This is a genomic window from Cedecea davisae (genome assembly GCF_044095835.1).
Classification (GTDB): Bacteria; Pseudomonadota; Gammaproteobacteria; order Enterobacterales; family Enterobacteriaceae; genus Cedecea; species Cedecea davisae.
The window spans coordinates 3,315,540-3,428,067 of sequence record NZ_CP172054.1; the positions used below are offsets into that span (position 1 = coordinate 3,315,540).

Here is a 112,528-nt window from a genome sequence, read left to right on the forward strand (position 1 = left end):
AATTTTTCCAGCCTCTGCGTGATATGGGGACTTTCTATCACGCAAAAGCGCAGGCCGTTGGCGCGGCAGACACGCTGACCACTTTCCTCAACTCGCCGCTACAGCATCCCGAGCAGGGCACCGGTCAGCTCTCCGGCAGCGGTCCGTTTGCCATTGAAGCTCGCGAGCTGACCATTCTTTCCGCTGAAGGCAAAGTGCTGGCAGGCCCGCTGAACTTTTCTTTACCTGCCGGGCAGCGCGTGGTGCTGGTTGGGCAGAGCGGCGCGGGCAAAAGCTCGCTGCTTAACGTGATTTCCGGCTTCCTGCCTTATCAGGGCCAGTTGCTGATAAACGGCGTAGAACTGGCTCAGCTTTCTCCAGACTGGTGGCGTGAGCAGCTAAGCTGGGTCGGGCAGAACCCTCAGCTACCGGCAGCCACTCTGCGCGACAACGTATTATTAGGCTCGCCCGGTGCAGACGAATCCCGCCTGAAAGCCGCGCTGGATAAAGCCTCGGTTAGCGAATTCCTGCCGTTATTGCCTCAGGGGTTAGATACCCCTCTGGGTGATCAGTCAACGCGCTTATCCGTGGGCCAGGCCCAGCGTGTGGCGGTTGCCCGGGCGCTGATTGCTCCGTGCGGCGTATTGCTGCTTGACGAGCCGGGGGCAAGCCTCGACGCACATAGCGAGCAGCGGGTGATGGAAGCACTTACCGAAGCCTCACGCCAGCAAACCACGCTGATGGTCACCCATCAGCTGGATTATATCGGCGACTGGGATCAAATTTGGGTAATGCGTGACGGGCAAATCGTCCAGCAAGGAACCTATGCCGGGCTATCCGCTCAGGATGGGCCGTTCGCCGGGTTACTGGCAAACCGTCAGGAGGAAATCTAATGCGCGCCCTGCTGCCTTATCTGGCGCTTTATCGCCGCCATAAATGGTTACTTTCTTTAGGTGTTGTTCTCGCGATTATTACCCTGCTCGCGAGTATCGGCCTGTTGACGCTTTCAGGCTGGTTCCTCTCTGCCTCTGCGGTGGTTGGCGTGGCCGGGCTTTACAGCTTCAACTATATGCTGCCCGCAGCGGGCGTCCGCGGCGCGGCCATTACCCGCACCGCTGGTCGCTATTTTGAGCGACTGGTCAGCCACGACGCCACGTTCCGCGTGCTCCAGCACCTGCGTGTTTCAACTTTCAGCAAGCTGCTGCCGCTCTCCCCTGCCGGACTGGCTCGCTTCCGCCAGGGCGAGTTGCTGAACCGCATGGTGGCGGACGTCGATACCCTCGACCATCTTTACCTCCGGGTTATTTCTCCTTTGATCGGCGCTTTTGTCGTGATTCTGGTGGTGACCTTTGGTCTGAGCTTCCTGGATGTCACTCTGGCCTTAACGCTCGGCGCCATTCTGCTCGCGACCCTGTTTCTGCTTCCGCCGCTGTTCTACCGCGCAGGAAAGCCTGCCGGTGAGGCCCTGACCGCACAGCGCGGCAATTACCGCCAACAGCTGACTGCCTGGCTGCAAGGTCACGCCGAGCTCACTATTTTTGGTGCCGCCGCCCGCGCCCGCGAACAGCTGGACGCCACGGAAAACGGCTGGCAGGAAGCGCAGCGCCGCCAGGCAGGCCTCACCGCGCTGTCTCAGGCGGTAATGTTGCTGATTAGCGGCGTGGCGGTGATCGCCATGCTGTGGATGGCCTCTGCGGGCGTGGGTGAAAGCCAGTCGCCGGGAGCGCTTATCGCCCTGTTTGTGTTTTGTGCCCTGGCGGCATTTGAAGCCATGGCACCGGTTACCGGCGCTTTTCAACATCTTGGGCAGGTTATCGCTTCGGCGCTGCGCGTAACTCAAATTACCAGCCAGGCTCCGGAAGTCGTATTCCCGGCAGCTCAGCAGCAGGTACAAACCCGGGTAGCGCTGGAAATCAGCGGCCTTAGCTTCACTTATCCAGGCCAGGTACAAACGGCGCTGAAAGACGTTTCCTTATCCGTACGGGCGGGGCAGCGCCTGGCTATTCTGGGCCGCACCGGCTGCGGGAAATCGACCCTTCTACAGCTGCTTACCCGCGCGTGGGATGCGCAGCAGGGTGAGATCCGGCTTAACGGTATCGCTATCAAAGAATTCGACGAAGCCAGCCTGCGGGCGGCTACCAGCGTCGTTCCACAGCGAGTCCATCTGTTCAGCGCTACGCTGCGTGATAATCTGCTGTTGGCGTCCCCGGACGCGAGCGATGAACAGCTGAGCGCGGCACTCCAACAGGTAGGTTTGGGCAAATTACTGGAAGATGGCGGGCTGAATAGCTGGCTGGGTGAAGGCGGCCGGCAGCTGTCCGGCGGCGAGCTACGCCGCATGGCGATTGCGCGTGCAATTCTGCATAATGCACCGCTGATGTTGCTGGATGAGCCAACCGAAGGTCTTGATGCCGAAACCGAACGGCAAATCCTTGATTTACTGGCTGAAGTGACAAAAAACAAAACCGTTCTTATGGTGACCCACCGGTTACGCGGTTTGAACGCTTTTGACAGCATAATTGTGATGGACAACGGGCAAATTATTGAGCAAGGTAGTCACGCCGAATTGATGGCGTCCGGCGGGCGTTATTATCAATTCCGCCAGCGCCTGTAAGCGTTATACATAGACTATTATCAATTTATTATTCGCCTGGAGTTGTTCGTCATGCGCCTGGTGCAACTGTCTCGTGACTCGATTGCCTTTCCCTCGCCGGAAGGGGCGTTACGTGAACCCAATGGCTTATTGGCGCTGGGGGGCGATCTCGGCCCCGCACGCCTTTTAATGGCCTATCAGCGCGGCATTTTCCCGTGGTTCTCTCCCGGCGATCCTATTCTATGGTGGTCACCGGATCCTCGCGCCGTACTGTACCCGGAGCAGTTTCATCTCAGCCGCAGCATGAAACGCTTTCATCGCACCTCGCCTTATTCCGTCACGCTCAACCACGCTTTTGAGCGCGTACTTTACGGCTGTGCGAGCGACAGAAGCGAAGGAACCTGGATCACCGCCGAAATTGTAGAAGCCTATCTGCGCCTGCACGAACTTGGGCATGCCCACTCTATTGAGGTCTGGGAAAGCGGCGAGCTGGTTGGCGGCATGTACGGCGTCGCTCAGGGCGCGCTGTTTTGCGGTGAATCGATGTTCAGCCGTCGGGTTAATGCGTCTAAAACCGCCCTGCTGGTCTTCTGCCAGCATTTCCTGCGCCACGGCGGAAAACTTATTGATTGCCAGGTACTTAACGAGCACACTGCTTCGCTTGGCGTGCAGGAGATACCGCGCCGGGACTATCTTCAGGCGCTGGCTGAATTACGCCCTCAACATTTGAGCAGCCACTGCTGGGTTCCCCAAAAACTCGGTGAATAATGTTTACGGCACATTTTATGTGAGGGTGTTATAATTAGCGCCGCAAAGTGGCTTTTGCCTGCTACCCCGCCTCGTTTGGGATTTATTGTTCAAGGGAATGCCCCACCGTTTATCTCTTCGCGCACTACATCGCAGACGTCGCCGTGCGACAAGCAGGGAGCGGGCGGGTAATAAGCAAAATGCACTTTCACTGGTGATTTCACCAACAATTCTTTACATGATAAGCGAACTTCGGCATTATCTTGCCGGTTCAAACTACGGTAGTGATACCCCAGAGGATTAGATGGCCAAAGAAGACAATATTGAAATGCAGGGTACCGTACTGGATACGTTACCTAACACCATGTTCCGCGTTGAGCTGGAAAACGGGCACGTGGTAACCGCTCATATCTCCGGTAAAATGCGTAAAAACTATATCCGCATTCTGACGGGCGACAAAGTCACCGTTGAGTTGACCCCGTACGACCTGAGCAAAGGCCGCATTGTCTTCCGTAGCCGTTGATAGTTTTTATTCCGCGGCCTGAAAGCAGGCGGCGTTGAGTGTGAATATGTGAATAATAGAAAGGCCGGGCATTGCCCGGCCTTTTTTATGCCCGTAAAACGGCGCTTAGTGCGCCGCCTCCGGCTTGTGCTTCTGGGCACTGGCGAAATTAAAGGTCAGCTGCTGCTGCTCTTTATCCAGCGCAACGGTCACCTGCCCACCGTCAACAAGGCTGCCAAACAGCAGTTCGTTGGCGAGCGGTTTTTTCAGGCTGTCCTGAATGACGCGAGCCATTGGGCGAGCGCCCATCGCACGGTCATAACCCTTATCTGCCAGCCAGTCGCGCGCTTCCTGGCTAACTTCCAGCGACACGCCTTTCTGATCCAATTGCACCTGAAGCTCGACGATAAACTTATCAACAACCTGGTGAATAACCTCCGTGGAGAGGTGGTTGAACCAAATAATATTGTCGAGACGGTTGCGGAATTCCGGCGTAAAGATCTTCTTGATCTCTTCCATCGCATCGGTGCTGTTGTCCTGACGGATAAGCCCGATGGATTTACGCTCGGTTTCACGCACCCCGGCGTTAGTAGTCATAACCAGAATCACGTTACGGAAGTCCGCTTTGCGGCCGTTGTTATCGGTCAGCGTGCCGTTGTCCATGACCTGCAACAGCAGGTTAAAGACGTCCGGGTGCGCTTTTTCAATCTCATCGAGCAGCAGCACCGCGTGCGGATGTTTAATCACCGCGTCGGTCAGCAGCCCGCCCTGATCGAAGCCCACATAGCCCGGAGGCGCACCAATCAGGCGGCTTACGGTGTGGCGTTCCATATACTCGGACATATCAAACCGCAGCAGCTCGATGCCGAGGGACTTCGCAAGCTGAACCGTGACCTCGGTTTTCCCGACCCCGGTTGGCCCGGCAAACAGGAAGGAACCGACAGGCTTATGATCCTGCCCCAAACCGGCGCGGCTCATTTTGATGGCTTCGGTCAGCGCTTCAATCGCCTTATCCTGGCCGAACACCAGCATTTTCAGGCGGTCGCCAAGGCTTTTCAGCGTATCACGATCGCTCGCCGAGACGCTTTTCTCCGGGATGCGGGCAATGCGCGCTACCACGGTTTCGATATCCGCAACGTTGACGGTTTTCTTGCGTTTGCTCACCGGCATCAGGCGGCTACGCGCCCCGGCTTCGTCAATAACATCTATCGCTTTGTCCGGCAGATGCCTGTCGTTAATGTATTTCACCGCCAGCTCAACCGCCGCGCGAATGGCCTTCGCGGTATAGCGCACATCGTGGTGAGCTTCGTATTTGGTCTTCAGGCCGTTGATTATCTGCACGGTCTCTTCGACGCTTGGCTCAGTAATATCAATCTTCTGGAAACGGCGCGCCAGGGCGCGGTCTTTTTCGAAGATATTGCTGAATTCCTGATAAGTCGTTGAGCCGATAACACGAATTTTACCGCCGGAGAGCAGCGGCTTAATCAGGTTCGCAGCATCAACCTGCCCGCCGGACGCGGCACCTGCGCCGATGATGGTATGAATTTCATCGATAAACAGAATGCTGTTTTTATCCTGCTCTAGCTGTTTCAGCAGCGCCTTGAAGCGTTTTTCAAAATCACCGCGGTATTTGGTTCCGGCCAGCAGTGAGCCAATGTCCAGAGAGTAAATGGTGCAGTCGGCCATCACTTCCGGCACGTCGCCCTGCACAATACGCCACGCCAGCCCTTCGGCGATGGCGGTCTTGCCCACGCCGGACTCACCCACCAGCAGCGGGTTGTTTTTACGGCGACGGCACAGAACCTGGATGGCACGCTCCAGCTCTTTATCACGGCCAATCAGCGGATCAATTCCGCCAACGCGCGCAAGCTGGTTAAGATTGGTGGTGAAGTTTTCCATACGTTCCTCCCCGCCTGCTTGCTCTTCGTTGACCGGATTTTCAGAACCCGATGACTGATTTGGTTCGTCTTTACGCGTGCCGTGAGAGATGAAATTAACCACGTCGAGGCGGCTGACTTCATGTTTGCGCAGCAGATAGGCCGCCTGGGATTCCTGTTCGCTAAAGATAGCGACCAGCACGTTGGCGCCGGTGACCTCACTGCGCCCGGAGGACTGTACGTGGAACACCGCTCTTTGCAGCACGCGCTGGAAGCTGAGCGTCGGCTGAGTGTCGCGCTCTTCAACACTTGCCGGCAGGACCGGTGTAGTTTGTTCGATGAAGGCTTCGAGTTCCTGTCGCAGCGCCACCATATCCACAGAACACGCTTCCAGCGCTTCGCGGGCAGATGGGTTACTGAGCAACGCCAGTAACAGATGCTCGACGGTCATAAACTCATGTCGGTGCTCGCGCGCTCTGGCGAAAGCCATGTTTAAACTGAGTTCCAGTTCTTGATTGAGCATAGGCACCTCCCCCAAATTATTGGCCTGGTCAGGCTTTTTCTAGCGTACACAGCAACGGGTACTCGTTCTCCCTTGCATACTGGTTCACCAACGCTACTTTGGTTTCCGCTACCTCTGCGGTAAAGATGCCACAGATAGCTTTGCCCTGATAGTGAACCGTGAGCATCAATTGCGTGGCACGTTCAACATCATAAGAAAAGAACTTTTGCAGTACGTCAATAACAAATTCCATTGGCGTGTAGTCATCGTTCATCAGTATAACTTTATACATGGATGGCGGTTTTAGCGTTTCGCGCAGTTTATCCGCTGCCATTTGGTCAAAGTCCAACCAGTCGTTCGTCTTACCCATTGCGATTTATCATCGTTTGTTAAAGCCTAACGCACCGTCAGGCCAGGCCTTAGATTGAGTGTAATACGTTTTTAGCAAACGCATTCCCTGGTATTGGTTGCTGCCATTTCCCGCCGCTCGCGAGCCACGTCACATTAATGAAAATAGCGTTAACTGCTTCAAATTTTTGACTCATTGTTGCCGTCCCTACCCCGCCCGACGCTTGACGCAGTGTTTAAAATATCTACATTGTAGCGGGGTGAGTTGGCGAGGTTTTGAACAGCCCGCCCTTACCCACCGGTTGATTCCATCTCACTATTAGAGTTACGAAGGATGTCGAAGCATGGAGACGGGTACTGTTAAATGGTTCAATAACGCCAAAGGGTTCGGTTTCATCTGCCCCGAAGGCGGCGGCGAAGATATCTTCGCTCACTACTCCACCATTCAGATGGACGGATACAGAACGCTTAAAGCCGGGCAAGTTGTCAGGTTTGATGTACATCAGGGACCTAAAGGCAATCATGCCAGCCTGATCCTTCCTCAGGAAGCCGAAGCGGAAGCGGTCGCGTAACCCCTTGAGTAATTGTGTACATCCCGCAGATAAAATGCCAGCCCGTAAGGCTGGCATTTTTATTTTGCCGCCGCGGACTATTCGCGAGCTAAAGCATCGATAGGGTTCAGCCGCGCCGCATTTCTCGCGGGCAACCAGCCAAACAACACTCCCGTGGCGGTGGAACAACCAAAAGCCGTCAGCAGCGCAACCGGCGAGAAACCTATCTGCCAGCCCGGGAGCACCATCTGAAGCGTAAAGGCTATCAGCAGCGACAGGGAGATCCCCAGCGCACCGCCCACCAGGCAAACCAGCACCGCCTCAATTAAAAACTGTTGCAGTACATCGCTCGCCCTGGCCCCGACGGCCATACGGATACCAATCTCTTTGGTTCGCTCGGTAACGGACACCAGCATGATATTCATCACGCCTATTCCCCCCACCAGCAGCGAAATAACCGCGACCAGCGTCAGGAACATCTGAAGAGTACGTGTGGTCTTTTCCGCCGTTTTCAACAGCCCGTCCATGTTGTAGGTGAAAAAATCCTTCTTGCCGTGACGCAGCAACAGCAGCCGATTTAGCTGCTGCTCAGCTTCATGGCTGGAATATCCTTCTTTCACCCGCACGGTAACGGAGTTCAGCCAGCTTTGCCCCATCACTCGCCCGGCCATGGTGTTGTAAGGCAGCCACACGCGTAATACTTTGCTGCTGCCGAACATCGACTGCTTCTCTTCGGCCACGCCAATTACCGTCGCCGGCATATTACCAACCAGCACCACTTCGCCGACCACGTTGCTTTTATTCGGGAACAGCTGCCGCTTGCTATTAGCGTCCAGCACCACTACCTGCGCCCGTCCGGCCATCTGCTCGTCGTTAAAGCTTGCGCCCTGGCTCATCACCATGCCGTAGACATTAAAATAGTCACCGCTCACGCCGTTCACGCTGGCGGCGGCATCCACGTTGCCATAGCGCAGGCGCAGATTGCTAGAGATGGACGGCGTGGCGGAACTCACCCACGGCTGCTGGCGAATAGCCTCCAGATCGTCATACTTGAGCGCCTGCTGGAACTGCGGATCGTCATCGCCGAAATCCTTACCGGGGTAGACGTCAATGGTGTTGGTGCCGATAGAGCGTATGTCCTCCAGCACCATCTGCTTGGCCGCATCGCCGACCACGACGATGGAAACCACCGAGGCGATGCCGATGATAATGCCGAGCATCGTCAGTAGAGTCCGCATTTTATTGGCGGCCATCGCCAGCCACGCCATGCTTAGCGCTTCGCGGAAGCTGCTGATGGCCTGCTGAACCGAAGAGCCGTTACGCAGCGCCGGATTCTCAACCTTGAGCGCTGCGGGCTGGTCAATGGGTGGAGGATTGCTAATAATTTCGCCGTCGCGAATTTCAATAATCCGCTGGGCCTGGGCGGCAACAGAAGGGTCGTGGGTAACGATAATCACCGTATGCCCCCGCTCGCGTAGCTGCTTCAGCGTCGCCATTACCTCTTCACCGGAATGTGTGTCCAGCGCGCCGGTTGGCTCATCCGCCAGAATGACCTGCCCACCGTTCATCAGCGCACGAGCGATACTGACACGCTGCTGCTGCCCGCCCGAAAGCTGAGAAGGCAAATACTCAACACGCTCCTTCAGGCCAAGCCGCTCCAGCAGGTCATGAGCACGTTGCTGACGCTGAACGCGCGTTGTTCCGGCGTATACCGCAGGCACCTCAACGTTTTGGGAAGCATTAAGGTGAGAGAGCAAATGGTAACGCTGAAAAATGAAGCCGAAATGTTCGCGGCGCAGGGTCGCCAGCGCATCGCTGTCCAGCCCGGCGACGTCCACACCGGCAACTTTATAGCTGCCGCTGCTGGGCTTATCCAGGCAGCCAAGAATATTCATCAGCGTTGACTTACCGGAGCCGGAAGCGCCGACAATCGCCACCATCTCCCCGGCCTCAATCGTCAGGCTGACGCCCTTCAGCACTTCGATCTGTTCTTCGCCCGAGGGGTAGCTGCGGCGAATATCTTTTAGCTCAAGCAGCGCGGTCATTTGTTGCTCCCGGTGCCGGAGCGACCAATCACCACCTCTTCGCCTTCTTCAAGCCCGTTAACCACCTGCACCTGGGTGTCGTTACGCATGCCGATGGTCACTTCGCGCTCTTTGGTTTCGCCGTTACGCAGCACCGTGATGTTGTAGCGATTGTCGCCAATCGGCTCACCCAGCGCCGCCAGAGGAATAGTCAGCACGTCCTTCACGCCGCCAAGCTGTATATGAACCTGGGCAGTCATATCCAGACGCAGAATGCCTTTCGGGTTCGGCACCTCAAAGCGTGCGTTGTAGAAAATAGCCTCATTGACCTTATCCGGCGTCGGCAGAATATCCTTCAGTACGCCTTCATAGCGCACCATTGGATCGCCAAGCACGGTAAACCAGGCTTTCAGCCCCGGCTTCAGGTGGATAACGTCCGCTTCTGAAACCTGGGCCTTCACCAGCATGGTCCCGAGGTCGGCCAGCGTCAGAATATTCGGCGCCTGCTGCGCGGCAATAACGGTCTGCCCCTGGAGCGTGGTTATCTGCGTGACCTCTCCGGCCATCGGAGCCACGATGCGGGTAAAGTCGAGATTGGTTTTTGCGGTGCTTAATGAAGCCTGATTGCGCTTGATTTGTGCATCAATAGTGCCAATTTGCGCCTGTTTAACCGCCAGATCGGTCGCGGCTTTATCCAGGTCCTGGCGCGACACGGCCAGGCTCTTAGCCAGCGCCTGCTGACGCGAAAGCGTGACGGCGGCAAGCTTGCTTTCGGCTTCCGCTTGCAAACGCTGAGCGCGCAACTCCATTAGCGTCGCCTCAACTTCTTTTATCTGGTTTTCCGCCTGCTCAGGATCGATAACCCCGAGAAGCTGATCTTTTTTCACTTTATCGCCAATGCTGACCGACAGCGTTTTCAACTGCCCGCTCACCTGCGCGCCCACATCTACTTTGCGCACCGCATCCAGTTTCCCGGTAGCCAGTACGCTTTGCTGTAGCGAGCCTTTACGCACGATCATGGTCTGGTACTGGGGAGTCGGTGCGTGCAAAAACTGCCAAAGCCAGAGGAAAAATATCACCAGCAGCAGCGCATAAATCCAGTAACGCTTTTTGAAATTTCCCTTAATTTTCATATGAATCCTGAAATAGCTAACGCTTGGTTAAACGATTCTTAAACAAACTGCACAATGTGAAGAAGTGTAACAGTGATTGAATATCGGTTGACATCCGACGTGGTGAAATAACGCCATCTTAGTTGAATTCAGGTTTTTATTATGTCCCAGATTGCTGCCGCTCATGTCACCGAAACCCTGCCACAGACTGGCTGGAAACTCTTCCTTTCGTTAGCAACGGGAGAGTGGCAGCCGGGTGCATCCTGGGGCAAAAAGGCTTATCGCCGCAAGTTTATTTTACGCTCGCTGGTGATGCCGCTGCATACCATCAGCCTGATGAATACCCTCGCCCGCCAGCCGCATCTGGCCAGCATGCTGAAAGCCCAGCAGGGTCTACCTTGCCGCCTGCATCGCCCTTACATTGCGCTGCCCCTTAACCGCAAGGATACGCGCGATACTATCGGTTACCACTACCAGAAAATTAACGAGAAGATGCCGAAAAAATTGCTTAACGGCCACTTCTCGACAGAAGGATATCGCCTGGCAACTCTGGTAGGTAAAAACAACGAGCTGATGTTTGTCGATCTCAGTTCCCATGACCTGGAAGGCAAGGAAGGCGAGTCTTTCCTCAACTTCTGTAATGAAGACGGGGTTCCGCTGGCGCGAATGACCTTCACCCTTAACCAGTTCGAAGGCAAAAACACGCTGTTCATCGGCTGCCTGCAGGGGGCAAAGCCCTGGGTTCCGCACGAAGCCATTCAGGCCGCTACCAAGGCCTGCCACGGCCTGTTCCCAAAACGCATGCTGCTCGAAGTTGCCTGCGAGCTGGCCAAACTTCTCGATGCAGAGCGCCTCCTGGCGGTGAGTAACAGCACCCATATCTATCGCTCATGGCGCTATGAGAAAAAGAAAAAAGACAGCTTACACGCCGACTATGACAGTTTCTGGCTGTCTATGAGCGGCGAACTCCGCCCTGACGGCCTGTTTGCCCTGCCGTCTAAAGTTGAACGTAAGCCGCTGGAAGACATTGCGAGTAAAAAACGTGCGGAATACCGCCGCCGCTACGAGCTGCTGGACGGCATGATGAGCAGCATCAACTCTCACTTCTAAACCAGCTCCGCAGGCCGGGATGTTAATCCGCCCGGCCGCGAGCCAGCCATAGTACCCGGGAAAACATTTTTCTCAGCAGGGGCGGCACAGCATCCACGCCTCTGCGCCCGGCCTCCATAGCAACCTCAATGGCCAGATCCGGTTTCGACGAACGATGAATCGCTTTGGTTATCACCCGGCGCAGGTTCATTGGCACGTTTTCGGGCAATTGCGCTACGCGATGAAAAACATCGGAAAAGCCCTGACGGTACATAAAGTGCTCCATATCCAGCGCCGGTAGCGCGGTAAGATGATCCCGCTCCTGGTCACGGTCGTTGTCCAGTATCCCTCGCACCGTCGCGGCATATTTTTTACCCGCTTCGTCGCCGTCCACCAGCACATGCCACTCGATTCCCATGCGGCGGGCAAATTTGATCAGCGGCTTCAGCCCCGACTGGGCAAATTCAATCACCTTCACCCCTTCGGCATCAAAATGGTGCCCGCACTGACGTGCCAGCTCGTTCATCACCCAGACTTCCGTTTCTCCTTCAACCAGCAGCCAGCAGCGGGCAAACAGCGAAGAAGCCCGGTTAAAGCGGATATGAAACGCAATGCGTCGGCCGTCTTCGGCGCTCATGCCTCCCGGTCCAAGCCGCCACGCAGCGACTTTAGAGGACTCGCGCACCAGGCGGCAAACCTGCTCTACCGGCGTAAGAGAAAGCAATTCGCCTGAATTGGTGGTGGTGATTTTTTGCAGCGGCAGCAAATTCAGCAGATGCCAGGCCACCGACAGCATAATCGGGTGCAGGCGCGTTTCAGGATCTTCCACCAGCAGCAGCGGCCTGGCATCACGATCCAGCGCCACGCTCCCCTTCGCCTGCAATAGAGTAGAAAACATCCCCAACAGAATCATCCGGTGCGAGCGGCTGCCGGGCTTGTCGATCATACGGTTAATCACGTCGAGATAGCGCCAGCTCCTTTGCTCGTCGTGGGAGCGTCGCCGAATGAGCCGCTGATGGGCAACGGCGCCCTGCTCGGAGAAATAATGCTCCAGCAACTGCACCATCGCGGAAAGCCCCTGGCGCAGCTGGGAATCAGTAAGGTTTTGCGGGCGCGATACCAGCTCGCGGGCGAGGAAATCCAGCTGTCGCGCCGTCAGCTCCGTTTCCGGCATTTCGGGCATGCTGCCGTTACGCAAACGCCGCATAAAGCGGGCATCCCGCAGCCGCAATACCGGGTTAAGCCGGGTGATATGCAGCGCCAGGTCGTCGATTTGTTCCAGCTCCAGCGGCTGACCGTTTGCATTGAGGAAGCTACGCAGCGTCAGCACGGTATTCTCTTCATCCAGCTCGCCCTCAAGGCGATAATGGATACGGTGGAACCCGTCGTTGCCGGCAACCCAAACGGGAGCAAGATTGCGATAGCGTCGCCCTAAATGGTGGCCGGAAGCCGCCTCGCGGAAAGTAAGGATGATATGCAGATGGCTCTCACGGCCGTGCATATCGCCGGGCGGAAAATAAAAGTCTTCACGTACAAAGTGATACAGCTCGCGATGTGGGGAAAGTAGCAGCGTCAGAGCATCCAGCAGGCTCGACTTACCCCAGGCATTCTCGCCAATCAGCACGTTGTTTTGCTCAAGCATTAACGACAGCCGGTTAATACCGCGAAAGCCAACAATCTCTACCCGCTCGAGAAACATATTCCCTCCTGTGCCAGCAGCTTAAATTCCATCGTTCTTTCCGAGTATAGCGGCAAGCGCGATGCCAATGTAACCGCACAATGTCAAAGCGTTACAAGGCTAACCGGTCGGGGCAGGCAGCAGGCAGTTTCTTTCCTGCCGGGAATTTATTTTCCTTATCAGGATTATTCTTACTTCATTCAAAGATAATCTATACTCCTGACACCCACCCTCATAAAAGGAATAACACCTCATTGCCCTAAATCAAATTAATTGAATTTATTGTGCTGGTGGCGAATTGACGAAATACCTAATATTAGCGCGCATTTAATATTACTTTCGTCATTCACTTAATGACGGTGAATTAGCGGTAACTGCACTAACGCAGATTATTCGTGGATTTTTAGCAGAGGTGGTTATGTTCAGAAAATTAGCGGCCGAGTTCTTCGGAACGTTTTGGCTGGTATTTGGTGGCTGCGGTAGCGCAGTATTAGCGGCAGCATTCCCGGAATTAGGGATTGGTTTTGCCGGCGTTGCGCTGGCCTTCGGTTTAACCGTTCTCACTATGGCATTTGCGGTTGGCCATATATCCGGCGGCCATTTTAACCCGGCAGTTACCCTCGGCCTGTGGGCCGGCGGCCGCTTCCCGGCCAAAGACGTTATTGGCTACATCATTGCTCAGGTAATCGGCGGTATTGTTGCTGCGGGTGTGCTTTATTTAATCGCCAGCGGTAAAGCTGGTTTCGATGTAGCTGCCAGCGGTTTTGCTTCCAACGGCTACGGCGAGCATTCACCTGGCGGTTTCTCCATGCTGTCGGCAATTGTTATTGAAATCGTATTAACCTGCGGCTTCTTAATTGTCATCCACGGTGCGACCGACAAATTTGCCGCTCCGGGCTTTGCGCCAATTGCTATTGGCCTGGCGCTGACTTTAATCCACCTGATTAGCATTCCGGTAACTAATACCTCCGTTAACCCGGCTCGTAGCACCGCTGTGGCTATTTTCCAGGGCGGATGGGCGCTGGATCAGCTGTGGCTATTCTGGGTCATGCCAATTATCGGTGGGATCCTCGGCGGGGTTATTTACCGCACCCTGCTGGAAAAACGTAGCTAACGTTTTATTCAGGCTCGCTCAGGCGAGCCTGATATTTTCCTAGCTGCTTCGCCAACCCCCTCTTTTTCTTCACCTTTACTCGCTTCATTTCTTTCGGTAGTGTGACATTCGCCGTTACATTTTACCTGCAAGGATTGTCGCCCTCATGTTTTCGGGATTATTAATTATCCTGGTGCCGCTGATCGTCGGTTACCTCATTCCGCTCAAACAAACCAGCCTGTTAAGGCTTATCAACCGCCTGCTCAGCTGGATTGTTTATGTGATCCTGTTTTTTATGGGCATCAGCCTCGCTTTTCTCGATAACCTGGCGAGCAACCTGTTGACTATTCTGCACTATTCGGCAATCAGCGTGGTGGTCATTCTGCTGTGTAACGCCGCCGGGCTGCTGCTGCTTGAGCGCTCGCTGCCGTGGCACCACCAGCATAAGCAGGAAAAATTACCTTCTCGCCTCGCAATGGCGCTGGAGTCCTTGCAGCTGTGCGGCGTGGTAGCGCTGGGTTTTCTGCTGGGTCTGACCGGGTTCGAACTGCTTAAATACGCAACCGAGGCCAGCGAATACACGCTCATCTTCCTCCTGCTGTTGGTGGGTATCCAGCTCAGAAACAGCGGCATGACCTTTAAGCAAATCGTTCTCAACCGGCGCGGGATGATTGTTGCTATTGTGGTGGTGCTCAGCTCGCTGGTTGGCGGCGCGATTAACGCCCTGATCCTCGGCCTGCCGATCAAAACCGGGCTGGCGATGGCCTCCGGCTTCGGCTGGTATTCGCTTTCGGGCATCCTGATGACCGAGTCTTACGGGCCGGTTATCGGCAGCGCCACCTTCTTTAACGATCTGGTGCGAGAGTTGCTGGCAATAATGCTGATCCCGGGTCTGGTACGCCGCAGCCGCTCGACGGCGCTTGGCCTGTGCGGAGCCACTTCTATGGACTTTACGCTGCCGGTTTTACAGCGCAGCGGCGGCGTCGAAATTGTTCCTGCCGCCATCGTTCACGGCTTTATTCTTAGCCTGCTCACTCCGCTACTTATTGCCTTCTTCGCCTCGTGATACCTCATTGGCGGTAGTCCGCTACCGCCAAAATTGAGCTACATCAAGCTCCTTTTAAGTTGCGCCAAAAAGTCCTTTTCAGCTTATAAAGCTCGCTCTAACCTTAAACATGTATTCTAAATATAACTTTAAGGTGTGATTATGTTTTGTGTGCAATGCGAACAAACTATCCGTACCCCGGCGGGCGACGGCTGCGCTTACGCTCAGGGCGTCTGCGGCAAAACGGCTCAGACTTCAGATCTGCAGGATCTGCTGATCGCCACTTTGCAGGGGCTTTCCGCCTGGGCGGTTGCCGCTCGTGAACGCGGAATTATCGATCATGATATTGATAACTTCGCCCCTCGCGCCTTCTTCTCCACGCTGACCAACGTTAACTTCGACTCCGCTCGCATCGTCGGCTACGCGCGCGACGCCATCGCCATGCGCGAAAGCCTCAAAAGCCGCACCTTAGCCGTTGACCCGGCGGCAACCGTTGCTAACCCAATGGCCGACCTTCAGTTGGTCAGCAGCGATCTCGGCGACCTGCAACGCCAGGCGGCTGAATTCACCCCAAACCGCGACAAAGCCGCCATCGGGGAAGATATTCTGGGCCTGCGTCTGCTGTGCCTGTACGGCATGAAAGGTGCCGCCGCCTACATGGAGCACGCGCACGTCCTCGGCCAGTACGACAACGAAATCTATGCCGAATATCACAAAATTATGGCCTGGCTCGGTACCTGGCCTGCGGATATGGGTGCTCTGCTGGAGTGCTCGATGGAAATCGGCCAGATGAACTTCAAAGTGATGAGCATCCTGGATCGCGGCGAAACCGATAAATACGGCCACCCAACGCCGACTCAGGTCAACGTGCGCCCGGTGGCAGGCAAGTGTATTCTGATTTCCGGCCACGACCTCAAAGACCTCTACAACCTGCTGGAGCAAACGGAAGGCACCGGCGTCAACGTCTATACCCACGGTGAAATGCTGCCCGCGCACGGCTACCCGGAACTGCGTAAATTTAAACATCTGGTCGGCAACTACGGCAGCGGCTGGCAGAATCAGCAAAGCGAATTCGCCCGCTTCCCTGGCCCAATCGTGATGACCTCCAACTGCATCATCGACCCAACCGTCGGCGCTTATGACGACCGTATCTGGACCCGCAGCATCGTCGGCTGGCCGGGCGTCAGCCACCTCGAAGGAGATAACTTCGGCCCGGTGATTACCCAGGCTCAGCAGATGGCTGGCTTCCCGTATAGCGAAATCGAACATCTGATAACCGTCGGCTTTGGCCGTCAGACCCTGCTGGGCGCGGCCGACACGCTCATCGACCTGGTGAGCCGCGAAAAACTGCGCCACATTTTCCTGGTGGGCGGCTGCGACGGCGCGCGCGGGGAACGTAACTATTTCACCGACTTCGCCACCAGCGTGCCGCAGGACTGCCTGATCCTCACCCTCGCCTGCGGCAAGTACCGCTTTAACAAGCTGGACTTCGGCAACATTGAAGGCCTGCCGCGCCTGGTCGATGCTGGCCAGTGCAACGACGCCTACTCGGCAATCATTCTGGCGGTGACTCTCGCAGAGAAACTGGGCTGCGGCGTCAACGACCTGCCGCTCAGCCTGGTACTTTCCTGGTTCGAGCAAAAAGCGATCGTTATTCTGCTGACCCTGCTGTCTCTCGGGGTGACCAATATTGTGACCGGTCCAACCGCGCCGGGCTTCCTCACGCCAAACCTGCTGGCGGTGCTTAACGAGAAATTTGGCCTGCGCGCCATCACCACCGTTGAGCAAGATATCCAACAGTTAATGAGCGCCTGAGGAACTGCTATGACCATGCCAACGCCGCTTTGTCCTTACCGCATGCAGGTACACCATATTCACCAGGAGACGCCGGACGTCTGGACGTTGTCGCTGATTAATCACGACTTTTATCCTTACAAAGCCGGACAGTACGCCCTGGTAAGCGTTCGCAACGGCAGCGAAACGTTGAGGGCTTACACGCTCTCTTCCACGCCGGGCCTGAGTGAATTCATCACCCTGACGGTGCGCCGCATCGACGGCGGCGCGGGTTCACAGTGGCTGACCGGAGAAGTAAAAGCAGGTGACTATCTGTGGCTTTCCGAAGCGCAGGGGGAATTTAGCTGCGAAAATATCGCCGCCGATAGCTATCTCCTGATGGCGGCGGGCTGCGGCGTGACCCCGATTATGGCAATGCGACGCTGGCTGGCGAAACATCGTCCGCAGGCGGATGTACAGGTGATTTACAATGTACGCTCGCCTCAGGACGTAATTTTTGCCGACGAATGGCGTAACTATCCGGTCACGCTGGTAGCCGAGACCAACGCCGCTCACGGATTTATCTCCGGGAGATTGAGCCGCGAGCTTCTGGCTGCCGTGCCGGATATTGCCGCACGCACCGTCATGACCTGCGGCCCGGCGCCTTATATGGAGCTGGTTGAACGCGAGGTGAAGCAGCTTGGCGTTACGGCGTTTTACCAGGAGAAATTCTTCACGCCGGCCTCCGCTCCGGCGCAAAGCGGCCTGAAATTTACGACACTCCAGCCAATGCGTGAATTTTACGCGCCGGTGGGCAGCACGCTGCTGACTGCGCTGGAAAGCAACAGCGTACCGGTGAATGCCGCCTGCCGCGCTGGCGTCTGCGGCTGCTGTAAAACGAAGGTTATTTCCGGCGACTATAGCGTCACCAGCACCATGACCTTAACCGAAGAAGAGATTGCCGACGGCTACGTGCTGGCCTGCTCCTGCCAGCCGCAGGGCGATTTGGTTCTGGCCTAAAATAACTGAGGCGCTCAAAGGAGCGCCTCTTTTTCCCCTACCGCCAGGCTGACTTCCCGGCCAGCGAGTAGCGCCCCGCCCCGCAGAAGGCAATCGCCAGCGCCCCGAGGAAGAAGTACATCAGGCTTTCAATGCCCCAGGCTCCGGTTTTATCCAGCATAAAGGTTTCACCCACGCCCACCAGCAGCCAGGCAACAATCATCGTACAGGCCAGACCGAGCGCAGACAGCCGCGTCAGGATCCCCAGGATGATAAACAGCGGCGCAAGAACTTCTCCCAGCAGCACGCCATAAGCAACAAATTCCGGCACGCCGTGCGAGGCCAACATGCCTTTAATCCCGCCCACGCCGCCAAATAGCTTGTGCAGGCCGTGGAAAAGCATCAGCCCACCTACCGCCAGGCGCAGCAATAATTTTCCCAGATCGTCTTTATTTAGCGCGCCATTCACTGCATTTAACAATTTAGTAACCATATGAATTGCCACCCTTTTAAAATGATAACGAGAATAATTTACACTTAATATTCGGTAACAAATAGCCCCAGTTTCTGGCAGGGTTTTACCGGCCCTTACCGGGATTTGAACTAAGCTTGTAAGCGCTATCACCCTGGACAAGGAAAACCGATGAAACTAACCGTAGCGGCCTGGCTGGCCAAAACTCTTGAGAGCGCGGGCGTCAAACGTATTTGGGGCGTCACCGGGGACTCGCTTAACGGGCTCAGCGACAGCCTTAACCGTATGGGCACGATAAAATGGATGCCAACGCGGCATGAAGAAGTCGCCGCCTTTGCCGCCGGGGCCGAAGCGCACCTTACCGGCGAACTGGCGGTCTGCGCTGGCTCCTGCGGGCCGGGCAACCTGCACCTGATTAACGGGCTTTATGACTGCCACCGCAACCGCGTGCCGGTGCTGGCTATTGCGGCACATATTCCCTCCAGCGAAATCGGCAGCGGCTATTTCCAGGAAACCCACCCCGAAGAGCTGTTCCGCGAATGCAGCCACTACTGCGAGCTGGTCTCCTCCCCGGAGCAAATTCCGCAGGTGCTGGCGATTGCCATGCGTAAAGCCGTGCTCAACCGCGGCGTCTCCGTGGTCGTGCTGCCGGGGGATGTGGCGCTCAAGCTCGCCCCGGAAACCGCTACCACAAACTGGTATCCGGCTCCGCAGCCGGTTGTCGTCCCGCATCACGATGAGTTGAAAAAACTGGCTCAGCTGCTGCGCTACAACAGCAATATCGCCCTGATGTGCGGTAGCGGCTGCGCCGGGGCGCACGAAGAGCTGTTACAGCTGGCCGCCACGCTAAAAGCTCCCATTGTTCACGCCCTGCGCGGCAAGGAGCACGTTGAGTACGACAACCCTTACGATGTCGGCATGACCGGGCTAATCGGTTTCTCTTCCGGCTTCCACACCATGATGAACGCCGACACGCTAGTCCTGCTCGGCACCCAGTTCCCTTACCGGGCGTTCTACCCAACGGATGCCAAAATCATCCAGATCGATATCAATCCCGGCAGCATCGGGGCGCACAGTAAGGTGGATATGGCGCTGGTGGGCGATATCAAAGCCACGCTTGGCGCTCTATTGCCGCTGCTGGAAGAAAAAACCGACCGCGGCTTCCTCGACAAAGCGCTGGAGGATTACCGCAAGGCTCGCGAAGGGCTGGACGAGCTGGCTAAACCGAGCGAAGGCAAGCAGATTCACCCTCAATATCTGGCACAGCAAATCAGCCATTATGCGGCGGACGACGCCATTTTCACCTGCGACGTAGGCACGCCTACCGTCTGGGCGGCACGCTACCTGAAGATGAACGGCAAGCGCCGCCTGCTCGGCTCGTTCAACCACGGTTCAATGGCTAACGCTATGCCGCAGGCGCTGGGCGCTAAAGCCACCGCGCCGGACCGCCAGGTAGTGGCGATGTGCGGCGACGGCGGCTTCAGCATGCTGATGGGCGACTTCCTGTCCGTGGCGCAAATGAAGCTCCCGATCAAAATCGTGGTGTTTAACAATAGCGTGCTCGGCTTTGTCGCGATGGAGATGAAAGCCGGAGGCTACCTTACCGACGGCACCGAACTACAGGACACCAACTTTGCCCGCATCGCCGAAGCCTGCGGCATTACCGGCATTCGCGTTGAAAAACCGGAAGATCTGAATTCGGCGCTGGAACAGGCTTTCAGTACCGACGGCCCGGTACTGGTTGACGTTGTGGTGGCGAAAGAAGAGCTGGCCATTCCCCCGCAAATCAAACTTGAGCAGGCCAAAGGGTTCAGCCTGTACATGCTGCGCGCCATCATCAGCGGGAGGGGCGACGAAGTTATCGAACTGGCGAAAACCAACTGGTTCCGGTAAAACAGAAGGTTGCCATCAGCGCCCGGCAAAGAAGCTCCGGGCGCTTCCTCCCGAATAAGGACCCGCCATGATCGATTTACGCAGCGATACCGTTACCCGTCCTTCCCGCGAAATGCTGGAGCAAATGATTGCCGCCCCGACCGGGGATGATGTTTACGGCGATGACCCAACCGTTAACGAACTTCAGGCATACGCGGCCAAAATCAGCGGTAAAGAAGCGGCGTTGTTCTTACCGACCGGTACCCAGGCAAATCTGGTGGCGTTACTGAGTCACTGCGAACGCGGCGAAGAGTACATCGTTGGCCAGGCCGCGCATAACTACCTTTACGAAGCGGGCGGCGCGGCGGTTCTCGGCAGCATTCAGCCTCAGCCTATCGAAGCAGATCGCGACGGCACTCTGCCGCTTGATAAAGTCGCGGCGAAGATCAAACCGGACGATATTCACTTCGCCCGTACCAAATTGCTGAGCCTCGAAAACACCCATAACGGCAAAGTTCTGCCGCGTGAATATCTCCAGCAGGCCTGGGAGTTCACCCGCAAGCACAATCTGGCGCTGCACGTTGACGGCGCACGTATCTTTAACGCCGTCGTTTCTTACGGCTGCCAGTTGGAAGAGATTACCCGCTACTGCGACAGCTTCACTATCTGCCTGTCAAAAGGCCTCGGCACGCCGGTAGGCTCCCTGCTGGTCGGCAGCAAAGAGTACATCAAGCGTGCCGTGCGCTGGCGCAAGATGACCGGCGGCGGTATGCGTCAGGCTGGCATTCTGGCGGCTGCCGGGCTGTATGCTCTGAAAAACAATGTTGAACGTCTGAAGGAAGATCACGATAACGCCCACTGGCTGGCGGGTGAACTGCGCGAAATCGGCGTAGACGTCATGCGCCAGGACACCAATATGGTGTTTGTTCGCATGACGGCAGAAGAAGCCGAAGATCTTGGCCCTTATATGCGCGAGCGCGGCGTCATCATTAGCGCTGGCCCTGCCACTCGCCTGGTGACGCATCTGGACGTTAGCCGCAGCCAGCTGGCCGAAGTTGTCGTCCACTGGCGCGCATTCCTCCAGAATTAACCGGGAGTCAGGGACGATGGCTGAACCTCAAAGGATTTTGGTACTTGGCGCCAGCGGCTATATTGGCCAGCATCTGGTGCCTATGCTGGCAGCGGGCGGGCATCACGTTACCGCCGCTGCCCGCCGCATTGACTGGCTGAAGAAACAGCCGTGGCCCGGCGTAGAATGCCGCCACATTGATTTACGCTGGCCGCACCGGCTGGGCGCGCTGCTGGAAGGCGTGGATACGCTTTATTACCTGATCCACAGCATGGGAGACGGCGGCGATTTTGTAGAGTTCGAACGCCAGGCGGCGCTCAACCTGCGGGATGCGCTAACCGAACATCCGGTTAAACAAATTATTTTCCTCAGCTCGCTTCAGGCGAAGAGTGGAGATACGCATTCAAAACACCTGCTGGCACGGCAAATTACCGCTGATATTCTGCGTGATTCCGGCGTGCCGGTAACCGAGCTGCGGGCGGGGATAATCGTCGGCGCGGGTTCCGCCGCATTTGAAGTGATGCGCGACATGGTTTACAACCTGCCGGTGCTCACGCCGCCGCGCTGGGTGCGTTCCAGAACCTCGCCCATCGCGCTTGATAACCTGCTTTATTACCTGGTGGCGCTGCTGGACCACCCGGCAACCGAACATCGCTTATTCGAGGCGGCAGGCCCGGAAGTGCTCAGCTACCAGCGGCAGTTCGAGCGCTTTATGGCCGTCAGCGGCCGCCGTCGCCCGCTTATCCCGATTCCTCTGCCCACCAGCTGGATTTCGGTCTGGTTTCTGAACGTCATCACCTCCGTGCCGCCGGGTATTGCCAGGGCGCTGATTCAGGGCCTTGAGCACGACCTGCTGGCGGACGACCGCAGCCTGCGCGAGCTTATCCCCCAGCAGCTTATCGACTTTGACGATGCCGTGCGCCTGACGCTGGCTAACGAGCACAAGCTCGCCAACTCTCAGGACTGGGGCTACGACGCCCAGGCTTTTGCCCGCTGGCGGCCCGACTATGGTTTCTTCGCTAAACAGGCTGGCTGCACGCTGACCACCCACGCCAGCGCCCGTGAGTTATGGCAGGTTATTAATCAGTTAGGCGGCAAAGAGGGGTACTTCTTTGGCAATGCGCTGTGGAAAACCCGCGCGCTTATGGATCTCGCCGTCGGCCATAAGCTGGCAAAAGGCCGCCCGGACAAACCGTTGCTTGAGGTGGGCGACAGCGTGGATAGCTGGAAAGTGATTATTGCCGAGCCTGAAAAAGAGCTTACGCTATTATTTGGTATGAAAGCACCGGGGCTGGGCCGACTTTCCTTTACGCTGCAGGATGACGGCAACCAGCGCAAGCTAGACGTCAGGGCCTGGTGGCATCCGCACGGCTGCGCCGGTTTGCTCTACTGGCTGGTGATGATCCCCGCCCATTTGTTTATCTTTAAGGGCATGGCGCGGCGAATTGTTCATTTAGCGGAACAAAACTCGATCAAAAGGTAAGGTTAGCTCCGAATCTTTCAGTCTTCCCATTGCATGCGCCGCCGTTTCACGGAAAAATGCGCAGCGTTAATCTTAAATATAACGAGTTGGTCGACATGAAGGTACTGGTCACGGGCGCAACCAGCGGTTTAGGCCGAAACGCGGTCGAATACTTACGCGCCAGAGGCGTCAGCGTGCGGGCAACCGGGCGTAACGAAGCCATGGGCAAACTGCTGCAAAAAATGGGCGCCGAGTTTGTTCATGCCGATCTGACGGAGCTGGTCTCCTCGCAGGCAAAAGTGATGCTTGCGGATGTCGACACGCTCTGGCACTGCTCAAGCTTTACCTCACCGTGGGGCACGCAGCAGGCCTTTGACCTCGCCAACGTGCGCGCAACCCGCCGCCTGGGCGAATGGGCCGTGGCCTGGGGCGTACGCGACTTTATTCATATCTCGTCGCCGTCGCTCTACTTTGACTACCACCATCACCGCAACATCAAAGAAGATTTTCGCCCGGTACGCTTTGCTAACGAATTTGCCCGCAGCAAGGCCGCCAGCGAAGAGGTCATTCAGCTGCTGGCGCAGGCTAACCCCAACACGCGCTTTACCATTCTGCGCCCGCAGAGCCTGTTCGGCCCGCACGATAAAGTGTTCTTCCCGCGTCTGGTGCAGATGATGCGCCATTACGGTAGCGTGCTGCTGCCGCGCGGCGGCGATGCGCTGGTAGATATGACTTACCTGGAAAACGCGGTACATGCGATGTGGCTGGCCACCCAGAAGGGCGACCTGCCTTCCGGGCGCGCATATAACATCACAAATATGGAAGCTCGCCCGCTGCGCACCATCGTCCAGAAGCTGATAGACGAGCTGGGCATCAAATGCCGCATTCGCTCGGTGCCTTACCCGATGCTGGATATTATCGCCCGCAGCCTTGAGCACTTCGGCAATAAGTCAGCCAAAGAGCCGGCGCTCACCCACTACGGCGTCTCCAAGCTGAACTTCGATTTAACCCTGGACACCACCCGCGCGGAAACGGAGCTGGGCTACCAGCCCATCATCACGTTGGATGAGGGGATCCGGCGCACCGCGCTGTGGCTAAAAGACCACGGCACGCTGCACCGCGGTTAAGCCTGCCCGTATTTCTCGAGCAGCGCCTCGGCAATCGCCTGGCTTTGTGCATCCGCCTCGCCGCTATAGTTGGCCGGGCGGAAGTGCATCTGGAAGGCAACAATCACCCGCTTTTGCTCCTCCTCGCTCATTCCCGGCGTCACCTGGTAACCATAACGAGATAGCAAATCCAGCAGGTTCGCTTTCTCCACCGGCTGATACGGGCTACGCCCGTTGAGATAAAAAGCTACACGAGCCGCATCCGGCCAGGCACCAATACCTTTTGCGGCCAGCTGCTGCCAAGGAAATAGCGGGCCGGGGTCAACCTTACGCTGGGGAGCAATATCCCCGTGGGCCACCACGTTTTGCGGCGCAATGTTATAGCGGGTAATTATCTGCTGAGCCAGAGACTCCAGCACGGCAATTTGCGGTGGGTTAAAAGGATAAAATCGCTGAACCGCCCCTTCCCGGGTGTAGCCCTGATTCTCAAGTTCGATGCCAACCGACGTATCGTTGATGCGCGTGGCACCGCGCCAGAAGCTTATTCCCGCGTGCCAGGCCAGCTGCTCCTCGGGAACCAGTTGCCAGATAACGGGCTTGCCGCCGGCCAGAGGTGGGTTAGCAGGAATGAGATAATGGGAGCTAACGTTGCGGTCGGTGAGCGTGGAGAGCGACCCCGGGAAATCGTCCGCCGTGTAGTGAATCACCAGTATTTTCACCCGCGGGTAAGCCGCCTGCGCCTGATGGCGGGTATCAACTTTATAGCTGCCGTGATCGACAATTCCTTGTTGGCCTGCACAACCTGCCAGCAGCAGCGCCAGGCCGAGCGCTAAAATCCTTGCTTTCATTTTTGCGTTTTCACCGCCGTTCCGCTGACGCAGACCATCAGCATGCTGCCGTCCTTGCCCACGGTTTCATAATCAATATCAATGCCAACAACTGCGTTAGCGCCCAGGCTTTCGGCCTGCTGCTGGATTTCACGAAACGCGATATCACGAGCCTTGCGCAGCTCTTTCTCGTACGCGCCGGAGCGGCCGCCCACGATGTCGCGCACCCCGGCAAAAAAATCGCGGAAAATGTTGGCCCCGAGAATCGCTTCCCCGGTCACCACGCCGCAGTATTCGGTAATGGTTTGGCCTTCCAGGCCCGGCGTCGTTGTAAACTGCATCACGTTCTCCTCTTCTTTGCCATCAATGTGTTAGACCGGCAATCGCCACGCGATTTTGAGCCAATACGCTATGCTAAGGTAGTCCTCCTGAGAAAATAAGGAAATAAAAATGCGCAGCTCAGCTTTGCTTCTTCTCCCCTGTGCCCTGGTGCTCTCGGCATGTACCACCGTCACCCCGGCCTTTAAAGACATCGGCACCCGCAGCGGCCCCTGCATAAACGGCGGGCCTGATGAGGTCGCTCAGCAGTTCTACGACTACCGTATCGCGCATAAAGGCGAAGGCCTGAGTTCGGTCGCCGCGCTGCGCCCTTACCTCAGCGACTCGCTGTTCCAGCAGTTACAAAAAGCCAGCACCTCGTCCACGGCGCAAAGCGCCTTCGCCCGCAGCGACATCTTCTCCAGCCAGTCTGAGGGACCGGACAAGGCCAGCGTCGCCTCGGCTTCAACGATCCCCAATACCGACGCCCGCAATATTCCGCTGCGCGTAGAGCTGACCCGCGGTAGCCAGACCTGGAAAGATGAAGTTCTGATGACTCGCGAAGGGCAGTGCTGGACGGTGGATGATGTGCGCTATCTCGGCGCGACAAGCCACGCGCCGACCGGCAGCCTGCGCCAGGCAATCGAAGGCCAATAACGGCAATTTTCGCTTACGGATGGCGGGTGGAAAAAACATAACCCCTGTAAATAATCTGGCATTATTTCAGAATGCCGACGTTTATACTTAGCTACCACCCGCCCCGCGATTTTGTGCTATTTTTAAACCATAAAAGCAGTTCTTTTTAAGTTTTAACGCACAAAGATTGCATAACTATTCTGTTAAAGGTAATCTTTGCGGCCTCAATCGCTATTCAACTGCATCGCATGAGTATTCAACTAAACGGCATTAATTGCTTCTACGGTGCCCACCAGGCGCTGTTCGACATCACACTAAATTGCCCGCAGGGCGAGACGCTGGTGTTGCTTGGCCCAAGCGGTGCAGGCAAAAGCTCTCTGCTGCGCGTACTCAACCTGCTGGAGATGCCGCGCTCCGGCAAGCTCAGCATTGCGGGCAATGAATTCGACTTCTCCAGAACGCCTGGCGATAAAGCCATTCGCGAACTGCGTCAGAATGTCGGCATGGTCTTCCAGCAGTACAATCTCTGGCCGCACCTCACCGTGCTGCAAAACCTGATTGAAGCTCCCTGCCGCGTTCTGGGCTTAAGCAAAGACAAGGCGCGTGAGCGTGCCGATAAGCTGCTTGAGCGCCTGCGCCTGAAGCCGTATATGGATCGCTACCCGCTGCACCTGTCCGGCGGGCAGCAGCAGCGCGTCGCCATCGCCCGTGCGCTGATGATGGAACCGCAGATCCTGCTGTTCGATGAGCCAACGGCCGCGCTGGACCCGGAAATTACCGCCCAGATTGTCAGCATTATTCGCGAGCTGGCGGAAACCAACATTACTCAGGTCATTGTGACCCACGAAGTGGAAGTGGCGCGTAAAACCGCCAGCCGCGTGGTGTATATGGAAAATGGCCATATCATCGAACAAGGTGATGCGAGTTGCTTTGCCAACCCGCAAACCGATGCGTTTAAATTCTATCTCTCACACTGATGTTGAACGGGAAAACGACAATGAAAAAAGTTCTTCTGGCCACGCTTTTAGCCACCCTGAGTCTTTCAGCTACTGCCGCACAGACTATTCGTTTTGCTACCGAAGCCTCTTACCCTCCGTTTGAGTCTATCGATGCCAACAACAAAATCGTCGGCTTTGACGTCGACCTGGCTAACGCTCTGTGCAAACAGATCGACGCCACCTGTACCTTCACCAACCAGGCGTTTGACAGCCTGATCCCAAGCCTGAAGTTCCGCCGCGTTGATGCGGTCATGGCCGGGATGGATATCACCCCTGAGCGTGAAAAACAGGTTCTGTTCACTAAGCCTTACTATGATAACTCGGCGCTGTTCGTTGGCCAGAAAGGCAAATTCGCCGACATTAGCGCGCTGAAAGGCAAAAAAGTGGGCATCCAGAACGGCACCACTCACCAGAAATACATCACCGATAAACACCCGGAAATCACCACCGTGCCTTACGACAGCTACCAGAACGCGAAGCTGGATCTGCAAAATGGTCGTATTGATGCGGTATTCGGCGACACCGCTGTAGTGACCGAGTGGCTGAAAGCCAGCCCTGAGCTGACCGCCGTCGGCGACAAAGTGACCGACAAAGACTACTTCGGCACCGGCCTGGGCATCGCTCTGCGCCAGGGCAACACTGACCTGCAAAGCAAATTCAACGCCGCGCTGGATAAAGTGAAACAAGATGGCACCTACAAAGCCATCTACGACAAATGGTTCCAGAAGTAATCGACTCGATGAACGAATTGTTTCCATTAGCAAGCGCCGCCGGGATGACCGTCGGCCTTGCCGTTTGCGCCCTGATAGTCGGCCTGGTTCTGGCGATGCTGTTTGCCGTTTGGGAATCCGCCAAATGGCGCCCGGTCGCATGGGCAGGCTCGGCGCTGGTGATGCTGTTCCGCGGCCTGCCGGAAATTCTGGTGGTGCTGTTTATCTATTTCGGCTCTTCCCAGCTGCTGCTCACCCTTTCGGACGGCTTTACCGTTAACCTTGGCTTTGCCTCGTTCCCGGTACAAATGCAGATTGAGAACTTCGACGTCAGCCCGTTCCTGTGCGGCGTAATTGCCCTCTCCCTGCTTTATTCGGCCTACGCTTCACAAACGCTGCGCGGCGCGCTAAAAGCCGTGCCGGTGGGGCAATGGGAGTCCGGCCAGGCGCTTGGGCTGTCAAAAACCGCTATCTTCTTCCGCCTGGTGATGCCGCAGATGTGGCGCCACGCGCTGCCGGGGCTGGGTAACCAGTGGCTGGTGTTGTTAAAAGATACCGCGCTGGTTTCGCTTATCAGCGTTAACGACCTGATGCTGCAAACCAAAAGCATCGCCACCCGTACCCAGGAGCCGTTTACCTGGTACGTGATTGCCGCCGCTATCTACCTCGTTATCACCCTGCTGAGCCAGTACATCCTGAAAAGGATAGACCTGCGTGCGACGCGCTTTGAACGGAGACCAGGCTGATGCTCGAGTATTTACCGGAGCTGATGAAGGGTCTGCACACCAGCCTGACGCTGACCGCCGCCTCCATTGCGGTTGCCCTGCTGCTGTCGCTGCTGTTCACCATCGTTCTGACGCTGAAAACGCCGGGGCTGGTACACATCGTGCGGGTCTACATCACGCTATTTACCGGCACCCCGCTGCTGGTGCAGATCTTCCTGATTTACTACGGCCCGGGTCAGTTCCCGTCGCTCCAGCACTATCCGGTGCTGTGGCACCTGCTTTCCGAACCCTGGCTGTGCGCTTTAATTGCCCTGTCGCTTAACAGCGCCGCTTATACAACGCAGCTGTTTTACGGTGCCATTCGAGCCATTCCGGAAGGTCAGTGGCAGTCGTGCAGCGCATTGGGGATGAGCAAGAAGGACCAGCTGGCAATTTTGCTGCCTTACGCCTTTAAGCGCGCGCTCTCGTCTTATTCCAACGAAGTGGTGCTGGTATTCAAAAGTACCTCTCTGGCTTACACCATCACGCTGATGGAAGTGATGGGCTACGGCCAGCTGCTGTACGGGCGCACCTACGACGTGGCGGTATTTGGCGCTGCCGGTCTGGTATACCTGATTGTTAACGGACTTCTGACGCTGCTGATGCGCTTCGTTGAGCGCAGGGCGCTGGCGTTTGAACGCCGCAGCTAAGCAAAAAGGGAACCCCAACGGGTTCCCTTTTTAATCTCAACTCCGCTTAGAAAAACAGCGCATTAATCAGCAGCAGCGTAACAACTCCGGTCGCCCAGAGAACCGTCGAAGTAATGCTCCATACCTTAATTTGCTCCTGAACCTCCGTCACTCCAAGCGAGCGGTTAACGACCCAGAAGTAGGCGTCGTTAAAGTAGGAGAACATAAACGAGCCAACCGTACAGCCCAGCCCGGCGATAATCGGGTCAACGCCTAAGGTTCCAATCATGGGCGCAGTAATACTCGCGGCGGTAATCATCGCTACCGTGCCGGAACCCTGAATTAAACGCACCAGCGTAGAGATCGCCAGCGGTAGAAGCACGCCCGGCACGCCAATCTGGATGATGTATTCGGCAATCATATTCCCCGCGCCAGAATCACGCAGCACCATGCCAAGCGCTCCCCCGCCGCCAATCACCAGGAAAATGATCCCCGCCGAGCGAATCGCATTTTCCATATTCAGGGTCACTTCTTTGCGATCGTAGCGGCTACCGAGGCCAATAATCGCAATCAACAGACCGGCCCCCACCGCCGTGACCGGATGACCAACGGCGACAAACATCTGCGCTACAGAGTGCTGCCAGGAGTCGCCGCCGTTCGCGAGATAGCCAAATTCTTTCAGGAAGGTCGCCAGCAGGATCAGGACGATCGGCACTAACAGCGGGGCAAAAGAGATAGCTTTCCCCGGCAGATCCTCCTCCTGCTGGGTAGTTTCGGCTCCTGCCTGCGGGCGCTCACGGGTAAAGCCGCTGCCGTCTTCGGTTGGCATCAGGAAAATGGTTTTTCCCAGATGCCGGGTATATAAGAAGCCAGCGATAGCCACCGGAACGGCCACCACCATGCTCCACAGCATAAAGCTGCCGATAGGCATATTGAATTGCGATACCACGCCAAATGGCCCCACCGCGGGCGGGATCATGCTATGGCTAATCACCAGCCCGGCGGCTAACGTCGCTCCCAGTCCCACCACCGATTTCCCGGTTGAGCGCGAGATGGCCTTCACCAGCGGCACCAGGACGATAAATGCGGAATCACAAAATACCGCCATGGAAACAATCAGGCCGATCATCACCAGCGCCAGCTCTTCACGCCCCTTGCCCAACAGGTTGATGAAGGAAAGCGCCATGCGCTTTGATGCACCGCTCATCTGAAGCAACGAGCCCATCATCACGCCAAAGCCGATAACTATCCCGATGTTGCCCAGCGTCCCGCCGAAGCCTTTGGTGATGGAGGCAATCATCAATTCACTTTTCATGCCACCCAATGAGCCGGTGATAACCGCCGCAATAATAAGCGCCGGAAAAGCCGGAATGCGCGTTTTGAGGATCATGAAAAGCAGTGCGGCGATGGCTACCAGCAGGCCGCCGATGACGCGGAAGCTGTTTAACTCCGCCTCGCCGGTGCCGCCAAGATTAAAAATCACTAAGCCGATACAAAGTACCAACAGCCCCTTCAGCCTGGGGCTTATTCCCGCCGACGCGGTTGTTACTGGATTATCAGACATACTCACCTCGCTTAAGGCGGCGAGCCGTTACGCCCGCCGCTCGCTATTATTTTTTGTACCCGGGGGCATAAAGTGCGGCCAGCCTGACGGCCTCAATCAGGCTAACGGGATCGGCAATTCCCTTACCGGCAATATCGTTTGCTGTACCGTGGTCAACCGAAGTCCGCAGAATTGGCATACCGCCGGTGATTGAAATAGTGCGGTGAAAATCCACCATTTTGGTGGCGATGTGCCCCTGGTCGTGATACGGCGAAAGCACCGCGTCCCATGCGCCCTGCAAAGCAAAATGGAACACGCTGTCGGCAGGTTTTGGCCCCTCAATCATCACGCCCTTCGTGCGCGCCAGCTCAATGCCCGGCAGAAGGATTTCATCATCTTCGTGGCCAAACAGGCCGTGCTCCCCGCCGTGAGGGTTTATTGCGGCCACTACCAGCCTTGGCTCAGGCACGCCAAGCTGCTGCAATGCCCGCGTGCAGCGCACGGCGTAATCACACACTTTTTCAGGCGTCAGGCTCTGGATGGCTTTAACCAAAGAAAGGTGGCGGCTCAGGAAGAAAACCCGCAGCGTGCGAACCTGGAAAAGCGTCAACGGGTCGTGAGCGCCGGTAAGGTGGGCAAAAATCTCTGTATGGCCGATAAAATTGACCTCTCCCGCCTTAAGCGACTCTTTGTTTATTGGCGTGGTGGCTACCGCATCGGCTTCCCCACTCAGCGCCATACTGGCCGCTTTTTCAATGCACTCATATGCCGCCCTGCCGCATTGCCCCTGAATTTCACCCGGCTTGAGTAATGCCAGATCCAATTCGCCAACTTCGATAACATTCATTATCCCCGGCTCGTCGAGATAGTCGTTAACACCGGCAATGGCATTAATTGATATCGGTACGCCAGAAAATTTTGCGGCCTCTTCCAGTACCGCTTTATTGCCGATAACGAGCATTCTTGAATATTTCCTCGCCTCCTCTGAGGCCAGCGTTTTAACGGTAATTTCTGGGCCGATGCCAGCAGCATCCCCCATTGGAATAACAACCAACGGTTTCATGATTAACTCCTTTTATATTTAAACAGCTTCTGTGACTTCCGTTTTCCCTGAAACTTTTGTCACTAAATAATCGACGCAGTGAATCAGCGTATCATCATTACCTACAAAGCCGCCTTTAGTAATAAGGGGAAGGCCATCGGACAGGCCGCCGACTAATTTCCCGTAGACGGTAAGAGGCTCAACTTCATCTTTTAATACTACGCCGCGCCCTTTTAAGCGCTTGGTAATGCTGACCATGACATCACCGCCGCTGCCGTACAGGCCGCTAATCGGTGATTTTTCTTTGATTAAAACCTGGGCCACCACTTCGGCCATCCCACGATTAATCATGCAGCTGACTTCGTGATTATCGACTTCATATTTTCTGGCAAGCCTATCCAGCGAGCAAATATGCTCAGGCGCCTCAACCGAGTCGATTCCTACTACGTCAAAGTTGCGCGTTTTATCAATAAGACTTTCAACCAACGGAGCAGCACTTTCCGGCAATAGCGAAATATCTATTAAACGCTCGGGTGATAGCGTTTCAATATAGACCTCACGCTCATAGCGCAGCTTTTTTATTTGCCGCTGGGTTAAGTCTGAAACGCTGCCGATGGCTAATAAAATTTTATTGGTTCTTCTTTGGCCTGCAGAAAATCGTATCCATGCCAGCTGGGCGGTAAAGACGCCAGGATCCACACAGAAACAGGGCAGTTTTGCTTTCTGCACCGCCAGGGCGATTTGCAGAATATCGTCTCCGGTTGTCGCGTCAATAACCACAATTCGCACGTTGTTGCGATACAGCTCCCTGAGTTTTTTACTGAGATTATTTTCCCCGCTTAGCACATCACGCAAACAGATATAGCCGACGTTTTTATTGGTTTGCTGGCGGAACAGCTCCACCACCGAAGATTCCACCATTGGATTCTTTGGGTCGTTACGCATGGCGGTATTTTGCAGCGGTATGCCATCCACCAGCAGAGAACCGCCTACGCAAATACGCCCGCTGGACGGGTAAACGGGGACCACCACGGCCATCAGATGCGGGAAGCTATCGATAACCGCGTCCACCTCTGCTCCCATATTGCCGCGCAGGGTTGAATCAATACGCTTGCTGATTAAGGTATGCTCGGGATTGATACCGGCAATCCGCTCCGCAACCCGCCTGTAGGCTTCCGCGGCGGCAACCGAGCGCGAGTCGGTGGAAAACGAAATGACGTCAAAGTGCGCTTCTTTTTCGTCGTGAGTGTCCAGGCAGGTCATGGTTGTGAACCCCCTGGCGCTCAGCAGCGCGGCGGTGGCATTCGCGCCGGTTAAATCGTCCGCTATTATTGCAACTTTCACAGTGCTTCCCTCTCTGTATCGAATGAATATCACGTCATAAGCGGCTCGCTATTGACGATGACCTGATTAAAACAAGCCAGATCGGCTATTTTGTAATGGCAGAACACATTTCTTTTGCTCTCATCAACCAGCAACACCGATTTTGCCGCGCGATTTACCGCCATCCATTTACAGTCAGCTTTACTTTGCGTGGTCGTCATTGCCCCATAATTATCGTCAAAGCCATCAGCACCGATAAAAGCCAGATCGGTATAGTGGTCACTTAAATAGCGCAGAGTTTCGCTGCAATAAGATGAGCGACTTTCTCTTACAAGTTCACCGGGGCAAATAATCAGCTTCACATCCGGCTTATCATTCAGGATATAGGCAGTAGAAATATCGTTAGTGATTACCGTTAGTGGAATATCAATCAACCAGGCCAGCTGTTTTACCGTAGTGCCGCCATCCAGAAATACTATTTCTCCTGGCTGCAATAGCTGATAAGCCTGAAGCGCAATCGACTTTTTCCACTCGATATTATCCTGTGCCTTACTTTTATATTCAGGGCTATCGTTAATGAAACCTCTAATGACTTGCCCACCAAATATAACCTTTACCCGCCCCACTTTTTGCAACGACTCAACATCACGGCGAATCGTCATATGTGAAACCGTAAAGTATTCAGCTAACTGATTTATGGTAATAGATTGATTAGCGTTAAGCATTTCAATAATACGACGCACCCTCTGCGCCTTAGAATAACGTGTCATGACTTTTTCTCTTTGAGTGCTAGCTTCACTCTATTTTTAAGCTAACGGCTTTTTAAATACGTGGTTGTGAATAAAATCACAAATTCACAGTTCATTCACTAAACCAGAAAATAAAATGGTATGGTGCCCGGGCATTGCATAATCAGGATGGCTATTTTAAGGAAATAAAGATGGATAATGAAATAAAAACCCAGCACCTAATTAATAGAGGCCGTAACGTATTAACAGAAGAGGCAGAGGTAATAATTAGTGCAACCACTAATATTAATGAGCAATTCGCTGAAGCTATAAAAATAATTTTAAATATATCAGGTAAAGTTATCGCCTGCGCAATCGGCAAGCCGGGCTATATTGCACGAAAGATTTCATCCACCTTCTCCAGTACCGGCACGGCTTCATTCTACCTGCATCCGGCAGAGGCGCTACACGGTGACCTGGGCCGGGTCAGCCGTGAAGATGTGATGCTTATCCTGTCTAATAGCGGTGAAACCGCTGAAATTATTCATATGCTGCCGACGCTTAAACATATTGGCCTGCCGATTATTTCAATTTGCGGCGGCCCAGGGTCCACGCTGGCAAAAAACAGCGACGTGGTTATCTCTTCTCAGGTGGCAAGGGAATGCTGCCCGCTTAATCTTGCTCCCACCAGCAGCACCACGCTGGCCCTTGTGCTCGGAGATGCCCTTGCCGTAACCCTGCTACAGGAACGGGGCTTCAGTCGTCAGGATTTTGCCCTCTTTCATCCGGGCGGTTCACTGGGTTCACGATTACGTCAGGCTATCTGAAGGAGGCTCCCGTAATGCCACAACACATAAAAATACATTTTTATTGAATATAAATTCATTTTGTGACAGGGTTATTTAACGCCAAAAAAGGCGATTAATAACAATACTGACAGACGGGAGCAACACCTATGAAGAAGTTACTGTTAGCCGCAATGCTTGCCACAGCCGCATTCAACGCGGCCGCGGCGGAAAAAATCAGCTTCGGCTCTTCGGCAACCTACCCTCCTTTTGAATCTCTGGATGCCGCGAATCAAATCGTCGGATTTGATATCGATCTGGCAAAAGCCTTATGCAAACAAATGCAGGCTGACTGTACCTTTACCAACCACGCATTTGACAGCCTGATCCCCTCGCTGAAGTTCCGCAAATATGATGCGGTCATTTCGGGGATGGATATCACGCCCGAGCGCGCCAAACAGGTCGCTTTTACCAACCCTTACTACGCCAACTCTGCGGTGGTGATTGCGAAAAAGGGCCAGTACAAGTCGCTGGACGATCTGAAGGGAAAACGCATCGGGATGGAAAACGGCACCACGCACCAGAAATATCTCCAGGATAAGCACCCGGAAGTCAAAACCGTCTCTTATGACAGCTATCAGAACGCGATTATCGACCTGAAAAATGGCCGTATTGACGGCGTGTTTGGCGACACGGCGGTGGTCAACGAGTGGCTGAAAACCAACCCGCAGCTCGGTACCGTTGGCGAGCACGTGACCGACCCGCAATATTTTGGCACCGGCTTAGGTATTGCCGTGCGCCCGGATAATCAGGCGCTGCTGAAAAAGCTAAATGATGCCCTGGCGGCGATTAAAGCCGATGGGACTTATCAGAAAATCAGTAATGAGTGGTTCCCGCAGTAAGCGACCTTCTTCCTGATAAAAAACTTCCGGCTATTATTCCTTCTCCCCGAGGGGGAGAAGGTCAGGCCGGGGGGCAGTATTCAAGCAGGGTCAGTACTTCGTAGTGCGAAGTATGCGGAAACATATCAAACAGCTGAGTACGCGCTACGCGGTAGTCCGGCAGCGTCTTAATATCCTTCGCCATTGTCTGAGCGTTGCAGCTCGAATAAACGATAAACTTCGGCGCCATTGCCTTCAGGTAATCACACAGCTCGCGGCCAATTCCACGGCGCGGCGGATTCACCAGCACAAGGTCGGGAATATCCTGCTGCGCCACGGCGAACCGCGTGGAGTCCAGAGCCTGAAAATGAATATTTTTAAGACCAAGCTTTTCCGCCGACTGGCGGGCGCTGGCTATCGCTTCCGGGGCAATCTCGATGCCCGTTAGCTTCATTTCCGGCGTCGCGCAGTGCAGCCCAAAGCCCCCGACTCCGCAGAACAAATCCCACATATGGTTAACCGGCAAAGCCCGTACCCAGTCGCGCGCCGTGGCATACAGCCGGGAAGCAACCTGCGGATTCGTCTGGAAGAAGCTTTGCGGGCGAATAAACAGCGGCACGCCGTTAAACGACTCCTCCAGCGCTCGCTGGCCGGTCAGAGGAATTTCCTGCTCGCCTTCCATAATCGCCATATGCACCGGCTGAATATTAGCCGAAATGACTTTTAGCTGGGGAAGCTGCTGCCGAAGCCACGGCAACGCTGCCGTTAGCTGTTCCAGCTTACTGTCGGAGCGCAGCACAAAACGCAGCATCATGCCGCCGTCGAGCTGGCTTTCTGTCAGCAGCAGGTATTTAAGCTCGCCGCGTTTACGCGCCACGTTATACGGCGTCAGCCCGGCACGGGCGATAAACGGCTTAAGGACGGTGAAAACCGCCCCGAACGATGTGGGATAAAGCGGGCAGTCGGTTAAATCTTCCGGCGTGCCGTCGCGGTGCAGCATGCCGAGCAGCGGTTTTTCCACGCTGCCGCTGACCACCATTTTGGCTTTATTACGGAATGCCTGCTCAGGGCCGCTTACCGGATCAAGCCACTCGCCCACCGCAATGCCGTCCAGCAATTGCCGAAGATCGGCCATTTTGGCGGAAAGCTGGTCTTCAACCGGCTGTTCAATCCACTGGCAGGAACGACAGCGACCGGCGTCGTAGAGCGAGCATTGCATAGCGTAGTAACCCTGAGAAAAAACGAGGGCGCAGATTGTAGCACTCCGCGCTTATTGAAGTCTGAAAAAAAGCCGACTGCGGGCGGGGACAAATAGCAGCAGCAGAACCAGGATATCCGGCAGCTTTTGGGTTATCAGCGAGCGGAAGATTTCACGCTTCGAGCCTCCGGCAATGCTGAACAGCTCCGGGTAACCCCAGCCGAGAGAGGCGGACCATAAATAACCAATCGAAATAACTTGGGTCAACAGAAAGACCCAACGGCCCCAATTGCGCCCTTTGATAATCACAAAGGCGCAGCGTAACTCCACGAAAAGCAGCACCAGGCTTGAAAAAAAGACCAGGGTCAGGCTCCAGGTTTGCACGCTGCGGTGAACAAAATCTAAGACCCCGCGCACCCCAAGCATATTAAACAGCAGCAGTAAATCGAGGCATCGGGTGGTGATGATACCTATGGCCGCCACCATCACTAAAGTGGGGACGTTTAGTTTTGCATGAGATGACCGCTGCTTCCTGATAATTTCCACAACCTCGCGTTCCTTACGTCACGGTGCCGCGACAGGCGCGGCACCGGAGGCACATCATTGCAGATTTTAGGCGTTTTAACTACGTCTTGCACTCTGGATATCGCGCAGCCGCTGCTTTTCTGCTCGCGCCATAAACCACCACGCAATCAAGCCGATAAAGCCAACCACGCCGAGAATAATCGACGCCAGGGCGTTGATTTCCGGGTTAACCCCCATGCGCACGCTGGAGAATACCAGCATCGGCAACGTGGTGGCCCCCGGCCCGGAAACGAAGCTGGCAATCACCAGGTCATCCAGCGAAAGGGTAAACGCCAGCAGCCAGCCGGAAACAATCGCCGGGGCTATCATCGGAACCGTAATCACAAAGAAGACTTTCAGCGGCGTTGCGCCGAGATCCATTGCGGCTTCTTCAATCGAACGGTCTAACTCACGCAGCCGCGAGCTGATAACCACCGAAACATAAGCGGTACAGAAAGTGACATGGGCCAGCCAGATGGTGAGCATTCCCCGGTCGCCCGGCCAGCCGATAGCGTGCGCGAGCGCCACAAACAGCAGCAGCAGCGAAAGTCCGGTAATCACGTCCGGCATAACCAGCGGTGCGGTGAGCATAAAAGCAAAGCCGCTGGAGCCGCGAAAACGGCCAAAGCGCACCATGACCACGGCAGCGATGGTGCCCAAAACAACCGCCATCGTTGCGGCAGCAGCGGCAATCGTCAGGCTCAATCCCACGGCGCTCATCATCGCCGAGTCGCGGAACAGCTCGCCGTACCAGCGCGTTGACCAGCCTGCCCAAACCGTCACCAGCTTCGAGCTGTTAAACGAGTAGATAACCAACATCAGCATCGGGGCATACAGGAAAGTAAAGCCGAGCACTAAAATCACGATACGCCACGGGGAGCGCACTACCGGCAAGTTATTCATGCGTGACCCTCCGCCGCTTTATTCTGGTATTTGTGGAACCACATAATCGGCACAATCAGCAACAGCAGCATGATAATCGCCACCGCAGAGGCCACCGGCCAGTCGCGGTTATTGAAGAACTCCTGCCACAGCACGCGCCCTATCATGATGCTGTCCGGTCCGCCGAGCAGCTCGGGGATAACAAACTCCCCCACCGCCGGAATAAACACCAGCATCGAACCGGCAATAATCCCGCCTTTGGTCAAAGGCACAATCACGCTGAAGAAGGTTCTCAGCGGGCGAGCGCCCAGGTCCAGAGAGGCTTCCACCAGCGAATAGTCAATACGCGTCAGCGCGGTATAAATAGGCAGCACCATAAACGGCAGGTAGGCATAAACAATACCGATATAAACCGCGAGATTGGTATGCAGGATCGTTAATGGCTGATCGATAACGCCGAGCCAGATCAGGACGTTATTTAATATGCCGTTATTTTTCAGGATCCCCATCCACGCATACACGCGGATCAGGAACGAGGTCCACGACGGCAGGATAACCAGAAGCAGCAGGATATTACGCGTGGAAGGCTTGCTGTGGGCAATCGCCCAGGCAAGTGGATAGCCCAGCAGCAGGCAGCACAACGTGGAAATAGCCGCAATCTGCAACGATTGCAGATAAGCCTCAAAATAGAGTGGATCGTCCGTCAACTGGAAGTAGTTTGCCAGGTTCAGGGTGATGGACAGCTGTCCGTCGGCCCAGCTAACCAGGTCGCTGTACGGCGGAATAGCGCGGGCAATCTCGGCCAGACTTATCTTGAAAACGATAAGGAACGGCAGCATAAACAACAGGATCAGCCACACATAAGGCAGGGCAATAACCAGCTTGCGCCCGTGGGCCATTTGCATACGGGCGAGCCAGCGCCGGAAACCGCCCGGCTGCGCCGCCACCGGCTCTGCCGGACCTTCAGAAAGAGTTGTCATCTCGCCCCCTTAAACCGTCAGAACCACGCAGCTGTCCGCATCCCAGCACAGACGAACTTCGTCACCCCAGGTCGGGGCACCTTTACGGTAGCGGTGCTCGTTTTGCAGCTGAGCGCTTATCATCTGCCCGCTCTTCAGGCGAACGTGGTAAATCGACAGATCGCCAAGGTAGGCGATATGCACCACTTCGCCGACGGCAAAGTTATAACCGTCCGCGGGCGGCTCTTCGCACAGCATCACTTTTTCAGGGCGCAGCGCTACGAACACCGGCACGCCGTCAACCACCGAAGCGTCCGGGTCAACCTTCAGCGGGTGGATTAATCCCGGGCTGTCAATCACCAGCCCGTCTTCCTGTCGATCTTTGAGCAGCCCTTCAAAAACGTTAACCGAGCCGATAAATTCGGCGCTGTAGCGGGTAGTTGGGTGCTCGTAGATCTCTTCCGGCTCGCCGATTTGTACGAACTTGCCGCGATTCATAATCGCGATACGCCCGGCCATGGTCATCGCCTCTTCCTGGTCGTGAGTCACCATAACGCAGGTCACGCCCACGCGCTCCAGGATATCCACGACTTCAAGCTGCATCCGGTCACGCAGTTTTTTATCCAGCGCGCCCATCGGCTCATCCAGCAAAAGCAATTTTGGCCGCTTGGCCAGGCTGCGGGCCAGGGCCACGCGCTGACGCTGGCCGCCGGAAAGCTGGTGCGGCTTGCGCTTTGCGAACTCCTGCATATGCACCAGCGTAAGCATTTCGGCTACGCGACTGGTAATTTCGGCCTTCGGCAGCTTGTCCTGCTTGAGGCCAAAAGCAATGTTTTGCTCTACGGTCATGTGCGGAAACAGCGCGTAAGACTGGAACATCATATTGATCGGCCGCTGGTACGGCGGGACATGCGCCAGGTCCACGCCATCAAGCATGATTTGCCCGGTGCTCGGCTGCTCAAACCCAGCCAGCATGCGCAGCAGCGTGGACTTGCCGCAGCCGGAAGCGCCGAGCAGAGCAAATATTTCGCCTTTGTAGATAGTCAGGCTGACGTCATCCACGGCATGTTGGCCATCAAATGATTTAGTCAGGTTGCGGATTTCCAGCAGCGGGGTTAGCGCTTTACGTGTTTTGGACTGCGGGCGAGGGATTGCATCGTTCAATTCTGTTGCTCTCCGGCAAAAGCAAAAAGAAGGTACGGCCCGGTTGCCGTACTTTTAGCCCGTTCAGAAACAAGGGCTTCTGTTCAGGCTGGGGCAGCTGCACAACTCTGGTGCAGCCGCCCGCTGCATTGCGGTTCAGGGCTTACTTGCCTGTTTTAACCTTAGTCCACGCGCGGGTGATCACGCGGTCAATTTTTGCTGGCATAACGGTTTGTGTGAACAACTTGGCACGAATATCCGCAGGCGGATAAATGCCCGGATTATCGCGCACTTCGGCACTCAGCAACGGTACCGACTCTTTGTTAGCATTTGCGTAGTAAATATGATTACTGATATTGGCCACCACGTCCGGCTTCATCAGGTAGTTCAGGAATTGGTAAGCTTCGTCTTTGTTCTTCGCATCCGTCGGCATAGCAAACATGTCGAAGTAGACCATCGCCCCTTCCTTAGGAATGGAATAAGCAATATTCACGCCATTTTTAGCTTCTTTAGCGCGGTTTGCCGCCTGCAGGATATCGCCGGACCAGCCGATAGCGACGCAGATATCACCGTTAGCCAGATCGTTAATGTACTGAGAAGAGTGGAAATAGCGGATATTTGGACGCAGCTTCATCAGCAGGTCGTTAGCCGCCCCGGTGTAATCCGCCGGGTTGGTGCTGTTCGGATCTTTGCCCAGGTAGTGCAGCACTGTGGCATAGATTTCGCTCGGCGCATCCAGGAATGAGACGCCGCAGCCTTTCAGTTTTTCGAGGTTTTCCGGCTTGAGGATCAGATCCCAGCTGTTAACCGGGGCATCTTTACCCAACGCCGCCTTCACCTTCTCGACGTTGTAGCCGATGCCGGTGGTGACCATCATATAAGGGATGCCGTATTTGTTATCGTGGTCGTTCTGGGCCACCAACTTGAGCATTTCCGGGTCAAGCTTTGTGTAGTTCGGCAACTTGCTCTTGTCCAGAGGCTGGAAGATACCGGCCTGCGCCTGACGCTCCAGGAACTGCGAAGACGGCACCACCAGGTCATAACCGGTGCTGCCCGCCATCAATTTGCCTTCCAGCACTTCATTGGAATCAAACACGTCATAGACCACTTTGATGCCGGTCTCTTTCGTGAAGTTTGCCAGGGTATCCGGCGCAATATAGTCAGACCAGTTATAGACGTGCAGCGTCTTCTGCTCGGCGGCGATTGCCGTAACCGAAGCGGCCATCAGCGCGCCGGCAACCATTCCCGACAACCATTTTTTACGTTGGTCGAACATAATTTCATTCCTTCTGAATAAAGGCCAAACCAGGCTCGAATGAGCCGAATTTACGCAATGTGACTTATCAGCGGTAGCCGCATGCCGTTTAAGACATGCAAGATTCATGCATCTCTATTCATTGCTCAAAGAAAAAAGGCGGGCAGCCTTCGCGCAGATGTCGCTCGATTTTAGAGCCACGCAAGAATAACTGTAGCCAGGGTTCGAGACTATAGCCCGGATGAAAAAACGCCTTTTATCAACTTTTTATGCATCTTTCGTCTATACAGTCGGCGAAAAGTCGCGATATGGCAGGGATTTATTTCGGCTGAAAGCCAGTAATGCAGAATAAAAATATGCGGAACGCAGCGGCTATGGCAGCCACTGCGTTAAAAGGGAGAAGGATCAGTGTACAGAGTGAGTCTGAATAATTGTGCTGTCTTGCTCTTCTTCTTCAGAGATAAACAGCAGTTGGTTAGCGCAGGCCTCGAGAATAACCATCGACACCTGCTCTTCGCTCTGCTGAACGAAAGCGGCAAACTGCTCGCGCGTAATGCCAACAGAAGCGGATAAAGACTGGCAAACCACCAGCTTTGGCAGATTATCGTCCTGAATGTCGAGGAACGCTTTTACCGTCAGAGAACTGGCGTTGATCGACGACAAGTCGGAAGCCAACGGCAGCAGAGCAGACGGCTTAACTTCAGCCAGCGCGGAAAACAGTATGATGTTGTCTACAAGATCGAGTTTCGCGTCATATACGCCATCAAAGTTCTGCATATGGGGCAAATGCAATGCCTGGCAGGTATCGCACTCGAAGAAGCTCACGCCAATTTCATCCAGCCAGCGGCGTAAAGTGTCCAGAGTCGGGACGACGAGTGAATCCATAAACGCAAAAACCTCATTACCGGTTCAAAAATTAACGCGTCATCTTACGCAAAAATGACACGTCATACTATGAATAAGCGCCGATTCGACGATTACCCACCAGTTTTAAGACAGTAGCCAGGCTGTGCCTGCTGCTCGACCCAGCCAATCATCAGACTGGCGATATCAACGCCGCTCGTGTTTTCAATACCTTCCAGACCGGGTGAAGCGTTAACCTCCATCACCAGAGGACCACGCTCGGCGCGTAAAATATCCACCCCGGCGATGTCCAGCCCGAGCGTGCTGGCGGCCTTGAGCGCAATCTCACGCTCGCGTTCGGTAATCGTCACCTGCCGGGCCGAGCCGCCGCGGTGCAGATTGGAACGGAAATCTCCAGGCTTGGCCTGACGCTCAATCGCCGCAACAACCCGGTCACCGACCACGAGGCAGCGAATATCGCGCCCTTTCGCCTCTTTGATGTATTCCTGCACCAGGATATGGGCATTGAGGCCGCGAAAAGCGTCGATCACGCTTTCTGCCGCCTGCCGCGTTTCTGCCAGCACCACACCAATTCCCTGGGTGCCTTCTACCAGTTTCACCACCAGCGGCGCACCGCCAACCATATCGATAAGGTCGCTGGTGTCATCGGGCGAGTGGGCAAAACCTGTCACCGGGAGATCGATTCCCTGCTTAGCCAGCAGCTGCAATGAGCGCAGCTTGTCGCGCGCTCTGGTTATCGCCACCGACTCATTTAGCGGGTAGCTGCCGAGCATTTCGAACTGCCGCAGAACCGCCGTGCCGTAAAAAGTAATCGCCGAGCCAATACGCGGAATAACCGCATCATAATGCGGCAATTGCCGCCCTTTATAATGCACCGAAGGCGCAGCCGGATTAATGTTCATATAACAAGAAAGGGGATCGATTATCTCCACCAGATGACCACGGCGCATGGCCGCCTCACGCAGGCGCTTGCACGAATAGAGCGTTCCATCCCGGGATAAAATAGCGATTTTCAACCTGCACCTCTGAGCAACCAGACCAAAATTAACCGCCCGGATATCATATCACTCCCCTCGCTTTTCAACGATGGGGCAAACGGCCCGGAGACTTCTTAAGGGCATCAATTAACTGCTGAGTTGTCGAAGTGAGATGCACCGGATCGAACACCGCGTAGAGATCGGCGGGGATCGGTTTAGTCGGCGGGCGGAACACTACGCCTGGCCAGCTCATTTGCGCGTAGCTGTCCGCCATAATCGTCAACCCAAAGCCGATACTCACCAGCGCCAGCACCGTTTGCGGCTCTACCGCCTCCCTGACGACTCGCGGCGTAAACCCTGCTTCGCGACATACTCGCTGCAAAAACGTCCAGTCTGAGTGTACCGCCGTCATGGTGACAAATGGTTCCCGCCTGAGCTGGGCAATGTCCACCGTTTGCTGGCACGCCAGCGGGTGCTGTTCCGGCATGGCGACCATAAAGGTTGCATCGTGCAGTTTTTCACTCTTCAGGCCACCCGGCGGTGAGGTTTCCATGCGCCAGATCCCGGCGTCTATTTCGTGGCGTTCCAGCAGCGCCAGCTGATCGCCGGGGGATTTCTCGCGAAAGGTAATATCAATAGCCGGGTAATCGGCAATAAAGCGCTGTAGCCCCAGCCGCAGGCCGCCCCAAATAGCCGTTCCGACAATGCCGAGATGAATGCGCCCGCCCTCGCCGCGCCCAATCTGCTCCACCCGAGCCAGTGCCAGGTTTGCATTGCTCAGCAGTTGCCGGGTTTCTTCCAGCAGGACTTCTCCGGCATGAGTTAAGGCAACGTGCCTGGAATGGCGGATAAACAGTACCGTGCCAAGCTGCGCTTCCAGCTCTTTAATGTGGAAGCTCAGCGGGGGCTGAGACATATTCAGCCGAGCGGCCGCCCTGCCAAAATGCAGTTCCTCGGCCACGGCCTGAAAATAACGCAGTAATTTAAGATCGGTTCGGTAGATGCGCTGAGAAGTATTCATGAGGCTCCCTGAGTAGCAAGCCCCATAAATTACCATCCCGGGCCGGTGCTGTAAGCCCGGGAGCCTTAATGTGCGAGCGATGCCGAAGAATCGACTTCACGCCGGTGGCGATACTGGAAGCTGAAGTGAAAGACCACGGCAAGCACCAGCGCATAAGCGGCAAATACCAGCCAGATTGTGGTCCAGTCTTTCACGCCGTCCACGGTGAAATAATCAACAACATAGCCGCTGATAATCGCACCGAGGTAAGCACCAATCCCGTTTACCATGGTCATAAACAGCCCCTGCGCGCTGGCGCGGATGCGTGAGTCAACTTCCTGCTCAACAAATACCGAGCCGGAGATATTGAAGAAGTCGAAGGCGCAGCCGTAAACCACCATCGAGAGCAACAGCAGCACAAAACCGAAGGCCGATGGGTCTCCCCAGGCAAACAGCGCAAAGCGCAGCACCCAGGCCACCATGCTCATCAGCATCACCTGCTTAATGCCAAAGCGGCGCAGGAAGAATGGGATCGTCAGGATAAAGGCCACTTCCGACATCTGCGAGACCGACAGCAAAATAGACGGATACTGCACCACAAAACTGCTGGCAAACTCGGGCTGCCGGGCGAAGTCATGCAGGAAAGGGTTGCCGAAGGTGTTAGTAATTTGCAGCACCGCCCCGAGCAGCATGGCAAACAGGAAGAACACCGCCATACGCGGCTTCTTAAACAGCACAAACGCGTCCAGCCCCAGGCGGCTTACCCAGCTGCGGGCGGCCTGGTTTTTGACCACTGGAATAGTCGGCAAAGTCAGGGCATACAGCGCCAGCAATACCGAAGCGACCGCCGCGATATAAAGCTGCATATTGCTCAGCTCGATTTGCATCAGGCTGACCGTCCACATCGCGGCAATAAAGCCTACCGTGCCAAAGACTCTTACGGGAGGGAAATGGCTTACCGTATCCAGCCCCGCTTTTTCCAGGCAGGCATAAGAGACGGTGTTAGATAGCGCAATGGTAGGCATAAAGGCCAGCGCGTTGCCCAGCATTGCCCAGAACATCAGCCCCGGCTGGTTAATGCTGGCCGCCCAGACCAGCATGCCCGCACACACCAAATGGCACACAGAGTAGACCCGGTTCGCCGGTAGCCATTTGTCGGCAATGATCCCGACCAGCCCCGGCATCAGCAAAGCGGCAAGGCCTTTGGTGCTGTAAACCATTCCTACGTCTGCCCCCTTAAAACCGAGGGTATTGATCATGTAAGAGCCGAACGTAACCAGCCACGCTCCCCAGATGAAATACTGCAAAAACAACATGATTTTCAAGCGCAGTTTAATCGCCATGCGTTTTCCCCGGATTGGTCGGTCAGGCTCAGGCGAGTTTGCCGAGGAAGCCGCAAATCAGATTGATAAAGTTCTGGCGCGACAACGCGGCAGCTTTCAGCGTCTGCTCATGGGAAAGTTGGATCTTGCCCAGACCTTCCGCAAGGTTAGTGATAGCCGAGACGGCAACAACCTTCAGGCCACAGTGGCGGGCGCTAATCACTTCCGGAACCACCGACATGCCAACAACATGGCCACAGATAATTTGCATCATGCGGATTTCGGCTGCGGTTTCAAAGTTCGGGCCGGGATAGGAAACAAATACCCCTTCGTGTAGCGGGAACCCTTGCTCCTGCGCGACCTGCTGCAATACGCCACGATAGTCGGCGTCATAGGCATTTGCCAGCGAGAAGAAACGCTCGCCAAACCGCTCATCATTAGGCCCGACGGTTGGCGTGCCCGGCATGGTGTTAATGTGGTCGTTAAGCGCAACCAGGCTGCCGGGCTCAACTTCAGGGCGCAGGGAGCCTGCGGCATTGGTAGAGAACAGAATTTCGCATCCCAGCAGTTTGAAGGTGCGAATTGCGCTGGTCATGACCGACATTCCACGGCCTTCATAAAAGTGTCCGCGCCCCTTCATGCAGGCTACCGGGACGCCCGCCAACGTGCCGATAACCAGCTCACCGGCATGACCGTGAACGGTGCTAACCGGGAAGCCAGGCAGCTCGTCGTAGGAAAAGACCACCGGGTGCTCGATTTTTTCCGCCAGCTCGCCAAGCCCGGATCCCAGAATAAAAGCGACGCGCGGCACCAGGCCGTTAATGCGGGAACGGATAATATCGGCGGCGTAAAACGGAGAGTTGTCAAAAGCAGTAGTCGGCATCAGATGCTCCTTGTCAGATTGTCGAAATAACTGCAGCAGTTATAGCGACTCAGCGTCTTAAGGAACCAATACCGTTTGCGGCAATGATTAATACGGAAAATGTATTGATTGAAGAAATGGCGGCCAGGCCGCCATTTTACTTAGCGTGTAGCCCACCCCTGCTTGTGCAGATAGTCGAGCATAAACAGACGGTTTTCTTTGATGATGGTGCGGCTGATGTGGGCGCTCCATGTATCCCGGCGCGTGTTGCTGTCGCGGCTCAGATAATATTGCGCAAGCTGTTCGTCGTATTCGTTCAATAGCTCACGATCCAGCGGCTGGTAGCGGTTTTCGTGCACCAGCATCGCGGCGGGCATGCGCGGCTTCACGTCTGGCTGTGCATCCGGCCAGCCGAGGCAAAGCCCAAACAGCGGCAGCACATATTTCGGCACGCCAAGTAGCTCACCAACCGCCTCGATGTTATTACGAATGCCGCCGATATAAACACCGCCCAGCCCCAGCGATTCCGCGGCGGTAAGAGCATTTTGCGCCAAAATTGCGGTATCGACCGCGCCAAGCAGCAGCTGCTCCGCCAGCCCAAGCTGGGCGTCCGGGCAAATTTGCAAATTACGATTAAAATCGGCGCAGAACACCCAAAACTCCGCGGCCTCTGCGACGTGCTTTTGCCCACCGGTCAGCGGCACCAGCTGCTCGCGCAGCGCCTTATCGGTAATACGAATAATAGAGCTGCACTGTAAGAAACTGGAGGTCGAGGCCGCCTGAGCACCGGCAATAATGGCCTCGCGCTGCTCATCGGTTATCGGCTCGGCGGTAAAATGGCGAATTGAACGGTGCGAACGAAGCAGATCGATGGTCGGCGTCATCTTTTTTCCTTTGGTTTTTTTAAATCAGGTTGAGTCGAAAAGGCTCGAAATTGATGCCAGATAGCTTACGGTCATCAAACTAACAGGCACAGCCTTCTTTCAAAATGTGACGGATATCGGCATTATAAGTTCATTCGCCGTTTCGTATCGGCCATAAAAAAACTGAGGAGAGAGCATGTTTGCAGTGATTTTTGGACGCCCTGGCTGCCCATATTGTGTTCGCGCTAAAGAACTGGCTGAGAAACTGACCGCCGAGCGTGATGATTTTAACTTCCGCTATGTGGATATCCACGCCGAAGGCATCACCAAGGCTGACCTGGAAAAAACCGTGGGTAAACCGGTTGAAACCGTACCGCAGATTTTCCTCGATCAAAAGCATATTGGCGGCTGCACCGACTTTGAAGCTTATGCGAAAGAGCATCTGAACCTGTTCCAGACCGCGCAATAAGTTAAAGCTTGCCCAAAAAACCGACTGTTAAAGGTCGGTTTTTTTATTGGCGCGGGCGTTGCTGCGGTATAGCACAAACAGCAGATAACACAGCGAGCCCAACGAAGACCAGAACACCGCGCTAAGCAGCCAGGCTATCTCCTGCCAGAAAGAGCGGGGAGTGGACAAAAAAAGTTGAGCAATTAACAGGCAGACAGGCGAAGCGAGCATGGCGCCCACCAGGGGTTTCACCACTTTGTCGCTTTTAGAAAAGAAACTGGCTACCGCGCCGGGGAAGAGAAAGAAAAGCAGCCCCAGCTCATAATGCCCGCTGACTATAAACCGCCCCATTACATGTAAATGTAGCGAAAGAAAAACCAAAATAAATAGCACAAAGCAGCAGGTTATCCCCAGCCACCGTTGCCCTCGCTTGTGCATCTCACCTCCTGACATCTGCTTCTGGTAGAAAATAATCTGCGGGTTTCCACGCAGAGCCTTTACCCAGTTTGATAAAACTTTGGCCATCCATGCCGATAAAGCATTGCCACAATTAGCACAATATTCTTACTAGCCGCTGATACTCATAAAGATTAAACTAGCGGCGGAAATTCGGTCGTCTCGTGAGATATTTTAATGCCTGATAATTGCCGGTCGTTATCAACTGACCCGTCAAAACATTAGCTCATAACTCTATCTCTTTCAACAGCTTACTGGTAAACAAGAAGTTAGCCTTCGTGAATATAAACGTCGCAGATTTGTTAAACGGGAATTACATCCTTTTGTTATTTGTGGTACTCACGCTTGGACTCTGCCTGGGTAAATTACGCCTCGGTTCGGTGCAACTGGGTAATTCCATTGGTGTTTTAGTGGTTTCTTTATTACTCGGGCAGCAACACTTCGCGATCAATACCGATGCGTTAAATCTTGGCTTTATGCTGTTCATTTTCTGCGTCGGCGTAGAAGCCGGGCCGAACTTTTTTTCTATTTTCTTCCGCGACGGCAAAAATTACCTGATGCTGGCCCTGGTGATGGTTGGCAGCGCGATGGTGATAGCCCTTGGCCTCGGCAAACTGTTTGGCTGGGACATCGGCCTTACCGCCGGTATGCTAGCGGGCGCTATGACGTCTACGCCGGTGCTGGTTGGCGCGGGGGATACGCTGCGGCATTCGAGCATGGCCAGCGCGCAGCTGGCTACTTCGCTGGATAATTTAAGCCTCGGTTACGCCCTTACCTATCTGATTGGCCTGGTCAGCCTGATTGTTGGCGCGCGCTATATGCCGAAGCTACAACATCAGGATCTGCAAACCAGCGCCCAGCACATCGCCCGCGAGCGCGGCCTGGACACCGACGCTAACCGCAAGGTCTATCTCCCGGTGATCCGCGCCTACCGCGTTGGCCCGGAGCTGGTTGCGTGGGCGGACGGCAAAAACCTGCGCGAGCTGGGCATTTACCGCCAGACCGGCTGTTACATCGAGCGTATTCGCCGCAACGGTATTCTGGCGAACCCGGACGGCGACGCGGTATTGCAGATGGGCGACGAAATTTCACTTGTGGGCTACCCGGACGCGCACTCGCGCCTCGACCCGAGCTTCCGTAACGGTAAAGAGGTGTTCGACCGCGACCTGCTGGATATGCGTATAGTCACCGAAGAGATTGTGGTCAAAAACCATAACGCCGTTGGCCGCCGCCTCGGGCAGTTGAAGCTGACCGACCACGGCTGCTTCCTCAACCGCGTGATCCGCAGCCAGATTGAGATGCCAATTGACGACAATATCGTGCTCAACAAAGGCGACGTATTGCAGGTCAGCGGCGACGCAAGGCGCGTAAAAACGGTTGCGGAGCGCATCGGCTTTATCTCCATTCACAGCCAGATTACCGACCTGCTGGCGTTCTGCGCCTTCTTTATCATCGGCCTGATGGTCGGGATGATTACCTTCCAGTTTAGCTCGTTTAGCTTCGGCATCGGCAACGCCGCCGGGCTGTTGTTCTCCGGCATCATGCTCGGCTTCCTGCGTGCCAACCACCCGACCTTCGGCTACATCCCTCAGGGCGCGCTGAATATGGTGAAAGAATTTGGCCTGATGGTGTTTATGGCCGGGGTAGGCCTGAGCGCGGGCAGCGGCATCAGCAACGGCCTCGGCGCGGTTGGCGGGCAGATGCTTATCTCCGGCCTTATCGTCAGCCTGGTGCCGGTGGTTATCTGCTTCCTGTTCGGGGCTTACGTCCTGCGCATGAACCGCGCGCTGCTGTTCGGGGCGATGATGGGGGCACGAACCTGTGCGCCAGCGATGGAAATCATCAGCGACACGGCCCGCAGCAACATCCCTGCTTTGGGCTACGCGGGCACCTACGCTATCGCTAACGTGTTGTTAACTCTGGCCGGTACGTTGATAGTCGTGATATGGCCCGGATTGTGATCTTGGGCACAGACAAAGAAATATACTTTTTTTTTATACCTGAGCGAACTTTCTGACGGGGCGTCAGTCTGAATTAGTGCCACTGCTTTTCTTTGATGTCCCCAATTTGTGGAGCCCATCAACCCCGCCGTTTTCGGTTCAAGGTTGATGGGTTTTTATTTGCCTGAAATTCACCTTACCTTCATAAAATCAGTTACTTAAATCATCACTTTCTCATGCATGGCGACAAAGTGGCGGTAGCGCTTTTGCTATAGCGGGATCGGGCCATAAAAACCACCAGCGTCGGGTCAGTATCAGTAAGCTAATTGTTCCTGCATTGCTTTCGAATGAGACGGTGCTCCGCTGATTTTTTGCGAACGGCATGGCTACGCAGCCGTATGAGTTCACCAAGGGCAGCATTTTTCACCTGATCGAGCCGGACCTGAACCAGGAGGCTTACGGCCTGCCGGAGTACCTGTCCGCCATCCCATCCGCTCTGCTGAACGAGTCCGCCACGCTGTTCCGCTGGAAGTATTACATCAACGACAGCCATGTGGGATTCAGATCATCCCGCAGCCAGAAGTGACGGCAAAGGATGAGTTTCTGAATATCACGAATGTGAGCCGGGACGACATGATGGCGGCTCGCCGCATTCCGCCGCAGATGATGGGGATTATGCCGAGCAATGTTGGGGATTTGGGGATGTGGAGAAGGTGATTAATGTGTTTATGCGAAATGAGCTAATACCCCCACAGATGCGGATTGCAGCGATTAATTATTGGTTAGGTAAGTGCATTATAAATTTCGCTGAATATAAACTGTAATTAAAGCCAAGTCAGTTAATAGTGACTTGGCTTTAAATCTATTGCTGGTTTCGAGTTTTAGCATTCTTCATGGTATGCTCATAGACAATTGAACTTTCCTGCGGTAACGGAACTTGATTATTTCTCACTTGATAATCAATGCTATCCATGGTTAAAAGAAGCCCGCTCGTAGCCATAATATCTTGAGCCACCTCTTTCACTTTCAACTTAATGACAATGCAATCAGCTTCTTGATGGTCTGTTGCTATTTCGTACAACCTACGCAGATAATTCTGACGCAGCTCATCAACTCTTTTAGTTAGTTCATCAGATACAGCTCTAATTTCATTACCTTTAGCTGCAAGCTCAGCATCTTTTTTTTCTAACGCCTTAGTATGTTTGGCTTCTAGCTCACTTATTTCATTGATTAATCCTCCCGTCTCAGTGTCTAGTTGTTGTTCTGATTTTTCAGCTGTGAGTGCGGAAGCTCGCTCACCAATCACAAGACTTACTATAATTGTAGCAACATACACAAATTTTTGATTTGATGCTGTTGTGTAGCTTGCTAAGCCTAAAGATATTGCTGGAAGAATTACACCAGAAAACACCCATCTAAAATATTTTTTTGAAATAAATTCATCTATTATTTTCTGAAGATTTTTTGATAGTGTCACTGCAATTACAACAGCAATAAAAACCAAAAAAATAATTACATCAGCATTCCATTCATTATGGATGGAATAATTTGAGGTATCTGCCGAGACAACTTTCAAATCAGATTGCGCCTTCAAGTTTAACGTTGAATTTTCATCTAAACTAGGCTTTGTTGGCATAACTTCCTCACTAGTCCTTAGTTACTGCCAGAAAATTCATTGGCGCACTTCTTAGTAAGACAAGGGATAAATTAAGATCATTAAAATTAACATCACCGTTAGCAGATAATATATCTGCACAGAAATCAACATAACCTACTTTTTTAACATAAACCAGAGCCTTGATGCCCACTGCATATGCATTAAATTGATTTGCCCTGCCTAATAAATTCATTTCCTCAATAGATTTTGTTGCGGTAAAGTCAAATGCATTTATAATTCTAATCAATTTAAAATATTCTGTAGAAAGCACTTCCACTTTAAAAACAGTCTTTGATTGCTCAAAAGAAAAACTAAGATCGCCATCATCTCCACTAGTTTCAGGGTCAATTTTAAAATTGGATGCTCCATCTAAGGACTTAAAACATTCATAGATTTTGTGGCAGACATTAACCTGCTCTTTACTACTCTGATTTTGATTTAGCTCATTTTCCACAATTTACTCTCATGCATACTGGGGTATTAGTGTCATAGTATCCATAAGTTTATATAAAAAATTTAAAAAAGTGAACATGATCAGGTTCGTAACTATTCGATTATAGTTTCCCCCTGGTTTTTTAGTACCTAATAGAGTGCTACACATTTTGTATTTACTGTCTTACTTAAATTTTGAAGCTACCAACAGCGTGCGCTCGTATCCCCGCCACGCCTGCCCGCTTTGTGTAGTGGTTTTCATGGAGGTGCATGACGGGCCGGAAAGTGCGCCAGTTCTGGCGGCCCCGACCCGTTGCTATTCTTTTGGATCATGCGAATGCTACTGTAAGTATCCCAACAAAACGAATAATTCAATTTTCGAGATCTTCCAATCGATCTTTTCCTTAAGTGTTAAAACCCTTTTCCCGCCAGAACACCACAAAACTCAATGCACAAAAAAAGCCCAACGGGTGAGGTTGGGCTTTTTAGTCCGGCTGGTGAGGCCGGAGAGAAGGTCGGATTATCTTGATCGGCACAATGCGACTCTCATCAACTAACGCTGGGAGTCTAGTCCTTATTTGAACACAAAACAACCATCAGTACATATCTGGAGGCTGTCGCGGCGGCGCAGGGCGTCAACCCTCTTCCCCAACTATCCTTGCCACCATCACCCGCATATCGTCGCGGCTGAGCGGCTCGCGGTCGGTGACGTAGTGAAGGGTCATCCCTTCCAGGAATGCATCTAACGCTCTGGCGGTCAGCGGGTCGAAGAACGGCTCCAGCGCCTGCTGGCTGCGGATCATCCACTCCTGCATGATGTCTTTTAGCTGCGGATTGCAGCTGGCGTAGGCGTAGAGCTGGTACATCACCTGCATGTTGTAAGGCGTGGCTACACAGCCGCCGCAGATCATATCGACGATGGCTTCGCAGGCGTCGGCGCGGGTTCTGGCCTGCTGCATACGCTCCCGGTAGCTGTCCGACATCTGGTGAGCAAACAGGGTAAAAGCTTCGCAAAGCAGCGACTCGATCCCGGAAAAGTAATAGGTCATCGAGCCTAAAGATACGCCCGCTTGCTCGGCAATTTTGCGGTGCGTAATATCGCTGATGCCGTGTTTGACTACCATATCCAGCGTCGCCCGCAGAATGCGCGAGCGGCGTTCAGGATCGTTACGGCGCGGGGCTTTGCTCATTATTACCTGCCTGAAATTCGGAGTATTAAAAGAGTCTATTAGGTATGTGTACAAATGTACACATACTTGCTAATCTGCCGCTCATGTTCCCTTTTTTATGGGTTGTTGTTCATGTCAGTCACGCAGAGAAAAGCCCTCAGGCTCCGCACCTGGGCGCTGTTTACCTTCTTTTTCCTCCCGGGCCTGGTGATGGCATCCTGGGCAACGCGCACGCCCGCAATCCGCGATACGCTCAGCGTTTCAACGGCCGGGATGGGCATTGTGCTGTTTGGCCTGTCGGTAGGCTCGATGGGCGGAATTCTCTGCTCCGGCTGGCTGGTTAAGCGCTTTGGCACCCGCACCATTATTCGCAGCGGCATGGCGCTGATGGTCATCGGTATGCTGGTGATGAGCCTCGCGCTCTACTTCGCTTCGCCGCTCCTGTTTGCCTTTGGCCTGGCTCTGCTCGGCAGCGGCCTGGGGTCAGCCGAAGTGGCAATGAATGTCGAGGGCGCGATTATCGAAGGCCTGATGAAGAAAACCGTGCTGCCGATGATGCACGGCTTCTTTAGCCTCGGTACGCTGGTTGGGGCCGGGATTGGCCTGAGCCTCACCGCCTGGAACGTTATCTCCTGGGGCCATTTGCTGATGATTGCTCTGCTGGTGATAGTGCCCATTCTGGTAGCGCTTACCGCCGTGCCCCACGGCGTGGGGAAAGACAACCCGGAAAAAAGCGAGGCGCACGAACCTCATCGCCCGTTTTATAAAGACGTTCAGCTGCTGCTGATTGGCTTCGTGGTGCTGGCGATGGCCTTTGCCGAAGGCTCGGCCAATGACTGGTTGCCGCTGCTAATGGTCGACGGCCACGGTTTTAGCCCCACCTCCGGGTCGCTTATCTACGTTGGCTTTACCCTAGGCATGACCGTCGGGCGCTTTACCGGCGGCTGGTTTATTGACCGTTACAGCCGCGTTATCGTGGTGCGAGCGTGCGCGATTATGGGCGTACTCGGCATCGGCATGATTATATTTGTAGACAGCGCTTTCCTGGCCGGCGTGTCCGTCATTCTCTGGGGGCTGGGAACATCGCTGGGCTTCCCGCTGACCATTTCCGCCGCCGGAGACACCGGCCCGGACCCGGCCAGCCGCGTGAGCGTTGTCGCCGCATCCGGCTACGTTGCATTTTTAGTGGGGCCGCCGCTGTTGGGCTTCCTCGGCGAACATTATGGGCTACGCCACGCCATGCTGGTTGTGCTGACGCTGATGGCGATTGCGGCCCTGGTTGCCCGCGCCGTGGCTAAACCGCAGCAGCCCGCTCAACAAGTTTTTGAAACGGAATAACGGAGAGTTCAATGAGCATCAAGTTGATTGCAGTGGACATGGACGGCACTTTTCTCGACGACGGTAAAAACTACAACCGTGAACGCTTTGCCGCTCAATATCAGCAGATGAAGGAACAAGGGATCCGCTTTGTGGTCGCCAGCGGCAACCAGTATTTCCAGCTGATCTCGTTCTTCCCGGATATCGCGCATGAAATCTCTTTCGTTGCGGATAACGGCGGCTGGGTAGTCAGCGAAGGCGAGGACTTGTTTAACGGCGAGCTGACAAAACAGGAGTTCAATACCCTTGTCGATCACCTGCTGACGCTGCCTCACGTCGAGATAATTGCCTGCGGCAAACGCAACGGCTATACCCTGAACGGCTACGACGATGACTTTAAGCAGATGGCGGCTAAGTATTACCACCGCCTTGAGCACGTCGACAGCTTCTCAAACCTCGACGATGTGTTCTTTAAATTCGCCCTCAACCTGCCGGACAATTTGCTGGACGAAACGATGGATGCGCTGAGCGCTGAGTTTGACGGCATCGTGGTGCCGGTCACCAGCGGCCACGGCTCTATAGATCTGATAATTCCAGGCATCCACAAAGCCAACGGCCTGCGTATCCTGCAGGACAAATGGGGCATTAAAGACAGCGAAGTCGTCACCTTCGGGGACGGCGGCAACGACATCGAGATGCTGACTCAGGCCGGTTTTGGCTTTGCGATGGCTAACGCGCCGGACAAAATCAAACGCATCGCACGCTTCCAGGCGGGCAACTGCAACCAGCAGGGCGTGCTGGACGTGATTGATAAGGTTCTGAAAAAAGAAGCACCGTTTAACTGATGAGCGCTATCCCGCAGGATAGATAAAAGACGATGATAAATATAAGAAAAGCTACGCCAGAAGATTTTGATGCCCTGGCAGAAATCTGGGAAGCCGCCGTGCGGGCTACCCATGATTTTTTAACCGATGACGACATCAGCAACCTGAGGCCGCAGGTGCGCGAGCTGTATATGCCGCAAATTCCAATGCAGCTGGGAGAGAACGACGCCGGGCAGCCGCTGGGCTTTATTGGCTGCCATGAAAACCGCATTGAAATGCTGTTTGTTGCCCCGCAAAGCCGTGGGACGGGCATAGGCAAACTGCTGCTGCAATACGCCATTGAGCATTTGCAGGTTGATGAGGTGGACGTTAACGAGCAAAACCCGCAGGGCGTTGGTTTTTACCGGCATATGGGTTTTGTACAGACGGGGCGTTCAGACCTGGATGGCGAAGGGAATCCTTTCCCTTTGCTGCATTTAAAGCTGGCACGGTAATCTTCTCCTCTCCTCAACGGAGAGGAGGATCCTTCTTTACTGATTCTTAAGCTGCTCCCGGCGATATTCACCCTGGCGTTCCAGCATCCAGCCCGGATATTCGCGCGGCAGCTCGCTGACCTCATTCAACCGCTGTAGCTCTTCCTCGCTAAAGCGAATCCCGGTGGCGGCAATATTGTCATCAAGCTGCTCAACACGCTTCGCGCCGATAATAACGGTGGTAACAGCCTGCTGGTGCAGCAGCCACGCCAGCGCAATCTGGGCCACGGAAACCCCTTTAGACTCTGCTATCTCTCGCATCACGTCTACGCAGTCAAACGCTCTGTCTTTATTGACCGGAGGGAAGTCGAACGCCAGGCGGCGGCTGCCGCTTTCGGCTTTACCGTCGCGGTCATATTTACCGCTCAGCAGGCCACCCGCCAGCGGGCTCCAGACCATCAGCCCGACGCCTTCGCTCTGCATCATCGGCACCAGTTCACGCTCCAGGTCGCGCCCGGCAATCGTGTAGTAGGCCTGTAAAGAAGCAAAACGCGCCAGCCCCAGGCGTTCTGAGATGCCCAGCGCCTTCATTATCTGCCATGCCGCCCAGTTAGAGACGCCGATATAGCGAACGAGCCCCTGCTGTACCAGCGAGTCCAGAGCACGAAGGGTCTCTTCAATTGGCGTTGCCGGGTCAAAACCGTGCAGTTGATAAAGATCGATATAATCGAGCTGCAACCGCCGCAGGCTCTCTTTTACGCTGTTGAGAATATGAAAACGCGATGAGCCTCGGGAGTTAGGCCCGGCAGTGCCGGTTTCGCCGAAGACCTTTGTTGCCACGACGACGTTTTCACGCGGTGCCTTCAGGTTTTTCAGCGCCTGTCCGGTGATTATCTCCGAGCGACCGCCGGAATAGACGTTGGCGGTGTCGATAAAGTTAATCCCGGCATCCAGCGCGCTGCCAACAAGCTTGTCGGCCTCGCCCTGCTCCAGCTGGCCGATTTTTCCCCAGATGCCGTCTTCTCCGCCGAAGGTCATGGTGCCCAGGCAAAGTTCTGAAACAAACAGGCCGGTGTTACCTAATGTTTTATAACGCATAGCGGTACCTCGTGTTCAGGGTTTCAGGAAGGAAAAGCGCGGACTGACAGTTATACGCGCAGCGCCACTTTGTGGAATGGGGAATTTCTGCTCATTCCTTGCCTGTTTCTGCCTGAATCAGTTCATACCAATATCCGTAATAAACCGTATCCCACCAGCGCCGCCCACAGCAGCATCGGCAGGGAGTAGAGATGGAAGCGCCACCAGATCCGGCGATCGTTCGCCATGCGCAGCGCGATAAGGTTCGCCAGCGAGCCGGGCAGCAGGCCAAAGCCGCCGATATTCACGGCAAAAGCCAGCAACAGCGAGGCAGGAACATAGTTGAGCAACAAGATGGTTGCCGGGACGTTGCTGATAAACTGCGACAGCACGATGCCAAGCGTATATAAACCGGGTGAAGAAAGCTGAGCTACGTCGTGAAGCGAATGCTGCAACGCCGGAAGCTGAGTAACGAGGTGAACGTCGATAAACATCACCACAAAAACCGCGAGCAGGCTCCAGTCAATGCTCAGCAGCACACGACGCGCCAGCACCAGGAAACCAACAGCGACCAGCCCCAGCCCCCAGAGTTCCAGCTGCATCTCCAGCGCGACGATAAAAACGATATAAAAGCCGAGGCAGGAGTAAACCAGCTTTGGCTGCCAGCCACCGTCGCCTGCATCATTATGGTAATGCAGCGGTTTGGCTTTAAAACAGAACCACGCCAGCAGCAGCAGGCTTAACATCATCGCCAGCGCCAGGGGAGCCATCTGCCAGCTGAATGCGGCGAACGAAAGCCCGGAGCGCCCCCACAGCAAAATATTTTGTGGGTTGCCGATTGGCGTCAGCAGCGAACCGGCGTTCACCGCAAGCGCCTCAAAAATAATCAGCCGACTTGCCGGAATCGAACAGAGTTTTTTCAGCGTGATAGTCAGCGGCACGATGATAAACAGCGCCACATCATTGGTCAGAAAGGTAGAGAGCAGTGCAGCAGCGCTGACCATAAACAGCGCCAGCTGCCGCTCGTTGGCAAAGCGCGCCACCATCCGGCGCCCAAGCACATCAAAGTAGCCGCTTAGCTCGACGCCTTTGGTCAGCATCATCAGGCCGGTTAGGGTAATAATGGTGTGCCAGTCGATGGCGGCAGGCCAAAGAGCAGGACGGAACGGCACCGCCAGGCTAAGGGCGATGCCGATCAACAGTAATAAATGCAGGAAACGATCGCGCAGGAAAGGCCGCGCAAGGCGAATGAGCATTATCAGCCGAGACCCCGCTCTGCGCTGAACTTACGAAATGCCTCAAGCGTCTCTTCGCTAACGTGGTGCTCTACCCCTTCTGCGTCAATACGTGCGGTTTCCGGGCTGATGCCCAGAGCGAGAAAGAAATTCTCGACGATTTGGTGGCGCTCGCGGCTCTGCTGAGCCAGCTTTTCACCTTCCGGCGTTAAAAATACCCCACGCCACGGAATTTGCTCGATCAGGCCAACCGAGGCCAGGCGTTTAAGCATCTTGGCTACCGTCGGCTGGGAAACCCCAAGACGTGCGGCCATGTCCACCTGGCGAACCTCGCCCACCTCGTGAATCAAATCAGAAATCAGCTCAACATAATCATCAATTAATTCCCTGCGGTGCGCCTCACGCACCTGCCTGAAGCCTTCGACATGCTCTTCAATATTCGGTAATGGCGTCACTTTTTCGCTGTTCTTTTGCCCTACCCGACGGCTCATAGTGCTTCCTCTTCCAGTGGCGCGGCGTCGTCATCTGACGACGGAAGGCTTTATTGTAAACCAGCATTGGCTATCCACAAAAATTTAACGAAATAGCCATGGCTATAAAATATAGCCTGTGCTATACCTGTATGTAATGCAGTCAGGTTTGTTTATGGATAAACGACCGTTTGGCTAACAGGAGGACGCTATGAACGAATTCAAGAGGTGCATCAACGTGTTTACTCACTCCCCTTTCCAGGTACGCTTAATGCTGTTGAACATGATTTGTGATTGGGTTTCAGGCAAACCCCAGCAGGGCGAAGAAAAGCAGTAATTTCAGGCAGTCGCCCTGCCTGTTTCTGCCCTTATTTTTTTTCGCTAATGGTCATCTTTTTGTAACAATCATTATCCAAAATCCCTCTTAGCGGCCCGTCAGGCCCGGCTTTAACCCCATCATTTGTCGGATTTGCAATCCGTCTCGCAAAACAGCTGCCCGTTATCAGTTGATATTCTTATCTTACGGCTCTATCTTCTTGCAGCCCTGCACATGAAGCGGCTCGCAGATGCGGTGCTATTCCCCTTCGTTTCCGTCTGTCAGGCAGGCTCTACCCTTATCGCCAGGGTCACCGCATGGCGTTTTGCAAGACCATAATAAAGATGAATGTAACAGTTAAAGATACCCTGACTGCTCGCGGAATCGCTCTGAATCCGTGGACTGGCTTTTATTTTCTACAATCCCTGTTGATTAATTTTGCACTCGGCTACGAATTCAGCCTGCTTTATGCCGTGGCTTTTAGCTGCGTCCTGCTATTGCTTTGGCGGGCTGCTCCTCGCGTACAAAAAGCCCTGCTGGCAGTTTGCAGCCTGGTTGCGGCAATGTATTTCCCGTTTGGCCAGGCCTACGGCGCGCCAAATTTCAATACCCTGCTGGCATTGCACTCAACCAATTTCGAAGAGTCCACGGAGATAATGACCATCTTCCCGTGGTACAGCTACGTGGTGTCGCTGTTTATTCTGGCGCTGGGCGTGCTGGCCGTGCGCCGCAAGCGTGAAGAAAAACGCGCGTGGCGTCATTTCGATAGCGTATGTCTGGCGATCAGTCTCGTGAGCTTTTTTGTCGCCCCGGTAACAAACCTAGCCTACGGCGGCGTCTTTAAATTTAAAGATACCGGCTACCCGGTGGTGCGTTTTGTTAAAGACGTGGTGGTAAATAATAAGGAAGTGCTCGACGAGCAATCCCGGATGAAGGAGCTTTCGCAGCAGAAGGACTCCTGGAATGTCCTGGCGGTACAGCCCAAATATCACACTTATGTAGTAGTGATTGGTGAAAGCGCCCGCCGTGACGCCCTGGGCGCATTTGGCGGCCACTGGGATAACACCCCTTTCGCCAGCCAGGTTAAAGGTAATATTTTTATGGATTACGTCTCCGCCAGCGGCTCCACGCAAAAATCGCTGGGGCTGACGCTGAATCGCGTGGTGGATGACAAGCCTCAATATCAGGATAACTTTGTGACGCTGGCTAACCGCGCAGGTTTCCAGACCTGGTGGTTCTCAAACCAGGGGCAGATAGGCGAGTACGACACGGCCATCGCCAGCATTGCGAAGCGTGCCGACGAAGTGCAATTCCTGAAAAGCGGTGACTTTGAAGCGGACAAAAACACCCGTGATGAAGCGCTGTTAAAGATGACCGCGCAGGTATTCGCCACTCAGCGTAACACCCCGCAGCTGATAGTCCTGCACCTGATGGGCTCGCATCCTCAGGCCTGCGACCGTACTCAGGGCAAATACAAAGACTTTGTGCAGTCAAAAGAAACCTCCTGCTACATCTACAGCATGACGCAGACCGACGACCTGCTAAAGCAGCTCTACCTGCAATTGCAAAACACCGGCAACACCTTCTCTATGGTTTATTTCTCTGACCACGGCCTGGCGTTTAAAGAGCGCGGTACCGACGTGCAATATCTGGCCCATGACGACAAGTTCCAGCAAAACTTCCAGGTGCCCTTTATGGTGGTGTCCAGCGATGACACCAGCCACAGGCTTATTAAAGCGCGCCGCAGCGCCAATGATTTCCTGAACTTCTTCTCAGCGTGGACCGGGATTAAGGCAAAAGAATTGACGCCGAAGTACAAGTTTATTTCCGAGCAAAAAGCCGGGCCGACGTACATCACCAACTTCAGGCTGAAGAAAGTGGACTATACTCACCTGCAGACGGATGTTTTTGAGACCAGAACGCGGTAAGCGGGTCAGCGAATGACAGATAAAAAAAATCCGCCACAGGGGCGGATTTTTTATTTCTATCCCTGAGGGGGATATTAGAAACGGTAGCCTACGCCAGCGATCCAGGTGCCAACGTCAACGCTACGAATACGGCTCTGCTCGTAGGAGAAGTCCAGAGCAACGTTTTCGATAGGGTTGAACTGCAGGCCTGCGCCGTAAGAGAAGCCGTAGTCGCTAACGGAATCGTGAGCAGCTGGGTATTCGGTCGCCTGGAATTTACCGTAGCCAACACCTACAACACCGTAGATGCTTGCCCAGTCGTTGATGCGGTAAGCAGGACCAGCGGTGATACCGTAGTACTGGCCTTTAGTGTAGATACCGTCAGAAGAGGTATCGCTTTTCTGGGTGTAGGTGAAGGAGCCGATGTAGCCCAGCGGGGTATCATTTTCGTAACGGTATTTCAGGTTGAAACCGCCAGCTTTGTTCGCAACGCCCTGCATATCGCTCTGCGCATAACCACCGGTTACGGTGCTAGTTGCAGATGCGGTACCTACGGAAACGGCCAGAACACAGGCCAGTGCTGAAAGACATGCAATTTTTTTCATAATATCCACCTCAAATGTGCTTCAAGTAAGTCCTAAGTTTTAAATATAACAAAACCATGACAGAAACTCTTCGCCAATTGTGTTGTCTAACGAACCTTTTCATGTAACATAACATTTCCACTACATGTTAACTCGCTAAAATATCAGGGGAATTATGCACTCCAGCGGCAAATATTAACCCCTTTAACAACATCGTCATTCAGATAATTCTGAATTTATTTCTGACGTAAATTGACAAAAACTGCGAAGATCCTACTCCAGGCGATGAGAAATTTTCTTAATGAATTATCAACCAGCCATAAGTTAATCCATTAGACTGGGCGAACTTTTACTTTATTGACTAAATGCAGACAAAAACTGACAGGATGCAGGATGCCACAAACTCCCCGTAACATGCCGCGCTGGTTACCCATCGTGGTGCTGCTTATTGCCATGACTTCAATTCAAAGCGGCGCTTCGCTGGCTAAGTCGCTGTTCCCGGCTATCGGGCCTCAGGGGGTTACCGCCCTGCGCCTGCTGCTCGGTACGCTCATTCTGGTGGTCATATTTAAGCCGTGGCGCCTGCGCTTTAAGCCTGAGCAGCGCTTACCCCTGCTCTTTTACGGCCTGGCCCTGGGCAGCATGAATTATCTGTTTTATGTTTCCCTGCGCACCGTGCCGCTGGGTATCGCCGTGGCGCTGGAATTTACCGGGCCGCTGGCCGTTGCCCTCTTTGGTTCGAGGCGAGCGGTAGACTTTATCTGGGTCGTGCTGGCGGTGGCGGGCCTGTGGTTCCTGCTGCCTCTCGGCCAGGACATCTCGCAGGTTGACCTCACCGGGGCCGCCTTTGCGCTGGGCGCGGGGGCCTGCTGGGCGGTTTACATTATTACCGGGCAAAAAGCCGGGGCAGAGCACGGCCCGGCAACGGTAGCTTTTGGTTCGCTGATTGCGGCGGTTATCTTCGTGCCGCTCGGCGTCTGGGAGGCGAGCGGCTCGCTGCTGCAATGGTCGCTGCTGCCGATAGGGCTGGCGATTGCCGTGCTGTCCACCGCGCTGCCCTACTCTCTGGAGATGATTGCCCTGACGCGGCTGCCCACACGTACCTTTGGGACGTTAATGAGCCTTGAGCCGGGCCTTGCGGCACTGTCCGGGATGCTGTTCCTCGGCGAGCACCTCACGCTTATCCAGTGGCTGGCCCTGCTTTGTATCATCGCCGCGTCCGCCGGTTCCACGCTGACCATGAAGCGTGAAACTCAGATTAAAGAAGTTGATATCAATTAACCCACGCCCCTTCATTTAATGCGGTGATAATTCATCGCATTAAATGCTAAGACAGCCGTCAGCACTATATTTATTGCAATATGTAATACTCAATAAGAATTATTTTCTTTCCGCTGTCATATTTATTCATGTTTTCTGACATAAGTTTTAATGTACAGATAACCATCTGTTTCACAATGCATTTATCTTTTCCACCTTCTCTTTGCTATTGGTTTGATAGGTATTCTCTCAACCCGCAAAATTTAAAAGCGGTGCTATACTTATTCCCGGTAATTCATTGGGACACCAACATCAAGAGGATGAAAGATTATGAGTACCGCTAAACTGGTAAAAACTAAATCTACAAACCTGCTATATACCCGCAATGATGTGAAAGACAGCGAGAAAAAAGCCACCATTGAGCTGCTGAATCGCCAGGTCGTCCAGTTCATCGACTTGTCGCTGATTACCAAACAGGCTCACTGGAACATGCGCGGTGCTAACTTTATTGCGGTCCATGAAATGCTGGACGGCTTCCGTACTGCATTGACCGAGCATCTCGACACCATGGCAGAACGCGCGGTACAGCTGGGCGGCGTAGCACTGGGGACCACTCAGGTTATTAACAGCAAAACGCCTCTGAAAAGCTATCCGCTGGACATTCACACCGTCCAGGAGCACCTGAAAGAGCTGGCCGACCGCTATGCCATCGTCGCCAACGACGTCCGTAAAGCCGTGGGCGAAGCTAAAGACGAAGATACCGCAGATATTCTGACCGCCGCCTCACGCGATCTGGACAAATTCCTGTGGTTTATCGAGTCTAACATCGAGTAAGACATATAAATTTCCTATGAATCCTTCCCCGCCCGGGGAAGGATGTTGCACCAAAACAGCGCAGACCGTTGCTCAATTCATAGCCTTAAGTTAATCAAATGTAATAATCACCTCACACAATCGTTAATGAGTGATTGTTTTGTCCACTGATTTCGCGGTAAAACTAACCCCCACCCTGTTCGCCGAATTTTCGCACCAAAATGGAGCACCATAACGGTGCGTTATGACCGGCTTGCAACGCTCAATATGCAATGTTAAAAAATCACATCCTTGCAAAACAGTAAGTTGCAAATCTGGCACGATTCTTTCATGAGTCGCCGCTTACGCAGGGGATCGCCCCGTGGATTAACAAAGGAAATGCTATGAAGTCGATTTTGAAAGTTTCACTGGCTGCACTCACCCTCGCTTTTGCAGTATCTTCCCATGCCGCTGACAAAAAACTGGTCGTTGCGACCGATACCGCATTCGTTCCTTTTGAATTCAAGCAAGGCGACAAATATGTCGGCTTCGATGTGGATCTGTGGCAGGCCATCGCTAAAGAGCTGAAGCTGGACTACACCCTGAAGCCAATGGACTTCAGCGGCATCATCCCTGCGCTGCAAACCAAAAACGTTGACGTCGCGCTGGCCGGTATCACCATCACCCCTGAGCGTGAGAAAGCAATCGATTTCTCCGACGGCTACTACAAAAGCGGCCTGCTGGTCATGGTTAAAGCTAACAACAACGACATTAAAAGCGTGAAAGACCTGGACGGTAAAATCGTCGCGGTGAAAGGCGGTACAGGTTCCGTTGATTACGCGAAAGCGAACATCAAAACTAAAGATCTGCGTCAGTTCCCGAACATCGATAACGCCTACATGGAACTGGGCACTAACCGCGCCGACGCGGTACTGCACGACACACCAAACATTCTTTACTTCATCAAAACCGCCGGTAACGGTCAGTTCAAAGCGGTAGGCGAGTCTCTGGAAGCGCAGCAATACGGTATCGCTCTGCCGAAAGGCAGCGACGAACTGCGTACCAAAATCAACGGCGCGCTGAAAACCCTGAAAGAGAACGGCCAGTACAACGAAATCTACAAAAAATGGTTCGGCACCGAGCCAAAATAATAATTCTAAAGCTTTAACGTAATACCTGAGGGGCGCCTTTCGCCCCTCTTATTATTAAATTCCCCTGTCCCTCAGGCCAGGGGGAGAAACCACGGTAGACAACAGGAACACATCATGCAGTTTGACTGGAGCGCCATTTGGCCTGCAATTCCCATCTTGTTTGAAGGCGCTAAGATGACCCTATGGATTTCAATCCTGGGGCTTTGCGGCGGTTTAGTAATTGGTTTAGTGGCGGGCTTTGCCCGTACCTACGGCGGTTGGATTGCTAACCACGTAGCGCTGGTTTTCATCGAAGTGATTCGCGGCACGCCAATCGTTGTGCAGGTCATGTTTATTTACTTCGCCCTGCCGATGGCCTTTAACGATCTGCGCATCGATCCGTTCAGCGCGGCGGTCGTCACCATCATGATCAACTCCGGAGCCTATATCGCGGAAATTACCCGCGGCGCGGTGCTCTCTATTCATAAAGGTTTCCAGGAAGCTGGCCTGGCGCTCGGCCTGTCTAAACGTGAAACCATTCGCCACGTTATTATGCCGCTGGCGCTGCGCCGTATGCTGCCGCCGCTGGGTAACCAGTGGATCATCAGCATTAAGGACACCTCGCTGTTCATCGTTATCGGTGTAGCAGAGCTGACTCGTCAGGGTCAGGAAATTATCGCCGGTAACTTCCGCGCGCTGGAGATTTGGAGCGCCGTTGCGGTCTTCTATCTGATTATTACTCTGGTGCTGAGCTTCGTGCTGCGTCGCCTTGAAAGAAGGATGAAAATCCTGTGATTGAATTTAAAAACGTATCCAAGCACTTCGGCCAAACCCAGGTGCTGCACAATATCGACCTGAACATCAAACAGGGTGAAGTGGTGGTTATTATCGGGCCAAGCGGCTCCGGCAAATCCACCCTGCTGCGCTGCATCAACAAGCTGGAAGAGATTACCAGCGGTGACCTGATTGTTGACGGCCTGAAAGTTAACGATCCAAAAGTTGATGACCGGCTGATCCGCCAGGAAGCCGGTATGGTGTTCCAGCAGTTCTACCTGTTCCCGCACCTGACGGCGCTGGAAAACGTCGCTTTTGGCCCGATTCGCGTGCGTGGCATGAAGAAAGACGCAGCCGAAAAGCTGGCAAAAGAACTGTTAGCTAAAGTGGGCCTGGCCGAGCGTGCTCATCACTATCCGTCCGAGCTTTCCGGCGGCCAGCAGCAGCGCGTGGCAATCGCCCGTGCGCTGGCGGTTAAGCCGAAGATGATGCTGTTTGATGAGCCAACCTCTGCTCTCGACCCGGAACTTCGCCACGAAGTATTGAAGGTTATGCAGGATCTGGCAGAAGAAGGCATGACCATGGTTATCGTAACCCACGAAGTCGGCTTTGCCGCCAAAGTGGCCTCCCGCCTGATCTTTATCGATAAAGGTCGCGTGGCGGAAGACGGTAACCCTCAGGAGCTTATCGACAACCCGCCAAGCCCGCGCCTGCGCGAGTTCTTGCAGCACGTCGCATAATCACCTTTCAGGGCGGCGGCTCCGGCCTGCCGCCCTGCACTCCCCCGGAAAAATCCCGCTTTTTTATTCACTCTCGCCCAGCCCACTATACTTACTCCTTTGCCCGAAATTTTCAGCCCGGAGGAGCGTCGTGCGAGGGATCTTGCTACTGCTTATTAGCCTGATAACACTGCCAGGCCACGCTGTTACCCTGCCAGGAGCGGTTGCTGCGGCGACCACTCAAACCAGTCACTCTGCCCCTGCAGAACCCACCGTTGAACAGAAGAAAAAAGCTTACGCAGCGCTTGCCGACGTGCTGGAGAACCCACAATCGCGCACGGAATTGATCGATCAGTTGCGCAAAGTTGCCGCCGACGATGCCTCCCGAACCGTTCCCGCCATTACCCCGCCCGATAAGCTTGCCAGCGATAAAACGGTTCTTGAGAACGTCACCGACGTCAGCCGCCGCTACGGCGGTGAACTGGTGGAACGCTTCGAACAGCTGCATCAGAGCATCACCAGCGCACCGAGGAAAGCCTTTAACCAGCAGACTTTCTTCAATGCGCTGAGCCATTTTGCGCTGCTGGCCTGTGCCGTCTTTGTGTTCTATTTTCTGCTACGCGCCTGCGTTACGCCGCTGTGGGCAAAAATGGGCGACTGGGGGCGAAAAAAAAATCGGGATCGTGCCAGCTGGCTTCACCTGCCGTTAGCCATCCTCGCGGCCTTTGCGGTAGATATCGTTCTGCTGGCGCTCACTCTGTTCGTTGGCCAAATGCTCAGCGACAAAATGAACGCTGGCAATCCGACTATTGCCCGCCAGCAGGGGCTGTTTCTTAATGCCTTTGGGCTAATAGAGTTCTTCAGGGCCGTACTGCGGCTCATTTTCAGCCCGCGCTTTCCGGCCCTGCGCCCCTTTCCCATCAGCGACCAGACCGCCCGCTACTGGAGCGTGCGGCTTGCCTGGTTGAGCACTTTTATCGGCTATGGTTTGATGGTGGCCGTGCCAATTACCGCAAGCCAGGTCAACCCGCAGGCCAGCGCCACCATAAATATCATCGTGATGTTGCTGATAACCCTCTGGGCGCAGTATCTGATTTTTCACAATAAGCGCCCTATCCAGCAGAGCCTGATTCACCTTGCCGACCGGTCGATGGCCTTTTTCAGCCTGTTTATTCGCGCCTTTGCGCTGATCTGGCACTGGCTTGCTTCGGCCTATTTTGTGGCGCTATTTTTCCTGTCGCTGTTCGATCCCGGCAACAGCCTGAAATTTATGATGGGCGCCACGCTACACAGCCTGACGATTATCGGCGTGGCGGCATTTATTTCCGGCATGCTCTCGCGCTGGATAGCCAAAACCATCACGCTCTCCCCGGAAGTACAGCGCAGCTATCCTGAGCTGCAAAAGCGCCTGAACGGCTGGATCTCCGCCACGCTGAAGCTGGCGCGCATTCTTACCGTATGCGTCGCCGTGATGCTGCTGCTGGATGCCTGGGGCCTGTTCGACGTCTGGCAATGGCTGGCTCATGGTGCCGGAGAGAAAGCCGTCGATATCCTGATCCGCATTCTGCTGATCCTGTTCTTTTCGGCGGTCGGCTGGACGCTGCTGGCAAGCCTGATTGAGAACCGGCTCACCTCAGATATTCATGGTCGCCCCCTGCCGAGCGCGCGTACCCGAACATTGCTGACGCTATTTCGTAACGCGCTTGCGGTTATTATCAGCACCATCACAATCATGATCCTGCTTTCGGAAGTCGGCGTAAACATTGCGCCACTGCTGGCCGGGGCCGGGGCGCTGGGTCTGGCTATCAGCTTCGGCTCCCAGACGCTGGTGAAAGATATTATCACCGGGGTGTTTATCCAGTTCGAGAACGGCATGAACAACGGGGATTACGTCACCATCGGCGCGATTACCGGCACGGTTGAAAAAATGTCCATCCGCTCGGTTGGCGTACGCCAGGACACCGGGGCTTACCACATTATTCCGTGGTCTTCGATAACCACCTTTGCGAACTTCGTGCGGGGGATAGGCTCATTTGTCGCCAATTATGACGTCGACAGGCGGGAAGATGTGGATAAGGTTAACCGCATCCTGGGAGAGGCCGTGGAAGAGCTAATGGGCAAAGAAGAGACTCGCATGCTGGTCATCGGGGAACCCATTTTCTCAGGAATTGTGGGGCTCACCAACCAGGCCTTTACCGTCCGGGTCACCTTCACCACGCTGCCGTTAAAGCAGTGGACGGTGCGCTACGCCCTGGACGGGATGGTAAAAAAACACTTCGATGCGGCCGGGATAAGACCGCCGGTGCAAAGCGTGCAGGTTATCCAGCCGGGCACCGATACGGCTCAGGCGGCAACGGCGATGGAAACGCTGCCGCCCGCTAACCCTACGGTTTAATTATTTACCGCGATTTTTCGCCCAGCGGGCGCGCTGGGCGTCATCCATAAAGCTCCAGGCGATGAAGCGGCTCTGCTTCTGGCCCTGCGCCATCTCTTTTTTCACCACTTTCACCACCCCGGTTTCCTGCATCACGCGGTACAGCGCGGGCAGGTTCTCGCCTTTAGAAACCAGAGAAGTGAACCACAGCACCTGGCGGCCAAAAGCCTTGCTCTCTTTGATCATTTTGCTGACGAACGCGACTTCACCGCCTTCGCACCACAGCTCCTGCTCGCGGCCGCCGAAGTTGAGCGCAGCTCCTGCATCCTGGCCCAGATTACGGCGTTTGCGTTCGCTGCCGCTGCGGGCTGCCTGTGCCGAATCGTGGAAAGGCGGATTACAAAGCGTCGCATCGTAGGTTTCGTTCTTGTGGATGATGCCGTCTAAAATATTGTCGGCATTTTTCTGGCGGCGCAGACGGATCATGCGGTTAAGGCCAGGGTTCGCCTCAAGAATTTGCATTGCGCCACGCAGCGCGTCCTCATCAAGCTCCGAGCCGGTAAAGCGCCAGCCGTATTCGTGCTGCCCAATCAGCGGATAGATGCAGTTGGCACCCACGCCAACATCCAGCACCGTAGCCTGAGTCGGCACCACGCCGCCGTTGCTCTCAGCCAGTAAATCCGCTAAATGATGTATATAATCCGCGCGCCCCGGAACCGGCGGGCAGAGAAAACTTTCGGGAATATCCCACTGCTTAATTTGGTAGAAGTGGGCCAACAGCGCCTGGTTTAGCGCCTTAACCGCCAGCGGGTCGGCAAAATCTACCGTGGTGTCGCCGTGCGGCCCCTGACGCAAAAACGCCGCCAGCGCCGGACTGCTTTCGGTTAAAGCGGCAAAGTCATACCGATTGCGGTGGCGGTTACGCGGGTGTAAACCGGGTTTAGTTGCGGCTGGGGTTTTCATCGGGGCTTCTCCTTGTGTGGGCGCGTAAGATACTCTGCTCTCCGCGCCGGGTAAATACATCCCCGGCGATTTGGCTCTTCCAACACGAATTCAGGTGCGCTATGAGTAAAAAACGTTACTACTACGAGCCTTCAGAGGGCCACGGCTTAGGGCACGATCCGCTGAACGCCATCATCGGGCCTCGCCCTATCGGCTGGATAGCCTCTTACAATCCGCAGGGGCAGCGCAATCTTGCGCCCTACAGCTTCTTTAACTGCTTCAATTATCGCCCACCGATAATTGGTTTCGCCAGCAGCGGCTGGAAAGATAGCGTGCAAAACATTCTCGACACCAAAGAATTCGTCTGGAACCTGGCGACCCGCCCCCTTGCCGAACAGATGAATGAAACCTCCGCCACGCTGCCCAGAGGCGAGGATGAGTTCCAGCGGGCAGGCTTAACGCCGGTTGCCGGGAAAAAGGTCAAAGCCTGCCTGGTGGCCGAAAGCCCGGTTAACTTCGAATGCCGCCTCTCTCAATGCATTCGCCTGACCGCCGCCGATGGCGACGAGCTGAACAGCTGGCTGGTATTGGGCGAAGTGGTTGCCGTGCATATAGATGAAGAGTTGCTTATCGACGGCGTTTACCAGACCGCTTTGGCAAAACCGATACTGCGGGCAGGTGGCCCCTCGGCCTATTACACCATAGACGAATCGCTGCGTTTCGATCTGATCCGCCCGGACGCCCGCTAAAAACACGATAAATCAGCCACTTATTTGTGGCTTTTTTGTCAGCTTTTGGTCAAGTTTTATCGTTCAAAAAACAAGCACAAGTCCATCAATTTTTTCCGTCATTACCTGCCCGCAGGGGAACTAGACTTTAACTGTCAGACAAGATAAAGGTGTTCCGCTCCTAACGCTCAAGAGGATGTAAAGATGAAAAAACTGCTGTATTTCTCTGCGGTTATCTCTCTTGCTGCACTGCCTTTTGCCTCAATGGCAGCCCAGGAAATGAGTGACGCAAACCTTGGCCAGATGCGTCCGGTCGGTACGGTAACCGCCAAAGCCGGCACGCTTGACGGTCTGCAAGCCAAGCTGGCCGAAAAAGCCAAAGAACAGGGTGCGACCGGCTATGTCATCAACTCGGCCGGCGGCGATAATCGCCTCTACGGCACAGCCACCATCTACAAATAGCCCCGCGTACCGTCACCACGCCCCGTTATGCGGGGCTTTTTTATTCTTTCTGCGCTAAAAACCCCCACAAAACAAATTAAGCAATCATATGATACTTATATGACTCATCTGTGAATTAACTCACTTTATTCGCTCTGAACAATCACTAAGGTAATCACACGCAAGAATTGTCTCTTGTGATTACTTACGGAGCGGTAAAATGAAAAACCTGATGGCCGCAATAGAAGCCCGGCTGATGCCCCTGGCCGCTAAGATGGCGCAGCAGCGTCATTTAGGCGCCATTCGCGATGCCTATATCTCGTTCATGCCGTTTATTATCGTTGGCTCAATTCTGCTGGTGATCTCTTCGTTCCCGAGCACCGTATACCAGCAGTTTATGGCCTCCATTTTTGGCGAGGGGTGGTCCGCCACCGTCGAAATTCCTTTCAATGCGATCTTCTCAACCATGGCGCTGTTTATCAGCTTCCTGGTGGCCTACCGGCTGGCGGAGCGCTACGACATAGACAGAATGTCTTCCGGCATTTTATCGCTCTCCTGTTTTCTGATCCTCACGCCGTTCGCCAAACATCCTGATGTCGGCAATATTATTCCCATGGAGTGGTTGGGCTCAAAAGGGCTGTTCGTCGCTATGCTGGGCGCGCTTGCCAGCACCGAACTGTTTGCCTGGATGCTGCGCCAGAACTGGGTGATAAAAATGCCCGACGGCGTGCCGCCTGCCGTGCAACGCTCTTTCGCCGCTCTTATCCCTTCATTACTGATTCTGGTCATCGCCCTGGCGGTGCGGGTGCTGTTCGCTAAAACCGACTACCACACCATTCACCAATTCGTTTATGAAGTGCTCGCCACGCCGATTCGCCACTTTGGCACCTCTTATATCGGCGCGCTGTTTACCTGCTTCAGCATTACCAGCCTGTGGTCGGTGGGTATTAACTCCGGCTCGATGGTAAACGGTATTCTTCGGCCATTCTGGATGGAAAACCAGATGGACAACCTCGCCGCCACCCAGGCCGGAATGCCGCCGCCGCACGTGGTTACCGAGCAGTTCTACGACATGATCTGGATGGGCGGCGCGGGCGCAACTTTGTCTCTGGTGATTGCTATGCTGCTGTTCGCCCGCAGCCAGCACATCAAAAACGTTTCGCGCCTCGCCGCAGGCTCCTCCCTCTTCAATATTAACGAGCCGGTGCTGTTTGGCCTGCCCGTTATCATGAACCCAATAATGCTTATCCCGTTTAATCTGGTGCCGCTGGTGCTGGTTACGGTGCAGTACATCGCGATGTCGGTCGGCATGGTCGCCACCACCACCGGGGTTTATATCCCGTGGACGCTGCCGCCGGTGCTGAGCGGGTTTATCGTTACCGGCCATCTCAGCGGCGCGGTTATCCAGCTTATTAACCTGTGCATCGGGGCAATCATCTATCTGCCCTTCCTCAAAGTCGTCGACCGGCAGTATCGGGCCAGCGAAGCGCCCGTTGCCACGACTGAAAGTAAACCCGCCACGGAGTAGTTAAACATGACGTTATCAGCAAAATGGGGAACGATCGCCACCTGGCGTATGGCGTGGGAAGGTATCGGCGAGGCCGCCGGGCAGCTACAACAGGGCGGTTCGGCCAGCGATGCGGTCGTTCACGCGGTAAAATGCGTGGAAGATTATCCCTTCTACAAATCGGTCGGCTTCGGCGGGCTGCCTAACGAACGCGGAGAGGTGGAACTGGATGCCGCCTTTATGGACGGTACCAGCCTTGCGCTGGGCGCGGTTGCCGGAGTAAAAAACATCGCCAACCCTATTCTGCTGGCAAGAGCGCTCAGCGAGGAGCGATTTAATAGCTTTATGGTCGGCGAAGGTGCCGAAGAGTGGGCGCGAAGCCGGGGCTTTGAAAGCAAAACAATGCTGACCAGCCGCGCCCATAACCACTACCTCAAACGCAAGCGTGAAACCCTGGATCGCGGCCTCAGCCCTTACACCGGGCACGATACCGTCGGCGTGATTGCCCTGGACACTCAGCAGAGAATGTCGGTAGCCACCTCCACCAGCGGCCTGTTTATGAAGCGCCCCGGCAGAGTTGGCGACTCGCCGGTTTCCGGCTCGGGGTTCTATGCCGACAGCGAAATTGGTGCCGCTACCGCCACCGGCCTCGGTGAAGACCTGATGAAAGGCTGCATCAGCTATGAAATCGTCAGCCGCATGGCGCGCGGCATGTCGCCGCAGCAGGCAGCCGAGTCGGCGGTTTACGATCTTGAGGCGAAACTGATTGCGCGCTATGGCCGCGCGGGCGACCTGTCCGTCGTCTGCATGAACAATCGCGGCGAATACGGTGCCGCCACAACTATCGATAACTTCTCTTTCTCGGTCGCCACCCCTGACCAACCGGCTCAGGTCTTCCTCACCGCTCGCGAAGGCAATAAAACGCTTATTCGCCCCGCAGACCATGCATGGCTGGACGCCTATCAACAACGCATCACCGCCGAGGTCATCCAATGAAATGCCAGTTAATTTCACCCGACGCCAGTTTCAAAGAGGCTCATCTACTGCTGTGGAACACTTCCGGCAGCCGCTGGCCGAATGCGCTTCAGCCGCTATTAATAGAGATGGCGCATCACGATGAAGCACAAACCACCTCTTTTGGCCTGCTGGGAGTTTGCCAGCGCCTGTCGCTGCTGCCCGAATCTGACATTACGCAGCCCGCAGTTCTTCGCCGCCTGCTGAACGCCATTGAAACATTACTCCCCTCCCCCGTACAGCAGCCGGTGGCGCTGGATCTCGCTGGTTTTAACTTGGCGGATGAAACTACTTTCGTGCGCCTGCGCAGCCTGCTGGTCGCCATCATGAACCGTTTTTATCAGCTGCCCCAACTTGGCTACCGTCGCGAACAGCCGCAAAGTAAAGGCGAACTGTGGCTGGTTGCCGAGCCGAACAACGCTCTGGCCCGGCGTCTGGCGGCCCAGGCAGAAGCCATTGCCCGGGGGATGCTGCTCTCGCGCCAACTGGCGGATTTACCCGCCCAGGACTGCCGCCCGCAGGACGTTGCTCGCCGCGCCGAAGAGTGGGCAACTCAACACCCGCAAACTTGCTGCGAAGTCCTCGACGAGCAGGCTATTTTTGACGGCGGCCTCGGCTGCCTGCACGCCACGGGGAAAGGTAGCGTAAACCCTCCCCGCCTGGTGACGCTGCGCTGGCAAGGTGCCGGGGAGCATAGCCCGGTTTACGCCCTGGTCGGGAAAGGCATTACCTTCGACACGGGCGGCCTGTGGCTGAAAGAAGGCGAAGGGATGCGCACCATGAAATATGACATGTGCGGCGCGGCGGTGGTGTTTGGCATGATGGAAACGGTAAAAGCGTTAAACCTGCCGCTCAATATTGTCGCGGTGATGGCGCTGGCCGAAAACATGCCGGGCAGTACGGCCATGCTCCCCGGTGACGTGGTTAAGGCGCACGCTGGCGTTAGCGTCGAAATCATGAATACCGATGCCGAAGGACGGCTGGTGCTGGCAGACGCACTTAGCTACGCCGCCGAACGTTTCGAACCCGCAGAAATAATTGATGTAGCAACCCTGACCGGCGAGGTAGTGAAAGCCCTGGGTTATGATATCTCCGGCATGATGAGCAACAATGAATTCCTGAGCCAGCGCTTACAGCACGCGGGCAACCTGACGCAGGATCGCGTCTGGCCGCTGCCGCTGGACGAAAGCTTCGACGGCCAGGTAAAAAGCACCATTGCCGACCTGACCAATACCCCGCCGAACAACGCGGCGATTGCGGTTTCCGCCGCCCAGTTCCTGAGTAAATTCTGCCATCATCGCCCCTGGGCGCACCTTGACGTCAGCGGAACCGCGCTTTCACGGGGCAAGTTTACCCAGGCGAGCGGCCGCCCCGCGCACCTGTTAACCCACTATTTGCTTTCGCTTTGCGAGGCCAGATAACCCAAAAAAGCGCCATCCGGGCGCTTTTTTTTATTTACCAGCCGACGGCTGATTTAGCCGGAGCCACGCCGCCGGGGTAAGGTTTTTCAGGCGGCTGCGGATAATTCTCTGGTTCAGCAAATCTTCGAACTCCAGCAGCACCGCGCCCAGCCCAAGACGTTTGTCAAAACGCTCACCGTTTAATAGCGCCTCGAGCTCCTGCCGATAGTTCCCCTGCTTAGCCTGATGCTGCCAGCTTTCCTCGGGGGCAGGATGCAGCGGCACCGAAAGTGCCTCCGCCAGCTGCTGAGCAAAAGTTGAAGGTCGGGCGGTAATAGAAAGCACCGGCAACAGCAGCCCCTGACGCAAGAAGCCGACCAGCGGGTCGGGTATTCCTACGCAGCCGCGTTCGCGCAGCGCCACCGCCATATAGCCAGAAACCCGGTCGCTAAAGACCAGAAGCTCGCCCTGCTTATGGCTAATCACTTCCGGGAGGGGGAAAACGTCGAGCCATAAATGGCCGCAGGCGCTGTTCAGATCGGGACGGGTAATTCTCGATTGCTGCCAATTTTGCAACGCACGGCTGACGCTGGCCCTGGAGATCCCCTGCTGCACCAGCAAACGAGCGGCCTCAAGCAGTTCATCCAGCGAAAGCGCCAGCCGCAGGCGCAGAAACACCAGTATGGCTTCCTGCTCGTGGCTCAGCGCCCGGTGAATAGTATTCGGACGATGGGATTTATCGTAGCAGTCATCGCGCATGCGCCAGCGGCGAACGGTATCCACAGATATGTTCAGTTCCTCCGCCAGCTCGCCGTCCGTTTTATCGGACTCCTGAATGTACTTGCGGGTACGCGGCGTAGTTGTGGCGTTGGAGTGCAGCTTTATCTCCATCGAACCTCATCCGATCGGGTTGAAAAGTAAGAACATCATTATAAAAGCTCCCCCCGCAGCATACAGCGCTAAAAGCCAAAACAACGCTAAAAATGCTGCGCAAGCGATTGCACATCAGGTAAGACCAGCAGCGGCAAAAAGAGTAGCAAAAAGTGCGCAAACTAAGGGTTTCCAGGGTTAACGTCACGCAGTGAAACTATTTACCCGGCAATCATTATTCATTTCAATAAGTTATAACTAATTCAATTTTTTTGATTAAGGCCGTCAATTCTCTTCGATTTATTCTTCCGCCTAAAAGTGTGACCATAATCACATCGACGGAACAACGTCACCTTAACAGAACAACCTGCGAGAATTTAGCCATGAAAACCATCAAATATGCTGTAGCTGCAATCGCTCTTTCTACTCTTTCTTTCGGTGCTTTCGCTGCGCAATCAGTGAATGAAACTCAGGCACAAAACCTGAATAAAGTTGGCGTAGTTTCGGTAACTGGCGCATCCACTCTGGACAGCCTGGAAGCAAAACTGGCCGCTAAAGCCGACGCTGCTGGCGCATCTGCTTACGCCATCACTTCTGCTAACACCGATGGCCGCATGAGCGGCACCGCAGTTATCTACAAATAATCACTGCGCCTGAGCATTACCCTCATTAAGGCTGATACCCTCATCGGCCTTGATAGCACTACCCTTGTTTAACCCTGATGTTACCCTTGTTTGCCCGCGATGCCTGTCGCGGGCTTTTTTTTTGCCTGTCATTCAGAAAACTTCAGCTACCCGAGCTAAACCCGCCTCAAGCGTTGCAACCTCACCGGTGGCGACCAGGCAGCAGGCCAGCTGAATCTTCAGCGACCGGGGTACCGGCTCCACGCCCGCCACGCAGCGTTCAATCCAGCGGGCGGTAACATCAGGATCTTTACCGGCCGGGAGCACAACATCTTCGTACTCAAGGTCGGTCTGGCGCTCGCTAATCACCCGGGCGCCTTCGCCGTCAATTAGCGTTATCTGCGGGCAGCGCTGAGGGTTGGCATACACCTCGCCTTCCGTGCCGTGCATCAGCAGCCCACGGCCACCAATATCGGCAAAGAACTTCGCTACTTTGGACACATATTCGGGGTGGGAAACGCTGGCAAGCCTCAGGGCGGCGTCTTCTGCAAACGGCGTCGCCAGTTTCGCCAGCGTGTGGGCGCTGTTTCGCACGCCCATTCTCCAGCGCATTCCAAGTTGTTCTTCCATTGGCGGGCAAAGTGCGCCGACAGGAATATAAACCGGATGATGCGACTCCAGTTTCGCCTGCGCCTGCCCGGCATGGCGGGTCGGCTCGATGCCCAGCAGGGTAAAAATAGTTTCCGTCAGCACGCGGGTTGGATCATCGCTTACGCCGTGCACCACCACCGGATAACCCAGTTTGCTGAGCAGCAGCGCCAGCAGCGGCGTAAGGTTGGCCTGCTTGCGGGCGCCATTATAAGAAGGAATAACAATCGGCATCGGTTTACCGGGCGGCGGCGTCAGGGCGATCAGGTGCTGCTTCATCGCTTCATAAAAGCCGAGCATTTCCGCTTCGCCCTCACCCTTTATGCGCAGGGCAATCAGCACCCCGCCCAGCTCAAGTTCCGGGATTTCCCCCTTCAGCATATGGCTGTACAGCCCGCGAGCCGTATCAAAATCGAGATCCCTGGCGTGGTTTTTCCCACGGCCAATTTCTTTAATGATTTTGCGGTAGTCCATTCAGACTCTCCTTGCTATTTCTTGCCCACACGTTTGCGCCGCACGGTGTGTTTCGGCGTCGTTGTTATTGGTTTTGCCTCCGGCGCTTCGGGCTGCTCGATGGGGAACACCGGGAGCGCGGCCAGCAGCCGTTCGCCGTAGCGCTTACTCAGCAGACGACGATCGTAAATCACAATCTCACCATAGCAGGCGTGGCTGCGAATTAAACGCCCGACTTGCTGGATCAGATTAAAAGAGGCGCTCGGCAGGCTCTGGACTTCAAACGGATAGCGCTTAAGGCTTTTTAGCCACTCGCCTTCGGTTATCACCACCGGGCTGTCCACCGGCGGGAAAGCAATCTTATGGATATGCACCTGGGTAAGCAGCTCGCCTTTCAGATCAAGCCCCTCGGCAAAGGACTGTAGCCCGATAAGGACGCTGGTTTCCCCGGCCTGAACCCGCTTGCGGTGCAGTTCCACCAGCCGATAACGCGGCTGATCGCCCTGCACCAGCAGCATCAGGCGCAGATCGGTAACGTGGGTCATAAATTGCTGCATCGCCCGGCCGCTGGCAAACAGCACCAGCATCGCCTTGTGCTCACCCGCTGCAAGCTGGGCACGGAAAAAGGCCGCCATTTCGGCAATATGCTGCGCTTCATGCTCCATCAGCGGCTCGTAGCGCATTTTGGGAATGACGATTTTCCCCTGCTCGATGTGATTAAACGGCGAGTCGAGGTGAATAAAACGGTCGCCCGCCTTCTCGCGCAGCCCGCTCATTTCCTGCAGGCGATCGAAGCGATTAAGCGAGCGCAGCGTGGCGGAAGTCACAATCACGTGTGGCACTTTACGCCAGAGCATTTTTTCCAGCTGATCGCTTACCCGGATGCCCACGCAGTGGAAAAACAGATGAGCCTGCCCTTCACGAACTTCCCGCGTGACCCATTTTGAAACCGGCGCGCCCGAGGCCTGCTCCATCGCAGCCAGTTTCCACAGCTTGCTCTGCGCTTCAAAATAGCCCAGCGCCCGGTTCATTTGCAGCAGCGCACGGTGCAAACGCACGATGTCATGACTGGCGGTTTTTTCGCTCAGATCGTTGAGCAGCGCTTCGGATAAGCCGCGCAGCGACTCCATCAACTTGGCCAGACGCTGGCAAATAGCCATTATCTCTTCGGGCAAAACGCCCATCTCAAAACGGTGCTCGCCTTCGCGCTCGCCGGGCAGCCACAGGCTGACAATGGCGTTAAACGAATGCAACAGTTCGTAGACTTCATCGCAATGGTTGGTCAAACGCTCGGGAACGGTTAGCGGCGGCGGGCTTTTAGGCCGGAACTGCGCCATGCAGGTTTCTACCAGCTTGCTGAACAAGTCGAGTTGTAAACGGCTGTATCCCGGCGTTATCTCCGCGCTCATCTCCAGCGCGTCACGCGCCACGTCCGCCAGGTGATGCCCTTCATCAAGCACCAGCAGCAGGTTTTTCGCTTCCGGCAGCACCGCATCGCTTTCCAGCGCCGCCATGACCAGCGCATGGTTAGCCACCACCACTTCCGCCTCGTCGATTTCCCGGCGGGCAACAAAGAACGGGCACTCTTTATACCAGTGGCAGTTCCGCCCCAGACAGCTGGCCTTATCGGTACTCAGCCGCCGCCACAGATCGTCGCTAATCGCCTCATCCGTATGGTCCCGCAGGCCGTCCCATTTATAGCCGTCGAGGCTGGTTTTCAGCTTCGCGCAGCGCTGCTGCTCGTCTTTGCTGGTGGGGGCCATTTCGTCGTCGAGAAACGCCAGTAGATCGCCCTGGGCAAAGTTGTCCGTCGCCAGCGCCGCGAGATTACGCGGGCAAACGTAACGCCCGCGCCCAAAGGCGGCGGTAAATTTCAGGTCGGGGATAATCTTGCGCAGCAGCGGCAGATCTTTGCTGAAAATCTGATCCTGCAGGGCGACGTTGGCGGTGCTTACCACCAGCGTTTTCTGGTCCCCCCTGGCGATGGCGATGCCGGGGATCAGGTAGGAGAGCGTTTTGCCGACGCCGGTCGGCGCTTCTATCGCCAGATGCCGCCCTTCCTCACCGGCAAGGGTTTTCGCCACCTCAGCTATCATCTGCCGCTGAGGCGCTCGCGGAATAAAATCCGGGATCTGCTGCTGGAGCGCCTTATACCAGGCACCGATTTGCGCTTTTTGCGCCGACGACAAAGCCATAACATCACTTCTTTCTCTAGATAATTCGAGTTGCAGGAAGGCGGCTAGCTAGAGAATCCCCAGAAGCTTACTTAAGTAAGTGACTGGGGTGAGCTAGTGACGCCAACGCGCCTGTGGCTCGAAGTATGACGAGACACTGTATAAACAGCCACTATTGTTTCACCTTTGGCTCACTGACAATAGCGTTTTTTTCCTCCCTTTTGACTTGCGGAACGGCACGTTCTAACCGCGCAACGGCGGCTAAAACGTGACGACTCACGCTACACCAGCCAGGCGGCCAGTTTTTCGGCCTGCAATGCAAAGCGGTTAAACAACCGCTTCAGGACTTCCGGCTCCAGTTGATGGAACGGGAGGCAGCTCCACTGCACCACCTGCTGCTGTTCGGTTAACAATCCGGTGAGCACCGGCGGGTAATCCATTCCCAGCAAATTGGCCTGCAATAACACCGACAGCGTTTCCGGGTCGCTAAGCCTCGTCGGCCGTGCGGGGAGCACGCAGCTAAGCAAAATATGCCCCGGCGGGGATTCGCTTATCTCCAGCGTCACGCCCGCGCTCAGCTCAACGGAATAGCCTTCTGCATTTTCCAGCTCGGCACGCTGGCCTGACTCATCGGCCAGCAGCGGCTGCAATACCTGCGCTAAATGTGAGAGTGCTGGCATGGTTAGCTACCTATTATCCGCCGGAAAGCGGCAGTCACGGAGTTTGAGCGAGGGCGCGAACGAGCGGGCGCTGGCGCGGTGCCGTAAACGTCCGGCGGAATAACCGGCGGCTCGCGGTAAAGCGGGCGGCTGGCCGAAACCGGAGCATGCGGGTGGGCGTGAACCGGCGGCGGCCCGTAGCTATAAACCGGCGCGACGGGCGGCGGACCATAATTGTAGGCAGGCCCGGACGCTGGTAAAGGGATCGTGCCGTACATGTTTCCCGGTGCCGGAGGCGGGGCATAAACGGGCGCCGGGCGCACATCAATGGAGTTTGCGCGGCGGCGGTTCACCGGCGGCGGCACCGCGTTCGATGCGGTTCTCGGCCTGCGCCCGCGGGATGAAGATTCTGCGGCAAAGGAGTCGGTACGGTTACGCGGGCGATCGTTACTGCTAAACGTTGGCGTCGGGGCCACACGCTGTTGCGCTTCGGACGCGGCGGCAGGCCCGCTCATCCGCGACCTTAGCTGGCTAACCGACAAAGACTGATCGAATGATTGCATCGCGCCGCGGCTGTCTTCCCCGTCATAGCGAATGCCGAGGTTCCTCGAAACGTGGCGCTGAACGTATCCCGGCCCGGCTACCGTGCTGTCCCTCAGCTGTTCGGGGCTGAGTTTCGCCAGCTGCGGTGCCGCCTTGCGGAACGCTTTATCCACCTCGGCCTGAGTCGCCTTTCTGCCTCGCAGCAGCTTCTCACGGATATCATCGTCCCGGTGCCCGGGCTGGAAAGTTTGCAAAACATGGAAAGTATCGCCGAATTTGGCATCCTTCAGCCGGATGGCGCGGCCAAATTCCGGCCAGGCGTCCGAAACAATCGATTTGTTGTCAGCTCGCGGGTCGCCGATTATTACAAAGGCATGGTCTACATCCCGATTGTGCACCACGGAAACAGGCTGCTTTACGCGAGAATTAGCCAGCAGCAGCGCATTTACCGCAGCCATTTCACCGCAGTTACCGGCGCGAAACTTCGACGCTTCCCAGGCGCGAACCGTGTAATCCCCATTCCCGGTTGCCTTTTGCGACAAAAGCGTCCTTTTGTAGGACTCCCCCATGGTGGCGCGAATATGGTTCTTCTGGTTGCCGGAGCCCATATCCAGCACGCGCCAGGTATCGTCGATCGCCTTGTTGGCGTAATAGAGCGCGTCGGCCTGGCGGGCAGAAACATTGACCGTGCGCTCGTAATGTTCAGGATTAGTCGGCTCCAGCGCGATGCGCATAGAAACCCGACGGTTAGCATTACCGCTTATCAAGCCAGGATCGACCCGCAAGCTGGTATCTACGCTATTTAACGGCATGATATCTCTCCACTTTAGTTGTTGAGTCAAAAGGTTAAGTGGGGAGAGGCACTGCCTGGTTCCTTCGCGGCAACAAAAGAGAGGCTGCCCGCGCACAGGACTTGTAACAAGCTGCAACCTTTATCGCTCCCGGCAAAGGTAGATTCGCCGCGGCGGGGCTGTTATGTTCATTTAACACGCGTCTTCGCAATTCGTGCGTGATAACTATTTTTATAAAAATGAACTATTTAATAACTATAAATTATGGATGACAGACGGTATGGCAATCAGACTCCTCCTCGCCGACGATCACATTTTGATGCGCGAGGGCCTGAAACAAATCTTTTCGCTGGATAAGAAAATCAAAGTGGTGGCGGAAGCCGGCTGCGGGCGCACGGTACTCTCGCTACTAACGGAAATAGAAGTTGATGTTTTGCTGCTTGACCTCTCGATGCCCGGCGAGTCGGGCCCGGAGCTGGTGCAGCAGATAACCCGGCTGTGGCCGAGCCTGCCGGTGCTGGTGCTTAGCATGCATAACGAGCCGCAAATAGCCCAGATGGTGCTTGCCAGCGGCGCTCACGGCTTTATTACTAAAGATCAGGCGCCGCAAACGTTACTGCACGCCATCCATCGCGTCGCCGCCCGCCAGCGCTACATCGATCCCTCCCTTGCGGAAGCGATAGTCTTCTCAACTCAGGAAAACGACCAGCTGCGCCGCTACGCCACGCTATCCCAGAGGGAAAAACAGATCCTGCGCCTGCTCAGCGGCGGCGAGAACGTCAACGGTATTGCCGGGACGCTGAACATCAGCAATAAAACCGTCAGCACCCACAAAACCCGCATGATGGAGAAAATGCAGTTCGACAATAACGCCGACATCATTAAGTTCGCTATTCGCTATCATAAGCTTTAGCGACGCCGGGGGCGGAAAACGGAATTTCAATGTGTACGCAGCTGCCCTTTCCCGGCGTGCTGTTGATATTGAAGATCCAGCCTCTCATCATGCAGCGCTCGCGCATGCTCAGCAGGCCGAAAGCCCGGTCGGATACCAGGCCAGGATCGAACCCCTGGCCATCATCATTAATACACACCAGCACGATTTTGCCCCGCGTCAGAACTTTTACTTCCACCTCACGCGCGCCCGCATGGCGCTGAACATTGGTCAAAGACTCCTGCACCACCCGGAAAATCGCCGTCACCTCATCATCACACAGCGACACAGGCAGCGGCTGGATGGTCAGCGTGCAGACCCCGGAGCGGTGTTTATTGAACTGATCGCGCAGCCAGATTAACGCCGGTTTCAGCCCCATATTCAGCACCGCAGGGCGCAGCTGAGTGGCGATATCACGCACAACTTTGATCGTGCCATCAACCAGCTGGGTGAGCGGCTCGACTTCATGTTGCAGAGCGGGATGGTTCTGCCCGAGCAGCGAAATTCCCACCCGCAGCGAAGTCAGATGCTGGCCCAGTTCATCGTGAATTTCGCGCGCCATATGTTTACGCTCGTTCTCGACGCTGCTTTGCAGCTTCTGGGTCATCTGCCGAAGTTGCTCGTGGGTCTGGCGCACCTGCTGCTCGGCAAAATATTGCCGCGAGGCCGGACGGGCGATAACCAGCACGGAGCGTAAAACCTGCTGCCGGGTGAACTCGGGTATAAAACGTGCCTGGTAAATACGCGCCACCCGCGAGCCGGTTACTACACCGTGAAGCACCGCCTCCAGCTGGACGTGCTTGCGCAGGACCAGTTGTAGCGACCAGCCAATCTGCTCCATCAGGGATGAATCGCCGATCAAAGCGTCCATTTTCAAGCCAATCGAGGCCGCCCCGTTCGGCATGCAGCACAGCGCGGTTTCGTTGGCGTACAGCAGCCGCTGCTCGCTGTCTACCCGCAGAATCGCGTCCGGCACGTTATCAAGAATATCGCGTAGCTCGTTCTCGCGATCGTAATAAAACCGATGAATATCATTGCGATGCCGGGTATCGCAAACCACCATCATGGTCCAGATCTGGCCCTGATATTCAAAACGGCTCGGGCAAACCTCCACCGGAATAACCTGCCCCTCTCCGGTATCAAATCGGGCGTTGATTTTATCGCCGTAGGGCGCATTTTCCGGCCGATCCAGCTGCCGCTCAACCACGCCCAGCAGCGGCAAATCGCCGTAGCCGCGCAGGCGGGTGAAAATATTCTCGCCGGTCAGCAGCCCGGCATCCGCCGTCAGGCAAATGCCGAGCGCTTTCTGGTTGGCAAAAACAATATTGAAATCCCTGTCAACAATGAAAACCATCTCGCACATGCTGTTGAAAGCGGCGCTTAGCAGGTGCGGATAGTCATTGGGCCGTAGGTGCGGCCCGCCGTCTTGTTTCATAGGTTGTTGTTCTTCTCATTCAGAGGATAACGAAGCGCCACAGGCTTAATTCAGGCTGTCCCACCCCAGGTCCTGTTTTAGCGACTGCCGCAGGCGGGAAAGGCGGGATCGAACGGTGCCGATAGGGATAGTCATTCGCTCGGCCGCCTCCTGATAACTGATATCGTTATCGACGATTAATTGCAATAATTGTTGATAGTCTTCAGGGAGTTGCGCAATACGCTGTAACACTTTAGACAGGATATCCTTCCCTTCCGTTATCCCTTCCGGCTGCTCGGAGTGCACCAGTGTGCCGAGCACATCGTCGTTCAGTTCGTCATGCAGGTAGCTGACCTTGACCGATTTATAGTGGTTCTTCACCAGGTTGACCGCGATACCAAACATCCAGGTTTCCGGGCGCGAGGTGCCGCAAAACTTATGCTTGTTGCGGAAAACCTCATACCAGGTGTTCTGCACCAGGTCTTCTATATCGGCAAAATTCGCCACCCTTTTACGAATAAAATTATACAGACGCTGCTCGTTGTCCCGCATGACGCACTCCCAGTTTACCGCCGGGAATTCTCCCTGCACTACGTTGGCTTCAAACGCGGGCTGCGATTGCGGGATAACCTGTGATTCGAAATCAAACATCGCTGACATAGTGAACACCTTTTTGAATGGATTCAGGAGTTCGTCCTTTAGCAAGAGCTATGCCAGCGAAAAATAACAACGTAACAACATGATTTTGTTAAATTAAACTAAAGAAACCAGAACTATTTGCGTAACAATAAACACAGACCAATCAGCGATTTGTGCAACTTTTTACACAACCTACAGCGGCGGAAATTTTTTTATTAACGGGGAACCCGCCAGGGCCTTAGCTCACATATGGACAGGCGAATCGGCTAAGGCATACCGCAATGAACATGAGAATTCCCCAGCACCACCACCACCATAATCTGCGTCTTGAAAGCGAACAGGCCGACGCCCTGGTCGATGAGCTGCTCAACGACACAAATAGCGACAAAAGCACGTCGAGCAGCACGTCCTCCGCCACGCGAGCGGCCCCCACGCCGCAGCGTCCGAGCGCCGCCCAGGAGTCTATGGCGGCGACCTTTGCCGAAAGTATTGAGCAGAAGATAAAACACGAAGAGCAGCGCACGCAGAGCAGCCAGCTGCGCCGCATCTCCGTAGCCGCAATTAAAGTGACCCATCTGGTAGAGCTTGGACGCCTGCTGGAAAGCCCTTCCGGCCAGAGCCAGGCCGGGCGCGAGTCGGCTTTTGAGCAGCTACTTTCCGGCAGCGGCCATAAGGCCCCCGACCTGGACGCCCTGCTTGAGCTGGCCGAGGGTGACCCCGCATCCGCCTTTGTGACCCTCAGCCTGATGGCGATGCGCCTGCGCAACGGCAGCAACCCTGAACTGGCGGCGCAGGTCGGGCAGATGCTGGCCGAACTCCAGCAGCGCCATCCGGAGAAGATCAACGCCGGGGTCAATACCGCTCCGGCAATTGCCGCCTTCACCAGCGACCCGGCGCAAAAGCGCGAGCTACGCAAGCTTTACTACGACGGCGTCATCAACCAGCAGTCGGCGGACAACATCATGGATCTGCTGTTGGATAAGTTTGGTGCGGACGGTTTTGTTCCGGCGCTGCGCACCCTGCAACGCGCCCTGTCGGACGATATTGCCGCCCTGGCCCCTTCCGCTCCGCCCACCGCGCTGCGCCGTTTACTCTCCGGCCTGAACGATGCCCGCGCTATTACCCACACGCTGTCGGAAGTGGCCCAGTTCCTCGACCGGCTAAAAAGCAAATACCAGCACGTCACGATGGGGGCCGACGTGATGACCCGCTCCCTGCTCAGCATGTGCCGCAACGGGTTTTACTCCCGCGACCTGACCCAGCTTGGCCTGCAAGTTGTCGGGGAAAAACCGATGCAGCAATCGCTGTTTTTCAACGGGCTGTTAACTCTGTTACAGGGGCTGCCGGAGAAGATTTGGGGCGGCAACGATGACACCCGCAACAATGCGCTACTGCTGCTCAGAACCCTGAACGGCGAGTATGCCGCGTGGGAAAAACGCAGCCAGATTGCGCAGTAAATGGATTTCACCAGGATGAATAACCAATGAACACTCTGTTTAATCTTCTTAACCGCCTGGCGATAAGCGCCATGCAGCGCTCCGAAGTGGTCGGGGCTTTCATCGCTCTGGCGGTAGTGTTCATGCTGATAATCCCGCTGCCGCTGGGGCTTATCGACGTGCTGATTGCGGTAAACATCAGCGTTTCATGTCTGCTTATCATGACGGCGATGTACCTCCCGAAGCCGCTGGCGTTTACCACCTTCCCGGCGGTGCTGCTGCTGACCACTATGTTCCGCCTCGGGCTGTCTATCTCCACCACGCGCCAGATCCTGCTCCAGCAAAATGCAGGGCATATCGTGACCGCCTTCGGCAACTTTGTGGTCGGCGGCAACCTGGCGGTAGGCCTGGTGGTGTTTCTTATTCTCACCGTGGTGAACTTCCTGGTTATCACCAAAGGTTCGGAGCGCATCGCGGAAGTCGCCGCGCGCTTCACCCTTGATGCGATGCCGGGCAAACAGATGTCCATCGACAGCGACCTGCGCGCCGGGCTTATCAACGTGCAGCAGGCGAAAAGCAAGCGTGAAGACCTGGCAAAAGAGAGCCAGCTTTTCGGGGCGATGGACGGCGCCATGAAGTTTGTGAAGGGCGATGCGGTAGCCGGAATAGTGATTCTGAGCATTAACATGGTCGGCGGCTTCTGTATCGGGGTGCTACAGCTGGGCATGGCGGCGGGAGATGCGGCCAACGTCTATTCAATTCTGACCATCGGCGACGGCCTGATTGACCAGATCCCGGCGATGCTTATCTCGCTTACCGCCGGGATGATGATCACCCGCGTGTCGGCGAACGAAGATATCCCGAACAACAACATTGGCCGCGAAATCAGCGACCAGCTCACCAACCAGCCCAAAGCCTGGATAATGTCGGCCATCGGCATGTTCTGCTTCAGCCTGCTGCCCGGCATGCCGACGCTGGTCTTTATCGTGCTCGGTTTTATTACCCTGGGTTCCGGCCTGTTTCAGCTGTGGCGCGCCAAACGTGCAAAAGCCAACAGTTCACCCACCGAATTTGTCGCCCCCGAGGCCAACGGTGAAGAAGATATTCGCACCTTTAACCCCAGCCGCCTGTTTGTGCTGAGCTTTTCCTCAGCCCGCGCGGGCGACCCGGCAACCCTGGCGCTGATAGAAGACATCCGCCGCCTGCGCAACCGCATCGTGAATCAATACGGCTTCACGCTGCCGGTATTCAACATCGACTTTTCCCCCTACCAGGAGGACGACGAATTCCGTTTCCTGGTTTATGAAGTCCCGAAGGTCATCGGCACTTTTACGCCGCATAAACGTGCGCTCGACTACCGCCTGCTGGAGCAGGAAGAGACCGGGACCGAACTCGCCGTGGAAGGCTACCCGCAGGAAAAAGGCTGGGCGTGGCTGGAGGAGAATGACCCGCTGCTGGATAAGTTCCAGATAGAGTCCTGGAGTTCACATCAGCTGCTGCTGGCGCGTATGGAAGAGGCGCTATTCGCCTCCGGGCCGCGTTTTATCGGGCTTCAGGAAACCCGCGCCATTATCTCCTGGCTGGAAATGGACCTGCCGGAACTGGCGCAGGAGTTCCAGCGTATTTTCCCGATAACCCGCCTGAGCGCGGTCTTACAGCGGCTGGTGGCCGAGCGTATTTCCCTGCGTTCAGTTCGCAGCATCACCGAGTCGCTTATCGTTCACGGCCAGCACGAGCGTGACGTGGGCCTTTTGGTAGACCAGGTGCGCATCGATATTAAAGAGCATATCTGCCACCAGTACAGCCACGACGGCGGGATGCAGGTCTGGCTACTGACGCCGGAAACCGAAGAGATACTGCGCGACAGCCTGCGCCAGACGCAAAACGAAACCTTCTTTGCCCTCAGCCAGGATAAGCACGCCCTGCTGCTGGAACAGCTGCGCGAAGTTTTCCCCCTGTTCCAGCGCCAGACCAGCGTGCTGCTCTCCGCTCAGGACCTGCGCAGCCCGCTGCGCCAGCTTATCCAGGATGAGTTCCACCACGTTCCCGTTCTGTCGTTCGCCGAGCTGCAATTCAACCTGCCGGTTAACGTTCTGGGCCGCCTCGATATCCACCAAAACGCGCTTGACGCCTTCACAGCATAAAGGTAGCCGCCATGTATGAGCTGAGAGTATTAAACGGATTACATGAAGGCGCAGCGCTGCCCCTTAGCGGCGAGCGCTGGCGGCTTGGCAACGCGGCCGAAAGCGATTTACAGCTAAGCGACGGCGGAATAAAAGCCAGCCATGCCCAGCTTAGCCGCAGCGCCGAAGGCTGGATGCTCACGCCGATGGAAGGCACGGTCTGCCAGCGCCACGGCGAGAGGCTGACAGGGCAGCAGCTTTGGCAGCCCGGCGAAATTTTTGCCGTAGGCGGCGTCTGGCTGACCCTCGCAGCGGCCGATGAAGAGTGGGACAGCCGCCCCCTTCCGCCTCCTCTGCCGGTGGCGGGCCACAACGAGCCCGCATCCGCAGCGCGCGAGCCCATCGGCAGCTCGACAAATAAGCCCGCTCCGGCGGCACGCCGCTCATGGCTTGCCAGAATACTGCCGCGCTGGGCGCAGATTTTTACCCTGTCTGGCCTGCTGCTGCTGACCTTTACCATTTTTAGCTGGGTGCTCCAGCCGGGTATCGCCCAGCAAAACAGCGACGAGGAGCCGCAGATTAAACCGGCAATCACTAACAGCAACGAGTTGCGCGTAGTGCTCGAGCAGGATCTTCGCGAACGCGAGCTGTACAACAAGGTGCAGATCACCAGCACTCCGCAAGGCATTATCCTGAGCGGTGATTTACAAGAAAACCAGTTGCCCATCGTCAGCCGCATGGTGGACAGCATTCGCGGCGACTACCAGCTTAGCGTGGCGCTGAACAACAAAACCAAAGTGCGCGAAGCCACCCTGCCGTTTCGCATCGTACAGATAACCGCCGGACCGCACGCCAACATTGTCACCGAAGACGGGCAGCGCCTGTTCGTTGGTGACGAACGCAACGGGCTACGTCTGACCAGCATCACCGGCGACAGCGTGCAGTTTGGCGGCCGTGAAAATATTGCGGTGAAGTGGTAATGATGAGCGCTCAGAACGACCTCAACACCTGGTTCACCAGCCGTCACGGCTCCCTGAAAAAACTCAACGCCGTCAGCGCCCACGGGCGCATCACCGGCATCAGCGGCATTTTGCTCGAAAGCAGCCTGCCGCAGGCGCGTATCGGCGATCTTTGCCTTATCAGCCGCGGTGCCGATGGGGAAGTGATGGCAGAAGTCGTTGGCTTTAACCCGCGCCATACGCTGCTTTCCGCCCTGGGGCCGCTGGACGGCATTGCCCAGGGAGCTCGCGTCACGCCGCTGTTTCAGCCGCATTCAATTTGCGTGTCAGACAGCCTGTTTGGCAGCGTGCTGGACGGGTTTGGCCGCGCCATCGACGAAGATAGCCTGTCTGCATTTGCCCTCGCCAGCGAAACGCCCGACGCCAGCGGAGTGCTGGGCGATGCTCCACCGCCAACCGACAGACCACGCATCGACACACCGCTGCCAACCGGCATCCGCTCCATTGATAGCGTTCTGACTATTGGCGTGGGTCAGCGGGTTGGCGTGTTTGCCGGAGCAGGCTGCGGGAAAACAACTCTGCTGGCCGAAGTGGCCCGCAACACGCCCTGCGATGCCATCGTCTTTGGGCTGATAGGCGAACGTGGCCGCGAGCTGCGTGAATTCCTCGACCACGAACTGGACGCCGAACTGCGCGCCCGCACCGTGCTGGTGTGCTCTACTTCCGACCGCAGCAGCATGGAGCGCGCCCGTGCCGCCTTTACCGCCACGGCGATTGCCGAAGCCTTCCGCAACAAAGGTAAAAACGTGTTGCTGATAATCGACTCCCTGACGCGTTTTGCCCGCGCCCAGCGTGAAATCGGCCTGGCTCTGGGTGAACCGCCGGGGCGCGGCGGCCTGCCGCCTTCGGTTTATACCCTTCTGCCGGGGCTGCTGGAGCGGGCGGGGAAAACGTCACGCGGCTCAATAACCGCCCTCTATTCGGTGCTGATTGAGCAGGATTCAATGAACGATCCGGTTGCCGACGAAGTCCGCTCTCTGATTGACGGCCACATCGTCCTGACCCGCCGCCTGGCGGAGCGCGGCCACTACCCTGCCGTTGACGTTCTCGCCAGCCTCAGCCGCACCATGAGCAACGTGGTGGCGCGGGAGCACGTTGCCGAGGCCAGCACGCTGCGCCAGATGATGTCGGCTTATCAGCAGGTGGAAATGCTGATTCGCCTCGGCGAATACCAGCCGGGCAACGACGCAATGACCGATGCCGCCGTACAGGCCCAGGATGCGATTAACGGGTTTCTGCGCCAGGCAAACCACGCGCCCAGCGAATTCGACGTTACCCGCCAACTGCTACAGGAAGTGATTGCCTATGCGCCGCCACATTGATGCCGAAACCCCGCTCTCTCCCGACCCTCAACTGCTGGCGCTGAATCAGGTGCTGAACACGCTTCTGCCGATCCGCCGCCGCAGGCTGCGCCGCTGCGAGCTCGAACAGCATGAGCAGGAATGCCAGCTCACGCGGACCCGGGACGCTGCCGGGCAAAGCAGGCAATTGCTTGAAGAGAAGAAGCTCGGCTATCTGCAACTGCGGGAAGCGTTTGTGCCGCAGCACAGCGGCGTCATTCAGCCGCTCAACGACCTGAGGGAGACGCTGGATGTTGAAAAATCGAAACGCTCGGATGTTATTCAGCAGCTTCAGCATACGCACCGGTTAAATGAAGAAGTTGAGCAGCAACAGGAACGGCTCAGCGCCGCGCAGCTCGCGGTGCAGCGTTGCCGACGAGAAATAGAAAAAATGGAGTATTTGCTTAAACAGAACCAGGGGGACCCGGCATGATCCATCACGCGCTAAAAACGCATCAGCAACCTAAGCCCTGGCAGCAAACGCATCCTGCTGCGCCCGAACACAAAGCTCGGGATAACGCTCAGCCAGCGCCGCGCATTCCCCGCCAGCCGGGTAACAATGCGCCGATGCCCAATATGCCGTCTGCGACCGCACGCGCTCCGGCCTTCAGCCGCGCTGGCGACCGCCAGAAACTGGCTCGCGATGAAAAAGAGTTCAGCGATTTATTGTCCGACGAAGAACCGTCTCCGCTGATGCCGGTGCTTTCACTCAATTTGTTTGATGGCTCCTTAGGCGGCGCAGAGCAACCTCAGCAAGCCACGGAATCGCAGGCCAGCCGGCTGATGGCGATGCTTGAGCCGCATCTGATTCAGGGTATCGAACAGCAGGAAACCTTGCCCGCCCGCTTTAGCCTGCTGCTGCCGGAGCTGGGCGAAGTCATGGCGCAAATCACCCCCGCCAGCGGCGATGTGCTGGATATTGCACTCGGCTTTTCCGGCCACGCCTGGGACAAAGTGCGCGGCTTTGAAAAATACGGCCAAAGCTCGTTAAGCGGCCGCCTGGGCAAGAACGTGCGCCTGCGTTTTAAGCGGCGGGAGGCGGTATGAAGCGGCTGGCATTTAACCCTCAGCCCTTACAGGAGGCTCAGCTGCGGCGCTGGATTGGCAGCGGTCGGCGGCTTCCTTTTTTCTGCGCTGGCGAACACGGCGAACTGCGCTTGTTGCCTTCAACCCTCGCCGCCCAAAAGCCAGGGCAGGCGGAAGCTTTTAGCTGTGCGGCAGGAACGCTGCTACTTGGCGATCCGTTCCCGGTGCTGGGGCTGATGGCCGACTGCCCCGCGCTCCCCGGCGAACCCTCCCCGGAAAGCGGCTGGTACTGGAGCTACTTTAGCCAGCAGCTCAGCCCGCAGCTGGTTGAATTACTCGAATACCTGCGCCCTGCGACGGGAGCGGAGGCAGAACTAGTCGATATCACGCTGCGCCTTGAGATTACGCTGGGCGAAGAGCAAGCCCATAGCCCGGTTTCGCTCAGCTGGAATACGCTACAGCGGCTGGCACGGCACCCAACCTGGCAACGGCTTGTTATCCCGCTCTCCCCGGATCTGCCCCTGCGGCTCCCGCTCACCGTCGGCAGGCTGCAACTTTCCTGCGGGCGCGCTCGCGGCCTGGCCGCTGGAGATCTGCTGCTGCCCACGGAGACATTTTTTGCCCCCGACGGACAGGGAGTATTGCCGCTGGCGCGGCGACAATTTCAGGTCCAGTTGGAACCGGCAGCCCAAACCGCTCACAGAGACTTACTACACATAACGTTTAGCGAGGAGCTAACCATGACTTACCCAAACGCCCCCCTGGAGTATGACGAGCAACGGGACGGCGACGTTGTCCCCGGAGCTGAATGGCAGACAACAAGGGGGAGTTTCGACGACCTGTCGCTGGAACTGACGATCCGCTGCGGCAACTTACAGCTAACGCTCGGCGAATTGCAGCAGCTGGATGCGGGTTCGACGGTGCTGGTGCAGCACGTTACGCCGGGCGAAGCGCTGCTGTGCCACGGCAATAACCTGCTGGCTAAGGGTGAGTTGGTTGACGTTAACGGCACGCTGGGCTTTCAGATTACCCGGATGCTGCGCAATACCGGTGCGGCGCTGGAGCCGGTCTGATGGCGGAGAATATCAGTTCATTCAACCCGCTGGCTCTGGCCATTCTGCTGGGTGCGATTTCTCTCCTGCCGCTGGTGCTGATGATAACCACCAGCTTTTTAAAGATTTCGATGGTGCTGATGCTGACGCGAAACGCCATCGGCGTGCAGCAAACCCCGCCGAACATGGCGCTATACGGCATCGCACTGGCGGCCACAATCTTCGTGATGGCACCCGTGTTCGACGGGATGCAAACCCGCTTTCAGGAAAAACCCATCGACACCACCAACGCCGAACGCTTAGAGAGCAGCCTGCAATACGGCATCAAGCCGCTGACTGATTTTATGCTGCGCAACAGCGATCCGGATCTGGAAACACACCTGATGGAAAACAGCCAGCGCATGTGGCCGAAAGCGCTGTCCGACAAAATTATCAACCAGCGCGACAACCTTTTGATTTTGATACCGTCTTTCGTACTCTCCGAGCTGCAAAACGGTTTCAAAATCGCCTTTTTAATCTTCATCCCTTTCCTGGTGGTCGACCTTATTGTCTCCAACGTGTTGCTCGCGTTAGGCATGCAGATGGTGTCCCCGATGACCATCTCGCTGCCGCTAAAAATTCTGTTGTTCGTAATGGTGAGCGGCTGGACGCGCCTGCTCGACGGCCTGTTCTACAGCTATATGTGAGGCGTTATGGACATGATCTACATGTTTAAGCAGGCGGTATTGATGGTGGTGGTACTTTCCGCCCCGCCGCTGGTGGTCGCCGTGCTGGTGGGCATCGTGGTTTCCCTGTTGCAGGCGGTGTTTCAGCTACAGGATCAAACGCTACCCTTCGCCATCAAGCTGGTGGCAGTGGGGACGACTCTTGCCTTAAGCGGGCGCTGGATTGGGCTGCAAATGATTGAGCTGGCCCAGTCCGCCTTTTCGATGATGGCCGCCTCAGGGTCGCTGAGATGATTGCGGCCGAACTGACGCCCATATTCAACGGTATGCTGGCGCTCGGGCTGGCCATTGCCCGCATCTACCCCTGCGTTTTGCTGACTCCGCTGTTCGCTTTTTCCGCTCTGAAAGGCATGATCCGCACCGCCATCGTTATTCCGCTGGCGCTGTTCGTCACGCCAACTATTGTGCCGCTGCTTGCCGGCGCGCCCCATAGCCCGTGGGGCATTGTTGCCATGATGCTCAAAGAAGTGGTGCTGGGGATTTTTCTCGGCTATCTGCTGGCGCTGCCGTTCTGGCTTTTTGAGTCGGTCGGCGTGCTGTTTGACAACCAGCGCGGGGCGCTGAGCGGGGGGCAACTCAACCCGGCACTGGGCGCGGATGAAACGCCGCTGGGCTATATGTTGCTGCAATGGTCGATGATGGTGCTGATAGTCAATTTCGGCCTCTCTCTGGCGACCCAGGTTATCTGGGACAGCTACCGCCTGTGGCCCGTAGACAGCTGGCTCCCGGCCTTCCGAGAGCAGGGGTTTCTGGCGTTCCTCGCCCAGGTCAAACAGATGTTCATCGACACCGTGCTGTATGCAGGCCCGCTGGTACTGCTGCTACTGTTCCTCGATTTCGCCGTCGGCGTGCTCAGCATTTACAGCCCTCAGCTCCAGGCCACGGTGCTTACCGTGCCGCTTAAGTGCATTGCCGGGCTGCTGTTCTTTATTTTTTACCTGCCGACGCTGGAATATTTCGCAGGCCATCAGTTCAGCGCCCTAAACGACCTGATCCCACATTTGTCCGATATTTTACCGGCGCGTAAGGCGACGTGGTAACCCGCTAGCGGAGCGTAAAACCAGTGAGCGAAAAAACAGAACAGGCCAGCCCCCATAAACTCCAGGAAGCGCGCAAAAAGGGCCAGGTCAGCCAGAGCCAGGATATTCCCAAACTACTGATTATGTTTGGCGTTTTGCAGCTTATTTTTACCATGATGGATGCCAGCATGGACAAACTGCAGGCGCTGATGACCCTGCCGCTGCTGCGCCTGAGCGCGCCTTTCACTCAGGCTTTAGGCGAGGTGAGCGGCGCGGCGCTGCTCACCGTCGGGGTCTTTTTTATGATGACGGTCGGCACGGTTATTTTGCTGCGCATCGCCGGAGGCTGGCTCCAGTTCGGCCCGCTGTTCGCTATTGCCGCGCTGGCACCAAAACTTGAAGCGTTAAACCCGCTCAACAAATTTAAAGAGATGTTTTCGGTTAAGCAGTTTATTCAGATCCTCAACAGCCTGCTGAAAGCTATCACCCTTTCCGTAGTGTTCTGGCTGCTGATTAAGCCCCGCCTCCCGCTGCTGGCCAACCTTGCGGGCGGCACGCTGGACGGCTTCTGGCACGCAAGCGTGGCGATTCTGGAAACCCTCGCCCATACCATCGTCGGCGTAATGCTGGTGTTTGCGGTGGCCGACTTCGCGTTGCAAAAATACTTCTTCCTCAAGCAAAACCGCATGAGCCACGAAGACGTGAAAAACGAATATAAGCAGATGGAAGGCGACCCGCACACCAAAGGCCACCGCAAACACGTTGCCCACGAAATCCTCAACGGCCCGGCGAAAAAGGTCACGCCGCAGGAGATGGAAAAGGCCGACGTGCTGCTGGTTAACCCAACCCACTTTGCCGTCGGGCTGCGATACGAACCGGACGAAACGCCGCTGCCAATGCTGCTGTTCAAAGCACAGGATGATGAGGCTAAAGCGCTAATCAAAATGGCGCACGCCGCCAATATCCCGGTGGTCCGCTACGTGTGGCTAACCCGCAACCTCTACCGCACCACCGAAGAAGGTGCCTATATCCCCCGCGACACGCTAAAAGCCGTGGCCGCCATCTACCGCCTGTTGCGCAAGCTCGAAGGCCGCATTAAGGGCGAGACTATTGAGTTTGAGGAGTAGAAGTTTTCCGCGAATTTCGGGCAACAAAATCCCACTTCGTTATTTCTGCTTGTGATTTTTCTGTAAAGAGAACCTTAAACCCGCAACTGCGGCGAGCTGTACAAGCGTCGCAATTGTCGGGTTACCTTTGGCAGATAAAGCGCGGTATATATGCTGACGAGCCAAACCAGACTTTTTGGACGCCTCAGTAATGCCACCATTCGCCTCGATGACCTGCCTCAATGCTATGAGAAACCCCCCAAGCCCACCGGGTTCGTTAATATCCTCAAGCGCTGTTTTCAAATACATCTCTGCATAAACCGGGTCTTCACGTAATTCTTCAATCATCGCGGCGTTGTGGTCTATTACGTCGCTTTTGATCGTCTGGTGAATGCTCTCTCTTTTATTACTCACTGTCATTTGTTTGGTCTCGCTTTAAATTCTCTGAGGTAACCAACAGCCTTTTCCAGATCGGCCTGCTGTGATTTTTTATCACCGGCAATAAGCAAAAGAATTATTTCTCCCCATTCCAGGGAGTAATAAACACGGAATCCTTGCCCGTAGTTTATTTTTAATTCCCAAACTCCGTCCCTTTCGAATCTGTGATCGCCAAAGTTGCCAATCATTGCGCGAGCTACCTGATTGTCTATTTTTGCCGCTGCCTGCGGATCTTTCTTTCTGAGCCTTTTTATCCTCTCGGTATAAGGTACATCTCCGTTCGGCGCGACATATCGTTTAGCCATGTACGGCATCCTGCCCCCCCTTCACTCCCTTGACTTTCAATCATTGTCATTTATAAATGACACACATGCAAATAGATTGTCACTTATAACTGACAATCTATTGATATGCAGAGAGATTGAAGATCAAAAAAAGACCGGTTTACCACGCGATTAACGCAGAAAAACCGGTCAAATAGAGGGCGAAGAAGAGTCGAGCGAATCACGCATGGCGGGCTTTTCCACACCCTGCATTAAAAGAAAGTCTGTGGACTACAACAGCAAAACTTAGGCCAGCGCGGCCAGGTTCAGAATCGCGCCGTGGTGGTGCTTCAGCGAGTTCTGAATAATGTTGCTGTTGAACAGCTGAGCATCGGCGTTCATCAGCAGGCTCGAAGAGCCAGGCGTCGTGCCGGAACCGGCGATTGAGCCGCCAACCATCGAAGTTTTCAGGTCATTTTTCGCCGACTGGAACGCCTTCAGCGCGTCTCCGCTCAGCGGTTTGCTGTTCTTCAGGGCATCTTCCCAGCTGGAAAGACCTTTCCCGATATGCACCAGGCCCGGCATGCCCGCCCCAACGCTCTGCGGCTTGCCGTAAATTTCCGGGTGCTGATCCATAAATTTACCGATTTCAGCGCGGGTTTCTTTGGAGCCACCTTCCACTTTACCGCCGCCGCCGAGCGCGCCGCACAGGCCGCTGGTGTCGGACTTCACGTCGTCCAGCGCCTGCAGGCCCATTTTGCTGCCCAGCTGGCTGCCCATATTGTTACCCAGTTGGTTAAAGCTGTTGGCGCTGTTGCTGCCGGTGGTGGACAGCGGCAGCTGAACCAGGCCGATGCCGGTGGACGGAGATTGCAGCCCGTGGCTCAGGCCGCCGTTGAAGGCGTTCATGTTGCCTGCTCCGGCCTGGCTGTTAAACGGGCTGTTCTGGGAATTCACGCCCATTTGCTGAATCACCTGTTGCAGCATTTGCTGCATATTGCTTGCCGCCAGCGTATTGCCCATGCTGGCTCCGCCCTGGCTCTGCGGCGACATAAAGGTGTTGTTGTTATTGCCGTTCATTCCGCCGGAGAACAGCAGGTTGGTCAATTTAGAGGCAATGTCGTTCACCATCCGATCGCCAACGTTCTTCAGCAAATTAGCCGCCATACCTTCAGGGGTGGCGTTCAGCGCCAGCTGCGGTAATGCAGTGGCCAGATTCAGCATATTTCCAATCGTACTCATTAGATTACCTCACCATGACAACGGGGTTGATACAGGCGACCAGCCCTGCTGGTTCGCAGTATATAGACGCCTGTTAAGTGAAAAGAAACCGGCTTCGGTTCCACAAAACTGCCTGACACTAAGAAAAAAATGGCGTTTTTAAGCCGCGAGCGCGAAACAACGGGCGCTCGCCACAAAAATTAGCGCACCGGCATCTGCGAGTAATCCTGTACGCCGTTGCGCATATCGGCTGGCCACCAGATGGTCAGGTGATGGCTGTCCGACAGGGGCCTGCACTCCAGACTCTCGCAGCCGTTATCGTTGCGGGTGGCGCATCCGCTAAGGGCGAATGCCAGCGCCAGCAGGCACAAAATTGAAGGTTTCATCGTCTCTCCTTAATGCAGCGCGGGGCGCGGGGGCAGCAGATAGCTATGCGATCTTGATAAAGCAGACGGCTGTCCGGACACGGGTGCAGAGGAGAGCAGCGACTGACGGCTGCGTCGCCCCTCGCCGCGAGTGCGGTAGGCAATGTAAACCTCCGCCGACTGGCCGGGCGCCAGGTTACTGCCCGGCCACGCCGCCACGGCCAGCACATCGTCATCGCGGCAGCTGGACTCATCAAAACGCTGCGGCTTGCTGCTGATGTTGCGCACCAGGCCCACGCTTATCTGTATTGATGAGTTGCTGTACCACTGGCTGCGGGAACTGTCGGAAGCAAGCCCCGGCCGGGTGTTGCATAGCTGAGCGATGCCCACGCCCTCTCCGCCCGCCTGAAAACCGGTCGGCACTTTATCTTCAGCCAGATCGCGCATCGCATTTTCGATATCGCCCTTCATTGAGCTGTAGCGCTGGCGCAGCTGAACTTCATTCATCGCCGATGAGAGCTGCTGACGATCCTGCTCGTCGATATAGCGCGTAGGGTCAACCTGATCCCCCACCAGGTGCGGGGTAATAATGAACAGGCGCTCGCGCTGCGAAGTTTCATGGCGCGTATAGGAGAAGAATTTGCCCAGGTAAGGAATGTCGCCGAGCAGCGGAATGCGGTGGTCGGTATCGCCGGTTTCGCGGGAGTGGAACCCGCCCATGACCAGGGAACCGTTCTGCTGAACCAGCGCCTGGGTGCTCACCGTGGCACGTTTCGCTCCGGTGGCCGCCCCGTCATCGTTGGTTTCAACTTTGCCGTCTTCCACATCCACCACCAGCTGCACCGTGCTGTTTGGCCCGCTGCCGATGGCGCGAGGCACGACCTGAAGGCTGGTTCCGGCGGTTACCGGCTCAATGCTTGCCACACGTTCGCCGGTAGCGGTTATAAAGGCGGTATCGCTCATATCGATAACCGCAGGCTGGTTTTCCAGCGTCAGAATCGACGGATTAGCCACGATAGAAGCGTTGCCGCTCCCTTCCATCGCCTGAATTTGCGCGAAGAAGCGGCTGTAGTCGGTAACGAACAGCGTGCCGGCCCCCTGCAACATGGCGGAACCGGCGGTCACGTTGCCGAAAGTTGCGCCAAGATTGCTGGAAAAATTAGAGAATGCGCGGCGATCCACGTCGATAATCATGGCGTCTATCTCGACCAGCTTTTGCGGCACATCGATCTGCGAAATCAGCGCCTGATACTGCTCGCGGCGTTTCGGATCGTCGCGCACCAGCAGGGCGTTATTGCGCACGTCCGCCGAAACCATGGGGTTAAGCTCGGTATCATCATCGCCGCCGGAGTTACGCATCCGCCCGTCCTGGCTTTGGATAAGCCCGGAGAGAATGTTGTCTGACTGCTCCTGGAACGACTTGCTTAGCGCCTCGCGCGAAGCGCTTTCGCCCCCCGGCTGAATGCCCTGAGAGGAGCGGTTATCTTTTTTGCCCAGCAGCTCGTTCAGGATGCTCGCAACGCCGGGCACCAGCAGGGATTTCTCGCGATATTTTATTTGACGGTCCGCCACCGAAGCGTACTTAAGCGGGAAAACCATCATCTCTTTGTTCTGCTTTTTGTCTTTATCTTTGGCGCTAAAGTCGGCCACCAGCGCGACATATTCCGGCGGCCCGGTCACGATAACCACGCCGTCATCCGGCAGCTCGCCGTAGCCAAATTTGTCTTCCAGCAGCCCCACGTCTCGCAGCGCCTGTTTGAGGTCCGGCGCAGCATCCGCCGAAACGGTCACCCGCTTTGAGGTTTCAGCCGACTGCGGGCTAACAAACAGCGAGCCGTTGTAAACAAACCATTGAAAGCGGTATTGCAGCGCCAGCCTGTCGAGGAACGCGACGCCGCTGTCGGCGCGCAGGCGTCCGTCAACCGCGCTGTCCGGCACGTCTCCCATACGCAGGTTGACGCCGTGACTGCTGGCGAAATCCTGCAACACGGTGCGCAGCGGCGTGGCCTGTGCCGAATAGGCGTAAGCACCATTTTGCCAGTCTGCGGGCGTCCGGGCGCTGGACGGAGCGCTGAAACCACAGGCGGTTGCGGCCAGGGCAAACATGGCCGCACGAAGTAAACGAACGTGCTGATTCAACGACTCAATCTCCTGTTATCAACGGCGCGTTAAGCTGGCCGCCTGGGGTGCAAGCAGAGTTAAAAACGGCTTACGCATAAGCCGTTGACGGCATAACTAGTTGATGGAGTCGATAATCTCCTTGCTCAGGCTGTGCTTGAGCGACCCGAGCTGGCTGTCGGTAAAAGTGGCCGCGGCCTCTTTCATCAGGGCGTTTTTAAACTCAACCATGTCGCCCATGCTCGGCGCTGGCTGCCCGAGGGTGCCCTGCGCCAGCTCGGCTACCGAGTGGTGCAGGCGGGACAGCTGGCTGTCGAGATTGCGCTGAATATCAAAGGAATTGCTCATACGTTTCTCCTCGCGTTGAAATCGTATGATGAGTGGCGGTAAAAATGCTGGGGTTCCCGCCGCCGGAAAATTAACTTCCGACGGCTTAATCCGCGAGGCGCAGCAGGTGCTGGCGAAGTGAATTCCAGCTAATACTGAACTCGCCCTGGGCGGTTTGCAGCAGCAGGGTTTCCGCCGCCATCGCATCGTCGATGCAGCGCGACCAGCCAAGCTGCGGATGAGCATCCAGCCATTCGGCCAGCACCGCCTCATGCCGCGAGGCGTGGTAAAGCGTCACCTCTGTCGCCCGCCCGCCAGCCTGCTGCAACTGGGCCAGCAGGCCGGTAAGCTTTTGCTGCTCGGTCAGGCCGCCAAAAAGCTGTTCGAAAGCGGCGTTAATCAGCGACTGCGCCTGGTTGAGTAGCTGGGTCTGCTGCGCCGTGCGTTCCTCGTGCCACTCGCTGAACAGCGCCTCCGAACGCTGCCAAAATGCCTGCTCGACCTCCTCGCAGCGAGCAGCCGCCTGCCGTTCAGCCTGCTGCTGCGCCTCGGTCAACAGCCGCTCAACCTGCCGCCCGGCTTCGGCCAGCATCGCCTCGCTTCTCTGCTGCGCCAGCGCCAGAACGCTCAACGCCTGCTGCTGCTCGAGCAGCATTTTCTGCGGTAGCAGAACGCCCTCAATTGCACACGAGGCGTCCTCTAACGCCACCTTGCGGCCGATCCACATGCTGTCTTGCTCCCGTAATTAGTCGTTCGGCATAAAAGAGTGCTGCCGGGCCTGCCAGACTGCGCCATCCCACAGCGCCAGCAGGCGATTGTGAGGGGGAGCAGGTTCTTCAAGCATTAGCGTTTCGCTTAACGTTACGGCGGCGTGGGGAAAACTCAGCCTGAGCCGCTGCCATGCTGTGGGTACAAACAGCGGGCGCAGTAGCCAGAGCGCGGAGACTTCCGGCCACCGGGCAAAGTCCAGGCCAGCGGGCAGCCAGACGCCGGGGCGCAAACCCCGGGTGAGCCGCTCACACCAGACAAGCTGGGTGTTTTCAAGCCTTGCCGCTCCGCTGCCGCGCTGGCAGACCTCAGCCACCAGCGCCAGCAATATCATTCTCTGCTGCTGGCTCAGCGAGGCCAGCGTAAGCAGGCGTTCATCCGGCTCATGCGGCAGGCCAGGCGTCAATTCCAGCAGGGTTAAAACGGCCTGCGGCGATTTGATTATCAGGCTACTGCGCTGGCTTTCCGGCAGTTGAAACCAGGCCAGATGGTGCCAGCTGGCGTCCGCCTGTTGCCAAAAAGCCCGGCTCCACCAGCGCAGCCATGCCGCCGGGGATGTGTTATCCATAGCTTCCACAATCCGCTACCGCCGCTCTGCCGGAACAACGGCCAGTTCGGTCGAAGCCGATTGTTTACCGCGTTTTATCGCCCTGAGTTTTGGGATCAGGGTAAAAATACCGCCAATTAGCAGCAGTAGCCCAAGCAGCGAGAAGAACAGCGTTCTTACCGTTGCGTACTGCGAAAGCGTCAGCTGGAATGGCCCAAGCGTGACCAGCTCGATGCGGTCGTGATAGGCCGCAGCGGGAACAAACACGACCGAAAGTGCGCCATCATTTTTCCCGGAAAGGCCGGGAATACTGGCCGCGACCAGGCGACGAATACGCGGTTCAATACTGTCGGGGTCCATCTCAGGGGTGTATTTGATAAATACCGAAGCGGATGCGGGCTGCACGGGCTCGCCGGGAGCGACTCGCTCAGGCAGCACCACGTTCACCCTCGCCACCACTACGCCGTCAATTTGCGAAAGCGTTGATTCCAGCTCCTGCGAGAGCGCATAGATATAGCGAGCGCGCTCTTCAAGCGGGCTGGAGATAATGCCGTTTTTCTGGAAAACTTCGCCCAGATTAGTGCGCGCCTTGTGAGGCAAACCGTTGGCGTTAAGAATGCGAACCGAGCGCTCGATATTGTCCTGAGCCACCATCACGGTGACGCCGGTTTTATCGATTTGCTTATCAGCCTCAATTTTGTACTTCGAGAGTTCGGAGATGATGTCGTTGGCATCGGTTTCCGTCAGGCCGGTATTCAGCACCACCTGCGAGTCGCAGCCTGCCAGCAGCAGGACCAGCAGCCAGGGCTGCAGGATTTTTCGCCAGCTTAATTGCATGATGGATTACTGCAAGTTGGTCAGTTTATCTAGCCCCGATACGCTCTTCGAGACTATCTTGGCGTTCATCATGCTTTCCAGGTAATAGTTGGAAAGCTGGTCGTCCACCTGGTTGAGCACCAGCGGGTCGGTAGAGCGCGCGGCTTTACGCAGCACGTTATTCATCTGCTTCTGGTCGCTGTCCATCTGCCTGAACATACCGGAAGCTTTTTCAAACATCGGCGCTGGTTTGCCGCCAATACCGCCCATTGCCGACACGGCTTCCGGCTGTTCCAGCGCCGCGGAAAAAAATGCCGCATCGCTTTGGTTAGCCGCGCCGTTTACCGAAGAGGTCGGCGAAGACTGGGGGGCTGCGCCCGATGACAAACTCAGGGAGTCGGGGTCTGGCAAAGGCATACCGGTAGCAGGATTAAGAATGTGCATATGAGTGATTCCGCCAGCAGAGAAGAGGATCAGGGATTCACGCTGCGGCGAATCCCTGATAATCATTAGAAGGAAATTTTGTTCTGCGCCAGAGAACTGATCATGGTGGTGGCGGAGTTCTGGTAGCCGGAAACGTAGGCGTTTTTACGGTCACGTTCAGCTTTGTCCAGCGAGTCCTGCATTGATTTGTTTTCGATAGAGTCCATCTGGGACTGGAAGCTATCTGCCAGGCTGCCGCTTGCGCCTGCGTTGTTACCGGTGTTGACTGAAGGCATGATGTTTACTCCTCGTTAATTAAACAGTAAATGTTGCGTCATTCACAGATTAAGTGGCGCGGCGGAGTCGGCAGTTCCCAAAAAAGATTAAAATTAATTTTCCTTTTCAGTCAGAGACTTAATTCTTTGATACAGGGTTCTTCTTGGAATACCTAATTCATGGGCGGCGCTAACCACCCGGTTTTCGTGGCGCGACAGGCAGTCTTCAATCAGGCTGTATTCGATGCGGCGAAGCCTTTCGCGCAGGCGCACGGAACGCATTTCAGGGTGAGCAACCTGCCCCAGCGCCGGCAGCCCCAGCACAAACCGCTCTGCCGCCCCCTTCAGCTCACGAATATTACCTGGCCAGCGGTGCATCAGCAGCGCCTCGCTTAACTGCTGCGACATCGGCGGCAGCGCCCGGTTCAGACGGGCGGCGGACTCCTGGGCAAAGCGCCGGAACAGCGGAATAATGCATTCGACGCGTTCACGCAGCGCGGGCAGTGAAATTTTGACCGTCGTCAGGCGAAAAAACAGATCCTGGCGAAACAGTTTTTGCTCCATCAACTGGGCCAGCGGCTTTTGCGAGGCCACAATCACCCGCAAATTGAGCGCGATGCTCTTTGTGCTGCCCAGCCGCCCGACGGTTCGGGTTTCAAGCACCCGCAGTAACTTGGCCTGCAGGCTGAGGGACATGCTGTCGATTTCGTCGAGGAACAGCACGCCGTTATTAGCACTTTCGATATAACCTGCTCTGGAGTGATTTGCGCCGGTATAAGCTCCTGCCGTCACGCCAAACAGTTCGCTTTCGGCCAGCGTCTCGGGTATTGCCGCGCAGTTAATCGGCACAAAAGCACCGCGGCAGCCGGAATGCTCGTAAATCCGGCGGGCAAAGGTGTCCTTTCCGGTGCCGGTTTCCCCCTCCAGCACCAAATCAACCTTAAGGGGTGCTAACGTTTGAAGCCAAATATCCAGCCCGTCATGTACATTTTCAGAAGGAGGCAAAGCTGCGGCCGAACGCGGCATATTCAGGTCGATATCGACCGGCATATGCTTTATTTCCCAGTGATTCAAACTGTTTTCTTTCATAAATCCCCCGCTGCCTGCTTATTCAAGGTCTGGCGTATGAGTCCAACTTATGAACCATAAACGTGAACCGTAAAACGATTGTCTGCCCACTGCCGCCCGGAAATACCCGGCGACCGACAGTAATTAATGAGTTTTGTTTATGAGAAGCAGCGTTAAGCTATCATCGAGTGGCAGAATGGCAATCAGTCAAAATTTTAGCGGCCTGTAGGGATATCCCTACACCCGGATAAGCGCTCAACTGTTCCGATGTCTGGATAAGGGGCGTTTTTTTGCCCGGTGGGCCGGGGAAGAAAGTGCTCTTTCCCGCGTCGGTTCCGCGAACGGCACTGGAAAAAAACGAGGATCGATTCAGTTATTTCCAAATGTATTATAAAGATTCTAAATATATCGTTAAAAAATTAACCAAATGATAAATATGAATAAATTAATTAAAAACAGGTGAACCCAGGGACTATTCGCTCCGGCCGGCGGGAAAATGAACTTTCATCGCTAAATCCCGGGGGTAAAGATAAATTGGCTGACGGTCTTTCTGCACAATCGTAAATTCAAATAATATCCATTTACCATTATTTACAATAATAGCTGCCGGCAGACATATCTATTTCCCTTTGAAATATATTTCAGTTTCAGTATTTATGCTTAATTGGGAACATTCCTGGTCGAGTTTATCGCCATTTATCGCGCATATTTAGCCTCAAAAAGACAATAAACTGCTTTAGCCAACAATAAAGCGGCCGCATCCTGGAGGAAAACGACCGCTGTTTTCAGGACATTTGTAAACCAGCCATCAGAGGATATGGCCTGTTATCAGGCGAATTTCGCCATATGGCTGTTCACTTCATTAACGTAGTTCGGGTCACCCAGAGAGACGCTTGAAAGGTTGTGCAGGTTCACCTGATTATCCCCTGAGTTGTAGGCGCGCAGCGCGGCATCATAGCTGCCGAACTTCTCTTTGCCCTCTTTCAGCATCAACGCCGAGCACATAATCTGGTTAGCCGGAGAGTTCATGTCGCTGCCCAGCTTGTCCGGATATTTGCTCTGCATCGCCCTGTAGGTGTCCGGGTTAATCTGGTTCATGCCGCTGTCGGTCAGGCCATTGCCCGGGTTGGTTGATTTGGCATTCACGTCGCCTCCCGACTCCTGCATCGTCAGCGCGGCCAGTAATTTAGCCGGAACGCCGGTTTCAGCAGAGGCCTTTTCATACTGGCCGCCAAACTGAGAAACGATTTTTTGCAGCGTTGGATCGCTGGTTTTCAGGCTGGTGTCGCCCGGTGGCAGGCTGTCGGCTGAAGGCCCAGAAGCTCCCGCCGGTGCGCCTGCACCTGCGTCATCCGCACCGGACGCAGCCCCGCTGCCGCTGCTGCCGGAACCCGATCCCACGCCACTGGCCGGGGAAGAAGATGAGGCGTCATCTTTATTCTGCCCGGTATTCATGCCAAACAGCTGCATCAGCTCTTTCAGGAACTGCTGGAGCATTTGCTGTAGCTCCTGCATCATTCCGTCTGCCGAATTGCTGCCGTCGCTTTGTGAAGCGCTGGCCGGATTATTTGCCGGGCCGTTATTCCCCGCAGGTGAAGCGCCGAAGTTAATGGCCGAAGGCTTATCGCTGGCGCCCGCGTTGGCGAAGTTCAGCGCTAACGGAATGGCCAGCGTGTTACCGCCGTTATTCAGCAGCAGCTTAGCGGTAATATTGTTCCCGCCGTTTTGTGAGCCGGGTGACGCCCCGTCCAGGCCCGGAAAATGGTTTTCCGGCAAAAGAGGTGAGAATCCACCCGGTCCCGATGATATCTGCATACAACACACTCCCCTAAGTGATACCCAGTAGCAATAACCGGCCGCGGCCCCGCCTCATGGCAAAGTTCAGCTTCGCCCGCGCCCGGAATGTCTCACTAAGTGAGAGCCACCGCTAAAGAGTTCCCGCCGCAAAGCCGTTTGTGGCGAATTAGTTGATACGGGCAAAGGTCCGAAACGGGAACCGAACGCCCGTTTTCGCTACACATTGCCAGTGATGATAAAAGGAGAACTTTCTATGCAGACAAAGTCGTGGCGGCTGGGCCTTTTACTGCTTAGCCTGCCGGCTCTGGCGCAGGCGGACTGCTTCAAAAAAGTCGGGAATGCGTTTGGCATCTCTCCGGCGCTGCTGGAAGCCATTGCCTGGAAAGAGTCGAGATTTAATCTCTCTGCGGCCAACGCCGCCAACGCTAACCGCACCGAAGATGTCTGCATGATGCAGGTAAACAGCGTTCATTTTGGGCGGCTGAAACAGCTCGGCGTAACGCGCGAGGGACTGCTGCACGATCCCTGCACCTGCATCGCCACCGGGGCCTGGGTATTGCATAGCCTGTTTCGCCAGCATGGCCGCTCGTGGGATACCGTCGGCATGTATAACACCGGCCCCTCTGAAAAGCGCCGACAGCTGCGCCAGCGTTACGCAGACGAAGTACACAAGATTTATAACACTCTGCAAAAGCAGCAGCCCCGGCGAGAGCAGGATTTATTCGCCAGCAACGAAACCATTAAGCAATAAAAAGCCGGGGATAAGCCCCGGCCTTTTCGTTTCAGCAAACCTTAGCGCGGCTGCGCCTCCTCCAGCATCTCCGGCAGCTCGGTGATAAAGGCCCTCACTTCTTCGCTTTGGCTGATAAACGCACTTAGCCAGCGGTCAAAACTTTCCGCATCCAGCGCCGCCATTTCGCTCTGGGTACACAGGCGCACCGCATTTTTCCCGTCGAGCGCCAGCCAGCAGCCGCGCATAGCGTTCATTTCAAAGTTCATCGCCAGCAGGTTCGGCAGCAGCAGCGCATCCTGCCCGGTTAGCTCCGCCACCTTGCAGTGCAGGATAGCCGCGCTGCTCCCCGGGGGCAGCTCGATAACCGCAATCTCCTGCTGCTGAGCGTTGGTTAATAAACAGACTCCCTGCTCGAGACGCAGCGTGGTTTTCTGCTGCCGCCCCCAGGCGTCAAGCCACTGTTGAAGCCGTTGTTGCATAACCATCTCCTTATCCTCCTTTCACCATAAATCCCGCTTCGGCGGCCTCACGCAGCGCCGATTTCACCTCTTGCTCGGCCTGGGCCACGCCGCCGTCCAGCGTATAGCTGAGCGGCGCGCTATCGTCATCGCCGTAGCTGAAGTTGATGGTGCCCAGGTTTTCATTCATCGACAGCGACACGCCGTTAGATCCGCCGAGCAAAAACGAAGGCGTAGAGAAGCCGTCCGACTTGCTTTGCGTTTTGGTGAACGCGATCGACTTCAGGCGCAGTTTGTCTCTATCTTTAAGTAAATCGACTATCGAGTCCTGGGTCACCGTATGGTTGGCCCACTGGTCTGCCAGCTTTTCACGCGGCTTGGTTTTAAGCTCCAGCGACACCACCGCCTGCGAGCTGCTGTTATCCTGCAACCCTCGCAGTAGCGCTTTCAGCCGGTAATCTTCCCCCATCATCTGGGTGATTCGGTCGGCGTTACTGGGGGAAAACTCCCCTTCCATAAAATGACGCACGAAGTGGAACAACCCGTTGCTGTCGATGCGCGAAAGGTTTTTGTAGGTCGACTGGTATTCCGCTTTGTTCACCAGTTGCTGCTGGTTGAGCACCGCGCTTTGCTGGCGCACGGTTTGTTGCAGCGACTGCAAGGCCGCCAGCGGCCCGTTGCCCACCATCTCATGGTGGCGCGAAGGCGGAATAAAGCGGGCAAAGTGGTTCTCAAGCTTGCCCAGCCGCTCGCTGGCGGATATCGGCAGGCGCGGCGCACCTTCGGCAGGTGTCAGCTCGTCGAACAGTTTGCGGCTGGCAAGATCGGTAAATTCAGCCCGCATGCCGCTAATCAACTGGTCGATTTCATCATTGCCGGGTTCAGGCAGATTTGACTGTACGGAAAGAGAGTCGGCCTGCTGCTGGCGCTTAATAAGCTGCTGCAACGTATCCAGCAGCGGACGCTGCGTTTTCGCGTTATCCACCGGCGGATACCAGGCGGTAAAATGCGCCTCCAGTTGGCTAAGCTTATCGGCTACCGAAAGCGGCAGCTCGCCCTCCTTCGGCTCCTCTTTCAGCCTGGCCAGCAGCCGGGCAGAGGCGCTGTCGGTGAACTGCTTGCCCAGCGTGGTCATCAATTTCTCCAGGTGAACGCTTTCCACCGGCTGGGCATTTTTTAAATCAACGGTGAGGCTGTGCGCCGTACGGTTGTTGATAGACAGCTGCACGCTTGCGCCCACGCCCACGCCAACCGAGAACGGATCTTTGTGTTTCGGCTGAACGGTGGTGCTGACCGGAATAGCAATGTTGGCCCCAACGTTCATCTGGTTAAACGCCCTCAGGCGATGGTCGCTGTGGCTGACGCCCTGCCCCTCGGCGTTGCGCGATTCGGTTTGCTCACTGCTCCCCGCCAGCAGGTTGGTGTTGGCGTAAACGCCGCCGCCGATGCGGGCGCTGGTGGGAAAATCTTTTTCGTGGCTGTCGGTAAACGGGAAGCCCACGCTCGCCAGCGCGGCGGCATTAATGTCCACGCTGAAGCTTTGGGTGGCCCCGCTCTTGACGCTGTGGTTGGCTCCACGGTTAAGAAACTCCAGCGGATCCAGCGTGCCGCTGCTCAGCTGTTCTATAAAGCCGGGGATTTCGTGTTCCGCCAGCTCGAAAGAGACGCCGTGCTGCGACTGTAGCTGGCCGCCAAGCGTCACGCCGCCGCCCAGGCGAACGCCCTGCGACAGCGGATGTTTATGGTCGCCATCGAGATAAGTTTTATGGGTTTTGTTGTAGTCGGTCAGCACGTTATACCCCGCGCCGACAATGCCGGTTGCAGAAACGGCTCCGGTTCGCCCGAAGCTGACGTTAATGCCGGTATCGCCACGAGAGAAACTCATGGTGTAGCCGCGATCTGCGCCCACTTTCCCGCCAACACCGGCAATCACCTGGGTTCCGGGCGCCACGGTTGCGGTCGCAGAAGCGCCATAGGTACGGCTGAACGAGAGGTTTTCCCCGCTCTCCAGCGACAGCACGGTCGCCACCATTTTCTCCTGCATTTCGCGCTGGCTCTCGGCCTGCATCACGGTTTTGGTATTGATATTCACACCGTGATTTTCTTTGCTGAATGCTTTGGTCATCGCCTTGATAGCGTCGTAGTTGGCCTCCAGCGATTTATGGTTGCCAAAGCCCTGCGTGGTCACCGTTTTAATCACGTTCCCGCCCCACTCAGCATCACGAAGGCGGGAGAAGTTAGCCGCTATATCGGTTATTTTCGCCGAACGCTGAGGCTCGCTGAGCAGCGACGCCTGCTGCATTTCATCCACCGAATCATGCAGTGATTTCAGGGTCAGCGTGTCCAGCATCACCCGCGACTTCACCAGCCCGATGTCGTCGTGAATGTCGCGCTGGCGGCCCATCGGCACCTGCTCTTTCTGGTGATTAAGGGTAATTGCGCGCGCCTCAAGCTCGGCAATAATCGCCCCGGCGTGGTTACTCTTATCCGCAGGGTAGCGGCGCAGCATGTCGCTTAGCTGCCCGGTCAGATTATCCTGGCGGCTGCTCGACGGATTTAATGCCCCGCTGTTGCCGTGGTTCAGGCCAAAACGTGAAGGCGTTGCAGCCTGGCGGCGCTCGTCGCGCACGCCGTAGTGCTGGCCAATCTGCTCGCAATAATGGTTGCTGCTGTCGGAAAGCTGGCGCGCAAAGCTTGCCATTTCATCCAGCAATGTTTTCTCCTGCGGCTGCCAGCGCCGCGCCTCTTCGCCGCGCATAATTTCAAGACGCTGGCTGAGGCCCGGCCTTGGCGTATGCGTCCCCGGCTGCTGGTGCGCTGCCTTTAGCTGCCGGGTAAGTACCCCCTGCTGCTGGTAAACGTCTTTTAACCCTTCGCGCCCGGCGTAGCGGTGCTGAATAGAATAGGCGGCGGTTTTGATCGGGCGCGGCCATTCAAGCGAAGGGCGGAAGGCAAAGGTGCTGATGCGCGTACGGAACGAGGTGCGAACATGCTTGCCGTCCTGCCCGGTTTGGCCGAGGAAGTTGACTTCACGCTTGAAGGTGATGCCGGTTCCGGGCAAACGCCAGTCTTTTGAAGCCTGAGTTAACCGCTGATAGTTTTGACGAGCCACGTTCGGCTCATCGGCCTGCGCGATGGGCGGCTCGCCTTTTGCCCAGCCTCCTTCTTTGAAGACAAAGGTGTTTCCCTGCTTATCCTGGGCGCTGATTTGCCCTTTGGCCGAGGTTTGCAGGGCGCTGAGTTCAGGCTGGCTGCCGTCCTCATTGGCGGGCAGTGCGGCCTTCGCCATACCGTCGGTTTTACCGCTGTTCCAGCTATTTTCCGGCAGGCTGAAAAGCGCTCCCTGCTTGCTCAATAACCACAGCTGCTTATCTTCGCTCATCGCCAGGTCGCTGACTCTGGAAGCATCTTCATTGCCCGCGCTTGCCGGTTCAAGTTTAGCGATTTGGGCGTTCAGGGCTTCCTGGCTCAGGGTTTGTGTGCCGCGCTGATTGCGGCGGGTCGTGGTGTCGATATGGTGAAGGCCAATGTCGCCCTTTTCATTCACCGCCAGGTAGCGCCTGCTGTCTATGACCGTGAAGGCCCGCGCTTTTTCGTTTTTATCCAGCCCGGCTGTCGCCAGGTCGGCGCTGACGCTTTTGGTCACCTGCCCCAGGGCGAACACGTTGCTGCCGTGGTCAATTTTATTGCTGCTCAGGTTGACCTTGAGGCGCTTTAATTCGCCGTCTTTCATCAGCCACGGCTGGCCGTCAAGGCCGCACTGGAGCTTGTCGGCCTTCTCGTCCGAAGCGCTCCACAGGCCGGTCGTTTCGTTGAAGTAATGCACTTTACCTTCATGCAGAGCCAGCTTGCCCAGCCGCCCGAGGTCAACCACGTCGTGCGCGGCCGGGGCTATCTGCGGCAGACCCTTTTGGTAGTCCAGCACCAGGCTGTCGCTGAGATTCCAGCTGCTTTGCGGTTTCAAATCGCCGCCGTGCCAGTGGAAGGTAATGGCGTGCTTCTGGTCATAGCCGTCTTTGACAATGAGGTACAGGCGGTCGGTCTCATCGGCCAGCATATCTTCAAGCTTCGCCCCGTCGCCCACGGTGGCGGTGACATACTGAGAGATATTGTCGAGTAAAGGCTTATGCTTTGCGCCATCAAAGCTCAGGGAAGAGCTTTGCTCTCCCGGTTTGTCGCCGCAGTGCAGGCGGCCATTGCTGTCCAGAGCAAACAGCAGCGAGCCGTGCAGCGCGGTTTTTTTCAGGGTCATATTCTCCGGCAGCGTCAGCTCTTTGGGCTGCGGGTCCGCCGCGGTGAGGTTAGCGACATACGCTACCTTCGGTTTTTTCTCGTCGTCGCTCATCAGCACCAGCGCGTCGCGCTTCGGGCCAACGGCGTAGTGATCAATCTTATGGTCGAACTTAACGTTAACCGTCCCGCCGACCGCGCTGCCGAGCTGCTTATCGTCGTTAACCCGCCACAGCATGCCGTCCCCCTGGCGCGACAGAACAGAAAGCTTGTCGTCTTCAGCGGAAAGCGGCTGCCAGGCGTTTGCCGCGCTGTTAAAACCAAAGAGTTTTTTATCATGCAGGCGGTAGCGAGTGCCGTCTCCGTCGGTCACGCTGTCGGTCAGGCGGTCACGCACACCGGTCTCGGGAAGGCGGACTTTCTCACCGCCAATATCTACCGTCTGGCGGTCATGCCAGGAGAGAGGCTGAGTGGTCGGCTCCAGGCTCTGGCGGCGCATAAAGCCCTTGCGGTGCCGCGACACCTCTTCCCATTCGACTTTCTGCTGGCTGTGGCTGAGGGCGATAAATACGCCAGGCTCGCTGCGCACGGTCATCAGCCGCCCCTCTTTATCCAGCAGTACATGCTGATGGCCGTCATCGCTGGCGAGATGCGTCTGGTAGCGAAGTCGGTCGTGGCCGAGCGTTTCTTTCATTAGCGCATGCAGAGGGGCCGAGCTTTCGGGCGTGTCTATTTCGAGACGACCCTTTTTATCCAGCGTCAGCTTTGTCTCCAGCAGCATATTTTTTTCAGGTTCCGGCTCCGTCGCCAGCTCGGCAAAATGGCTGCCCGGCGTGCCGACCACGTTGCTGGGGACAGGGTTTGGCTCGGAAATGTCCGGCTGGCTGTAGAGGCTCGGCGAACTGGCGCTGGCCTGGCCGTATACGCCCGGCCTGTCGGCGCTTTGCTGGCTATAGAGGCTCGGGCTGCTGGCGTTAGATACGCCGGTATGAATTGACTCTGGTAGCTCCGGCCCGCGCTTGCGGCTAAGAAAACGGCTGAACATCCCTTTGTTCGACGTTTGCGCTTCGCCGGCGCTCTGCTTCATCCCGGCCGGAGCCTGCGCCTGTGCCGCCCTTGAGAATAACGATCCGGTTGCGGTTTGCGTTGGCGCGACATGTGCCTGTTTAAGCTGCGCAGTTTGCGCTCTCCCCTGCTGTAGATTGGCTATTTCCTGGTCGCGGATAACGCGGCCTGGTTTGATAAAAGCTGATATTCCCGGTCCCATTCTGTTACTCCTCAACAGTCAAACACTTTCTCCGTTTGATAGGTGGAGTGAACGGGGTTCCGGTTCCCGACAAATATGTCTCTTAGACCACCTGAATATCTAAAAAACCAGCAATAACGGGGCCTGTGGCGAAATAAGGGAGAAAAAATAAATCAGAAAAAACCGATAGCCACCCGATCAACAGGCAGCAATAAGCCGGAAGATTAGCGGCTGCTTGACCCATGACAAGGCGACGACTGAGGCAGGCTACTTATAATCGGCCTCCTTTCGTACAGGGGTAAATAACCGTGGATTATCAACTCAATTTCAACTGGCCAGAGTTTATGGAAACTTACTGGCAGAAAAAGCCGGTGGTGCTGAAAAACGCGCTACCGAACTTTGTCGACCCTATCACGCCGGACGAACTGGCGGGCCTGGCGATGGAAAACGAAGTCGACAGCAGGTTGGTCAGCTTTAAAGAGGGAAAATGGC

109 protein-coding genes and 1 pseudogene (2 of these 110 only partly in view) are annotated in these 112,528 nt (G+C 55.6%); 55 read left to right on the top strand and 55 right to left on the bottom strand.

Going from position 1 to position 112,528, the window contains the following annotated elements:
* From cydD to infA, 4 genes are all read left to right on the top strand, one after another.
* Positions 1 to 872: the end of a cysteine/glutathione ABC transporter permease/ATP-binding protein CydD gene (gene cydD, locus ACG1VR_RS15805; RefSeq protein ID WP_172567946.1), read on the top strand. 895 nt of this gene lie to the left of the window's left edge; the window shows 872 of its 1,767 coding nt (coding positions 896-1,767); its start codon lies beyond the left edge, outside the window; its stop codon occupies positions 870 to 872.
* Positions 872 to 2,593, top strand: a complete 1,722-nt coding sequence (gene cydC / locus ACG1VR_RS15810) for a cysteine/glutathione ABC transporter ATP-binding protein/permease CydC (RefSeq protein WP_395489283.1) — start codon at positions 872 to 874, stop codon at positions 2,591 to 2,593. The genes cydD and cydC overlap by 1 nt, the downstream gene beginning before the upstream one ends.
* A 51-nt stretch (positions 2,594 to 2,644) precedes the next feature.
* Positions 2,645 to 3,340: a leucyl/phenylalanyl-tRNA--protein transferase gene (aat, locus tag ACG1VR_RS15815; RefSeq protein WP_172567948.1), complete on the top strand. Its 696-nt coding sequence runs from the start codon at positions 2,645 to 2,647 to the stop codon at positions 3,338 to 3,340.
* A gap of 283 nt (positions 3,341 to 3,623) precedes the next feature.
* Positions 3,624 to 3,842, top strand: coding sequence for a translation initiation factor IF-1 (gene infA, locus ACG1VR_RS15820; RefSeq protein WP_002211347.1), 219 nt, complete (start codon positions 3,624 to 3,626; stop codon positions 3,840 to 3,842).
* Between the two features lie 105 nt (positions 3,843 to 3,947).
* Here the strand turns inward: infA and clpA are convergent, their stop codons facing one another.
* Together clpA and clpS are read right to left on the bottom strand one after the other, a co-directional pair.
* Positions 3,948 to 6,221 carry an ATP-dependent Clp protease ATP-binding subunit ClpA gene (clpA, locus tag ACG1VR_RS15825; protein ID WP_016535599.1) on the bottom strand — a complete coding sequence of 758 codons (2,274 nt, stop codon included), beginning with the start codon at positions 6,219 to 6,221 and terminating at the stop codon, positions 3,948 to 3,950.
* Between the two features lie 28 nt (positions 6,222 to 6,249).
* Positions 6,250 to 6,570 carry an ATP-dependent Clp protease adapter ClpS gene (clpS, locus tag ACG1VR_RS15830; RefSeq protein WP_008461103.1) on the bottom strand — a complete coding sequence of 107 codons (321 nt, stop codon included), beginning with the start codon at positions 6,568 to 6,570 and terminating at the stop codon, positions 6,250 to 6,252.
* A 322-nt stretch (positions 6,571 to 6,892) separates the two neighbouring features.
* Between clpS and cspD the strand changes: the two genes are divergently transcribed.
* Complete coding sequence (gene cspD / locus ACG1VR_RS15835; protein WP_016535598.1) at positions 6,893 to 7,120, top strand: cold shock-like protein CspD; 228 nt, start codon at positions 6,893 to 6,895, stop codon at positions 7,118 to 7,120.
* Positions 7,121 to 7,197: 77 nt separating this feature from the next.
* Here the strand turns inward: cspD and macB are convergent, their stop codons facing one another.
* Together macB and macA are read right to left on the bottom strand one after the other, a co-directional pair.
* Positions 7,198 to 9,144: a macrolide ABC transporter ATP-binding protein/permease MacB gene (macB, locus tag ACG1VR_RS15840; RefSeq protein WP_395489284.1), complete on the bottom strand. Its 1,947-nt coding sequence runs from the start codon at positions 9,142 to 9,144 to the stop codon at positions 7,198 to 7,200.
* Complete coding sequence (gene macA / locus ACG1VR_RS15845; RefSeq protein WP_016535596.1) at positions 9,141 to 10,256, bottom strand: macrolide transporter subunit MacA; 1,116 nt, start codon at positions 10,254 to 10,256, stop codon at positions 9,141 to 9,143. Before macA ends, macB begins: the two co-directional genes overlap by 4 nt.
* A 141-nt stretch (positions 10,257 to 10,397) precedes the next feature.
* Between macA and ACG1VR_RS15850 the strand changes: the two genes are divergently transcribed.
* Entirely contained in the window at positions 10,398 to 11,345 is a 948-nt protein-coding gene (locus ACG1VR_RS15850) for a VirK/YbjX family protein (RefSeq protein ID WP_016535595.1), read from the top strand.
* A 22-nt stretch (positions 11,346 to 11,367) separates the two neighbouring features.
* Here the strand turns inward: ACG1VR_RS15850 and ACG1VR_RS15855 are convergent, their stop codons facing one another.
* Positions 11,368 to 13,023, bottom strand: coding sequence for an ATP-dependent endonuclease (locus ACG1VR_RS15855; protein WP_172567951.1), 1,656 nt, complete (start codon positions 13,021 to 13,023; stop codon positions 11,368 to 11,370).
* 397 nt (positions 13,024 to 13,420) lie between these two features.
* On the opposite strand from ACG1VR_RS15855, the gene aqpZ reads away from it, so the two are divergent.
* The 4 genes from aqpZ to hcr all read left to right on the top strand — a co-directional run bounded on the left by aqpZ (position 13,421) and on the right by hcr (position 17,933).
* The gene (gene aqpZ / locus ACG1VR_RS15860; protein WP_395489285.1) at positions 13,421 to 14,116 is read left to right on the top strand and encodes an aquaporin Z; all 696 of its coding nucleotides are present in this window, start codon (positions 13,421 to 13,423) and stop codon (positions 14,114 to 14,116) included.
* A 145-nt stretch (positions 14,117 to 14,261) separates the two neighbouring features.
* Positions 14,262 to 15,161 carry a lysine exporter LysO family protein gene (locus tag ACG1VR_RS15865; RefSeq protein ID WP_016535588.1) on the top strand — a complete coding sequence of 300 codons (900 nt, stop codon included), beginning with the start codon at positions 14,262 to 14,264 and terminating at the stop codon, positions 15,159 to 15,161.
* Positions 15,162 to 15,302: 141 nt separating this feature from the next.
* Positions 15,303 to 16,955 (top strand): hydroxylamine reductase, encoded by a 1,653-nt coding sequence (gene hcp, locus ACG1VR_RS15870; RefSeq protein ID WP_395489286.1) that lies wholly within the window; start codon positions 15,303 to 15,305, stop codon positions 16,953 to 16,955.
* A 9-nt stretch (positions 16,956 to 16,964) separates the two neighbouring features.
* Positions 16,965 to 17,933 (top strand): NADH oxidoreductase, encoded by a 969-nt coding sequence (gene hcr / locus ACG1VR_RS15875; protein ID WP_395489287.1) that lies wholly within the window; start codon positions 16,965 to 16,967, stop codon positions 17,931 to 17,933.
* Between the two features lie 37 nt (positions 17,934 to 17,970).
* Here hcr and ACG1VR_RS15880 read toward each other — a convergent pair whose 3' ends face one another.
* Complete coding sequence (locus ACG1VR_RS15880; RefSeq protein ID WP_016535585.1) at positions 17,971 to 18,405, bottom strand: DoxX family protein; 435 nt, start codon at positions 18,403 to 18,405, stop codon at positions 17,971 to 17,973.
* A gap of 150 nt (positions 18,406 to 18,555) precedes the next feature.
* Here ACG1VR_RS15880 and poxB point away from each other — a divergent pair, with 150 nt between their 5' ends.
* From poxB to ACG1VR_RS15900, 4 genes are all read left to right on the top strand, one after another.
* On the top strand, positions 18,556 to 20,277 hold the full coding sequence (gene poxB / locus ACG1VR_RS15885; RefSeq protein WP_016535584.1) for a ubiquinone-dependent pyruvate dehydrogenase: 1,722 nt from the start codon (positions 18,556 to 18,558) through the stop codon (positions 20,275 to 20,277).
* A gap of 67 nt (positions 20,278 to 20,344) precedes the next feature.
* Complete coding sequence (gene ltaE, locus ACG1VR_RS15890; protein ID WP_395489288.1) at positions 20,345 to 21,346, top strand: low-specificity L-threonine aldolase; 1,002 nt, start codon at positions 20,345 to 20,347, stop codon at positions 21,344 to 21,346.
* Between the two features lie 16 nt (positions 21,347 to 21,362).
* Positions 21,363 to 22,808 (top strand): DUF2867 domain-containing protein, encoded by a 1,446-nt coding sequence (locus ACG1VR_RS15895; protein WP_395489289.1) that lies wholly within the window; start codon positions 21,363 to 21,365, stop codon positions 22,806 to 22,808.
* 95 nt (positions 22,809 to 22,903) lie between these two features.
* A complete protein-coding gene (locus tag ACG1VR_RS15900) occupies positions 22,904 to 23,914 on the top strand; it encodes an NAD(P)-dependent oxidoreductase (RefSeq protein ID WP_039899162.1) in 1,011 nt (336 codons plus the stop codon).
* Here the strand turns inward: ACG1VR_RS15900 and ACG1VR_RS15905 are convergent.
* The gene (locus ACG1VR_RS15905; RefSeq protein ID WP_395489290.1) at positions 23,911 to 24,741 is read right to left on the bottom strand and encodes an N-acetylmuramoyl-L-alanine amidase; all 831 of its coding nucleotides are present in this window, start codon (positions 24,739 to 24,741) and stop codon (positions 23,911 to 23,913) included. The two genes, ACG1VR_RS15900 and ACG1VR_RS15905, sit on opposite strands and share 4 nt — an antisense overlap.
* Entirely contained in the window at positions 24,738 to 25,061 is a 324-nt protein-coding gene (locus ACG1VR_RS15910; RefSeq protein WP_016535579.1) for a heavy metal-binding domain-containing protein, read from the bottom strand. Before ACG1VR_RS15910 ends, ACG1VR_RS15905 begins: the two co-directional genes overlap by 4 nt.
* A 109-nt stretch (positions 25,062 to 25,170) precedes the next feature.
* Between ACG1VR_RS15910 and ACG1VR_RS15915 the strand changes: the two genes are divergently transcribed.
* The 5 genes from ACG1VR_RS15915 to artM all read left to right on the top strand — a co-directional run bounded on the left by ACG1VR_RS15915 (position 25,171) and on the right by artM (position 28,796).
* Positions 25,171 to 25,695, top strand: a complete 525-nt coding sequence (locus ACG1VR_RS15915) for a lipoprotein (protein WP_016535578.1) — start codon at positions 25,171 to 25,173, stop codon at positions 25,693 to 25,695.
* A gap of 227 nt (positions 25,696 to 25,922) precedes the next feature.
* The gene (artP, locus tag ACG1VR_RS15920) at positions 25,923 to 26,651 is read left to right on the top strand and encodes an arginine ABC transporter ATP-binding protein ArtP (protein ID WP_016535577.1); all 729 of its coding nucleotides are present in this window, start codon (positions 25,923 to 25,925) and stop codon (positions 26,649 to 26,651) included.
* A gap of 20 nt (positions 26,652 to 26,671) precedes the next feature.
* Complete coding sequence (gene artJ / locus ACG1VR_RS15925; RefSeq protein ID WP_039898034.1) at positions 26,672 to 27,403, top strand: arginine ABC transporter substrate-binding protein; 732 nt, start codon at positions 26,672 to 26,674, stop codon at positions 27,401 to 27,403.
* A gap of 8 nt (positions 27,404 to 27,411) precedes the next feature.
* Positions 27,412 to 28,128 carry an arginine ABC transporter permease ArtQ gene (gene artQ / locus ACG1VR_RS15930; RefSeq protein WP_039898033.1) on the top strand — a complete coding sequence of 239 codons (717 nt, stop codon included), beginning with the start codon at positions 27,412 to 27,414 and terminating at the stop codon, positions 28,126 to 28,128.
* Positions 28,128 to 28,796, top strand: a complete 669-nt coding sequence (gene artM, locus ACG1VR_RS15935) for an arginine ABC transporter permease ArtM (protein ID WP_016535574.1) — start codon at positions 28,128 to 28,130, stop codon at positions 28,794 to 28,796. Before artQ ends, artM begins: the two co-directional genes overlap by 1 nt.
* 46 nt (positions 28,797 to 28,842) lie before the next feature.
* Here artM and ACG1VR_RS15940 read toward each other — a convergent pair whose 3' ends face one another.
* From ACG1VR_RS15940 to ACG1VR_RS15955, 4 genes are read right to left on the bottom strand one after another with little or no spacing between them, the layout of a single operon-like run.
* Entirely contained in the window at positions 28,843 to 30,339 is a 1,497-nt protein-coding gene (locus ACG1VR_RS15940; protein ID WP_016535573.1) for a GntP family permease, read from the bottom strand.
* A 46-nt stretch (positions 30,340 to 30,385) separates the two neighbouring features.
* Complete coding sequence (gene pdxA / locus ACG1VR_RS15945) at positions 30,386 to 31,381, bottom strand: 4-hydroxythreonine-4-phosphate dehydrogenase PdxA (RefSeq protein WP_395489291.1); 996 nt, start codon at positions 31,379 to 31,381, stop codon at positions 30,386 to 30,388.
* 18 nt (positions 31,382 to 31,399) lie between these two features.
* Complete coding sequence (locus tag ACG1VR_RS15950) at positions 31,400 to 32,704, bottom strand: four-carbon acid sugar kinase family protein (RefSeq protein ID WP_395489292.1); 1,305 nt, start codon at positions 32,702 to 32,704, stop codon at positions 31,400 to 31,402.
* A gap of 29 nt (positions 32,705 to 32,733) precedes the next feature.
* A complete protein-coding gene (locus ACG1VR_RS15955) occupies positions 32,734 to 33,453 on the bottom strand; it encodes a DeoR/GlpR family DNA-binding transcription regulator (protein WP_016535570.1) in 720 nt (239 codons plus the stop codon).
* 170 nt (positions 33,454 to 33,623) lie between these two features.
* On the opposite strand from ACG1VR_RS15955, the gene ACG1VR_RS15960 reads away from it, so the two are divergent.
* A complete protein-coding gene (locus ACG1VR_RS15960) occupies positions 33,624 to 34,238 on the top strand; it encodes an SIS domain-containing protein (protein ID WP_055696349.1) in 615 nt (204 codons plus the stop codon).
* Between the two features lie 128 nt (positions 34,239 to 34,366).
* Positions 34,367 to 35,098 (top strand): arginine ABC transporter substrate-binding protein ArtJ, encoded by a 732-nt coding sequence (artJ, locus tag ACG1VR_RS15965; protein ID WP_172567964.1) that lies wholly within the window; start codon positions 34,367 to 34,369, stop codon positions 35,096 to 35,098.
* A gap of 61 nt (positions 35,099 to 35,159) precedes the next feature.
* On the opposite strand, the gene rlmC is transcribed toward artJ (ACG1VR_RS15965), so the two are convergent.
* The 12 genes from rlmC to nfsA all read right to left on the bottom strand — a co-directional run bounded on the left by rlmC (position 35,160) and on the right by nfsA (position 46,987).
* Complete coding sequence (gene rlmC / locus ACG1VR_RS15970) at positions 35,160 to 36,296, bottom strand: 23S rRNA (uracil(747)-C(5))-methyltransferase RlmC (RefSeq protein ID WP_395489293.1); 1,137 nt, start codon at positions 36,294 to 36,296, stop codon at positions 35,160 to 35,162.
* Between the two features lie 51 nt (positions 36,297 to 36,347).
* Entirely contained in the window at positions 36,348 to 36,761 is a 414-nt protein-coding gene (locus ACG1VR_RS15975) for a YbjO family protein (protein ID WP_016535566.1), read from the bottom strand.
* A gap of 135 nt (positions 36,762 to 36,896) precedes the next feature.
* The gene (potI, locus tag ACG1VR_RS15980) at positions 36,897 to 37,742 is read right to left on the bottom strand and encodes a putrescine ABC transporter permease PotI (RefSeq protein ID WP_016535565.1); all 846 of its coding nucleotides are present in this window, start codon (positions 37,740 to 37,742) and stop codon (positions 36,897 to 36,899) included.
* Positions 37,739 to 38,701 (bottom strand): putrescine ABC transporter permease PotH, encoded by a 963-nt coding sequence (gene potH, locus ACG1VR_RS15985; protein ID WP_395489294.1) that lies wholly within the window; start codon positions 38,699 to 38,701, stop codon positions 37,739 to 37,741. The genes potI and potH overlap by 4 nt, the downstream gene beginning before the upstream one ends.
* A gap of 9 nt (positions 38,702 to 38,710) precedes the next feature.
* Complete coding sequence (gene potG, locus ACG1VR_RS15990) at positions 38,711 to 39,844, bottom strand: putrescine ABC transporter ATP-binding subunit PotG (RefSeq protein ID WP_265438675.1); 1,134 nt, start codon at positions 39,842 to 39,844, stop codon at positions 38,711 to 38,713.
* Between the two features lie 142 nt (positions 39,845 to 39,986).
* On the bottom strand, positions 39,987 to 41,099 hold the full coding sequence (potF, locus tag ACG1VR_RS15995) for a spermidine/putrescine ABC transporter substrate-binding protein PotF (protein ID WP_395489295.1): 1,113 nt from the start codon (positions 41,097 to 41,099) through the stop codon (positions 39,987 to 39,989).
* Positions 41,100 to 41,483: 384 nt separating this feature from the next.
* Positions 41,484 to 41,963, bottom strand: a complete 480-nt coding sequence (locus ACG1VR_RS16000) for a YbjN domain-containing protein (protein ID WP_016535561.1) — start codon at positions 41,961 to 41,963, stop codon at positions 41,484 to 41,486.
* A 92-nt stretch (positions 41,964 to 42,055) separates the two neighbouring features.
* Positions 42,056 to 42,958, bottom strand: a complete 903-nt coding sequence (rimK, locus tag ACG1VR_RS16005) for a 30S ribosomal protein S6--L-glutamate ligase (protein ID WP_216377012.1) — start codon at positions 42,956 to 42,958, stop codon at positions 42,056 to 42,058.
* Between the two features lie 64 nt (positions 42,959 to 43,022).
* Complete coding sequence (locus ACG1VR_RS16010) at positions 43,023 to 43,940, bottom strand: LysR family transcriptional regulator (RefSeq protein ID WP_039898029.1); 918 nt, start codon at positions 43,938 to 43,940, stop codon at positions 43,023 to 43,025.
* Between the two features lie 65 nt (positions 43,941 to 44,005).
* Complete coding sequence (locus ACG1VR_RS16015) at positions 44,006 to 45,262, bottom strand: nucleoside permease (protein ID WP_395489296.1); 1,257 nt, start codon at positions 45,260 to 45,262, stop codon at positions 44,006 to 44,008.
* Positions 45,263 to 45,290: 28 nt separating this feature from the next.
* Positions 45,291 to 46,124 carry a xanthosine phosphorylase gene (gene xapA / locus ACG1VR_RS16020; protein WP_395489297.1) on the bottom strand — a complete coding sequence of 278 codons (834 nt, stop codon included), beginning with the start codon at positions 46,122 to 46,124 and terminating at the stop codon, positions 45,291 to 45,293.
* Between the two features lie 140 nt (positions 46,125 to 46,264).
* Positions 46,265 to 46,987, bottom strand: a complete 723-nt coding sequence (nfsA, locus tag ACG1VR_RS16025) for an oxygen-insensitive NADPH nitroreductase (protein WP_016535556.1) — start codon at positions 46,985 to 46,987, stop codon at positions 46,265 to 46,267.
* Between the two features lie 175 nt (positions 46,988 to 47,162).
* Between nfsA and ACG1VR_RS16030 the strand changes: the two genes are divergently transcribed.
* Positions 47,163 to 47,435 carry a GrxA family glutaredoxin gene (locus tag ACG1VR_RS16030; RefSeq protein ID WP_008461049.1) on the top strand — a complete coding sequence of 91 codons (273 nt, stop codon included), beginning with the start codon at positions 47,163 to 47,165 and terminating at the stop codon, positions 47,433 to 47,435.
* Between the two features lie 27 nt (positions 47,436 to 47,462).
* On the opposite strand, the gene ACG1VR_RS16035 is transcribed toward ACG1VR_RS16030, so the two are convergent.
* The gene (locus tag ACG1VR_RS16035) at positions 47,463 to 47,852 is read right to left on the bottom strand and encodes an inner membrane protein YbjM (RefSeq protein WP_395489298.1); all 390 of its coding nucleotides are present in this window, start codon (positions 47,850 to 47,852) and stop codon (positions 47,463 to 47,465) included.
* 296 nt (positions 47,853 to 48,148) lie between these two features.
* Here ACG1VR_RS16035 and ACG1VR_RS16040 point away from each other — a divergent pair, with 296 nt between their 5' ends.
* Together ACG1VR_RS16040 and ACG1VR_RS16045 are read left to right on the top strand one after the other, a co-directional pair.
* On the top strand, positions 48,149 to 49,831 hold the full coding sequence (locus ACG1VR_RS16040; RefSeq protein ID WP_016535554.1) for an aspartate:alanine antiporter: 1,683 nt from the start codon (positions 48,149 to 48,151) through the stop codon (positions 49,829 to 49,831).
* 346 nt (positions 49,832 to 50,177) lie between these two features.
* Positions 50,178 to 50,634 (top strand): annotated as a pseudogene (locus ACG1VR_RS16045) (capsid portal protein); the annotation flags it as partial.
* A gap of 38 nt (positions 50,635 to 50,672) precedes the next feature.
* On the opposite strand, the gene ACG1VR_RS16050 reads toward ACG1VR_RS16045, so the two are convergent.
* The 3 genes from ACG1VR_RS16050 to ACG1VR_RS16060 all read right to left on the bottom strand — a co-directional run bounded on the left by ACG1VR_RS16050 (position 50,673) and on the right by ACG1VR_RS16060 (position 53,089).
* Positions 50,673 to 51,446 carry a hypothetical protein gene (locus ACG1VR_RS16050; RefSeq protein WP_395489299.1) on the bottom strand — a complete coding sequence of 258 codons (774 nt, stop codon included), beginning with the start codon at positions 51,444 to 51,446 and terminating at the stop codon, positions 50,673 to 50,675.
* A gap of 10 nt (positions 51,447 to 51,456) precedes the next feature.
* A complete protein-coding gene (locus ACG1VR_RS16055) occupies positions 51,457 to 51,921 on the bottom strand; it encodes a hypothetical protein (protein WP_395489300.1) in 465 nt (154 codons plus the stop codon).
* 613 nt (positions 51,922 to 52,534) lie between these two features.
* Positions 52,535 to 53,089: a TetR family transcriptional regulator gene (locus ACG1VR_RS16060; protein WP_265438671.1), complete on the bottom strand. Its 555-nt coding sequence runs from the start codon at positions 53,087 to 53,089 to the stop codon at positions 52,535 to 52,537.
* A 111-nt stretch (positions 53,090 to 53,200) separates the two neighbouring features.
* On the opposite strand from ACG1VR_RS16060, the gene ACG1VR_RS16065 reads away from it, so the two are divergent.
* The 3 genes from ACG1VR_RS16065 to ACG1VR_RS16075 are packed head-to-tail and all read left to right on the top strand — an operon-like array spanning position 53,201 to position 55,703.
* Positions 53,201 to 54,406 carry an MFS transporter gene (locus ACG1VR_RS16065; RefSeq protein WP_395489301.1) on the top strand — a complete coding sequence of 402 codons (1,206 nt, stop codon included), beginning with the start codon at positions 53,201 to 53,203 and terminating at the stop codon, positions 54,404 to 54,406.
* An 11-nt stretch (positions 54,407 to 54,417) separates the two neighbouring features.
* Positions 54,418 to 55,230: a Cof-type HAD-IIB family hydrolase gene (locus tag ACG1VR_RS16070; protein WP_395489302.1), complete on the top strand. Its 813-nt coding sequence runs from the start codon at positions 54,418 to 54,420 to the stop codon at positions 55,228 to 55,230.
* 32 nt (positions 55,231 to 55,262) lie between these two features.
* Positions 55,263 to 55,703 (top strand): acetyltransferase, encoded by a 441-nt coding sequence (locus tag ACG1VR_RS16075; protein ID WP_395489303.1) that lies wholly within the window; start codon positions 55,263 to 55,265, stop codon positions 55,701 to 55,703.
* Between the two features lie 36 nt (positions 55,704 to 55,739).
* On the opposite strand, the gene ACG1VR_RS16080 is transcribed toward ACG1VR_RS16075, so the two are convergent.
* The 3 genes from ACG1VR_RS16080 to mntR all read right to left on the bottom strand — a co-directional run bounded on the left by ACG1VR_RS16080 (position 55,740) and on the right by mntR (position 58,485).
* Positions 55,740 to 56,780: an aldo/keto reductase gene (locus ACG1VR_RS16080; RefSeq protein WP_395489304.1), complete on the bottom strand. Its 1,041-nt coding sequence runs from the start codon at positions 56,778 to 56,780 to the stop codon at positions 55,740 to 55,742.
* 122 nt (positions 56,781 to 56,902) lie between these two features.
* A complete protein-coding gene (locus tag ACG1VR_RS16085) occupies positions 56,903 to 58,015 on the bottom strand; it encodes an anion transporter (protein WP_395489305.1) in 1,113 nt (370 codons plus the stop codon).
* A 2-nt stretch (positions 58,016 to 58,017) separates the two neighbouring features.
* Positions 58,018 to 58,485: a manganese-binding transcriptional regulator MntR gene (mntR, locus tag ACG1VR_RS16090; RefSeq protein WP_016535547.1), complete on the bottom strand. Its 468-nt coding sequence runs from the start codon at positions 58,483 to 58,485 to the stop codon at positions 58,018 to 58,020.
* Between the two features lie 190 nt (positions 58,486 to 58,675).
* On the opposite strand from mntR, the gene mntS reads away from it, so the two are divergent.
* Both mntS and ACG1VR_RS16100 read left to right on the top strand, forming a co-directional pair.
* Entirely contained in the window at positions 58,676 to 58,801 is a 126-nt protein-coding gene (gene mntS / locus ACG1VR_RS16095; RefSeq protein ID WP_016535546.1) for a manganase accumulation protein MntS, read from the top strand.
* Positions 58,802 to 59,124: 323 nt separating this feature from the next.
* Complete coding sequence (locus ACG1VR_RS16100) at positions 59,125 to 60,708, top strand: phosphoethanolamine transferase (protein ID WP_172567975.1); 1,584 nt, start codon at positions 59,125 to 59,127, stop codon at positions 60,706 to 60,708.
* 74 nt (positions 60,709 to 60,782) lie between these two features.
* Here ACG1VR_RS16100 and ompX read toward each other — a convergent pair whose 3' ends face one another.
* Positions 60,783 to 61,292 carry an outer membrane protein OmpX gene (gene ompX / locus ACG1VR_RS16105; protein WP_016535544.1) on the bottom strand — a complete coding sequence of 170 codons (510 nt, stop codon included), beginning with the start codon at positions 61,290 to 61,292 and terminating at the stop codon, positions 60,783 to 60,785.
* Between the two features lie 372 nt (positions 61,293 to 61,664).
* On the opposite strand from ompX, the gene rhtA reads away from it, so the two are divergent.
* From rhtA to ybiO, 6 genes are all read left to right on the top strand, one after another.
* Positions 61,665 to 62,552: a threonine/homoserine exporter RhtA gene (gene rhtA, locus ACG1VR_RS16110; RefSeq protein WP_039898026.1), complete on the top strand. Its 888-nt coding sequence runs from the start codon at positions 61,665 to 61,667 to the stop codon at positions 62,550 to 62,552.
* A 309-nt stretch (positions 62,553 to 62,861) separates the two neighbouring features.
* On the top strand, positions 62,862 to 63,365 hold the full coding sequence (dps, locus tag ACG1VR_RS16115; RefSeq protein WP_016535541.1) for a DNA starvation/stationary phase protection protein Dps: 504 nt from the start codon (positions 62,862 to 62,864) through the stop codon (positions 63,363 to 63,365).
* Between the two features lie 362 nt (positions 63,366 to 63,727).
* Positions 63,728 to 64,474 carry a glutamine ABC transporter substrate-binding protein GlnH gene (glnH, locus tag ACG1VR_RS16120; RefSeq protein ID WP_016535540.1) on the top strand — a complete coding sequence of 249 codons (747 nt, stop codon included), beginning with the start codon at positions 63,728 to 63,730 and terminating at the stop codon, positions 64,472 to 64,474.
* A 114-nt stretch (positions 64,475 to 64,588) separates the two neighbouring features.
* Positions 64,589 to 65,248 (top strand): glutamine ABC transporter permease GlnP, encoded by a 660-nt coding sequence (gene glnP, locus ACG1VR_RS16125; protein ID WP_016535539.1) that lies wholly within the window; start codon positions 64,589 to 64,591, stop codon positions 65,246 to 65,248.
* The gene (glnQ, locus tag ACG1VR_RS16130; protein WP_008461025.1) at positions 65,245 to 65,967 is read left to right on the top strand and encodes a glutamine ABC transporter ATP-binding protein GlnQ; all 723 of its coding nucleotides are present in this window, start codon (positions 65,245 to 65,247) and stop codon (positions 65,965 to 65,967) included. The genes glnP and glnQ overlap by 4 nt, the downstream gene beginning before the upstream one ends.
* A 130-nt stretch (positions 65,968 to 66,097) precedes the next feature.
* Positions 66,098 to 68,341: a mechanosensitive channel protein gene (ybiO, locus tag ACG1VR_RS16135; RefSeq protein WP_395489306.1), complete on the top strand. Its 2,244-nt coding sequence runs from the start codon at positions 66,098 to 66,100 to the stop codon at positions 68,339 to 68,341.
* On the opposite strand, the gene rlmF is transcribed toward ybiO, so the two are convergent.
* A complete protein-coding gene (gene rlmF / locus ACG1VR_RS16140; RefSeq protein WP_395489307.1) occupies positions 68,342 to 69,283 on the bottom strand; it encodes a 23S rRNA (adenine(1618)-N(6))-methyltransferase RlmF in 942 nt (313 codons plus the stop codon).
* Between the two features lie 101 nt (positions 69,284 to 69,384).
* Here rlmF and ACG1VR_RS16145 point away from each other — a divergent pair, with 101 nt between their 5' ends.
* The 5 genes from ACG1VR_RS16145 (at position 69,385) to ACG1VR_RS16165 (ending at position 74,373) form a co-directional block, all read left to right on the top strand.
* Positions 69,385 to 70,011: a flavin reductase family protein gene (locus ACG1VR_RS16145; RefSeq protein ID WP_016535536.1), complete on the top strand. Its 627-nt coding sequence runs from the start codon at positions 69,385 to 69,387 to the stop codon at positions 70,009 to 70,011.
* Between the two features lie 183 nt (positions 70,012 to 70,194).
* Positions 70,195 to 70,452 (top strand): YdgH/BhsA/McbA-like domain containing protein, encoded by a 258-nt coding sequence (locus ACG1VR_RS16150; RefSeq protein WP_016535535.1) that lies wholly within the window; start codon positions 70,195 to 70,197, stop codon positions 70,450 to 70,452.
* A 199-nt stretch (positions 70,453 to 70,651) separates the two neighbouring features.
* On the top strand, positions 70,652 to 71,959 hold the full coding sequence (gene celB, locus ACG1VR_RS16155) for a PTS cellobiose transporter subunit IIC (protein ID WP_016535534.1): 1,308 nt from the start codon (positions 70,652 to 70,654) through the stop codon (positions 71,957 to 71,959).
* A gap of 6 nt (positions 71,960 to 71,965) precedes the next feature.
* Positions 71,966 to 72,934, top strand: a complete 969-nt coding sequence (locus ACG1VR_RS16160; protein WP_395489308.1) for a N(4)-(beta-N-acetylglucosaminyl)-L-asparaginase — start codon at positions 71,966 to 71,968, stop codon at positions 72,932 to 72,934.
* On the top strand, positions 72,931 to 74,373 hold the full coding sequence (locus ACG1VR_RS16165) for a leucyl aminopeptidase family protein (protein WP_395489309.1): 1,443 nt from the start codon (positions 72,931 to 72,933) through the stop codon (positions 74,371 to 74,373). Before ACG1VR_RS16160 ends, ACG1VR_RS16165 begins: the two co-directional genes overlap by 4 nt.
* Before the next feature lie 30 nt (positions 74,374 to 74,403).
* Here the strand turns inward: ACG1VR_RS16165 and ACG1VR_RS16170 are convergent, their stop codons facing one another.
* Positions 74,404 to 75,243, bottom strand: coding sequence for a helix-turn-helix domain-containing protein (locus tag ACG1VR_RS16170; protein WP_395489310.1), 840 nt, complete (start codon positions 75,241 to 75,243; stop codon positions 74,404 to 74,406).
* A gap of 362 nt (positions 75,244 to 75,605) precedes the next feature.
* Between ACG1VR_RS16170 and ybiJ the strand changes: the two genes are divergently transcribed.
* Positions 75,606 to 75,866 (top strand): DUF1471 family protein YbiJ, encoded by a 261-nt coding sequence (gene ybiJ, locus ACG1VR_RS16175; RefSeq protein ID WP_016535530.1) that lies wholly within the window; start codon positions 75,606 to 75,608, stop codon positions 75,864 to 75,866.
* Positions 75,867 to 75,998: 132 nt separating this feature from the next.
* On the opposite strand, the gene ybiB is transcribed toward ybiJ, so the two are convergent.
* The 4 genes from ybiB to ACG1VR_RS16195 all read right to left on the bottom strand — a co-directional run bounded on the left by ybiB (position 75,999) and on the right by ACG1VR_RS16195 (position 81,134).
* Positions 75,999 to 76,967, bottom strand: a complete 969-nt coding sequence (gene ybiB, locus ACG1VR_RS16180) for a DNA-binding protein YbiB (RefSeq protein ID WP_395489311.1) — start codon at positions 76,965 to 76,967, stop codon at positions 75,999 to 76,001.
* A gap of 14 nt (positions 76,968 to 76,981) precedes the next feature.
* On the bottom strand, positions 76,982 to 79,141 hold the full coding sequence (gene dinG, locus ACG1VR_RS16185; RefSeq protein WP_395489312.1) for an ATP-dependent DNA helicase DinG: 2,160 nt from the start codon (positions 79,139 to 79,141) through the stop codon (positions 76,982 to 76,984).
* Positions 79,142 to 79,401: 260 nt separating this feature from the next.
* Positions 79,402 to 79,800 carry a CesT family type III secretion system chaperone gene (locus ACG1VR_RS16190; protein ID WP_395489313.1) on the bottom strand — a complete coding sequence of 133 codons (399 nt, stop codon included), beginning with the start codon at positions 79,798 to 79,800 and terminating at the stop codon, positions 79,402 to 79,404.
* A 2-nt stretch (positions 79,801 to 79,802) separates the two neighbouring features.
* On the bottom strand, positions 79,803 to 81,134 hold the full coding sequence (locus ACG1VR_RS16195) for a hypothetical protein (RefSeq protein ID WP_395489314.1): 1,332 nt from the start codon (positions 81,132 to 81,134) through the stop codon (positions 79,803 to 79,805).
* Positions 81,135 to 81,393: 259 nt separating this feature from the next.
* On the opposite strand from ACG1VR_RS16195, the gene ACG1VR_RS16200 reads away from it, so the two are divergent.
* A complete protein-coding gene (locus ACG1VR_RS16200) occupies positions 81,394 to 82,026 on the top strand; it encodes a response regulator transcription factor (RefSeq protein ID WP_039899157.1) in 633 nt (210 codons plus the stop codon).
* Here ACG1VR_RS16200 and ACG1VR_RS16205 read toward each other — a convergent pair.
* Both ACG1VR_RS16205 and ACG1VR_RS16210 read right to left on the bottom strand, forming a co-directional pair.
* Positions 82,004 to 83,479: a histidine kinase gene (locus tag ACG1VR_RS16205; protein ID WP_395489315.1), complete on the bottom strand. Its 1,476-nt coding sequence runs from the start codon at positions 83,477 to 83,479 to the stop codon at positions 82,004 to 82,006. The two genes, ACG1VR_RS16200 and ACG1VR_RS16205, sit on opposite strands and share 23 nt — an antisense overlap.
* A gap of 45 nt (positions 83,480 to 83,524) precedes the next feature.
* Positions 83,525 to 84,118, bottom strand: a complete 594-nt coding sequence (locus ACG1VR_RS16210; RefSeq protein ID WP_395489316.1) for an RNA polymerase sigma factor — start codon at positions 84,116 to 84,118, stop codon at positions 83,525 to 83,527.
* 260 nt (positions 84,119 to 84,378) lie between these two features.
* Here ACG1VR_RS16210 and sctW point away from each other — a divergent pair, with 260 nt between their 5' ends.
* Genes sctW through sctU form a run of 11 tightly spaced genes read left to right on the top strand, consistent with a single transcriptional unit; the run spans position 84,379 to position 94,964 of the window.
* Complete coding sequence (gene sctW / locus ACG1VR_RS16215; RefSeq protein ID WP_395489317.1) at positions 84,379 to 85,554, top strand: type III secretion system gatekeeper subunit SctW; 1,176 nt, start codon at positions 84,379 to 84,381, stop codon at positions 85,552 to 85,554.
* Positions 85,555 to 85,580: 26 nt separating this feature from the next.
* Positions 85,581 to 87,677, top strand: coding sequence for a type III secretion system export apparatus subunit SctV (gene sctV / locus ACG1VR_RS16220; RefSeq protein WP_395489318.1), 2,097 nt, complete (start codon positions 85,581 to 85,583; stop codon positions 87,675 to 87,677).
* 11 nt (positions 87,678 to 87,688) lie between these two features.
* Positions 87,689 to 88,636 (top strand): FHA domain-containing protein, encoded by a 948-nt coding sequence (locus ACG1VR_RS16225; protein ID WP_395489319.1) that lies wholly within the window; start codon positions 87,689 to 87,691, stop codon positions 88,634 to 88,636.
* On the top strand, positions 88,630 to 89,997 hold the full coding sequence (locus ACG1VR_RS16230) for a FliI/YscN family ATPase (protein ID WP_395489320.1): 1,368 nt from the start codon (positions 88,630 to 88,632) through the stop codon (positions 89,995 to 89,997). The genes ACG1VR_RS16225 and ACG1VR_RS16230 overlap by 7 nt, the downstream gene beginning before the upstream one ends.
* The gene (locus ACG1VR_RS16235; RefSeq protein WP_395489321.1) at positions 89,981 to 90,448 is read left to right on the top strand and encodes a type III secretion protein; all 468 of its coding nucleotides are present in this window, start codon (positions 89,981 to 89,983) and stop codon (positions 90,446 to 90,448) included. Before ACG1VR_RS16230 ends, ACG1VR_RS16235 begins: the two co-directional genes overlap by 17 nt.
* Positions 90,445 to 91,062: a type III secretion system HrpP C-terminal domain-containing protein gene (locus ACG1VR_RS16240; protein WP_395489322.1), complete on the top strand. Its 618-nt coding sequence runs from the start codon at positions 90,445 to 90,447 to the stop codon at positions 91,060 to 91,062. Before ACG1VR_RS16235 ends, ACG1VR_RS16240 begins: the two co-directional genes overlap by 4 nt.
* Positions 91,059 to 92,114, top strand: coding sequence for a FliM/FliN family flagellar motor switch protein (locus tag ACG1VR_RS16245; RefSeq protein WP_395489323.1), 1,056 nt, complete (start codon positions 91,059 to 91,061; stop codon positions 92,112 to 92,114). Before ACG1VR_RS16240 ends, ACG1VR_RS16245 begins: the two co-directional genes overlap by 4 nt.
* Positions 92,114 to 92,779 (top strand): type III secretion system export apparatus subunit SctR, encoded by a 666-nt coding sequence (gene sctR / locus ACG1VR_RS16250; protein WP_016535514.1) that lies wholly within the window; start codon positions 92,114 to 92,116, stop codon positions 92,777 to 92,779. The genes ACG1VR_RS16245 and sctR overlap by 1 nt, the downstream gene beginning before the upstream one ends.
* A gap of 6 nt (positions 92,780 to 92,785) precedes the next feature.
* Positions 92,786 to 93,052, top strand: a complete 267-nt coding sequence (gene sctS, locus ACG1VR_RS16255) for a type III secretion system export apparatus subunit SctS (RefSeq protein ID WP_016535513.1) — start codon at positions 92,786 to 92,788, stop codon at positions 93,050 to 93,052.
* On the top strand, positions 93,049 to 93,858 hold the full coding sequence (gene sctT, locus ACG1VR_RS16260; protein WP_172567996.1) for a type III secretion system export apparatus subunit SctT: 810 nt from the start codon (positions 93,049 to 93,051) through the stop codon (positions 93,856 to 93,858). The genes sctS and sctT overlap by 4 nt, the downstream gene beginning before the upstream one ends.
* Before the next feature lie 23 nt (positions 93,859 to 93,881).
* On the top strand, positions 93,882 to 94,964 hold the full coding sequence (sctU, locus tag ACG1VR_RS16265) for a type III secretion system export apparatus subunit SctU (protein ID WP_395489324.1): 1,083 nt from the start codon (positions 93,882 to 93,884) through the stop codon (positions 94,962 to 94,964).
* 39 nt (positions 94,965 to 95,003) lie between these two features.
* Here the strand turns inward: sctU and ACG1VR_RS16270 are convergent, their stop codons facing one another.
* The 13 genes from ACG1VR_RS16270 to ACG1VR_RS16330 all read right to left on the bottom strand — a co-directional run bounded on the left by ACG1VR_RS16270 (position 95,004) and on the right by ACG1VR_RS16330 (position 105,387).
* Positions 95,004 to 95,363, bottom strand: coding sequence for a DNA-binding protein (locus ACG1VR_RS16270; protein WP_395489325.1), 360 nt, complete (start codon positions 95,361 to 95,363; stop codon positions 95,004 to 95,006).
* A complete protein-coding gene (locus tag ACG1VR_RS16275) occupies positions 95,360 to 95,695 on the bottom strand; it encodes a type II toxin-antitoxin system RelE/ParE family toxin (protein ID WP_395489326.1) in 336 nt (111 codons plus the stop codon). The genes ACG1VR_RS16270 and ACG1VR_RS16275 overlap by 4 nt, the downstream gene beginning before the upstream one ends.
* A 255-nt stretch (positions 95,696 to 95,950) precedes the next feature.
* On the bottom strand, positions 95,951 to 96,886 hold the full coding sequence (locus ACG1VR_RS16280) for a type III secretion protein (protein ID WP_395489327.1): 936 nt from the start codon (positions 96,884 to 96,886) through the stop codon (positions 95,951 to 95,953).
* Between the two features lie 179 nt (positions 96,887 to 97,065).
* Positions 97,066 to 97,251, bottom strand: a complete 186-nt coding sequence (gene hrpT, locus ACG1VR_RS16285) for an HrpT family type III secretion system protein (protein ID WP_016535507.1) — start codon at positions 97,249 to 97,251, stop codon at positions 97,066 to 97,068.
* A gap of 9 nt (positions 97,252 to 97,260) precedes the next feature.
* Positions 97,261 to 99,336, bottom strand: coding sequence for a type III secretion system outer membrane ring subunit SctC (gene sctC, locus ACG1VR_RS16290; protein WP_395491120.1), 2,076 nt, complete (start codon positions 99,334 to 99,336; stop codon positions 97,261 to 97,263).
* A gap of 129 nt (positions 99,337 to 99,465) precedes the next feature.
* A complete protein-coding gene (locus ACG1VR_RS16295) occupies positions 99,466 to 99,696 on the bottom strand; it encodes an HrpF protein (RefSeq protein ID WP_016535505.1) in 231 nt (76 codons plus the stop codon).
* A gap of 85 nt (positions 99,697 to 99,781) precedes the next feature.
* Positions 99,782 to 100,402, bottom strand: a complete 621-nt coding sequence (locus tag ACG1VR_RS16300; protein ID WP_395489328.1) for an HrpE/YscL family type III secretion apparatus protein — start codon at positions 100,400 to 100,402, stop codon at positions 99,782 to 99,784.
* A gap of 18 nt (positions 100,403 to 100,420) precedes the next feature.
* Positions 100,421 to 101,011 (bottom strand): type III secretion protein HrpD, encoded by a 591-nt coding sequence (locus tag ACG1VR_RS16305; protein ID WP_395489329.1) that lies wholly within the window; start codon positions 101,009 to 101,011, stop codon positions 100,421 to 100,423.
* A gap of 15 nt (positions 101,012 to 101,026) precedes the next feature.
* On the bottom strand, positions 101,027 to 101,827 hold the full coding sequence (gene sctJ, locus ACG1VR_RS16310) for a type III secretion system inner membrane ring lipoprotein SctJ (protein WP_395489330.1): 801 nt from the start codon (positions 101,825 to 101,827) through the stop codon (positions 101,027 to 101,029).
* 6 nt (positions 101,828 to 101,833) lie between these two features.
* Entirely contained in the window at positions 101,834 to 102,250 is a 417-nt protein-coding gene (locus ACG1VR_RS16315; protein ID WP_395489331.1) for an EscI/YscI/HrpB family type III secretion system inner rod protein, read from the bottom strand.
* Positions 102,251 to 102,315: 65 nt separating this feature from the next.
* Positions 102,316 to 102,525: a hypothetical protein gene (locus ACG1VR_RS16320; protein ID WP_016535500.1), complete on the bottom strand. Its 210-nt coding sequence runs from the start codon at positions 102,523 to 102,525 to the stop codon at positions 102,316 to 102,318.
* Positions 102,526 to 102,618: 93 nt separating this feature from the next.
* Positions 102,619 to 103,593, bottom strand: coding sequence for a sigma 54-interacting transcriptional regulator (locus ACG1VR_RS16325; protein WP_016535499.1), 975 nt, complete (start codon positions 103,591 to 103,593; stop codon positions 102,619 to 102,621).
* A gap of 807 nt (positions 103,594 to 104,400) precedes the next feature.
* The gene (locus tag ACG1VR_RS16330) at positions 104,401 to 105,387 is read right to left on the bottom strand and encodes a transglycosylase SLT domain-containing protein (RefSeq protein ID WP_395489332.1); all 987 of its coding nucleotides are present in this window, start codon (positions 105,385 to 105,387) and stop codon (positions 104,401 to 104,403) included.
* A gap of 235 nt (positions 105,388 to 105,622) precedes the next feature.
* On the opposite strand from ACG1VR_RS16330, the gene ACG1VR_RS16335 reads away from it, so the two are divergent.
* The gene (locus ACG1VR_RS16335; protein ID WP_395489333.1) at positions 105,623 to 106,120 is read left to right on the top strand and encodes a lytic transglycosylase domain-containing protein; all 498 of its coding nucleotides are present in this window, start codon (positions 105,623 to 105,625) and stop codon (positions 106,118 to 106,120) included.
* Between the two features lie 41 nt (positions 106,121 to 106,161).
* On the opposite strand, the gene ACG1VR_RS16340 is transcribed toward ACG1VR_RS16335, so the two are convergent.
* Together ACG1VR_RS16340 and ACG1VR_RS16345 are read right to left on the bottom strand one after the other, a co-directional pair.
* Positions 106,162 to 106,581 carry a type III secretion system chaperone gene (locus ACG1VR_RS16340; protein WP_395489334.1) on the bottom strand — a complete coding sequence of 140 codons (420 nt, stop codon included), beginning with the start codon at positions 106,579 to 106,581 and terminating at the stop codon, positions 106,162 to 106,164.
* 10 nt (positions 106,582 to 106,591) lie between these two features.
* On the bottom strand, positions 106,592 to 112,057 hold the full coding sequence (locus ACG1VR_RS16345; protein WP_395489335.1) for an AvrE-family type 3 secretion system effector: 5,466 nt from the start codon (positions 112,055 to 112,057) through the stop codon (positions 106,592 to 106,594).
* 287 nt (positions 112,058 to 112,344) lie between these two features.
* Between ACG1VR_RS16345 and ACG1VR_RS16350 the strand changes: the two genes are divergently transcribed.
* On the top strand, positions 112,345 to 112,528 hold the 5' portion of the coding sequence (locus tag ACG1VR_RS16350; protein ID WP_395489336.1) for a JmjC domain-containing protein. Its footprint extends 938 nt past the window's final position; 184 of the gene's 1,122 nt are visible here — the first part of the coding sequence; it begins with the start codon at positions 112,345 to 112,347; its stop codon lies beyond the right edge, outside the window.

Bases quoted from the DNA above. Each gene is read 5' to 3' on its own strand.
- cydC (WP_395489283.1), top strand. From the start codon at position 872: ATGCGCGCCCTGCTGCCTTATCTGGCGCTTTATCGCCGCCATAAATGG.
- aat (WP_172567948.1), top strand. From the start codon at position 2,645: ATGCGCCTGGTGCAACTGTCTCGTGACTCGATTGCCTTTCCCTCGCCG.
- infA (WP_002211347.1), top strand. From the start codon at position 3,624: ATGGCCAAAGAAGACAATATTGAAATGCAGGGTACCGTACTGGATACG.
- clpA (WP_016535599.1), bottom strand. From the start codon at position 6,221: ATGCTCAATCAAGAACTGGAACTCAGTTTAAACATGGCTTTCGCCAGA.
- clpS (WP_008461103.1), bottom strand. From the start codon at position 6,570: ATGGGTAAGACGAACGACTGGTTGGACTTTGACCAAATGGCAGCGGAT.
- cspD (WP_016535598.1), top strand. From the start codon at position 6,893: ATGGAGACGGGTACTGTTAAATGGTTCAATAACGCCAAAGGGTTCGGT.
- macB (WP_395489284.1), bottom strand. From the start codon at position 9,144: ATGACCGCGCTGCTTGAGCTAAAAGATATTCGCCGCAGCTACCCCTCG.
- macA (WP_016535596.1), bottom strand. From the start codon at position 10,256: ATGAAAATTAAGGGAAATTTCAAAAAGCGTTACTGGATTTATGCGCTG.
- ACG1VR_RS15850 (WP_016535595.1), top strand. From the start codon at position 10,398: ATGTCCCAGATTGCTGCCGCTCATGTCACCGAAACCCTGCCACAGACT.
- ACG1VR_RS15855 (WP_172567951.1), bottom strand. From the start codon at position 13,023: ATGTTTCTCGAGCGGGTAGAGATTGTTGGCTTTCGCGGTATTAACCGG.
- aqpZ (WP_395489285.1), top strand. From the start codon at position 13,421: ATGTTCAGAAAATTAGCGGCCGAGTTCTTCGGAACGTTTTGGCTGGTA.
- ACG1VR_RS15865 (WP_016535588.1), top strand. From the start codon at position 14,262: ATGTTTTCGGGATTATTAATTATCCTGGTGCCGCTGATCGTCGGTTAC.
- hcp (WP_395489286.1), top strand. From the start codon at position 15,303: ATGTTTTGTGTGCAATGCGAACAAACTATCCGTACCCCGGCGGGCGAC.
- hcr (WP_395489287.1), top strand. From the start codon at position 16,965: ATGACCATGCCAACGCCGCTTTGTCCTTACCGCATGCAGGTACACCAT.
- ACG1VR_RS15880 (WP_016535585.1), bottom strand. From the start codon at position 18,405: ATGGTTACTAAATTGTTAAATGCAGTGAATGGCGCGCTAAATAAAGAC.
- poxB (WP_016535584.1), top strand. From the start codon at position 18,556: ATGAAACTAACCGTAGCGGCCTGGCTGGCCAAAACTCTTGAGAGCGCG.
- ltaE (WP_395489288.1), top strand. From the start codon at position 20,345: ATGATCGATTTACGCAGCGATACCGTTACCCGTCCTTCCCGCGAAATG.
- ACG1VR_RS15895 (WP_395489289.1), top strand. From the start codon at position 21,363: ATGGCTGAACCTCAAAGGATTTTGGTACTTGGCGCCAGCGGCTATATT.
- ACG1VR_RS15900 (WP_039899162.1), top strand. From the start codon at position 22,904: ATGAAGGTACTGGTCACGGGCGCAACCAGCGGTTTAGGCCGAAACGCG.
- ACG1VR_RS15905 (WP_395489290.1), bottom strand. From the start codon at position 24,741: ATGAAAGCAAGGATTTTAGCGCTCGGCCTGGCGCTGCTGCTGGCAGGT.
- ACG1VR_RS15910 (WP_016535579.1), bottom strand. From the start codon at position 25,061: ATGCAGTTTACAACGACGCCGGGCCTGGAAGGCCAAACCATTACCGAA.
- ACG1VR_RS15915 (WP_016535578.1), top strand. From the start codon at position 25,171: ATGCGCAGCTCAGCTTTGCTTCTTCTCCCCTGTGCCCTGGTGCTCTCG.
- artP (WP_016535577.1), top strand. From the start codon at position 25,923: ATGAGTATTCAACTAAACGGCATTAATTGCTTCTACGGTGCCCACCAG.
- artJ (WP_039898034.1), top strand. From the start codon at position 26,672: ATGAAAAAAGTTCTTCTGGCCACGCTTTTAGCCACCCTGAGTCTTTCA.
- artQ (WP_039898033.1), top strand. From the start codon at position 27,412: ATGAACGAATTGTTTCCATTAGCAAGCGCCGCCGGGATGACCGTCGGC.
- artM (WP_016535574.1), top strand. From the start codon at position 28,128: ATGCTCGAGTATTTACCGGAGCTGATGAAGGGTCTGCACACCAGCCTG.
- ACG1VR_RS15940 (WP_016535573.1), bottom strand. From the start codon at position 30,339: ATGTCTGATAATCCAGTAACAACCGCGTCGGCGGGAATAAGCCCCAGG.
- pdxA (WP_395489291.1), bottom strand. From the start codon at position 31,381: ATGAAACCGTTGGTTGTTATTCCAATGGGGGATGCTGCTGGCATCGGC.
- ACG1VR_RS15955 (WP_016535570.1), bottom strand. From the start codon at position 33,453: ATGACACGTTATTCTAAGGCGCAGAGGGTGCGTCGTATTATTGAAATG.
- ACG1VR_RS15960 (WP_055696349.1), top strand. From the start codon at position 33,624: ATGGATAATGAAATAAAAACCCAGCACCTAATTAATAGAGGCCGTAAC.
- artJ (WP_172567964.1), top strand. From the start codon at position 34,367: ATGAAGAAGTTACTGTTAGCCGCAATGCTTGCCACAGCCGCATTCAAC.
- rlmC (WP_395489293.1), bottom strand. From the start codon at position 36,296: ATGCAATGCTCGCTCTACGACGCCGGTCGCTGTCGTTCCTGCCAGTGG.
- ACG1VR_RS15975 (WP_016535566.1), bottom strand. From the start codon at position 36,761: ATGGTGGCGGCCATAGGTATCATCACCACCCGATGCCTCGATTTACTG.
- potI (WP_016535565.1), bottom strand. From the start codon at position 37,742: ATGAATAACTTGCCGGTAGTGCGCTCCCCGTGGCGTATCGTGATTTTA.
- potH (WP_395489294.1), bottom strand. From the start codon at position 38,701: ATGACAACTCTTTCTGAAGGTCCGGCAGAGCCGGTGGCGGCGCAGCCG.
- potF (WP_395489295.1), bottom strand. From the start codon at position 41,099: ATGTTCGACCAACGTAAAAAATGGTTGTCGGGAATGGTTGCCGGCGCG.
- ACG1VR_RS16000 (WP_016535561.1), bottom strand. From the start codon at position 41,963: ATGGATTCACTCGTCGTCCCGACTCTGGACACTTTACGCCGCTGGCTG.
- ACG1VR_RS16010 (WP_039898029.1), bottom strand. From the start codon at position 43,940: ATGAATACTTCTCAGCGCATCTACCGAACCGATCTTAAATTACTGCGT.
- ACG1VR_RS16015 (WP_395489296.1), bottom strand. From the start codon at position 45,262: ATGGCGATTAAACTGCGCTTGAAAATCATGTTGTTTTTGCAGTATTTC.
- xapA (WP_395489297.1), bottom strand. From the start codon at position 46,124: ATGCCGACTACTGCTTTTGACAACTCTCCGTTTTACGCCGCCGATATT.
- nfsA (WP_016535556.1), bottom strand. From the start codon at position 46,987: ATGACGCCGACCATCGATCTGCTTCGTTCGCACCGTTCAATTCGCCAT.
- ACG1VR_RS16030 (WP_008461049.1), top strand. From the start codon at position 47,163: ATGTTTGCAGTGATTTTTGGACGCCCTGGCTGCCCATATTGTGTTCGC.
- ACG1VR_RS16035 (WP_395489298.1), bottom strand. From the start codon at position 47,852: ATGCACAAGCGAGGGCAACGGTGGCTGGGGATAACCTGCTGCTTTGTG.
- ACG1VR_RS16050 (WP_395489299.1), bottom strand. From the start codon at position 51,446: ATGCCAACAAAGCCTAGTTTAGATGAAAATTCAACGTTAAACTTGAAG.
- ACG1VR_RS16060 (WP_265438671.1), bottom strand. From the start codon at position 53,089: ATGAGCAAAGCCCCGCGCCGTAACGATCCTGAACGCCGCTCGCGCATT.
- ACG1VR_RS16065 (WP_395489301.1), top strand. From the start codon at position 53,201: ATGTCAGTCACGCAGAGAAAAGCCCTCAGGCTCCGCACCTGGGCGCTG.
- ACG1VR_RS16070 (WP_395489302.1), top strand. From the start codon at position 54,418: ATGAGCATCAAGTTGATTGCAGTGGACATGGACGGCACTTTTCTCGAC.
- ACG1VR_RS16075 (WP_395489303.1), top strand. From the start codon at position 55,263: ATGATAAATATAAGAAAAGCTACGCCAGAAGATTTTGATGCCCTGGCA.
- ACG1VR_RS16080 (WP_395489304.1), bottom strand. From the start codon at position 56,780: ATGCGTTATAAAACATTAGGTAACACCGGCCTGTTTGTTTCAGAACTT.
- ACG1VR_RS16085 (WP_395489305.1), bottom strand. From the start codon at position 58,015: ATGCTCATTCGCCTTGCGCGGCCTTTCCTGCGCGATCGTTTCCTGCAT.
- mntR (WP_016535547.1), bottom strand. From the start codon at position 58,485: ATGAGCCGTCGGGTAGGGCAAAAGAACAGCGAAAAAGTGACGCCATTA.
- mntS (WP_016535546.1), top strand. From the start codon at position 58,676: ATGAACGAATTCAAGAGGTGCATCAACGTGTTTACTCACTCCCCTTTC.
- ACG1VR_RS16100 (WP_172567975.1), top strand. From the start codon at position 59,125: ATGAATGTAACAGTTAAAGATACCCTGACTGCTCGCGGAATCGCTCTG.
- ompX (WP_016535544.1), bottom strand. From the start codon at position 61,292: ATGAAAAAAATTGCATGTCTTTCAGCACTGGCCTGTGTTCTGGCCGTT.
- rhtA (WP_039898026.1), top strand. From the start codon at position 61,665: ATGCCACAAACTCCCCGTAACATGCCGCGCTGGTTACCCATCGTGGTG.
- dps (WP_016535541.1), top strand. From the start codon at position 62,862: ATGAGTACCGCTAAACTGGTAAAAACTAAATCTACAAACCTGCTATAT.
- glnH (WP_016535540.1), top strand. From the start codon at position 63,728: ATGAAGTCGATTTTGAAAGTTTCACTGGCTGCACTCACCCTCGCTTTT.
- glnP (WP_016535539.1), top strand. From the start codon at position 64,589: ATGCAGTTTGACTGGAGCGCCATTTGGCCTGCAATTCCCATCTTGTTT.
- rlmF (WP_395489307.1), bottom strand. From the start codon at position 69,283: ATGAAAACCCCAGCCGCAACTAAACCCGGTTTACACCCGCGTAACCGC.
- ACG1VR_RS16145 (WP_016535536.1), top strand. From the start codon at position 69,385: ATGAGTAAAAAACGTTACTACTACGAGCCTTCAGAGGGCCACGGCTTA.
- ACG1VR_RS16150 (WP_016535535.1), top strand. From the start codon at position 70,195: ATGAAAAAACTGCTGTATTTCTCTGCGGTTATCTCTCTTGCTGCACTG.
- celB (WP_016535534.1), top strand. From the start codon at position 70,652: ATGAAAAACCTGATGGCCGCAATAGAAGCCCGGCTGATGCCCCTGGCC.
- ACG1VR_RS16160 (WP_395489308.1), top strand. From the start codon at position 71,966: ATGACGTTATCAGCAAAATGGGGAACGATCGCCACCTGGCGTATGGCG.
- ACG1VR_RS16165 (WP_395489309.1), top strand. From the start codon at position 72,931: ATGAAATGCCAGTTAATTTCACCCGACGCCAGTTTCAAAGAGGCTCAT.
- ACG1VR_RS16170 (WP_395489310.1), bottom strand. From the start codon at position 75,243: ATGGAGATAAAGCTGCACTCCAACGCCACAACTACGCCGCGTACCCGC.
- ybiJ (WP_016535530.1), top strand. From the start codon at position 75,606: ATGAAAACCATCAAATATGCTGTAGCTGCAATCGCTCTTTCTACTCTT.
- ybiB (WP_395489311.1), bottom strand. From the start codon at position 76,967: ATGGACTACCGCAAAATCATTAAAGAAATTGGCCGTGGGAAAAACCAC.
- dinG (WP_395489312.1), bottom strand. From the start codon at position 79,141: ATGGCTTTGTCGTCGGCGCAAAAAGCGCAAATCGGTGCCTGGTATAAG.
- ACG1VR_RS16190 (WP_395489313.1), bottom strand. From the start codon at position 79,800: ATGCCAGCACTCTCACATTTAGCGCAGGTATTGCAGCCGCTGCTGGCC.
- ACG1VR_RS16195 (WP_395489314.1), bottom strand. From the start codon at position 81,134: ATGCCGTTAAATAGCGTAGATACCAGCTTGCGGGTCGATCCTGGCTTG.
- ACG1VR_RS16200 (WP_039899157.1), top strand. From the start codon at position 81,394: ATGGCAATCAGACTCCTCCTCGCCGACGATCACATTTTGATGCGCGAG.
- ACG1VR_RS16205 (WP_395489315.1), bottom strand. From the start codon at position 83,479: ATGAAACAAGACGGCGGGCCGCACCTACGGCCCAATGACTATCCGCAC.
- ACG1VR_RS16210 (WP_395489316.1), bottom strand. From the start codon at position 84,118: ATGTCAGCGATGTTTGATTTCGAATCACAGGTTATCCCGCAATCGCAG.
- sctW (WP_395489317.1), top strand. From the start codon at position 84,379: ATGAACATGAGAATTCCCCAGCACCACCACCACCATAATCTGCGTCTT.
- sctV (WP_395489318.1), top strand. From the start codon at position 85,581: ATGAACACTCTGTTTAATCTTCTTAACCGCCTGGCGATAAGCGCCATG.
- ACG1VR_RS16225 (WP_395489319.1), top strand. From the start codon at position 87,689: ATGTATGAGCTGAGAGTATTAAACGGATTACATGAAGGCGCAGCGCTG.
- ACG1VR_RS16235 (WP_395489321.1), top strand. From the start codon at position 89,981: ATGCGCCGCCACATTGATGCCGAAACCCCGCTCTCTCCCGACCCTCAA.
- ACG1VR_RS16240 (WP_395489322.1), top strand. From the start codon at position 90,445: ATGATCCATCACGCGCTAAAAACGCATCAGCAACCTAAGCCCTGGCAG.
- ACG1VR_RS16245 (WP_395489323.1), top strand. From the start codon at position 91,059: ATGAAGCGGCTGGCATTTAACCCTCAGCCCTTACAGGAGGCTCAGCTG.
- sctR (WP_016535514.1), top strand. From the start codon at position 92,114: ATGGCGGAGAATATCAGTTCATTCAACCCGCTGGCTCTGGCCATTCTG.
- sctS (WP_016535513.1), top strand. From the start codon at position 92,786: ATGGACATGATCTACATGTTTAAGCAGGCGGTATTGATGGTGGTGGTA.
- sctT (WP_172567996.1), top strand. From the start codon at position 93,049: ATGATTGCGGCCGAACTGACGCCCATATTCAACGGTATGCTGGCGCTC.
- ACG1VR_RS16270 (WP_395489325.1), bottom strand. From the start codon at position 95,363: ATGACAGTGAGTAATAAAAGAGAGAGCATTCACCAGACGATCAAAAGC.
- ACG1VR_RS16275 (WP_395489326.1), bottom strand. From the start codon at position 95,695: ATGCCGTACATGGCTAAACGATATGTCGCGCCGAACGGAGATGTACCT.
- ACG1VR_RS16280 (WP_395489327.1), bottom strand. From the start codon at position 96,886: ATGAGTACGATTGGAAATATGCTGAATCTGGCCACTGCATTACCGCAG.
- hrpT (WP_016535507.1), bottom strand. From the start codon at position 97,251: ATGAAACCTTCAATTTTGTGCCTGCTGGCGCTGGCATTCGCCCTTAGC.
- sctC (WP_395491120.1), bottom strand. From the start codon at position 99,336: ATGTTTGCCCTGGCCGCAACCGCCTGTGGTTTCAGCGCTCCGTCCAGC.
- ACG1VR_RS16295 (WP_016535505.1), bottom strand. From the start codon at position 99,696: ATGAGCAATTCCTTTGATATTCAGCGCAATCTCGACAGCCAGCTGTCC.
- ACG1VR_RS16300 (WP_395489328.1), bottom strand. From the start codon at position 100,402: ATGTGGATCGGCCGCAAGGTGGCGTTAGAGGACGCCTCGTGTGCAATT.
- ACG1VR_RS16305 (WP_395489329.1), bottom strand. From the start codon at position 101,011: ATGGATAACACATCCCCGGCGGCATGGCTGCGCTGGTGGAGCCGGGCT.
- sctJ (WP_395489330.1), bottom strand. From the start codon at position 101,827: ATGCAATTAAGCTGGCGAAAAATCCTGCAGCCCTGGCTGCTGGTCCTG.
- ACG1VR_RS16315 (WP_395489331.1), bottom strand. From the start codon at position 102,250: ATGCACATTCTTAATCCTGCTACCGGTATGCCTTTGCCAGACCCCGAC.
- ACG1VR_RS16320 (WP_016535500.1), bottom strand. From the start codon at position 102,525: ATGCCTTCAGTCAACACCGGTAACAACGCAGGCGCAAGCGGCAGCCTG.
- ACG1VR_RS16325 (WP_016535499.1), bottom strand. From the start codon at position 103,593: ATGAAAGAAAACAGTTTGAATCACTGGGAAATAAAGCATATGCCGGTC.
- ACG1VR_RS16330 (WP_395489332.1), bottom strand. From the start codon at position 105,387: ATGCAGATATCATCGGGACCGGGTGGATTCTCACCTCTTTTGCCGGAA.
- ACG1VR_RS16335 (WP_395489333.1), top strand. From the start codon at position 105,623: ATGCAGACAAAGTCGTGGCGGCTGGGCCTTTTACTGCTTAGCCTGCCG.
- ACG1VR_RS16340 (WP_395489334.1), bottom strand. From the start codon at position 106,581: ATGCAACAACGGCTTCAACAGTGGCTTGACGCCTGGGGGCGGCAGCAG.
- ACG1VR_RS16345 (WP_395489335.1), bottom strand. From the start codon at position 112,057: ATGGGACCGGGAATATCAGCTTTTATCAAACCAGGCCGCGTTATCCGC.